This is a genomic window from Bacillus sp. FSL K6-0994, assembly GCF_038630815.1.
GTDB lineage: Bacteria > Bacillota > Bacilli > Bacillales > Bacillaceae > Bacillus > Bacillus safensis.
Window position 1 is genome coordinate 1033297 of the sequence record NZ_CP152043.1, and the last position, 114681, is coordinate 1147977.

121 protein-coding genes, 1 tRNA gene, 2 pseudogenes, 3 riboswitches and 1 other annotated feature (2 of these 128 cut by a window edge) are annotated in these 114681 nt (G+C 41.0%); of the genes and pseudogenes, 93 read left to right on the forward strand and 31 right to left on the reverse strand.

The annotated features are described in order from the left end of the window. From MHB69_RS05230 to MHB69_RS05240, 3 genes are all read left to right on the forward strand, one after another. Positions 1–482, forward strand: partial view of a GNAT family protein gene (locus MHB69_RS05230; RefSeq protein ID WP_340899023.1) — the 3' portion only. Its footprint begins 76 nt before the window's first position; only the last 482 of its 558 coding nucleotides appear in the window; its start codon lies off the left edge, out of view; the stop codon is at positions 480–482. Positions 483–544: 62 nt separating this feature from the next. Continuing rightward, positions 545–820 carry a hypothetical protein gene (locus MHB69_RS05235; RefSeq protein WP_024425087.1) on the forward strand — a complete coding sequence of 92 codons (276 nt, stop codon included), beginning with the start codon at positions 545–547 and terminating at the stop codon, positions 818–820. Between the two features lie 31 nt (positions 821–851). Further along, positions 852–1109, forward strand: a complete 258-nt coding sequence (locus MHB69_RS05240; protein WP_034282121.1) for a hypothetical protein — start codon at positions 852–854, stop codon at positions 1107–1109. Here MHB69_RS05240 and MHB69_RS05245 read toward each other — a convergent pair. Continuing rightward, positions 1104–1640, reverse strand: coding sequence for a serine acetyltransferase (locus MHB69_RS05245; RefSeq protein ID WP_327828081.1), 537 nt, complete (start codon positions 1638–1640; stop codon positions 1104–1106). The two genes, MHB69_RS05240 and MHB69_RS05245, sit on opposite strands and share 6 nt — an antisense overlap. 384 nt (positions 1641–2024) lie before the next feature. Between MHB69_RS05245 and MHB69_RS05250 the strand changes: the two genes are divergently transcribed. Genes MHB69_RS05250 through MHB69_RS05275 form a run of 6 tightly spaced genes read left to right on the forward strand, consistent with a single transcriptional unit; the run spans position 2025 to position 10326 of the window. Next, positions 2025–3371 carry an aspartate aminotransferase family protein gene (locus MHB69_RS05250; RefSeq protein WP_034282119.1) on the forward strand — a complete coding sequence of 449 codons (1347 nt, stop codon included), beginning with the start codon at positions 2025–2027 and terminating at the stop codon, positions 3369–3371. Then, the gene (locus MHB69_RS05255; RefSeq protein ID WP_340899017.1) at positions 3358–4845 is read left to right on the forward strand and encodes an aspartate aminotransferase family protein; all 1488 of its coding nucleotides are present in this window, start codon (positions 3358–3360) and stop codon (positions 4843–4845) included. The genes MHB69_RS05250 and MHB69_RS05255 overlap by 14 nt, the downstream gene beginning before the upstream one ends. Beyond that, complete coding sequence (locus tag MHB69_RS05260; protein WP_342496063.1) at positions 4842–6623, forward strand: IucA/IucC family protein; 1782 nt, start codon at positions 4842–4844, stop codon at positions 6621–6623. The genes MHB69_RS05255 and MHB69_RS05260 overlap by 4 nt, the downstream gene beginning before the upstream one ends. Further along, positions 6620–7174 carry a GNAT family N-acetyltransferase gene (locus MHB69_RS05265; RefSeq protein ID WP_024426511.1) on the forward strand — a complete coding sequence of 185 codons (555 nt, stop codon included), beginning with the start codon at positions 6620–6622 and terminating at the stop codon, positions 7172–7174. The genes MHB69_RS05260 and MHB69_RS05265 overlap by 4 nt, the downstream gene beginning before the upstream one ends. Then, on the forward strand, positions 7149–8498 hold the full coding sequence (locus MHB69_RS05270) for a lysine N(6)-hydroxylase/L-ornithine N(5)-oxygenase family protein (protein ID WP_340899011.1): 1350 nt from the start codon (positions 7149–7151) through the stop codon (positions 8496–8498). The genes MHB69_RS05265 and MHB69_RS05270 overlap by 26 nt, the downstream gene beginning before the upstream one ends. Positions 8499–8511: 13 nt before the next feature. Then, on the forward strand, positions 8512–10326 hold the full coding sequence (locus MHB69_RS05275) for an IucA/IucC family siderophore biosynthesis protein (protein WP_046310512.1): 1815 nt from the start codon (positions 8512–8514) through the stop codon (positions 10324–10326). A gap of 43 nt (positions 10327–10369) precedes the next feature. Here MHB69_RS05275 and MHB69_RS05280 read toward each other — a convergent pair whose 3' ends face one another. From MHB69_RS05280 to MHB69_RS05295, 4 genes are all read right to left on the reverse strand, one after another. Then, positions 10370–11227: a GNAT family N-acetyltransferase gene (locus MHB69_RS05280; RefSeq protein WP_326136595.1), complete on the reverse strand. Its 858-nt coding sequence runs from the start codon at positions 11225–11227 to the stop codon at positions 10370–10372. Between the two features lie 128 nt (positions 11228–11355). Further along, the gene (gene metH, locus MHB69_RS05285; RefSeq protein WP_342496064.1) at positions 11356–14784 is read right to left on the reverse strand and encodes a methionine synthase; all 3429 of its coding nucleotides are present in this window, start codon (positions 14782–14784) and stop codon (positions 11356–11358) included. Beyond that, the gene (locus MHB69_RS05290) at positions 14768–16609 is read right to left on the reverse strand and encodes a bifunctional homocysteine S-methyltransferase/methylenetetrahydrofolate reductase (RefSeq protein WP_326136592.1); all 1842 of its coding nucleotides are present in this window, start codon (positions 16607–16609) and stop codon (positions 14768–14770) included. The genes metH and MHB69_RS05290 overlap by 17 nt, the downstream gene beginning before the upstream one ends. Positions 16610–16687: 78 nt before the next feature. Continuing rightward, positions 16688–16806, reverse strand: a riboswitch (SAM riboswitch). 81 nt (positions 16807–16887) lie between these two features. Continuing rightward, positions 16888–17379 carry a YajQ family cyclic di-GMP-binding protein gene (locus MHB69_RS05295; protein WP_012009527.1) on the reverse strand — a complete coding sequence of 164 codons (492 nt, stop codon included), beginning with the start codon at positions 17377–17379 and terminating at the stop codon, positions 16888–16890. A 225-nt stretch (positions 17380–17604) separates the two neighbouring features. Here MHB69_RS05295 and MHB69_RS05300 point away from each other — a divergent pair, with 225 nt between their 5' ends. The 3 genes from MHB69_RS05300 to MHB69_RS05310 all read left to right on the forward strand — a co-directional run bounded on the left by MHB69_RS05300 (position 17605) and on the right by MHB69_RS05310 (position 21222). Next, on the forward strand, positions 17605–18453 hold the full coding sequence (locus MHB69_RS05300) for a S1 RNA-binding domain-containing protein (RefSeq protein ID WP_342496065.1): 849 nt from the start codon (positions 17605–17607) through the stop codon (positions 18451–18453). 145 nt (positions 18454–18598) lie between these two features. Beyond that, entirely contained in the window at positions 18599–19576 is a 978-nt protein-coding gene (locus MHB69_RS05305; protein ID WP_065214218.1) for a BMP family ABC transporter substrate-binding protein, read from the forward strand. Then, positions 19573–21222, forward strand: a complete 1650-nt coding sequence (locus MHB69_RS05310) for a methyl-accepting chemotaxis protein (RefSeq protein ID WP_041117103.1) — start codon at positions 19573–19575, stop codon at positions 21220–21222. Before MHB69_RS05305 ends, MHB69_RS05310 begins: the two co-directional genes overlap by 4 nt. 47 nt (positions 21223–21269) lie before the next feature. Here the strand turns inward: MHB69_RS05310 and MHB69_RS05315 are convergent, their stop codons facing one another. After that, positions 21270–22121, reverse strand: coding sequence for a DegV family protein (locus MHB69_RS05315; protein ID WP_024425073.1), 852 nt, complete (start codon positions 22119–22121; stop codon positions 21270–21272). 139 nt (positions 22122–22260) lie between these two features. Between MHB69_RS05315 and MHB69_RS05320 the strand changes: the two genes are divergently transcribed. Both MHB69_RS05320 and MHB69_RS05325 read left to right on the forward strand, forming a co-directional pair. Beyond that, positions 22261–23103, forward strand: coding sequence for a YitT family protein (locus MHB69_RS05320; RefSeq protein WP_024425072.1), 843 nt, complete (start codon positions 22261–22263; stop codon positions 23101–23103). A 14-nt stretch (positions 23104–23117) separates the two neighbouring features. After that, positions 23118–23573, forward strand: coding sequence for a BsuPI-related putative proteinase inhibitor (locus MHB69_RS05325; RefSeq protein ID WP_024426502.1), 456 nt, complete (start codon positions 23118–23120; stop codon positions 23571–23573). 51 nt (positions 23574–23624) lie between these two features. Here the strand turns inward: MHB69_RS05325 and MHB69_RS05330 are convergent, their stop codons facing one another. From MHB69_RS05330 to MHB69_RS05340, 3 genes are all read right to left on the reverse strand, one after another. Continuing rightward, positions 23625–23816: a DUF3813 domain-containing protein gene (locus tag MHB69_RS05330; RefSeq protein ID WP_024425070.1), complete on the reverse strand. Its 192-nt coding sequence runs from the start codon at positions 23814–23816 to the stop codon at positions 23625–23627. Continuing rightward, positions 23813–23962, reverse strand: coding sequence for a hypothetical protein (locus MHB69_RS05335; protein ID WP_024425069.1), 150 nt, complete (start codon positions 23960–23962; stop codon positions 23813–23815). Before MHB69_RS05335 ends, MHB69_RS05330 begins: the two co-directional genes overlap by 4 nt. Positions 23963–24050: 88 nt before the next feature. Further along, a complete protein-coding gene (locus MHB69_RS05340) occupies positions 24051–24863 on the reverse strand; it encodes a Cof-type HAD-IIB family hydrolase (protein ID WP_024425068.1) in 813 nt (270 codons plus the stop codon). A 137-nt stretch (positions 24864–25000) separates the two neighbouring features. Here MHB69_RS05340 and MHB69_RS05345 point away from each other — a divergent pair, with 137 nt between their 5' ends. From MHB69_RS05345 to MHB69_RS05405, 13 genes are all read left to right on the forward strand, one after another. After that, positions 25001–25786: an alpha/beta fold hydrolase gene (locus MHB69_RS05345; RefSeq protein ID WP_034282104.1), complete on the forward strand. Its 786-nt coding sequence runs from the start codon at positions 25001–25003 to the stop codon at positions 25784–25786. Positions 25787–25832: 46 nt separating this feature from the next. Continuing rightward, the gene (locus tag MHB69_RS05350; protein WP_024425066.1) at positions 25833–26141 is read left to right on the forward strand and encodes a metal-sulfur cluster assembly factor; all 309 of its coding nucleotides are present in this window, start codon (positions 25833–25835) and stop codon (positions 26139–26141) included. Between the two features lie 123 nt (positions 26142–26264). After that, positions 26265–27710, forward strand: a complete 1446-nt coding sequence (locus tag MHB69_RS05355) for an FAD-binding oxidoreductase (protein WP_335370569.1) — start codon at positions 26265–26267, stop codon at positions 27708–27710. Next, the gene (locus MHB69_RS05360; RefSeq protein WP_034282100.1) at positions 27707–28255 is read left to right on the forward strand and encodes an MFS transporter; all 549 of its coding nucleotides are present in this window, start codon (positions 27707–27709) and stop codon (positions 28253–28255) included. The genes MHB69_RS05355 and MHB69_RS05360 overlap by 4 nt, the downstream gene beginning before the upstream one ends. Before the next feature lie 137 nt (positions 28256–28392). Next, positions 28393–29430 (forward strand): N-acetyl-gamma-glutamyl-phosphate reductase, encoded by a 1038-nt coding sequence (gene argC, locus MHB69_RS05365; protein ID WP_061109663.1) that lies wholly within the window; start codon positions 28393–28395, stop codon positions 29428–29430. Positions 29431–29452: 22 nt separating this feature from the next. Then, entirely contained in the window at positions 29453–30673 is a 1221-nt protein-coding gene (argJ, locus tag MHB69_RS05370) for a bifunctional ornithine acetyltransferase/N-acetylglutamate synthase (protein WP_061109664.1), read from the forward strand. Positions 30674–30687: 14 nt separating this feature from the next. Further along, positions 30688–31464 carry an acetylglutamate kinase gene (gene argB / locus MHB69_RS05375; RefSeq protein ID WP_025093396.1) on the forward strand — a complete coding sequence of 259 codons (777 nt, stop codon included), beginning with the start codon at positions 30688–30690 and terminating at the stop codon, positions 31462–31464. Continuing rightward, the gene (locus tag MHB69_RS05380; RefSeq protein ID WP_120207310.1) at positions 31461–32612 is read left to right on the forward strand and encodes an acetylornithine transaminase; all 1152 of its coding nucleotides are present in this window, start codon (positions 31461–31463) and stop codon (positions 32610–32612) included. The genes argB and MHB69_RS05380 overlap by 4 nt, the downstream gene beginning before the upstream one ends. Before the next feature lie 71 nt (positions 32613–32683). Then, positions 32684–33745 (forward strand): carbamoyl phosphate synthase small subunit, encoded by a 1062-nt coding sequence (locus MHB69_RS05385; protein WP_024425061.1) that lies wholly within the window; start codon positions 32684–32686, stop codon positions 33743–33745. Further along, the gene (locus MHB69_RS05390) at positions 33738–36818 is read left to right on the forward strand and encodes a carbamoyl phosphate synthase large subunit (protein ID WP_342496066.1); all 3081 of its coding nucleotides are present in this window, start codon (positions 33738–33740) and stop codon (positions 36816–36818) included. Before MHB69_RS05385 ends, MHB69_RS05390 begins: the two co-directional genes overlap by 8 nt. Then, complete coding sequence (gene argF, locus MHB69_RS05395; RefSeq protein WP_342496067.1) at positions 36815–37765, forward strand: ornithine carbamoyltransferase; 951 nt, start codon at positions 36815–36817, stop codon at positions 37763–37765. The genes MHB69_RS05390 and argF overlap by 4 nt, the downstream gene beginning before the upstream one ends. 102 nt (positions 37766–37867) lie before the next feature. After that, on the forward strand, positions 37868–38047 hold the full coding sequence (locus MHB69_RS05400; protein ID WP_008348517.1) for a YjzC family protein: 180 nt from the start codon (positions 37868–37870) through the stop codon (positions 38045–38047). 163 nt (positions 38048–38210) lie between these two features. Beyond that, a complete protein-coding gene (locus MHB69_RS05405) occupies positions 38211–39476 on the forward strand; it encodes an MFS transporter (protein WP_041117120.1) in 1266 nt (421 codons plus the stop codon). 112 nt (positions 39477–39588) lie between these two features. Here MHB69_RS05405 and MHB69_RS05410 read toward each other — a convergent pair whose 3' ends face one another. Next, positions 39589–39783 (reverse strand): YjzD family protein, encoded by a 195-nt coding sequence (locus MHB69_RS05410; RefSeq protein WP_003211779.1) that lies wholly within the window; start codon positions 39781–39783, stop codon positions 39589–39591. 212 nt (positions 39784–39995) lie between these two features. Here MHB69_RS05410 and MHB69_RS05415 point away from each other — a divergent pair, with 212 nt between their 5' ends. The 4 genes from MHB69_RS05415 to MHB69_RS05430 all read left to right on the forward strand — a co-directional run bounded on the left by MHB69_RS05415 (position 39996) and on the right by MHB69_RS05430 (position 42649). Continuing rightward, positions 39996–40736, forward strand: coding sequence for a hypothetical protein (locus MHB69_RS05415; protein WP_024425057.1), 741 nt, complete (start codon positions 39996–39998; stop codon positions 40734–40736). 73 nt (positions 40737–40809) lie between these two features. Next, positions 40810–41385, forward strand: a complete 576-nt coding sequence (locus tag MHB69_RS05420; RefSeq protein ID WP_342496068.1) for a nad binding enzyme — start codon at positions 40810–40812, stop codon at positions 41383–41385. Between the two features lie 91 nt (positions 41386–41476). Further along, positions 41477–42439: a BMP family ABC transporter substrate-binding protein gene (locus MHB69_RS05425; RefSeq protein WP_034282085.1), complete on the forward strand. Its 963-nt coding sequence runs from the start codon at positions 41477–41479 to the stop codon at positions 42437–42439. Between the two features lie 12 nt (positions 42440–42451). Next, positions 42452–42649: a ComZ family protein gene (locus tag MHB69_RS05430; protein WP_034282083.1), complete on the forward strand. Its 198-nt coding sequence runs from the start codon at positions 42452–42454 to the stop codon at positions 42647–42649. Between the two features lie 9 nt (positions 42650–42658). Here the strand turns inward: MHB69_RS05430 and MHB69_RS05435 are convergent, their stop codons facing one another. Further along, on the reverse strand, positions 42659–42892 hold the full coding sequence (locus tag MHB69_RS05435; protein WP_034282082.1) for a hypothetical protein: 234 nt from the start codon (positions 42890–42892) through the stop codon (positions 42659–42661). Positions 42893–43063: 171 nt separating this feature from the next. On the opposite strand from MHB69_RS05435, the gene MHB69_RS05440 reads away from it, so the two are divergent. The 9 genes from MHB69_RS05440 (at position 43064) to MHB69_RS05480 (ending at position 53024) form a co-directional block, all read left to right on the forward strand. Then, positions 43064–44002, forward strand: coding sequence for a beta-ketoacyl-ACP synthase III (locus MHB69_RS05440; RefSeq protein ID WP_034282079.1), 939 nt, complete (start codon positions 43064–43066; stop codon positions 44000–44002). Positions 44003–44023: 21 nt separating this feature from the next. Then, positions 44024–45265: a beta-ketoacyl-ACP synthase II gene (gene fabF / locus MHB69_RS05445; RefSeq protein WP_034282078.1), complete on the forward strand. Its 1242-nt coding sequence runs from the start codon at positions 44024–44026 to the stop codon at positions 45263–45265. Positions 45266–45342: 77 nt separating this feature from the next. After that, positions 45343–46146, forward strand: a complete 804-nt coding sequence (locus MHB69_RS05450; protein WP_342496069.1) for a DUF2268 domain-containing protein — start codon at positions 45343–45345, stop codon at positions 46144–46146. Positions 46147–46295: 149 nt separating this feature from the next. After that, on the forward strand, positions 46296–47276 hold the full coding sequence (locus MHB69_RS05455) for an ABC transporter ATP-binding protein (RefSeq protein ID WP_034282076.1): 981 nt from the start codon (positions 46296–46298) through the stop codon (positions 47274–47276). Beyond that, on the forward strand, positions 47273–48295 hold the full coding sequence (locus MHB69_RS05460) for a dipeptide ABC transporter ATP-binding protein (protein WP_034282075.1): 1023 nt from the start codon (positions 47273–47275) through the stop codon (positions 48293–48295). Before MHB69_RS05455 ends, MHB69_RS05460 begins: the two co-directional genes overlap by 4 nt. An 85-nt stretch (positions 48296–48380) precedes the next feature. Beyond that, the gene (locus MHB69_RS05465; RefSeq protein WP_046310550.1) at positions 48381–50015 is read left to right on the forward strand and encodes a peptide-binding protein; all 1635 of its coding nucleotides are present in this window, start codon (positions 48381–48383) and stop codon (positions 50013–50015) included. 227 nt (positions 50016–50242) lie between these two features. Further along, on the forward strand, positions 50243–51193 hold the full coding sequence (locus MHB69_RS05470) for an ABC transporter permease (protein ID WP_046310552.1): 951 nt from the start codon (positions 50243–50245) through the stop codon (positions 51191–51193). Positions 51194–51226: 33 nt separating this feature from the next. Next, positions 51227–52126: an oligopeptide ABC transporter permease gene (gene opp4C, locus MHB69_RS05475; protein ID WP_081124254.1), complete on the forward strand. Its 900-nt coding sequence runs from the start codon at positions 51227–51229 to the stop codon at positions 52124–52126. A 145-nt stretch (positions 52127–52271) separates the two neighbouring features. Then, the gene (locus tag MHB69_RS05480) at positions 52272–53024 is read left to right on the forward strand and encodes a YjbA family protein (protein WP_024426484.1); all 753 of its coding nucleotides are present in this window, start codon (positions 52272–52274) and stop codon (positions 53022–53024) included. Between the two features lie 34 nt (positions 53025–53058). Here the strand turns inward: MHB69_RS05480 and trpS are convergent, their stop codons facing one another. Beyond that, entirely contained in the window at positions 53059–54054 is a 996-nt protein-coding gene (gene trpS, locus MHB69_RS05485; protein ID WP_065214229.1) for a tryptophan--tRNA ligase, read from the reverse strand. 53 nt (positions 54055–54107) lie between these two features. After that, positions 54108–54328 (reverse strand) — a binding site (T-box leader). Positions 54329–54810: 482 nt separating this feature from the next. On the opposite strand from trpS, the gene MHB69_RS05490 reads away from it, so the two are divergent. From MHB69_RS05490 to spxA, 9 genes are all read left to right on the forward strand, one after another. Next, positions 54811–56448, forward strand: coding sequence for a peptide ABC transporter substrate-binding protein (locus tag MHB69_RS05490; RefSeq protein ID WP_034282068.1), 1638 nt, complete (start codon positions 54811–54813; stop codon positions 56446–56448). A 116-nt stretch (positions 56449–56564) separates the two neighbouring features. Continuing rightward, the gene (locus tag MHB69_RS05495) at positions 56565–57509 is read left to right on the forward strand and encodes an ABC transporter permease (protein ID WP_024425044.1); all 945 of its coding nucleotides are present in this window, start codon (positions 56565–56567) and stop codon (positions 57507–57509) included. A gap of 3 nt (positions 57510–57512) precedes the next feature. Continuing rightward, positions 57513–58430, forward strand: a complete 918-nt coding sequence (locus tag MHB69_RS05500; RefSeq protein WP_024425043.1) for an ABC transporter permease — start codon at positions 57513–57515, stop codon at positions 58428–58430. A 3-nt stretch (positions 58431–58433) separates the two neighbouring features. After that, positions 58434–59522, forward strand: coding sequence for an ABC transporter ATP-binding protein (locus MHB69_RS05505; protein WP_087975602.1), 1089 nt, complete (start codon positions 58434–58436; stop codon positions 59520–59522). Position 59523: 1 nt separating this feature from the next. After that, a complete protein-coding gene (locus MHB69_RS05510; RefSeq protein ID WP_024425041.1) occupies positions 59524–60444 on the forward strand; it encodes an ATP-binding cassette domain-containing protein in 921 nt (306 codons plus the stop codon). A 200-nt stretch (positions 60445–60644) separates the two neighbouring features. Continuing rightward, entirely contained in the window at positions 60645–61130 is a 486-nt protein-coding gene (locus MHB69_RS05515; RefSeq protein WP_041117126.1) for a diadenosine tetraphosphate hydrolase, read from the forward strand. 17 nt (positions 61131–61147) lie between these two features. Beyond that, a complete protein-coding gene (locus tag MHB69_RS05520) occupies positions 61148–61435 on the forward strand; it encodes a hypothetical protein (RefSeq protein WP_111927229.1) in 288 nt (95 codons plus the stop codon). Between the two features lie 137 nt (positions 61436–61572). Continuing rightward, positions 61573–62151 (forward strand): GNAT family N-acetyltransferase, encoded by a 579-nt coding sequence (locus MHB69_RS05525; RefSeq protein WP_024425040.1) that lies wholly within the window; start codon positions 61573–61575, stop codon positions 62149–62151. A 193-nt stretch (positions 62152–62344) separates the two neighbouring features. Then, a complete protein-coding gene (spxA, locus tag MHB69_RS05530) occupies positions 62345–62740 on the forward strand; it encodes a transcriptional regulator SpxA (protein ID WP_003211421.1) in 396 nt (131 codons plus the stop codon). 39 nt (positions 62741–62779) lie between these two features. Here spxA and MHB69_RS05535 read toward each other — a convergent pair whose 3' ends face one another. Further along, on the reverse strand, positions 62780–63445 hold the full coding sequence (locus MHB69_RS05535; protein WP_034282060.1) for a TerC family protein: 666 nt from the start codon (positions 63443–63445) through the stop codon (positions 62780–62782). Between the two features lie 264 nt (positions 63446–63709). Between MHB69_RS05535 and mecA the strand changes: the two genes are divergently transcribed. The 4 genes from mecA to pepF all read left to right on the forward strand — a co-directional run bounded on the left by mecA (position 63710) and on the right by pepF (position 69347). Continuing rightward, complete coding sequence (gene mecA, locus MHB69_RS05540) at positions 63710–64375, forward strand: adaptor protein MecA (protein WP_024425038.1); 666 nt, start codon at positions 63710–63712, stop codon at positions 64373–64375. Positions 64376–64462: 87 nt separating this feature from the next. After that, on the forward strand, positions 64463–65983 hold the full coding sequence (gene cls / locus MHB69_RS05545) for a cardiolipin synthase (protein WP_034282056.1): 1521 nt from the start codon (positions 64463–64465) through the stop codon (positions 65981–65983). 162 nt (positions 65984–66145) lie between these two features. Further along, positions 66146–67306, forward strand: coding sequence for a competence protein CoiA family protein (locus MHB69_RS05550; protein WP_342496070.1), 1161 nt, complete (start codon positions 66146–66148; stop codon positions 67304–67306). Between the two features lie 214 nt (positions 67307–67520). Beyond that, entirely contained in the window at positions 67521–69347 is a 1827-nt protein-coding gene (pepF, locus tag MHB69_RS05555) for an oligoendopeptidase F (RefSeq protein WP_282707040.1), read from the forward strand. Positions 69348–69454: 107 nt separating this feature from the next. On the opposite strand, the gene MHB69_RS05560 is transcribed toward pepF, so the two are convergent. The 5 genes from MHB69_RS05560 to MHB69_RS05580 form a co-directional block, all read right to left on the reverse strand. Continuing rightward, positions 69455–69628 carry a hypothetical protein gene (locus MHB69_RS05560; protein WP_024425034.1) on the reverse strand — a complete coding sequence of 58 codons (174 nt, stop codon included), beginning with the start codon at positions 69626–69628 and terminating at the stop codon, positions 69455–69457. 295 nt (positions 69629–69923) lie between these two features. Continuing rightward, a complete protein-coding gene (locus tag MHB69_RS05565; RefSeq protein WP_024425033.1) occupies positions 69924–70835 on the reverse strand; it encodes a ClpXP adapter SpxH family protein in 912 nt (303 codons plus the stop codon). Continuing rightward, positions 70832–71230 (reverse strand): thiol management oxidoreductase, encoded by a 399-nt coding sequence (locus MHB69_RS05570; protein ID WP_008355333.1) that lies wholly within the window; start codon positions 71228–71230, stop codon positions 70832–70834. Before MHB69_RS05570 ends, MHB69_RS05565 begins: the two co-directional genes overlap by 4 nt. A gap of 275 nt (positions 71231–71505) precedes the next feature. Then, a complete protein-coding gene (locus tag MHB69_RS05575; protein ID WP_081124258.1) occupies positions 71506–72273 on the reverse strand; it encodes a lytic transglycosylase domain-containing protein in 768 nt (255 codons plus the stop codon). Positions 72274–72294: 21 nt separating this feature from the next. Then, the gene (locus tag MHB69_RS05580; RefSeq protein ID WP_034282049.1) at positions 72295–72873 is read right to left on the reverse strand and encodes a CYTH domain-containing protein; all 579 of its coding nucleotides are present in this window, start codon (positions 72871–72873) and stop codon (positions 72295–72297) included. Between the two features lie 234 nt (positions 72874–73107). Here MHB69_RS05580 and MHB69_RS05585 point away from each other — a divergent pair, with 234 nt between their 5' ends. The 4 genes from MHB69_RS05585 to MHB69_RS05600 all read left to right on the forward strand — a co-directional run bounded on the left by MHB69_RS05585 (position 73108) and on the right by MHB69_RS05600 (position 75911). Then, positions 73108–73473, forward strand: coding sequence for a hypothetical protein (locus tag MHB69_RS05585; protein WP_034282045.1), 366 nt, complete (start codon positions 73108–73110; stop codon positions 73471–73473). A gap of 33 nt (positions 73474–73506) precedes the next feature. Beyond that, positions 73507–74136 (forward strand): GTP pyrophosphokinase family protein, encoded by a 630-nt coding sequence (locus MHB69_RS05590; protein WP_024425028.1) that lies wholly within the window; start codon positions 73507–73509, stop codon positions 74134–74136. Positions 74137–74199: 63 nt separating this feature from the next. Beyond that, entirely contained in the window at positions 74200–75000 is an 801-nt protein-coding gene (locus MHB69_RS05595) for an NAD kinase (protein WP_003211364.1), read from the forward strand. Positions 75001–75017: 17 nt separating this feature from the next. Further along, entirely contained in the window at positions 75018–75911 is an 894-nt protein-coding gene (locus tag MHB69_RS05600) for an RluA family pseudouridine synthase (protein ID WP_186365585.1), read from the forward strand. Between the two features lie 41 nt (positions 75912–75952). Here the strand turns inward: MHB69_RS05600 and prpE are convergent, their stop codons facing one another. After that, entirely contained in the window at positions 75953–76696 is a 744-nt protein-coding gene (gene prpE, locus MHB69_RS05605) for a bis(5'-nucleosyl)-tetraphosphatase PrpE (protein ID WP_034282041.1), read from the reverse strand. A 162-nt stretch (positions 76697–76858) separates the two neighbouring features. Here prpE and MHB69_RS05610 point away from each other — a divergent pair, with 162 nt between their 5' ends. The 10 genes from MHB69_RS05610 (at position 76859) to MHB69_RS05655 (ending at position 85879) form a co-directional block, all read left to right on the forward strand. Beyond that, entirely contained in the window at positions 76859–78700 is a 1842-nt protein-coding gene (locus MHB69_RS05610; RefSeq protein ID WP_111927239.1) for a monovalent cation:proton antiporter family protein, read from the forward strand. 59 nt (positions 78701–78759) lie between these two features. After that, positions 78760–78869: riboswitch (TPP riboswitch) on the forward strand. Between the two features lie 78 nt (positions 78870–78947). Beyond that, complete coding sequence (gene tenA, locus MHB69_RS05615; RefSeq protein ID WP_046310576.1) at positions 78948–79658, forward strand: thiaminase II; 711 nt, start codon at positions 78948–78950, stop codon at positions 79656–79658. Next, positions 79633–80250 (forward strand): thiazole tautomerase TenI, encoded by a 618-nt coding sequence (tenI, locus tag MHB69_RS05620; protein ID WP_046310578.1) that lies wholly within the window; start codon positions 79633–79635, stop codon positions 80248–80250. The genes tenA and tenI overlap by 26 nt, the downstream gene beginning before the upstream one ends. Beyond that, on the forward strand, positions 80234–81346 hold the full coding sequence (gene thiO, locus MHB69_RS05625) for a glycine oxidase ThiO (protein ID WP_041117143.1): 1113 nt from the start codon (positions 80234–80236) through the stop codon (positions 81344–81346). The genes tenI and thiO overlap by 17 nt, the downstream gene beginning before the upstream one ends. Beyond that, positions 81343–81546 carry a sulfur carrier protein ThiS gene (thiS, locus tag MHB69_RS05630; RefSeq protein ID WP_024426466.1) on the forward strand — a complete coding sequence of 68 codons (204 nt, stop codon included), beginning with the start codon at positions 81343–81345 and terminating at the stop codon, positions 81544–81546. Before thiO ends, thiS begins: the two co-directional genes overlap by 4 nt. A 4-nt stretch (positions 81547–81550) precedes the next feature. Then, positions 81551–82318, forward strand: coding sequence for a thiazole synthase (locus MHB69_RS05635; RefSeq protein ID WP_268480527.1), 768 nt, complete (start codon positions 81551–81553; stop codon positions 82316–82318). Beyond that, positions 82315–83328 carry a thiazole biosynthesis adenylyltransferase ThiF gene (locus MHB69_RS05640; protein ID WP_101677372.1) on the forward strand — a complete coding sequence of 338 codons (1014 nt, stop codon included), beginning with the start codon at positions 82315–82317 and terminating at the stop codon, positions 83326–83328. Before MHB69_RS05635 ends, MHB69_RS05640 begins: the two co-directional genes overlap by 4 nt. A gap of 16 nt (positions 83329–83344) precedes the next feature. Next, positions 83345–84151, forward strand: a complete 807-nt coding sequence (thiD, locus tag MHB69_RS05645; protein ID WP_101677371.1) for a bifunctional hydroxymethylpyrimidine kinase/phosphomethylpyrimidine kinase — start codon at positions 83345–83347, stop codon at positions 84149–84151. Between the two features lie 150 nt (positions 84152–84301). Beyond that, complete coding sequence (fabI, locus tag MHB69_RS05650) at positions 84302–85078, forward strand: enoyl-ACP reductase FabI (RefSeq protein ID WP_024425017.1); 777 nt, start codon at positions 84302–84304, stop codon at positions 85076–85078. A 114-nt stretch (positions 85079–85192) separates the two neighbouring features. Continuing rightward, the gene (locus MHB69_RS05655) at positions 85193–85879 is read left to right on the forward strand and encodes a CotO family spore coat protein (protein WP_268480531.1); all 687 of its coding nucleotides are present in this window, start codon (positions 85193–85195) and stop codon (positions 85877–85879) included. 35 nt (positions 85880–85914) lie between these two features. On the opposite strand, the gene MHB69_RS05660 is transcribed toward MHB69_RS05655, so the two are convergent. From MHB69_RS05660 to MHB69_RS05680, 5 genes are all read right to left on the reverse strand, one after another. Next, the gene (locus MHB69_RS05660; RefSeq protein WP_024426462.1) at positions 85915–86358 is read right to left on the reverse strand and encodes a CotY/CotZ family spore coat protein; all 444 of its coding nucleotides are present in this window, start codon (positions 86356–86358) and stop codon (positions 85915–85917) included. Between the two features lie 203 nt (positions 86359–86561). Next, on the reverse strand, positions 86562–87053 hold the full coding sequence (locus tag MHB69_RS05665; RefSeq protein ID WP_003211658.1) for a CotY/CotZ family spore coat protein: 492 nt from the start codon (positions 87051–87053) through the stop codon (positions 86562–86564). Between the two features lie 146 nt (positions 87054–87199). After that, on the reverse strand, positions 87200–87703 hold the full coding sequence (locus tag MHB69_RS05670; RefSeq protein WP_034282028.1) for a spore coat protein: 504 nt from the start codon (positions 87701–87703) through the stop codon (positions 87200–87202). Positions 87704–87791: 88 nt separating this feature from the next. Continuing rightward, positions 87792–88127: a hypothetical protein gene (locus MHB69_RS05675; RefSeq protein WP_034282321.1), complete on the reverse strand. Its 336-nt coding sequence runs from the start codon at positions 88125–88127 to the stop codon at positions 87792–87794. A gap of 44 nt (positions 88128–88171) precedes the next feature. Beyond that, positions 88172–88567: a spore coat protein gene (locus tag MHB69_RS05680; RefSeq protein ID WP_223250954.1), complete on the reverse strand. Its 396-nt coding sequence runs from the start codon at positions 88565–88567 to the stop codon at positions 88172–88174. Positions 88568–88734: 167 nt separating this feature from the next. Here MHB69_RS05680 and MHB69_RS05685 point away from each other — a divergent pair, with 167 nt between their 5' ends. The 5 genes from MHB69_RS05685 (at position 88735) to MHB69_RS05705 (ending at position 90209) form a co-directional block, all read left to right on the forward strand. Then, complete coding sequence (locus MHB69_RS05685; RefSeq protein ID WP_044334792.1) at positions 88735–89085, forward strand: DUF1360 domain-containing protein; 351 nt, start codon at positions 88735–88737, stop codon at positions 89083–89085. Between the two features lie 71 nt (positions 89086–89156). Next, entirely contained in the window at positions 89157–89285 is a 129-nt protein-coding gene (locus MHB69_RS05690; protein WP_255290946.1) for a hypothetical protein, read from the forward strand. 87 nt (positions 89286–89372) lie between these two features. Continuing rightward, a complete protein-coding gene (locus MHB69_RS05695; protein WP_034282024.1) occupies positions 89373–89594 on the forward strand; it encodes a hypothetical protein in 222 nt (73 codons plus the stop codon). Between the two features lie 84 nt (positions 89595–89678). After that, positions 89679–89813: a YjcZ family sporulation protein gene (locus MHB69_RS05700; protein WP_034282023.1), complete on the forward strand. Its 135-nt coding sequence runs from the start codon at positions 89679–89681 to the stop codon at positions 89811–89813. Between the two features lie 138 nt (positions 89814–89951). Continuing rightward, on the forward strand, positions 89952–90209 hold the full coding sequence (locus tag MHB69_RS05705; protein WP_034282022.1) for a stage VI sporulation protein F: 258 nt from the start codon (positions 89952–89954) through the stop codon (positions 90207–90209). A gap of 16 nt (positions 90210–90225) precedes the next feature. On the opposite strand, the gene MHB69_RS05710 is transcribed toward MHB69_RS05705, so the two are convergent. Next, a complete protein-coding gene (locus MHB69_RS05710; RefSeq protein WP_268480533.1) occupies positions 90226–92538 on the reverse strand; it encodes an ATP-dependent helicase in 2313 nt (770 codons plus the stop codon). Positions 92539–92664: 126 nt separating this feature from the next. On the opposite strand from MHB69_RS05710, the gene MHB69_RS05715 reads away from it, so the two are divergent. Further along, the gene (locus MHB69_RS05715; RefSeq protein ID WP_024425007.1) at positions 92665–92922 is read left to right on the forward strand and encodes a hypothetical protein; all 258 of its coding nucleotides are present in this window, start codon (positions 92665–92667) and stop codon (positions 92920–92922) included. 82 nt (positions 92923–93004) lie between these two features. Here the strand turns inward: MHB69_RS05715 and MHB69_RS05720 are convergent, their stop codons facing one another. From MHB69_RS05720 to MHB69_RS05730, 3 genes are read right to left on the reverse strand one after another with little or no spacing between them, the layout of a single operon-like run. Continuing rightward, on the reverse strand, positions 93005–93439 hold the full coding sequence (locus MHB69_RS05720) for a GNAT family N-acetyltransferase (protein WP_034282019.1): 435 nt from the start codon (positions 93437–93439) through the stop codon (positions 93005–93007). A gap of 6 nt (positions 93440–93445) precedes the next feature. After that, on the reverse strand, positions 93446–93961 hold the full coding sequence (locus tag MHB69_RS05725) for a YjcG family protein (RefSeq protein WP_024426454.1): 516 nt from the start codon (positions 93959–93961) through the stop codon (positions 93446–93448). Positions 93962–94013: 52 nt separating this feature from the next. Then, positions 94014–94754, reverse strand: a complete 741-nt coding sequence (locus MHB69_RS05730) for an esterase family protein (RefSeq protein WP_214755263.1) — start codon at positions 94752–94754, stop codon at positions 94014–94016. Positions 94755–94975: 221 nt separating this feature from the next. After that, positions 94976–95097: riboswitch (SAM riboswitch) on the forward strand. 78 nt (positions 95098–95175) lie between these two features. On the opposite strand from MHB69_RS05730, the gene MHB69_RS05735 reads away from it, so the two are divergent. The 5 genes from MHB69_RS05735 (at position 95176) to MHB69_RS05755 (ending at position 100121) form a co-directional block, all read left to right on the forward strand. Next, entirely contained in the window at positions 95176–96294 is a 1119-nt protein-coding gene (locus MHB69_RS05735) for a methionine biosynthesis PLP-dependent protein (RefSeq protein WP_041117165.1), read from the forward strand. Beyond that, positions 96291–97469 carry a cystathionine beta-lyase gene (metC, locus tag MHB69_RS05740; protein ID WP_041117167.1) on the forward strand — a complete coding sequence of 393 codons (1179 nt, stop codon included), beginning with the start codon at positions 96291–96293 and terminating at the stop codon, positions 97467–97469. The genes MHB69_RS05735 and metC overlap by 4 nt, the downstream gene beginning before the upstream one ends. A 128-nt stretch (positions 97470–97597) precedes the next feature. Beyond that, positions 97598–97670: transfer RNA gene (locus MHB69_RS05745), tRNA-Val, on the forward strand. Between the two features lie 316 nt (positions 97671–97986). Continuing rightward, a complete protein-coding gene (locus tag MHB69_RS05750) occupies positions 97987–98823 on the forward strand; it encodes an SMI1/KNR4 family protein (RefSeq protein WP_268480536.1) in 837 nt (278 codons plus the stop codon). A 191-nt stretch (positions 98824–99014) separates the two neighbouring features. Continuing rightward, entirely contained in the window at positions 99015–100121 is a 1107-nt protein-coding gene (locus tag MHB69_RS05755) for a Rap family tetratricopeptide repeat protein (RefSeq protein ID WP_268480538.1), read from the forward strand. 400 nt (positions 100122–100521) lie between these two features. Here the strand turns inward: MHB69_RS05755 and MHB69_RS05760 are convergent, their stop codons facing one another. Continuing rightward, positions 100522–100860 carry a helix-turn-helix domain-containing protein gene (locus MHB69_RS05760; protein WP_025093428.1) on the reverse strand — a complete coding sequence of 113 codons (339 nt, stop codon included), beginning with the start codon at positions 100858–100860 and terminating at the stop codon, positions 100522–100524. 105 nt (positions 100861–100965) lie between these two features. Here MHB69_RS05760 and MHB69_RS05765 point away from each other — a divergent pair, with 105 nt between their 5' ends. From MHB69_RS05765 to MHB69_RS05795, 7 genes and pseudogenes are all read left to right on the forward strand, one after another. Then, positions 100966–101349 carry a RidA family protein gene (locus tag MHB69_RS05765; RefSeq protein WP_061109701.1) on the forward strand — a complete coding sequence of 128 codons (384 nt, stop codon included), beginning with the start codon at positions 100966–100968 and terminating at the stop codon, positions 101347–101349. A 419-nt stretch (positions 101350–101768) separates the two neighbouring features. Next, complete coding sequence (catA, locus tag MHB69_RS05770) at positions 101769–102428, forward strand: type A chloramphenicol O-acetyltransferase (RefSeq protein WP_065214246.1); 660 nt, start codon at positions 101769–101771, stop codon at positions 102426–102428. Positions 102429–102616: 188 nt separating this feature from the next. Further along, on the forward strand, positions 102617–103729 hold the full coding sequence (locus MHB69_RS05775) for a Rap family tetratricopeptide repeat protein (protein WP_268480540.1): 1113 nt from the start codon (positions 102617–102619) through the stop codon (positions 103727–103729). 296 nt (positions 103730–104025) lie between these two features. Further along, positions 104026–104649, forward strand: a pseudogene (locus MHB69_RS05780) (RNase A-like domain-containing protein); the annotation flags it as partial. 16 nt (positions 104650–104665) lie between these two features. Continuing rightward, positions 104666–104965 (forward strand): contact-dependent growth inhibition system immunity protein, encoded by a 300-nt coding sequence (locus MHB69_RS05785; protein ID WP_034284276.1) that lies wholly within the window; start codon positions 104666–104668, stop codon positions 104963–104965. Between the two features lie 342 nt (positions 104966–105307). Further along, a pseudogene (locus tag MHB69_RS05790) lies at positions 105308–106137 on the forward strand (SMI1/KNR4 family protein). Between the two features lie 425 nt (positions 106138–106562). Next, on the forward strand, positions 106563–107459 hold the full coding sequence (locus tag MHB69_RS05795) for a macrolide 2'-phosphotransferase (protein WP_065214248.1): 897 nt from the start codon (positions 106563–106565) through the stop codon (positions 107457–107459). Between the two features lie 312 nt (positions 107460–107771). On the opposite strand, the gene MHB69_RS05800 is transcribed toward MHB69_RS05795, so the two are convergent. Beyond that, the gene (locus MHB69_RS05800; RefSeq protein WP_335371196.1) at positions 107772–108677 is read right to left on the reverse strand and encodes a LysR family transcriptional regulator; all 906 of its coding nucleotides are present in this window, start codon (positions 108675–108677) and stop codon (positions 107772–107774) included. Positions 108678–108789: 112 nt separating this feature from the next. Here MHB69_RS05800 and MHB69_RS05805 point away from each other — a divergent pair, with 112 nt between their 5' ends. The 6 genes from MHB69_RS05805 (at position 108790) to MHB69_RS05830 (ending at position 112811) form a co-directional block, all read left to right on the forward strand. Next, positions 108790–109944: an MFS transporter gene (locus MHB69_RS05805; RefSeq protein ID WP_046310631.1), complete on the forward strand. Its 1155-nt coding sequence runs from the start codon at positions 108790–108792 to the stop codon at positions 109942–109944. Between the two features lie 41 nt (positions 109945–109985). After that, complete coding sequence (locus MHB69_RS05810) at positions 109986–110405, forward strand: GNAT family N-acetyltransferase (protein ID WP_342496071.1); 420 nt, start codon at positions 109986–109988, stop codon at positions 110403–110405. 129 nt (positions 110406–110534) lie between these two features. Next, complete coding sequence (locus MHB69_RS05815) at positions 110535–111668, forward strand: Rap family tetratricopeptide repeat protein (protein ID WP_046310635.1); 1134 nt, start codon at positions 110535–110537, stop codon at positions 111666–111668. Beyond that, complete coding sequence (locus tag MHB69_RS05820; protein WP_120207245.1) at positions 111658–111795, forward strand: aspartate phosphatase; 138 nt, start codon at positions 111658–111660, stop codon at positions 111793–111795. Before MHB69_RS05815 ends, MHB69_RS05820 begins: the two co-directional genes overlap by 11 nt. Positions 111796–111892: 97 nt before the next feature. Continuing rightward, positions 111893–112126, forward strand: a complete 234-nt coding sequence (locus tag MHB69_RS05825; protein ID WP_342496072.1) for a hypothetical protein — start codon at positions 111893–111895, stop codon at positions 112124–112126. A gap of 226 nt (positions 112127–112352) precedes the next feature. Next, positions 112353–112811, forward strand: coding sequence for a GyrI-like domain-containing protein (locus MHB69_RS05830; protein WP_144496584.1), 459 nt, complete (start codon positions 112353–112355; stop codon positions 112809–112811). A 55-nt stretch (positions 112812–112866) separates the two neighbouring features. Here MHB69_RS05830 and MHB69_RS05835 read toward each other — a convergent pair whose 3' ends face one another. Beyond that, a complete protein-coding gene (locus tag MHB69_RS05835; protein ID WP_098677366.1) occupies positions 112867–113214 on the reverse strand; it encodes a hypothetical protein in 348 nt (115 codons plus the stop codon). Positions 113215–113354: 140 nt separating this feature from the next. On the opposite strand from MHB69_RS05835, the gene MHB69_RS05840 reads away from it, so the two are divergent. Both MHB69_RS05840 and alr read left to right on the forward strand, forming a co-directional pair. After that, a complete protein-coding gene (locus tag MHB69_RS05840; RefSeq protein ID WP_024426765.1) occupies positions 113355–113966 on the forward strand; it encodes a GlsB/YeaQ/YmgE family stress response membrane protein in 612 nt (203 codons plus the stop codon). Between the two features lie 172 nt (positions 113967–114138). Continuing rightward, a protein-coding gene (gene alr, locus MHB69_RS05845; protein WP_342496073.1) for an alanine racemase crosses the window boundary here: on the forward strand, positions 114139–114681 show its 5' end (the start). 639 nt of this gene lie beyond the right edge of the window; 543 of the gene's 1182 nt are visible here — the first part of the coding sequence; the start codon lies at positions 114139–114141; its stop codon lies beyond the right edge, outside the window.

Below are 114681 nucleotides of genomic sequence, written 5' to 3' on the forward strand. Positions count from 1 at the left end.
AATTTAAAGCATCAGACCAGTCCTATCGAAAATGGAATGCCCCTTATTTTTATGAACACGAAATCCCGCTTGCTGCATTTAAGAAACGGTACTTACAGGAAGAATCCATTCCCCAAAAGCTATATGGCATTGAAATAGATGGTGATATCAAAGGCACCGTATCATATTATTGGGAGAATGAACGTACACGGTGGCTTGAATGCGGTATTATCATTTATGACTCACGTTTTTGGAGCGGGGGTATTGGGACAAAGGCATTAAATCTATGGATTGATGTGTTATTTACGCATATTGATATTCCTCGAATTGGTTTAACAACTTGGTCAGGGAATGAACGGATGATGCGGTGCGCAGAGAAATGCGGATTTGTCCTTGAGGGGAGACTGAGAAAGGTCCGTTATTATCAAGGGGTTTATTATGATTCAATGCGCTACGGAATGTTGAGAGAAGAATGGCGAAGCCTCCCGCGCAATATCCTCTGAATCATTATTTTTTAGGAAAAAAGAATCATATAATGGAATAAACTGAAGAAGAAGGGTGGCAGATGAATGTGGGCTGGATAACTGGATGGTTTGTTTCTATTTTAGTCGCAATCTATCTATTGATAGATGCACCAAAACATGGGAAAAATAAATGGTTATGGTCTATTTTAGGTCTTTTATTCGGGCTCTTTGCATTTGGGATATACCTCATCAAAACAGGAAGAAAAGGATTGGGCTGGACAGTTCTGATCGTGTCCATCATCATCTATTCTATTGTTATACTAGTCTTTGTCTTTTACTTCCTGTTGCTGATCTTCGGATACTCAAACGCATCATAGAGAGCGCCTATACATAAGGGGGAGTTTAATCTTGAGATTAACGGGTCTATTCGTTTCACTTGCTGTTGCCATCTATTTATGGTTTGATGCGCCAAAACATAACAAAGACAAATGGCTGTGGGCTGTTTTAGGCGTGCTATTTAGCACCATCGTACTCGGTATTTATTTGATCAAGACAGAGAGGAAGGGGCTGGGCTGGACGATCTTGATTTTAACCATCTTGTTTTATCTCATGCTGCTCATCTCTGTTTTGATCGGTGTTATTCTTTTTTATCAGGCGCCTTCATGAAGAAGGGCCTTTTTCTTTTACCTTTTGAGCCGGTACACCAGCAATGACGATCTGCTCTTCATGAAAGGAACGATTCACCACGGCATTTGCTCCGATTGAAATATGATTTGCAATGTAAATGTCTCCAAACAGCTTAGCACCGGGGCCAATCCATACGTGATCTCCAATGGTTGGTACATCCTTTTCGGAATGGTTTTGGCCAATATTCACCCCTTGATGAATATCACAAAATGCCCCAATTTTTGCGTGCTTATTCACAATTAAGAGACCACTATGATTGATTCTAAGGCCGGGGCCAAAGACGCCAACCGGAATATCAAAGCCAAGCTGCATGCCTTTCTTTTTATGTAAATAGCGATAAAACCATTTGCGCAGTAGAGCGCCGCTATTAGAATAGTATTCATATTTTCGCAAATACCTTTGATATTTCCATATATCGTCCCCAAACCACTTTGGTCTTCTGCGCGTGATCGCTAATGCTTTCTTATCCTGCGTTAAGTAATGGTGAAGATCGTGCTTTGTAAAAATCATCAAATTCCCCTCCATCCCTTTATGTTTCAGAGAAATTATACCATCCAAACCATTTATATCAAGAAAAAATGATGTTACTTCTTCAATTTTCTACCTTCATTTCATCCAAATTTCTTCATAAAATAAGCGCTTTGAGTTGAGTAGAACAAAAGAACCAGGAAGAATGATTTGTAATTTTTTTCAATATCAAACCGTCTCATGCGTTCCATCTCCTTATGGCAGTAAGGTTTGTAAAAATTACTCGAAAATACTCATTAAAAAGAGAATATTGCATTCATATGCTTTTTGAATCATCTTTTTGAATACAATTGACTTTCCTATCTCACATCCTCTAGGCTAATAAATGAAAATGATAATCTTTATCAATTGGAGGAGTGTTTTATTATGTCCATCAAAACCGTTTCTAAAAATCAGCAATTTTTAGAGCAGCAAAGTCAAAGAGAATCTAATGCAAGGTCTTACCCGAGACGGTTCCCGTTAGCCATGCAAAAAGCCGAGGGTATGATCGTGACAGATGCAGATGGCAGAGAGTTTTATGACTGTCTGGCAGGCGCAGGAACACTTGCACTTGGTCACAATCATCCGGTTGTTATAGAAGCTATTGAACGTATGCTTCATGAAAAAAGACCATTGCATACGTTGGACATAACCTCAGAAATTAAAGAAGAATTTGTGAATGAAATTTTTTCTCACCTGCCAGAAGAGTTTGCAAAGAGAGCAAAAATTCAATTTTGTGGACCAACTGGCGGTGATGCCATAGAAGCTGCGATTAAATTAGTCAAGACAGCGACAGGAAATCGCTCCATTCTTTCTTTCCACGGTGCTTATCACGGTGCGACACATGGCACGATGTCATTAAGCGGAAATTTGTCTCCAAAGGAAAGAGTGCAAGGGTTAATTCCAGATGTGCATTTCATGCCTTATCCATATGAATATCGCTGCCCATTTGGCATTGGCGGGAAAGATTCACACCGCATTTCCAGCTCTTATATTGAGCGTGTATTAAATGATCCTGAAAGTGGTATTCTTCCACCAGCAGGTATGATCTTTGAAGCAGTGCAAGGTGAGGGAGGTTCAATTCCAGCATCTATTGAATGGATAAAAGAAATGAGAAGAATCACAAAAGAAAAAGGCATTCCGCTCATTATCGATGAGGTTCAATCAGGCATTGGCCGAACAGGCAAGATGTTTGCCTTTGAACATGCGGGAATTGTGCCAGACGTTATTGTATTATCTAAAGCCATTGGTGGAAGCCTGCCGCTTTCAGTTGTGATTTATGATCAAGATTTGGATCAATGGAATCCAGGTGCACACATTGGCACATTTAGAGGAAATCAAATGGCGATGGCTGCAGGAACCGCTACGCTTAAATTTATAAAAGAAACCAATCTGCTTGATCATGTAGACCAGCTAGGGGATCGCATGCAGGCTTATCTAAAAGACATTCAAAAAAATGTACCTGCTATTGGTGATGTTCGAGGAAGAGGATTAATGATTGGTGCTGAAATAGTCAATCCAAATGAAAAGCAGGATGTGGATGGAAGTTATCCAGCAAATCCTGAGCTAGCCAGTCTCATTCAAAAGAATTGCTTCGACAAAGGCTTAATTGTAGAGACAGGAGGCCGTTTCGGTAGCGTTATTCGATTCTTACCGCCATTGATCATGACAGAAGAACAGCTTGAACAAGTCATCGCTATTTTCAAAGAGGCCGTTTACGATGCAATCAACTAAAGCTTCTGTGGATTCATTATTTATCAATCAAAGCCAGCTTGGAAGAGAGTCCTTCCGAGCGGCTCTTCATACATCTATCGACAGCTTACTGGATCAGTGGCAAAAAGACCAAGGTCCATATAGCGGAATATTGCCTGGGAAATTAGCGGCTAGTGTCGAATCCTTATTTCAGCTTCAACCGTCTGGCGAATCAATGGAATCTGTCTTTCAAGATATACAGCAGCACCTTTTGCCGCATCTCGTTGATGTATCGCATCCTAAATGCTTGGCACATTTGCATTGTCCGCCGCTTATCCCTGCACTTGCCGCAGAGGTGATAGTGAGCTCCTTTAACCAATCAATGGATTCCTTCGATCAAAGCGGTATTGCATCTTTGGTTGAGGAGGAAATTTTAAAGTGGCTATGTGCGAAGTTTTCTTATGGAAATCTAGCAGATGGGACATTTACGAGCGGTGGCACCCAATCTAACTACATGGGACTGCTTCTTGCAAGAGATGCATTTTGTGAAAACACATGGCAATGGAATGTTCAGCAGAAAGGCTTGCCGAGTGAGGCTCACCGCATGAGAATTCTTTGTTCTAAGAATGCTCATTTCACTGTGAAGAAATCTGCATCCCAGCTAGGCTTAGGGGAGCAGGCAGTTGTTCTGGTAGAGACAGATGAGCATCACCGCATGGACCTCAACGATTTGAAGAAGAAACTTGTTGAATTAAAGGAACAAGATCTCCTGCCTTTTGCGGTAGTGGCGACTTGCGGGACAACTGATTTTGGCAGTATTGACCCGGTTCGAGATGTGTATGACATCGTCAAGCCATACGGTCTATGGATTCACGCAGATGCTGCCTACGGCGGAGCGCTTGTATTAAGCGAAACCTACGGGAATAAATTAGACGGTATTGAACTTGCTGATTCCATCACGATTGACTTTCATAAACAATTTTATCAGCCGATCTCCTGCGGAGCATTTTTGCTGAAGGATAAAAGACATTTTGGTTTGATTCATTATCATGCAGATTATCTCAATCCAAAGGAAGATGAACTGGATGGAATACTACATCTTGTCCATAAATCTGTGCAAACGACGCGCCGGTTTGACGCACTGAAATTGCTTCTTTCTCTTCGTCTGATTGGGGAGGAAGGGTTTGGTGACATCATTGACCATACCATTGATTTTGCGAAGGATGTGGCCGCGCTTATTGAGAGCAATGATCACCTTGACGTGATCAATCCTGAGCCAGAAATCAATGCAGTTGTGTTTCGATTTAAGGGGGCGGATGACATCAATAAAATCATCCATCGAACGTTATTCAAATCAGGAACTGCTGTCATTGCGAAAACAGTGGTGGATGGTCAAACATGCTTAAAATTCACTTTGTTAAATCCGAGAACGACAATCACACATATTGAGGAAATCCTTTCTGACATCGTTGATATCGGGATCGCTCATATTCAATCCGGGAGGGTACTACGTTGAGTCAATATAAACAAATGGCTGAAAATGCAACTATGCAAAGCTTTTTAAACTGTTTTTTACGTGAAACAGGAATCGATCGATCTGCAAAAAAAGAGACGAAAGCAGATGGTTCGCTTGTATTCGTGGGAAATCTAGCAAAGCAAGACCTTGAGCTTGTGATTCCGATCCGATATTTTTCATCTGTAGGCCGCCATCTCTTTGATTTTCCGATTCGCTTTCGTCCAAGTGGCAGCGAAAAAGAGGGAACGATCGTCGATTACACGACACTTGTTGCTTTATGTTCAAAGGAGCTTCTCATTGCATATGGCCGCACTGATGCAGAGGATGAATTCATGCTTCGCATCATTTTAAGCTGCCGAAATATTGAACGATTCTTACGGGAGAGAGAAAGTGATCAAGCTGCTTTATCTCAAGCTGATTTTGAGTACATCGAGGCTGAGCAGTCACTTCTCCTTGGACATTTAACACATCCTACACCCAAAAGCAGACAAGGGATGACAGAAGAGGAGGAAGCCGTCTATTCTCCTGAGCTGAAAGGAGCTTTCCAGCTTCATTACTTTAAAGCGCACCATTCGATTGTGCTTCAGGATTCGTCTATTTCACAATCTGCGGCAAGCCTCATGTTAGAAGAGCTTTCGCGTCAGGTGCCAGAAGAAACAGAGAGACTGAATAGGTTAACAGAAAACGGAGAATTTGTGCTCATTCCGATTCATCCGCTGCAAGTCAAAGTGGTCATGGAGAAGGCATTCGTGAAGCGTTATATAGAGGAGGGGAAACTGACTTATTTAGGACCGCTCGGGTCTGAATACACAGCGACCTCATCCTTTAGAACGGTCTATCAAAAGGATTCTGCTTACATGCTCAAATTCTCTGTTCCTGTGAAAATTACGAACTCTTTACGTATCAATAAACAAAAGGAACTGGATCGAGGAGTAGAGATGTCCCGCATCTTAAAAACAGAATTAGGCGTTTCTTTATATGAAAAATTCTCTGGATTCCGTGTCATTGAAGATCCTGCATATCTCTCTATTCGAGGAGATGAAGCGGAATCAGGCTTTGAAGTGGTCATTCGTCAAAATCCATTCTTGCATCGTGAAAAAGGCGCAAGCTTAATTGCTGGGCTATGTCAGGATCATGCGTACGGAGGAAAATCGAGATTAGCAGGAATTATTCATAAACTTGCAGATTCAGAAGGCCGGTCAACTGAAGCGGTCAGCCAAGATTGGTTTAAACAATATTTGACCATTTCGTTAAAACCGATGCTCTGGCTGTTTGAAACGTATGGTCTTGCACTCGAGGCCCATCAGCAAAATGCTGTTGTGCAAATGAAGGATGGTTATCCAGAGACTTTCTATTATCGTGACAACCAAGGCTACTATTATAGTGAATCAAAAAAAGATAAGCTCGCAAATCTAGTTCAAAACTTGAGCGTAAGAAGTGAAACCATTTGTGCGGATGATGTAGCCGTTGAGAGACTCCGTTATTATTTCTTCTTTAATCATTTATTTGGTCTCATTAATGGCTTTGGCACAGAAGGTCTAGCAAAGGAAGAAGATTTGCTGGCACTCGTGAGAGATACATTGCTCGCTCATGAGGAGACGTACGGAGCATCTGATCTGACTAACAGCCTTCTCCGCTCAAAAGAACTTCCTTCAAAAGCGAATTTGCTGACACGATTTGAAGATATGGATGAGCTGACAGGATCTCTGGAAACACAGTCTCGTTACACGGCTGTCTTGAATCCGCTCTTTTTACATAAGGAGGCGCTGATTGGATGAGGCATCGCATCAGGTTTATTCGTGCTGAATATGAAAGAGATGTCCAGCTTGTCCATAAGTGGATGCAAGAAGAGTACGTTCACCCATTTTGGCATTTGAATATTCCATTTCCTGCTTTTGAAAAGCATTTTTATCAGGCCATACATGATCCGCATCAAACCCTTTATTTAGGCACGATTGATGGGACGCCAATGAGTTATTTTGAGGCTTACAACGTGAAAGGGGATATCATTGAATCCTACTATGAGCCTTCTCCGCATGATCAAGGCATCCACCTGTTAATAGGGGAGCCGGATTATGTGGGAAAAGGATTTGCTGCGCCGCTCCTTCAGGCAATGACAGCATTTCAATTTGAGCAGAACAAACGAACAGAAAAAATCGTTGCTGAGCCGGATATTCGCAATGAAAAAATGATTCATGTATTTGAAAAATGCGGCTTCGAACGTGTGAAACCAGTCACTTTACCCGATAAAACAGGTCTTTTGATGTTTTGTGATCGAGAACGATTCGAAAGGAAGTATAACCATGACGCGGTTCAACAAGCAAAATAATATAGTGGATGTAATTGGGATCGGCATTGGCCCGTTTAATCTCGGGCTTGCCGCATTATCTGAAGAGGTAAATGAAATCGACGCTTTGTTTTTTGAAAGAAATGAAGCCTTTCACTGGCACCCAGGGATGCTCATTGAAGGGACAACACTGCAAGTCCCTTTTTTAGCGGACCTTGTCAGCATGGCAGATGTGAAAAGCAAATATAGCTTCCTCAACTATTTGCAGGAACAAAACCGTTTGTATTCATTTTACTTTCTAGAAGACTTCCATATCCCGCGCAAGGAATACAGTCATTATTGCCGCTGGGTCGCTGACCAGTTAGACTCTTGCCGATTCGGCATGAATGTCGAATCTGTCTCACTGATCGAAAAGGCAGGGGAAAAGCGGTATGAAGTGCATGTCCGTCATGTAAAGGACCAAACTGTAGAGGTGTTTGAAAGCAAACATCTCGTCTTAGGAATTGGCACGCAGCCGGCGATACCCGCATCGCTCCAGCCAGCTTTAGGAGAGAAGGTTTTTCACTCAGCTGACTATTTAAAACGAAAGAAAGAAGGCTGTTTCAAAGGGAAATCTGTGACAGTTATCGGCTCTGGTCAAAGTGCGGCAGAAGTGTTTTATGACATTTTATCAGATGATGAGGCGAAGGATATTCACTGGTTCACACGGTCAAAAGGATTTTTCCCAATGGAATATTCAAACCTTGGACTTGAGTATTTCTCCCCTGACTATATTGATTTCTTTTATGAGCTTCCGCAAGCCAAAAAGGATGCGTTATTAAAACAGCAAGACTTGCTGTATAAAGGTATCAGTTCGGCGATGATTCGTGATATTTATCATTTGCTTTATGAACGTTCTGCATGCGGAAACCAGCTGAACACAGTGCTTCAAGCCATGACAGAGGTCAACTTGATTGAGGAAACAGCGGGCGGGTTATCACTTTCATGTACGCAATGGGTCAAGGAAGAATCCTTTACACATGAAACGGATATTGTCGTATTGGCGACTGGCTATCAATCCGTTCTGCCGCCGTTTATCAACCCTATTTCTCATCACATTCAATGGGATGATCAAGGACGTTTCCAAGTTGAACGTGAATATCGTTTGAAAACAAATACGATGGGTGAAAATGATATTTTTGTACAAAATGCAGAGCTTCATACACATGGGGTCGGCGCTCCAGATTTGGGGCTGGGGGCTTATCGAAACAGTGTGATCATCAATGAACTTGCTCGTCAAACCGTGTATCCACTTTATCAAAAGCATGTCTTCCAGACATTTGGTACACACAAGAACGCACACACATTTGAAGAAATCAAAGGATAAGGAGGATGAAGCGATGAGTGTACAAGATGAATTGAAAAAAGCGGTGAATCCTGCTGCTTGGAAAAAGGCAAACCAGCGAATGGTGGCAAAAATGCTGTCTGAATATATGTATGAGGACATGCTTCATCCTGTTGAGCTGGATTGTAAGGATGGCATCGCGCAGTATGAATTAATCATTCACGAACATAAGAAATATCGTTATCTGGCAAAACCTCGGTTGTTTGATAGTTTTGATACAATCGCTGAATCAATTGAGTGCTGTCAAGATGGAAAATGGTCAAAGGATGTCAGTGCCATTGTGTTTTTACTAGACATTCAGCCGATCATTCCCATGTCTTCTGATACAACAGGCCATCTTATCAAAGAGCTTCACCATACTTTGTTAGCCGATGTCCATTTGCTGTCGAAAAAAGCACTTCGTGCGGATGAACTGACAGATACGGATTATGCATGGATTGAAGGAGAAATGACAGGCCATCCTTGGATTGTGTATAACAAAGGACGTATAGGATTCAGCTACGATGATTACTTAGCTTATGCACCAGAACGGCAGGAATGTGTGCAGCTGTCTTGGATTGCTGTACATAGAGAGCTTGCGACATTCCATGCAGTCGATCATGAAAACTATGAGCAGGTGATCGCCAAAGAATTAGATGAAGTCACGATTCGTCAATTTCAGCGTGTGTTAAAGGATGAAGGACTGAATGCAGCTGACTATTATATGATGCCTGTCCATCAGTGGCAGTGGACGCATATGATTATTCAGCATTTCCCGGAAGATTTGGCCTTGCGCCGGATTGTGTATTTGGGAGAGGGACTGGATCAATATATCCCGCAGCAGTCGATCAGAACCTTTACAAATATCTCAAACAAAGGCAAGCATCATATTAAACTGCCAATGAGTATTTTAAATACACTCGTGTACCGTGGACTCCCATCAGAACGTACGGTCATTGCCCCGCGCATTACAGCGCATATTAAAGGGATTGCCGATCAAGACTCATTTTTATCTGATGTCTGCCGCGTCATTTTACCAGGTGAGAATGCAAGTATCAATGTCGATCATCCATACTACAGCAAACTGCCTGGTGCGCCGTATCAATATCTTGAGATGCTCGGTGTCATTTTTAGAGAAAGCATTTATACGTACTTAGAAGAAGGGGAGAGCCCTGTTACACTTGCGGCACTCACTTATGAGGATCATGAAGGTGAGCCATATATCAAGCAGCTGATTGAAAAATCAGGTCTCTCAGCAAAAGAATGGATGGCGAAGTTTTTCCATGTCGTGATGCCGCCGCTTTTACACTTTATGTATCAATACGGCACAGTCTTTTCACCGCATGGGCAAAATACAATTCTTGTGTTAAAAAATCATCAGCCGCATCGTTTGGCGATCAAAGATTTCGTTGATGATGTGAATATAAGTGACCAGCCGCTGCCTGAATTAGCTTCATTAGAAGAAGATTTAAAAGAAGTGCTGCGCAGTGAGCCGCCAGAAGGTCTGGTGCAATTTATCTTTACAGGATTATTTATTTGCAATCTGCGTTATGTATCCAACGTATTAGACAATCACAATCTGTTAGATGAAACGACTCTTTGGCGTTTGCTTGCTGAAGAAATTCAGCAGTATCAAAATCAATTCCCGCAGCTAAAAGATCGTTTTGAATTATTTGATCTATTCCAGCCGAAGCTGACAAAGCTTTGCTTAAATCGTAATCGAATGATTGATTATGGCTATGGAGATGGTGATGACCGCCCGCATGCATCAGAGCATGGGAAGGTCACAAATGCACTCGCTCATGTTCTTTCGTCAGTTGGGGAGAAGTAATAGAAAAGCTGTAGACATCAAGTGTCTACAGCTTGTTTGTTTTTTAAGAAAATGCTTGAGAGGCAAGGAAATAGAAAAGGGCGGGATCATTCAGTTTTTCTTTCCCGCGAATCATCATAAAATGCGCTACGTTTGTTTTTGTAAATCCTGCTTCAACAAGTGTTTCATGCAGGCGTTCAGCAGTTTCTTCCTGCATATCTAAACGAATTGCGTCTGAATAAGACGAGATGAGTGATTGGATGAGCGAGAGAGCGGTTTGTTCATCGTTTGCTGTAAGCGGTCCAATCATTAGATTAGCAGGGGTTTCGATGCCAAAGGCAAATCCAGTTGTTTCATGGTGCTCATTCTTTGCAATCAGCCGGAACGATGCTCGTTCCATTCGCTTTCTTATAAAGCTTGATCGATTGGTGCCTGCACCTTTTTCGTCAAGTGCTTCAATAGACGGAAGGTCCGCTTCATCAGCAGGAGAAAGGTGAATCCCGCCTGACACACGAAAAGCCGCTGGATTCGTGGTCTGTGCTTTGTATGTATGAATGTAGCCGGCCGTTTGAAATCCGATTTTTTCGTAAACGGGCTGTCCTTGTACAGTAGCAGTTAAAACGACAGGAACGCTTTGATCGCTTCTGCGAAGCAGGGTGTCAATCATTTTCCGTGCAAGGCCTAAGCCGCGATGTGTCTCAGATACAATAACGGCACCAATTGATGCTGCTTTATCATATTGGAAAAGTCCTGCACATGAGATCACTTGTCCATCTGTTGTTGAAAAACCTGTAAAATATCCGTTTGTTAAAAGAGATGTAAGCTCATCCGCATTGTAATCAGGCCAGTCGACCTCTTTTGACAATGCGATAAGATCGGGTATGTCATCAAGTGTTAAAGTTCGTTGTACAACGTTTTCCAATACACGCAACTCCTTCTTAGCTGATTTCATCTATATGTATCGTACCATATGAAGGCATAAGAAAAAGGAAAATCCTTTTCCTCTCAGCGTGTATCAAAAAAGAACCCCCAATGACGGAGGGTCCAGTCTTAATGAACATTAAAATATCGAGCTTCAGGGTGGGAAACGACGATCGCTGAAACAGATGCTTCAGGTTCCATCATGAATCCTTCTGTGAGATGGATGCCGATTTTTTCAGGCTGAAGCAGCTTGAACAGCTTTTCTTGATCCTCAAGATTTGGACACGCTGGATAACCAAAGGAATAGCGCTGCCCTTGATATTTCGCTTGGAATCGTTTTTCCATTGTAAAATCGACTGGGTCAGGGAATCCCCATTTGTCACGAATCACTTGGTGGGTTCTTTCAGCTAATCCCTCTGCAAGCTCAAGTGCGAGAGCTTGGACAGCATGCATTTTTAAATAATCTCCTTCCTGCTTAAATTGCTGCGCGACCTCGCGTATACGCGCGCCGGCTGTGACGGCGAATAAGGCAATATAATCTTTCTCGTTTTCATCACTTTTCCGTACATAATCAGAAATGGAGCGGTACGGGAGCTTCTCCTGTCTTGGAAATTGGAACGTTTCAATGATGCGGTCAGGCTCTACGGGATCATAAATATGCAAATCATTTCCGTCTGAACTGGCAGGGAAGAATTGATACACAAATGCTGGCGCAAACCAGTTTTTCTCTCTGCCTTCGTTTAGAAGATCTGTGACAAGCTGTTTTAATTCCAATGCTTTTGGGTGCTTTTCAGCTAATAAGGTTTTGATCTTTCCCTTTAAGCCGAGATGATGACCAATAAGCATTTGTTCATTCACATAAGGCATAATATGATGCAAATCGATGTCTCTCACATAATGGCGTGCGGTATTTTCTGGCGTAAATACCGGTGCCTTCGGGAGTGCTGCGCGTTTTTCTAGAAATTCTATGACAGCTTTCGGCTGCTTTCCTTCTTTTTCCTTGAAAGGTGCCGCTGGCTCTTCTTGCGGTTTTGTTTGAAATTGAAGAGGATTCGCTTTTAACTCATTGGCTAATGATAGTCCGTCCATCGCATCTTTTGCATAAAGAACAGGTCCATCATAATGAGGCGAAATTTTCATTTTCGTAAATTTACGAGAAAGGGCAGCACCGCCGACCAAAATAGGAACAGAAATATTGGCTTTTTGTAAATCTTGAGCGGTTAGTACCATTTGCTGTGCGGATTTTACAAGTAAGCCTGATAATCCAATCATATCTGGTTTTTCCTTTTGCACAGCTTCAATCAATGTTTGAGGTGTCACCTTGATGCCGAGGTCGACCACCTGAAAGCCGTTATTGCTCAAAATGATGTCGACGAGGTTTTTCCCGATATCATGGACATCTCCTTTTACAGTCGCAAGTAGAATCTTTCCTTTCCCGCTCGCATGCTGCTTTTCCATATATTGCTCAAGAAACGAAACAGATGCTTTCATGACCTCAGCCGATTGAAGCACTTCGGCTACAATCAATTCGTTTTGATTAAAAAGACGACCAACTTCAGCCATTCCCTGCATTAACGGGCCATTGATGATATGAAGCGGCGATTCATATTGCTCCAAAGCAAGGGATAGGTCATCGACGAGACCTTCTTTCGTTCCCTCGACGACATAGAGCGCCAGCCTTTCTTCAAGTGATAAGGAGATCTTTGGTTTTTTCTCCGTTTTCTTTTTGCCGCGGTAAAATTGGGTGAATTCAGCCAGTGTTTGATCATTTGTTTCATAAAGCAAGGTTTCAGCTAGTTTGATTTCTTCCTTTGGAATGGAAGCGAAGCGTTCAAGCTTTTCTGTATTGACAATGGCATAGTCAAGCCCTGCTTGCACGCAGTGATACAAATAAACGGCATTTAAAATTTCTCTGCCAACAGGCGGAAGTCCGAAAGATACGTTGCTGATGCCTAAAATGGTGAGGCACTCAGGCAGGGTTTCCTTAATCATTTTAATGCCTTTGATCGTTTCTTCAGCGGCGCCAATATATTGCTCGTCTCCAGTGCCTACGGGAAAGACAAGCGGATCAAAAATGATGTCACTTGCGGGAATACCATACTTCTTCGTTAGCAGATCGTGAGAACGTACAGCAATTTCAAGTTTTCGTTCTGCTGTCACCGCCATTCCTATTTCATCAATCGTGCCAACAACAAGTGCACCGCCATATAGCTTCACAAGAGGAAGAATCTCTTCAAAGCGTTCCTCGCCATCCTCAAGGTTGATGGAATTGATGATGGCTTTCCCTTGAGAGTAGGTGAGTGCCTTTTCAATCACGTGTTTATCCGTTGAATCAATGACAAAAGGGGCTTTCACCTTTTTCATGGCTTCTTGTAAAAAGCCTTCCATGTCTGCTGCCTCATCACGGTCTGGATCGGCGAGACACACATCAACGACGTGAGCGCCATTTTTCACTTGAGCACGAGCAATTTCTGCTGCTTCTTCAAACTTTTGTTCCGCAATGAGCCGTTTGAATTTGCGAGAACCAATGACATTGGTCCGTTCGCCTACAAAAAGAGGACGCATCGAATCCTCATAAATAAGAGGCTCAATTCCTGATACGGTATGCTGCGGTGATTCGCGGTTGATATGACGCGGCTGAAGCGTGCGTACTTCATCTGACAATGCTTGAATATGCGCAGGTGTAGTCCCGCAGCAGCCGCCGACAATATTTAACCAGCCTTCCTTAGCAAAGGCGGCGATTTTTTTAGCAAGAGAGGCAGGGGATTCGTGATATTGGCCTTCTTCATCTGGGAGACCAGCATTCGGATAGCAGCTCACCGCTGACTTTGCAATGGAGGAGAGCGTGCGGATGTGGTCTGTCATAAATTCTGGACCAGTCGCACAGTTAAGGCCCACACTGATTGGTTTCATATGCTCAAGAGAAATATAAAAGGCTTCAATATCCTGACCAGCAAGGGTGGTGCCCATCGGTTCAATCGTTCCTGATACCATGAGTGGTAATTGGATGCCCGTTTGCTGAAAGGCTTCCTGAATCCCTTTGAATCCAGCTTTTACATTCAGCATATCTTGGCTTGTTTCTAAAAGAAGGGCATCACACTTTCCGTCAATCAGAGCGCGGGCCTGCTCTTCATAATTTCTGACGAGCTCACTGAAGGTTGTGCCGCCTGTTACAGATAATGTTTTCGTTGTCGGGCCCATTGCGCCTACAACAAAACGAGGCTTTTCTGGTGTGGAGAAACGGTCAGCTTCTGCCTTTGCCAGCTGCGCAGCTCGAACATTGAGTTCATAGGCAAGGTGCCCAAGCCCATATTCGTCAAGGACGAGCTTTGTCGCGCCGAACGTATTTGTTTCAATGAGGTCAGCACTTGCTTCAAGGTACTCCCTATGGATCTTAGAGATGATGTGAGGGGCTGTCACATTCAAATACTCGTTACAGCCCTCATACTCTTCTCCGCCAAAGTCCTCTGCTGTCAGGTTGGCGTTTTGAATCATTGTGCCCATTGCCCCATCAAGGACGAGGATGCGTTTTTTGAGCTGTTCAGTGATAGGTGACATGGACGTTAGACTCCTTTTCTTTCTGATGGATGTAGGTGGTCAGTTCTGCTGTTAAATCTGATCGAAGGAAAGGAGTAATTAAATAAATGCCATTAAACAATTCGCAGGCTGTATCTAATAAAGAGCGGGCAATCGCTAAGCCTTCTGCTCGCTGCTTTTCTTTATCCTCGCCAGCTTTGGCCATAATGTCACGAATAGAATCAGATAATTTGATGCCTGGAATTTCGTGATGAATAAACTCTGCATTTCGGCTGCTTGTTAACGGCATAATGCCGATATAAATCGGTTTATCCAAGTGGCGGCTTTCCTCATGAATTTTCACAAGCTGTTCCTCAGAATAAACAGGCTGTGAAATAAAATAATCAGCACCGTATTCGATTTTTTTCTCAAGACGTTTCACCGCTTTATCAATATGGCGCACATTTGGGTTAAACGCGCCAGCCACTGAAAAATTGGTCTTTTTGCCAAGGGGCTTTCCTGAGAAAGAAAGGCCTTCGTTAAACTGTTTGATGAGACGAATCAAATCAAAGGAGGTTAAATCATACACAGATGTTGCACCTGGGAAGTCTCCAATTTTAGATGGATCGCCTGTGATCGCTAAAATATCGGTTAATCCAAGGGTGTCGAGCCCCATTAAATGAGATTGAAGCCCAATCAAATTACGGTCGCGGCATGTGATATGAACAAGAGAACGCATATCGAGCTGCTGCTTTAATAATGCGCCGCAAGCGACATTGCTAATGCGCGGAGTCGCAAGAGAATTATCGGCTAACGTCAATGCATCAATGCCAGCATTCTTTAATTCATTTGCAGCAACGAGAAATTTTTCGAAGTTCAGCTTCTTCGGCGGATCAAGCTCTACGATAATCGATCGTTTTTTCACAGCCAGCTCATCAAGACCTGGCTCAGTGCGCTGATCTTGGATGGAAATGATTTCTTCTTTTAACACCTTCACTTCTTTTTCAGTGATCGGTGCTAAATCTTTGACCGCTTCAGCCATTGCGCTAATATGCTGAGGTGTTGTTCCGCAGCAGCCTCCGATAATACGTGCGCCCTGATTTCTAAATTCAAGTGCACTTTTTCGGAAATAATCGTTATCGGTATCATAGACGAGTCTGCCTGCTTCAAGTGAGGGGAGACTGCTGTTAGGATAGACAGATAAATGCGAATTTTCCAAAAGTGGAACGCCTTCAAGTGCCTGAATCATGTGATAAGGGCCCAGCCGGCAGTTGATGCCGACAACATCTGCACCAAGAGATGATAACTCAGATAAACCATCCTTCAGCGGGGTACCATCCTGCAAAACGCCTTGTTCATGCATTGAGACGTTCATGACAATCGGAAGAGTCGTTTCTTTGCGGGCAATTTGGAGAACAGCCTTCGCTTCTTCTATATCATAATATGTTTCAAGCAATAATCCGTCAGGCTCTTCATTTAATAGGATGTACAGCTGCTCTCTAAAGCTTCGTTTGATTTCTTCTATAGAGTAAGCATTTTTGTTAAACGTTCGAATGCCGCCAATTGTTCCGAGTACATAAGCAGAGCCTGCGGCTGCTTTTGCAATTTGTACCGCTTTTGTATTGATGCGTTTCGTTTCTTCCTCTAAGCCGTAGCGGGATAGTTTAATATAATTCGCACCGTATGTGTTCGTTTGGATGATGTCAGCGCCTGCCTGCACATATGCTTCGTGCACGCGTTTCACTTCATCCTCTTTCGATAAATTTAATTCTTCAAAGCAGCGGTCAATGCCGTAAGAGTATAAAAGTGTTCCCATCGCTCCGTCAGCTATCAGTACGCGGTTTTGTAAGTCTTGTAATAGGCCCATTGTATTCCTCCTTATTTCTATGTAACAAAAAAAGCCTTCTGATAAGAAGAAGACTTTTTGGCTGTATCGTAATTCTTCTCCTTATCTTCCAAGCAGTTGCTTGCTGGATTTAGCACCTTGGTCATAGAAAATAGATTTCTACTACACCGGTTGCTGAGGCTTCACAGGGCCAGTCCCTCTGCCTCTCTTGATAAGAAAGCAATATGAACATGTCAATGAATTGAACTTCCATCAACTGTAACGAAAAATGCAGAAATAATCAATGGAAAATTTGAAATTTATCGAAAATTTATAAATTGGACATCAATCGGCAAATCGGCCTTGCGCATAAGAGAAATCACCTCTTGTAAATCATCTTTATTTTTCCCAGTCACACGCACTTGGTCATCCTGAAATTGTGATTTCACTTTGATGCCAGACTGTTTGATAAGCGCGTTGATCTTTTTGGCGTTGTCTTGATCAATCCCGCTGATCAGCTTCGCACGCTGGCGTACTGTACCGCCTAGGGCATGCTCAGTTTTCCCGTAATCGATGTTTTTAGTTGGAACATTTCGTTTGATCAGCTTTGTCACAAGCACATCTTTTAACTGCTCAAGTTTGAAGTCATCATCAGAAATGAGGACAAGCTCTTCTTTTTCGAGAGAAATATCACTTTTACTTCCTTTAAAATCATAACGGTTTTTAATTTCTTTCAGTGCTGCTTGAACAGCGTTTTGCACTTCAGGCAGTTCAACCTTCGATACAATGTCAAATGAGCTTTCTTTTGCCATCACACATGACCTCCAAGTTTAGATATTGCGTCTATTTTATCATGCAAATAGCAGAAGAAGAAAACTTTATCAAAGAGTAAAGCCTCCAGCCGTATAAATCGTGTCCAGTTTGTCCACTTTAGCTAACAGAACTAGAGATGTTCATGCAGGAAGAAGTATAGTAGAATAGAGTGAATCAAAAGATGAACGAACGCTCTTTTATGGGCAGATAGGAAGGAAGAGAACATGAGACCAGGTGAGCAACTGACCTTGCAAATAGAGAATGAAATGGAATACGGCTACTTTTTGACAGACGGTGAAGATTCGGTCCTCTTACACCGCAGTGAAATGACAGAAGATATTGGTGACCGAGATGAAATAGAGGTCTACTTATATGTAGATCATGAAGAAAGACTCGCTGCCACGATGAAAATACCTACAATTAACGCACATACATACGACTGGGTAGAAGTCGTGGACGTGGTAGAAGACATGGGCGCATTTGTTGATGTTGGGCTGTCAAAGGATGCACTTGTTGCAACAGAACACCTCCCGCCTTTTGAGGAAGCATGGCCGAAAAAAGGAGACAAACTCTACTGTATGCTGAAAGTCACAAGCTACGGCAGAATGTTCGCAAAACCAGCCACAGAAGACGTGATCAGTGAATTGTTCACAGAGGCACCAGAAACCTTAATGAACAAAGAAATCACTGGAACAATCTATCGTTTAATTGCGACAGGTTCTTTTATGCTGACAGATACAGGCGTGCGTGGGTTTATTCACCGCACGGAACGAAAGGAAGAGCCACGATTAGGATCGACCGTGACAGGACGCGTCATTGCAGTGAAAGAGGACGGAACGGTGAACGTTTCTCTGCTTCCTAGAAAACAGGATGCACTATCTGTCGATGCAGAAGAAATTTTAACCTATATGAGAACAAGAAACGGCGCCATGCCTTATGGGGACAAAAGTGATCCAGAGGACATCCGCGAAAGATTTCAAATGAGCAAGGCAGCCTTTAAACGAGCACTAGGTCATCTCATGAAAAATGATTTAGTTTACCAAAAAGAAGGCTGGACATACGAGAAAAAGTGAGCATTTGCTCACTTTTTTATTTTTGTCTTAAATAATGGATTTTTTCTGTGAAAAAAGTCATGAAAAACCTTCACTAATCATTGAAACAACGCCTCTCGAATCCGATAAAAAAGGAGTAAGGATGATAAAAGGAGTGTGTTTTTGGATGAAAGTGAAGATTTCATTACTTCTGATGGCAGCCATGCTTATGGTGCTCGCCGCATGCGGTAATCAACAGGAGGGGGCGCCAAAATCAACTGCGAAGCATATTGGCGTTATGCTCACAGATGATGGTCTTGGTGATCAATCATTTAACGATTCATCATTTAAAGGATTAGAAAAAGCACGTGATGAGCTTGGCATTGAATTTGATTATAGAGAAATTGCAGAAACTGATACATATGAAAAAGGGCTGACAGAACTCGTAAAAGATGGAAATGATCTTGTCATTGGTGTAGGTTTCAGTATGCAAGAAGACCTGGAAAAAGTCGCAAAGAAATATCCGAAGAAGCAGTTCCTTTTGATCGATGCTGTATCTGAGCTGAAAAATGTGACTTCTGTGACGTTTAAAGAAGAGCAAGGCAGCTATTTAGCGGGAGCACTTGCTGCGATGACAACGAAAAGCGATGTCATTGGATTTGTTGGGGGTGTTGACGCAGATGTCATTCATCGTTTTGAAAAAGGATTTCAAAAAGGCGCCAAATCAGTCAATCCGAAAATCAAGATCTTATCCACCTATGCCGGTACGTTTAGTGATGCAGGCAAGGGTAGTAAAATAGCCAAAGACATGATCAAAAAGAAAGCAGACGTTTTATATGCCGCAGCCGGTTATACAGGTGTCGGTGTATTAAAAGAAGCGCAGGCGCAGGGTAAATATGCCATTGGTGTAGACAGCGATCAGTACTATACTGCTGAAAAAGCGGTCATTTCGTCTATGGTGAAAAAAGTCGATGAAGTGGTCTATCAATTCAGTGAACAGCTCGTCAAGAACAATCAAATGAAAAGCGGTCATGTTGTCTATGACTTAAGCAATGATGGAATCGATATGGCAAAAATCCGGATCCTGAAAAATGCTGAGACACTGACCAAAAAATTAAATGGGCTGAAGCAGACGCTTCTAAAAGAAGAGGGGGACGCATCATGAGCTTACGCGTCAAAATTTTACTTAACTCACTTATTTCACTTCTTTTAGCAGTTGGCGTCATCGCCTTTATCATTGTCAGCATGACAAAGATCCAATCATCAAATGAGACAGATGTGCAAACCTTATTAAACGTACAAAAAACGAAGGCAAGCTTTGAAAGTGTCGAGCAAGCCATGACCAATTATTCGATGACACTCTCAGATGAACAGCTAGAGATCGTTCAAAACGATATTTCTACAGCAAAAAAGCAGCTGCAAACGCTAAACAAACATGCAGGAAATATGAACAAAGAGGCATTAACAAGGTTAAATTCAAAATATGACACTTGGACCAAGGAAGCAAACAACGCCATTGGTGAAAAAAACGCATCGGATGCAAGACGTGTGGCAGCAAGAATTGATGGCGTTTTAAACGATGTGCATACGATGAATAAAAGGGCAGAAGAAGCGTATAAACAAAATCTAGAGGCTGCAGCAGACAATGTCCAATGGATTATCACAAGTGCACTCGTCTCAGCCCTCACACTGATTGTCATTGCCGTCTTTTTGAATATTGGATTAACGCGATCCATCGTGACACCCATTAAATCACTATCCTACAGAGCAAAGCAGATCGCAGAAGGCAATCTTGCTGTGGAGCGGATGGATATTCAGCGCAAGGATGAAATCGGCGGCTTGAATGAATCCTTTAATCAAATGACAGATCAGCTGATTAGTCTGATTAAAGAAATCAGCAATGTCTCAAGCCGAGTAGAGACATTCTCGATCCACCTGAATGATGAAAACAAAAAGATGATGGAGTCTGCGAATCAAGTATCTGTTTCGACAGACGAAATGGCTAATGGATCACAAGCGATTTCAGAAGATCTCCAGCACGGCGTCAGCCTGATTGAGAAAATGGACCAGCATGGACGTAAAAATTCCGAACGCTCACAAACGGTCATCCGCAGTACAGAGGATGCCATCGAAGCCGTAGAAAGCGGAAAGCACACGTTAACAGAAACAAAAAAAGCGATTGAAAAAAATACTCATGCGACGAGACAAATCGAAGAATCAGCAGGAGAATTCACGCAATACGCCAGCGGAATCTCGGCCATGGCCAAAACGGTTTCTGACATTGCGGACCAAACAAACCTGCTTTCCTTAAACGCAGCCATTGAAGCGGCAAGAGCAGGCGAAGCTGGAAAAGGCTTTGCTGTTGTAGCGGATGAAATTCGCAAGCTTGCCGATGAATCGTCTAATGCAACAAGACAAATCTTTGACATGGTCAGTCATATTGAAAGAGGCATTCAATCCATTAGTCAAACTGTTCAAGAAGGGGTCAAGCTTTCACTTCAGCAGCAGGATGCGATGGACAAAACCTCACACTCCTTTGAAGATATAGAAACAAAAGCGCAGCATATTAAACAAGAAATGGCGGTCTTAAATGACCAAATTATGCAATCAACAGAACTTGGCGGACAAGTACTGCACTCGATTGAAAATATTAGTGCAGTGGTAGAAGAAACAGCAGCTGGCAGCGAAGAAATTTCTGCCTCAGCCAATGAACAGCTGCAATCGTTCCATCAAATGAACAAACAGGTCGAAGAATTGATGAGTATGACGGCGAGGTTAAATGAAACCGTGCAGCGATTTAAACTTTCATAAGAAAAGCACCCTTCCCGTGTTATGTCAGGGAAGGGTGCTTTTTCTGATCATTTGCCTGTAAAAAAGATCGCAAGCGTACTAGGTCCTGAATGGGACCCAACAGCGGCGCCGATGATCTGAATATCAATTTCCTTTGGATGAAATTCGGCTTCGATCAGCTGTTTCATGTCTTCCGCCAGTGCAGGATCATCACCATGACTAATACCAACGGTTTGGTTCGACCAATCCGTTCCGCGTTCTTTCATTAGTTCAATAATGCGCTTCAGCAGCTTTTTACGTCCGCGGATTTTTTCAAGCGGGATGAGTTTTCCATCTTCGACATGTAAAATGGGCTTAATGCTTAACAAACCGCCAACAAATGCGGACGCTTTACTGATTCTTCCGCCTCTTGCTAAATACGATAAATCGTCTACAGTAAAAATATGTTGTAAAGATTCACAAAAATGCTTTACAGACGTTTCAATTTCTTGTATTGTATTTCCGTCAATGGCAAGTGATTGAGCGTGTTTGACAGCAAGCCCATAGCCGAGTGAAGCGCATTTAGAATCAATGATTCGTAAATCAAAATCAGGGTATTCTTCCTTCACTTCGTTTGCCATCATCACAGCTGTCTGGTATGTACCTGAAAGCTCTGATGAAAAAGCGACATAGATAGCAGATGTATGGGTTTGAGCGGCAGAAACAAAGGTTTCCTTGATCCGGTTTGGTGAAGCCTGTGACGTTTTTGGACTGGCTCCTTGTCTCATCGCATCAAATACTTGTTTTGGTTCAATGGTGATCAGATCCTCAAATTCCTGCTCGCCAAGTAACACGCGGAGCGGAATGAGCGTTATGTTATGTTCATCATAATAAGAAAGAGGCAGATCAGCAGCACTGTCTGCTATGATATGAACAGTCATATAAATCCCTTCTTTCTAAAAAATAAGCCATATTTTACATCTTTTTAGCCTAACTATATCATAGAAATCATCTTTTCGTGTTCAAATTCTAAATTTTAGGGAAAACCATAGAGAGAATGGTAAGTGGAGGAATGACAACATGTTCATTGGAGAAGCAAAAAAACTCATTGTCGTCGTTATTGGTGCATTACTCAATGCGATTGGACTGAATTTATTTTTAATCCCAGCTGACGTATATGCAAGCGGTTTTACAGGGGTAGCCCAGCTGTTATCCAGCTTAATCGATCAATATGCGCCATTTTATGTATCAACAGGGATTCTATTATTTATTTTAAACATTCCAGTCGGCATTTTAGGCTGGATGAAAGTTGGCCGTTCCTTTACTTTGTACAGCATCATCAGTGTTGCACTGACGACCATTTTCCTTGGCATTTTACCAGAAACGAGTGTTTCCCACGATATTTTATTAAATGCTGTGTTTGGCGGTGTCATATCCGCAGTAGGGATTGGGATTACGCTCAAATACGGGGCATCGACAGGCGGACTAGACATTGTTGCTATGGTTTTAGCTAAGTGGAAGGATAAACCAGTTGGCACGTATTTCTTCATTTTAAATGGAATCATCATTTTTACAGCAGGATTATTACAAGGTTGGGAGAAAGCATTATATACCCTTGTCACATTATATGTGACCACAAGGGTCATTGATGCCATCCATACAAGACATGAGAAGCTGACCGCGATGATTGTCACGAAGAAAGCAGATGAAATCAAAGAAGCCATTTACGGAAAAATGGTCAGAGGCATTACGACTGTACCTGCAAAAGGCGCATTCACCAACGAGCAAAAGGAAATGATGGTGATCGTTATTACAAGGTATGAGCTTTATGAACTTGAACAAATTATTAAAGAAGTCGATCCAAAAGCCTTTACAAATATTGTGCAGACAACCAATATTCTTGGATTTTTCAGACGAGATTAAAAGGTGGGTAGCAGATGAAAAAAGGGTTTGTGCTTCTTCTCATTCTATTGGTTTTAGCCGCTTGTGGACAACAAAAAAAGGATGAACCAGACAAGGAGGTATCCGGTCAAATGGGAGAAAAAACGGTTGAGCTCACAGTAGACCCCGTCCAGAAAGGTTCTTCAGTTCAATTTAACATGTCACTGAAAAATGAATCAGATCGAGATTTTGAATTTACTTTTAACACAAGCCAAAAATTCGAGCTTAGTGTGTATGACGAAAACGGGAATGAACAATACCGCTATTCGAAAGACCGTATGTTCACACAGGCCATCCAAACTTTTGTGCTGAAAAAAGGCGAGGCCTATGATTTTCAAGATACATGGTCAAACGGTGTAAAGCCCGGAACATACGAAGCAGTCGTAACGTTTAAAGGAAAAGCAGAAGGGCTGAAACAAATCACGGAGAAGAAAACATTCCAAGTCAAATAAGCGAGGGAATCAGAAAAAGCTGTCCACATTAGGTGAACAGCTTTTTTTATGTTAGAGATCATCGAGCAAGTCTTGGAAGGTATGCAGCTGGTTTCTTTCTGCATCTGTCGAATTGGCAAATGCAGAGGATACGGCATTTTTCGCTCGCTTGACTGCCTGCTGACGCTCTAACCCAGATGAAAATGAAGAAGTAAGAGCTTCTTCAGTAAACGATTTGGCTTGATCAAAAAGTTCGTTTCTCACAATGAACCTCCAGAAGCATCAGTCTTCATATTCCCTCTGTCTGACGCTTCTTCAAGTGTCGAACGATAAGGAAAACGTGCGTCATGAAGACTGACTGAATCTTTACCTTGTTGTATAAAGCGTTTCGATTTGCTTCTTTTACCCATTCGGAATCCGCCCCTTTACACAAGCTGACAGGACAACCTGTCTAACGGTAGTATGCCCGCTTCCATCTGCTATGTATGAATGGAAAAATTAAAGCGAGAAGTAATTCGTTAGAAACTTTGCAATCCCGTCTTGTTCATTTGTATCAGTGACTTCATTTGAGACACGTTTCACGGCATCAATTCCGTTGCCCATTGCTACACCGCATCCAGCAAATTCAAGCATTTCTAAATCATTGTCTTCATCTCCGAATGCCACAATCCGCTCCTTAGGAACACCGTAATAATCACTGATCTTTTGCAGTCCAACGGCTTTGTTCATGCCTGTTTTAATGATTTCAATCACGTGCCACGGGGCAGCCCAGCGCCTGTGATCAATCACTTCTGCATGAACATCTGATAAATAGCTTCGAATGGCTCCGACGTCCTCTTCTTTTGCATGAATTAACACGCTCGTCACATTCTCTCCAAGGTTGTCCCTAAGGTCTCCAACAGTGACTTTGTTTGCATTCATATTAAAGATATCAATGAGTTTTTCATCATGATAATGGAAATACAAATCGTCTAACACTTCAGCTAAGACATTATGCACTTTATATTCTTCACTAATGTCTACAAGCTGTTTGACTACTTGAAGATCAAGTGACGTATGAAATCTGCCCCATTTTTCATCAAGAGGATGATGGACAAACGCTCCGTTAAAATTCACAATGGGTGAATCAAGCTGTAATTGCTGATAATAAGGAGAGCTGGAACGAAATGGCCGGCCTGTTGATATACAGACGTGATGCCCGCTGTCTCTCACTTTTTGAATGACGTCAAGTGTATGCGCAGAAATGGTTTTATCATCTTTTAATAATGTGCCATCCAGGTCAAGTGCGATTAGATAAGGTTTAGTCTCCATAAAATCTCCTTTGATCTGTAAGTGATAGGAGGCAATTCATGTTAGCGCCTCTTTCTATAGTGTATCTTTATCACATCTTTGTTGTCTACATGTTAAAATAAACAAAGACGGGAATGATAAAGGAGGATTCATAGGCTGTGATCACCATTGATGAGCAAATTACGCGCGATATTCCATTTTTACATATCGTAAAAGCTGAAAATAAAGACAAACCGCTGCCGCTTGTATTTTTTATCCACGGATTTACAAGTGCACGTGAGCATAATTTACACTTCGCCTTCCATTTGGCGGAAAAAGGCATGAGAGTCATTTTGCCTGACTGTGCTTATCATGGTGTAAGATCAGAAAACCTCAGCTTAGAGGAACTGGCATCAAAGTTCTGGGAAATTGTCCTGAACGAAATTCGTGAAATCGATATACTCAAAACATACTTTCAAGAAAAACAATTGATTGAAGCCGATCTGATAGGCGTTGCGGGTACATCCATGGGCGGCATCACCACCTTTGGTGCACTTGCCAAGCATGATTGGATCAAAGCCGCTGTCAGCTTGATGGGAAGTCCAAACTATACGACATTTCTAAAAGCACAAATCATGGACATGCGTCACAAAGGGTTGATGAAAGACATTACAGACGAAGAGGTTCATCTGCAATTAGACGCTCTGCGCCCATATGATTTAACGCTGCAAACAGATCGATTAAACAAAAGACCGCTGTTATTCTGGCATGCAGAAAACGATCCTGTCGTCCCTTACCGGCACGCAAAAACTCTATATGATGAGTTAGTAGCCACACAATATAAGCAGGATCCGCATCTGATTCGTTTTATCACTGATGGACAAGCTGGACATAAGGTCTCAAGACAAGCGATGTTCGAAACGATTGACTGGTTTGAGACACATCTGAAAAGCACAAACGTTTAGTCATAAGAAAAAGTACGTTATACTAATGGAAAAAGGAGTGGATATCATGGATGAAGCATTGAAAGAAAATATTTTAGGCGCCCTAGAACAGGTGATTGACCCTGAGCTGAATGTCGACATCGTCAACCTTGGACTTGTCTATGATGTCGATCTTGATGAGAATGGAAAAGCGGATATCACCATGACCTTAACATCAATGGGTTGTCCTCTTGCACCAATTATCGTAGATGAAGTCAAAAAAGCATTAAGTGATCTTCCAGAAGTAAAAGAAACAGAAGTTCACATCGTATGGAATCCCCCTTGGACACGAGACAAAATGTCAAGATACGCAAAAATCGCGCTCGGTATTCAATAAGCACAAAATGAAAAATGCCTGGTATGAGTTAAACTCATGCCAGGTTTTTTTATGAAAAATTAAGGTGGAGGAAGAGAGTAGCTTGATATAATGGATGTAATTTTATAGAACGGAGTACCTATCATGAAACAAAAATGGCTATGGATCGTTCTTTTGATCGTATATGCTGCTGCATTTCTTATATCAATCACTATACGAGAAGGCCAAGTACACAAAAAAAAGGATCTTGAGGCTTTTACTGATGTCAGTCATCTCATGCCTGTCAAAATCAAAAAAGTTGTTCAAGGGAAAGAGATAGACACGTTAAAAGAAGTATTGAAAGAAGCAAAAGCTAAACACCTGCCGATTTCTATTGCCGGAAAACAGCATAGTATGGGCGGCCACACATATTATGAAAACGGCATCGTGCTCGATATGACGGAATTCCGCCAGATTTTAGCGTTTGATCCAAAAAAGAAAACGATTCGGGTTCAAAGCGGTGCTACATGGGATGATATACAAAAATATGTGAATCCATATGGCCTAGCTGTGAAGGTGATGCAATCGCAGAATATCTTTACAATTGGCGGATCTTTAAGTGCAAATGCACATGGACGTGACATTCGCTACGGGTCACTCATTGATACGGTACGTTCTTTTAGGCTGTTAAAAGCAAATGGTGAGATTGTCACAGTAAAGCCAGGTGATGATTTGTTTTCTGCGGTCATTGGGGGATACGGATTGTTCGGTGTCATTTTAGATGCTGATCTTTCTTTAACAAAAGATGAATTATATAAAATGGAGACAACCTCTCTAGATTACGATGAGTATACGGATTATTTTCAAAAGCATGTCAAACACAATAAAGAAGTACGCATGCATCTTGCCAGAATCTCAACAGCAAAAACAAACTTTTTGAAAGAAATGTATGTGACGAATTATTCCCTCTCTTCAGATCAAAAAAACGAATCATATCAAGAGCTGAAAGAAGATCAACTCGTTATGCCATTGAAATTTATGCTCGGCCTTTCCAGGAGATTTGATATGGGGAAAGATCTGCTCTGGAATTTGCAAAAGAAGTATTTCCTAAGTCAAAATGATCAGCTGATCACAAGAAACAATGTGATGCGTTCTGATTCTGCCTTTTTGGAATATAAAAATGAGTCAGACACAGATGTGCTGCAGGAATATTTCGTCCCAGTTGACCGTTTTCGTGCGTACATCGATGACATGAGAGCCTTTTTACAACAGGAAGATTTGAATCTAATGAATATCACAATCCGCTACGTTCAAAAAAATGAAAAAGCGGATCTCTCATATGCGAAACAAGATATGTTTGCCCTTGTGCTTTTAGTGAATTACGGGTTCGAAAAAGAAGAGAAGGCGGAAGCAGAGCGGATCATTCGAAAAATGACAGATATCACGCTGCGGCACGATGGAAGCTATTACTTACCGTACATGCCTTATCAAACGAAGGCGCAAATGAAGCGGGCTTATCCTAAAACCGATGTATTTTTCCAAAAGAAAAAACAAGCAGATCCAGATGGCACGTTTACCAACTACTTTTATGAGAGGTACAATACAAAATGAATGCAAAAGCAATGAAATGGTTCGTCTACTCTCAAAGTCTGCTGTTTTTCGCCAGCAGTTTGATATTCCCCTTTTACATTCTTTTTATTAAAAATGTTGGATCAAGCTATTCACAGTTTGGACTCGCCTATGGTCTGTTTGGTTTAAGCGGTGCGTTTATTCATTTACTTTTAGGAAAACTGCCGGAAACCACCGACAGGCGGCTCTTTTTAATCATTCATTCGTTCGGTATGGCGTTTCTTTTGCTGCTTTTTCCGCATATAACAGAAGTGGAGCAAGTGTATATCATTCAGCTTGCACTTGGTGCGCTGGGCGGCTTTCAAAAACATGGGGAGAAACTGCTTGTCACTGATCTGACAACAAAGAACAAAAGAATGAAAGAAGTCGGTCACTATCATTTTTGGACAGCCCTATTTTCATCCATTGCCATTATGCTTGGCGGCCTGTTTGCTGATTTCTTTACCGTTTACTTCATTTTTTATGCAAGCTCCATATTATATTTATGCAGTGCACTCATGGTCCTCTATATCAAAAATGAAAGATAAATCCGCATGTCTCATGAAGATATGCGGTTTTTTTGTTGAAAAAAAATGAAAACAAATATTAAATATACAATTGAATTAATTTTTATACATGTTATAATGTTAAATAATTTCACAAAGATCAAGAGGGTGTATTGACGTTGAAAATAGGTATTATAGGTGCTACAGGGTACGGTGGTGCGGAATTGGTTCGTATCTTCAAGCATCACCCGCATGTGGAGGAATGTATATTGTATTCATCAAGTGGTGATGGGCAATCATACAGTCAATCTTATCCGCATCTGACAAACATGACTGACCAAACATTAAAAGCCATTGACCCGGCTGCCATTGTGCAAGAGACAGATGCTGTGTTTTTAGCGACACCAGCAGGCGTATCTAGTGAACTGACACCAAAGCTGATGAATCAAGGAGTGCCGATCATTGATTTATCAGGTGATTTGCGCATTCAAGATGGAGCAACCTATGAAGCTTGGTATAAACGAAGGGCAGCGGATGCAGCATCTGTCCAGCAAGCGGTGTACGGTTTATCCGAACTGAATCGTGACAAAATTCAACAGGCTGAAGTGATTGCCAATCCGGGCTGCTTTCCTACCGCAGTTCTTCTCGGTTTAGCACCGCTCATCAAACAGAATGTCATCGATGAATCCATGATTATAATAGATGCAAAAACAGGGGTGTCCGGTGCCGGACGATCTGCCTCACTTGGCACGCATTTTTCAGAACTAAACGATAACTTTAAAATTTATAAGGTGAATGAGCATCAGCATACGCCAGAAATAGAGCAAATATTAAGAGAATGGAATCCGCAGACGGCGAACGTCACATTTTCTACGCATCTTGTCCCGATGACAAGAGGGATTATGGCGACGATGTATACACAATTAAAAACAGAAGCCACAAAAGAAGAATTGATGAAGCGAATGAAAGACTTTTATGAAGATTCCTATTTTGTCAGAGTGAGAGATCACGGCGTTTATCCACAAACGAAAGAAGTATACGGCAGTAACTTCTGTGATATTGGCTTTCATTTAGATGAGCGAACAGGGAGACTGACAATCGTGTCGGTCATAGACAATCTCATGAAAGGCGCGGCCGGCCAAGCGGTTCAAAACTTCAACATTATCAAAGGCTTACATGAAGAGGCGGGCCTCACAATGACACCTCTTTATCCATAAGAGAACAGGGGAGACAACAAACATGATCGAATTGAATGAAAAAAGCATTGTCAAAATAGACGGTGACGTATCATCACCAAAAGGCTTTGAAGCAAAGGGGATTCACATTGGCTTGCGCTATTCAAAAAAAGACCTTGGCCTCATCGTCAGCGAAGTACCAGCAGCAAGTGCAGCGGTCTACACACAAAGTCACTTTCAAGCTGCGCCTCTCAAAGTCACACAACAAAGCTTAAAAAAGACAGGACAATTAAAAGGTGTCATTGTCAATAGTGCTATCGCCAATGCATGTACTGGTGAGCAGGGAATAAAAGACGCATACGACATGCAGGCAGCCTGTGCAGATATGTTAGGTGTAGCACCTGATTACATTGCTGTTTCTTCTACTGGTGTCATTGGGGAATGTCTGGAGATGGATAAAATCAAAAAGGGCATCGCCGATTTAAAAGAAGCAAAAGCCGAAAAAGGCCATTTTGAAGAAGCGATCTTAACGACAGATACTGTCATTAAAAATACAGCATACACTCTTACGATAGACGAAAAAGAGATTATCATTTCAGGCGCAGCAAAAGGCTCTGGCATGATTCACCCGAACATGGCGACAATGCTTGGCTTTGTCACAACAGATGCAAATGTTGAACAGGAAGCCTTACAGCAAGCGCTTCGTGACATTACGGATGTGACCTTTAATCAAATTACCGTCGACGGAGAAACTTCGACAAACGATATGGTGCTTGTGATGGCAAATGGCATGGCACAAAACGATGTACTCAATGAAGAGCATCCAGAATGGCCATTGTTTAAAGAAGGATTAAAACTTGCTTGTGAGGATTTAGCCAAAGAGATTGCGAGAGATGGAGAAGGCGCAACAAAATTAATTGAAGCGAAAGTCGCTGGTGCTAAAAATAACTTGGAAGCCGGCATCATTGCGAAAAAAATCGTTGGTTCAAGTCTTGTTAAAACTGCCGTATATGGTACGGATGCCAACTGGGGCCGAATCGTTGGAGCCATTGGTCATAGCGCAGCTTCCGTCACACCGGAAGAGGTAGAAGTCTATTTAGGCGGACAATGTTTGTTCAAACGCAATGAACCGCAGCCATTCTCAGAAGAGGAAGCAAAAGCATATCTAGAAAAGGATGAGATTACGATTTTCATTCAAATGAGTGAGGGGAATGGTGAAGCAGCAGCATGGGGCTGTGACCTTACCTATGATTATGTGAAAATTAACGCGAGCTATCGCACATAAAGAAGGAGATAGACATGAATAAAACGATCGTGTTCAAGTGTGGAGGCAGTGTCATTCGAGAACTTTCAGATACCTTTTATGAAAATGTCCGCTCACTTCAAGCCGCTGGATTTAAACTGGCTATCGTGCATGGCGGAGGACCTGAAATCACCGACATGCTGCAAAAATTAGAAGTGAAAACAGAATTTGTTGACGGGCAGCGTAAAACAACGAAGCCTGTGTTAGAGGTAGCCGAAATGGTTCTTTCGGGAACGGTCAATAAATACTTTGTGTCAGAGCTCGCAAAGCATGATATTTCATCTGTCGGCGTATCCGGTAAAGATGGGCAGATGCTTGTCGCCGATTTCCTAGATCAAGACGTTTACGGGTACGTTGGCGAAATCAAAGAAGTTCATCCAGAGATGGCAGAAGCACTCATGGAAAAACAATTCATTCCTGTAATTGCGCCGCTGTCTATGACGGAAGAATGCCAAACCTTAAATGTGAATGCCGATTTAGCAGCATCAGCTGTCGCCGGAGCCATGAAGGCTGATAAGCTCATGTTTGTCACAGATGTTGAAGGCATTTTAAAAAATGGTGAACTATTAGATGTCGTCACCGAACAAGAAGCCCTTTCACTCATTGATGAAGGCATTATTTCCGGGGGAATGATTCCAAAAGTACAATCCGCATTGAGTGCTTTATCAGGTGATGTGGATGAAGTGATGATCGTAAATGGCAAAGGCAGTATCTTTACAGGAGAAACCTTTAAAGGAACAAGAATTGTGAAACAAAAGGAGGCGGTCCTGTGAGTCATCTCTTTCAAACTTATGGACGGTGGAATGTTGAAATTAAAGAGGCTGCAGGTTCTTGGGCAGTCGATACAAATGGAAAAAAATATTTAGACTTTATACAAGGCATTGCGGTTACAAATTTAGGCCACAATCACCCAAAGGTCAATGAAGCCATTAAGGAACAGCTTGACCACGTCTGGCATGTATCAAATCTATTTGAAAATGGACTGCAAGAAAAAGCAGCAGAAAAGCTGGCAGAAAACAGTTCAGGGGATCTCGTGTTTTTCTGCAATAGCGGGGCAGAGGCAAATGAAGGTGCCATTAAATTAGCACGTAAAGCGACAGGGAAAACAAATATCATTACATTTTTGCACTCTTTCCATGGGCGCACGTATGCTGGTATGGCTGCGACAGGCCAAGATAAAATCAAAACTGGCTTTGGCCCTATGCTAGAAGGCTTTCACTACGTACCGTTTAATGATCCAGACGCTATGTCAGCGTGTGAAGTCGATGATGTGGCAGCGGTGATGCTGGAGGTTGTGCAAGGTGAAGGTGGAGTGAATCCAGCGACACCAGAATTTCTAGAAGCCGTTCAAGCATTTTGCAAAAAGCATGAAGCACTGCTGATTGTAGATGAAATCCAAACCGGCATCGGTCGAACAGGAACAGCATTTGCGTACGAAGAGACGTGTCTTGACCCTGATATTATCTCTTCGGCAAAAGGGTTAGGAAGCGGCTTTCCAGTTGGTGCAGTCATAGGGAAAAAAGCTCTAGGAGATGCATTCTCGCCAGGTTCACATGGTACAACATTTGGTGGAAATATGCTTGCCATGGCGGCTGTGAATGCGACACTCGATGTCATTTTCAAAGAAGAGTTTCTTTCAGAAGTGAAAGAAAAGGGTGATTACCTGTTAGAAAAGCTGCAAAATGTCAAACAGCTGAATATCGTAAAAGAAGTGCGGGGAAAAGGATTGATGGCAGGTATTGAATGTGATCAGCCAGTCGCCGGCTATATCACAGCTCTTAGAGAACAAGGGCTGCTGGTGCTTCCAGCTGGTCCGAATGTCATTCGTTTATTACCTCCGCTGAATGTGAAGAAAGCAGAGCTGGATCAAGCGATCGAAGCAATTGTTCAAGTATTAGCCAATAAAACAGTTTCGGTGTAAATTTTTTTTACAAACAAACGTATAAAAATGCATTTATATCATTAATTATTCAATTTTGGGGTGACATAAGCATGAAGGGTTATTTAAATTTAGAAGATGGAGCCTCTTTTGAAGGAGATCTGACAGGAGAAGCTGGCATCACAGGTGAAGTGGTCTTTTTTACAGGTATGACAGGTTATCAAGAGGTGCTCACAGATCCTTCCTATAAAGGTCAGATCATTGTTTTCACTTATCCGCTGATCGGAAATTACGGCATTAACCATGAAGACTTTGAGAGCAAGAAGCCTCAAGTAAAAGCGGTAGTTGTTTACGAGGCAGCAGAGCATTTTTCACATCATCTTGCAGCGGTCAGCTTAAAAGATTATTTACAAAAGTGGAATATCCCGCTTCTGACACATACAGATACGCGCGCAGTTGTGCAAAACATCCGGGCAAATGGAACGATGAACGCTGTGCTCAGTGTAGACGAAAACGAAACACCGCCTGCAATGAAACAAGACAATGTCGTCGCACAGGTGACAGATAGTGAGATTTACACACAAGGCAGCGGTGAGGAACATGTGGCGCTCATTGATTTTGGCTTTAAAAAATCAATTGCAGATTCGCTTGCAGCGCGTGGCTGTAAAGTAACCGTCATTCCATATAAACAAATGGAAAAGGTATTTGAGATCAAGCCGGATGCGATCCTCTTGTCAAACGGACCTGGAGACCCGAAAACCATGACACCGTATTTAAAAACAATTCATGACATCATGATGTCATTTCCGACACTTGGGATCTGCCTAGGTCACCAATTAATCGCTCTTGCACTTGGCGGAGATACGTATAAGCTGCCATTTGGCCACAGGGGAGCGAATCATCCTGTCCAGGATACAGAATCCAAACGTGTCTTTATGACAAGTCAGAACCATAGCTATGTTGTGAATGAAAAAAGCATGAATGACAAAGAAGTGGATGTGAAATTCCTTCATGTCAATGATGGATCTGTAGAAGGATTCATTCATAAAGAAAAGCTGATTATGTCAGTTCAATTTCATCCAGAAGCACACCCAGGGCCTGCTGAAAGTGAATGGGTATTCGATGATTTTATTGAGAAAGTGAAACAAGCAAGGAGAGAAGTCGCACATGCCTAAAGATCAAAGCATACAAACCATTCTAGTCATCGGGTCTGGTCCAATCATCATTGGTCAGGCAGCAGAATTTGATTACTCAGGAACACAAGGATGTATGGCCTTAAAAGAAGAAGGCTACAAAGTCATCTTAGTGAATAATAACCCAGCAACCATTATGACAGACGAGTCATTTGCTGATGAAATCTATTTTGAACCGCTTTCAGTTGATTCAGTGACAAGAATCATTGAAAAGGAAAAACCAGATGGTCTTTTAGCCAACCTTGGCGGACAGACGGCTTTAAACCTTGCTGTCGAGTTAGAAAAAGCCGGTGTGCTGAAAAAGCATGGGGTGACTCTGCTCGGAACGTCAGTTGAAACCATTGAAAACGGTGAAGATCGAGAGAAATTCCGTGCTCTCATGAAGCATTTGAACGAACCTGTGCCAGATAGTGAAATTGTGGATAATGCGGAAGATGCTCTTCAATTTGCAAAAGAAGTCGGCTTCCCGGTTATCCTAAGACCAGCATACACACTTGGCGGTAAAGGCGGCGGAATCGCTCTAACAGAAGAGGCGTTTAAGCCGCTCATTGAAGGAGCTCTTTTAGCGAGTCCAATTCACCAGTGTTTAGTTGAAAAAAGCATAGCTGGCTTTAAAGAAGTCGAATATGAGGTCATGAGAGACCGTCAAAATACGTGTATCACGGTATGCAACATGGAAAATATCGATCCAGTTGGTGTGCATACAGGAGACTCGATTGTCGTAGCACCTTCCCAAACATTAACAGATCAGGATTACCAAATGCTCCGTTCTGCAAGCCTGAAAATCATTTCAGCGCTGGATGTAGTCGGCGGCTGCAACATCCAATTTGCCCTTGATCCACTCAGTAAAGAATACTTTGTCATTGAGGTGAATCCTCGGGTCAGCCGTTCTTCCGCTCTTGCATCAAAAGCAACAGGCTATCCGATTGCGAAAATGGCAGCTAAGCTTGCGGTGGGTTATACGCTAGACGAATTGAAAAACCCGCTCACAGGCACAACCTATGCTAGTTTTGAGCCAGCACTCGATTATGTTGTCGTGAAATTCCCGCGCTGGCCGTTTGATAAATTTAAACAGGCAGACCGTCAATTAGGCACAAAAATGAAGGCCACTGGTGAAGTCATGGCGATTGATCGGAATTTAGAGTCAGCCATTCAAAAAGCAGTTGCATCACTTGAAATTAAAACGAAGGGCTTCCACCTTCCAGAACTGAAAGAGCAATCGACAGAACAATTATTTGAACTCATCAAAACACCAGACGATCGCCGGTTTTTCGCTGTTATGGAGCTTCTTTCAAGACAAGAAACGGTTGAAACGATTCATCAAACGACGAAAATTGATCGATTCTTCTTACATGTGTTCCAGAATATGATTACGCTCGAACAAGAATTGAAAGATCATAAGGGGACGCTATCAAAAGATACCTTGAAAAAGATAAAGGAAAAGGGTTTCCTTGATGAAACGATTGCTCTACTTACGGGTCACACGGAAGAGTCAATCAGGCAGCTTCGTCAAGAATACGGCATTGCTGCTTCATTTAAAATTGTTGACACATGTGCGGCGGAATTTGATGCTAAAACGAATTACTTCTATTCCACGTACTTCGGCAAAAGCGATGGTGAACATCAAGAAAAAACAAAGCAACGTGCACTCATCATTGGCTCTGGTCCGATTCGAATCGGGCAGGGGGTCGAGTTTGATTATAGCGCTGTTCATGGCGTTCTGACCTTGCAAAAGCTTGGATTTGAAACCATCATGATGAACAACAATCCAGAAACAGTCAGTACTGATTATGAGATTGCAGATCGTTTATATTTTGAGCCGATTACATTAGAGCACATTTTAAATGTTGTGGAAGCAGAACAAATTGATTTCGTCATTGTCCAATTTGGCGGACAGACTGCAATCAATGTCGCAGAAGGCTTGGAAAAAGCCGGTGTCACGTTGTTAGGTACGTCCTTTGATACGCTGGATGCACTTGAAGACCGTGATTTATTCTATCAGCTTCTTGATGAACTGAATCTTCCTCACGCAAAAGGAGATACGGCTCATTCAAAAGAAGAAGCACTCGTACATGCGAAAAGCATCGGTTACCCTGTATTAATTCGCCCATCGTATGTCATTGGCGGAATGGGAATGATCGTTGTTCAGTCAGAAGCACATTTGGCGTCACTGCTTGATCAGCCAGATCATTTGCCATACCCAATCTTAATTGATGAGTACGTCACTGGAAAAGAAATTGAAGTCGATCTTATTTCTGACGGAAAAAAGGCGTTCATTCCAACCATCGTAGAACATATTGAGAAAGCGGGCGTGCACTCAGGTGACAGCTTTGCCATTTTACCAAGTATCTCAATCAGTGAAGACATCAAACAGCAGGTGCATACCGCGTCTGAACAAATAGCGAAGAAATTAGCGTTCAAGGGCATTATGAATATCCAATTTGTCATCAAAGGGGATCAGGCGCTTGTATTAGAAGTGAATCCGAGGGCAAGCCGGACTGTACCGGTCGTCAGTAAGGTAATGGGCATTGATATGATCCCAATGGCCACTCAATTATTAGCTGGTGCGTCGCTTGAAGAACTAAACCCTGCAACGAAAAACAAAGGGGGGACAGCGGTCAAATTCCCAGTGTTCTCATCACATGCCATTCAAGATATCGACCTCAAGCTGACACCTGAAATGAAAGCGACAGGAGAAGGAATGTGTGTAGGCAAGAACGCCGAAAGCGCCTTGAAAAAAGTATTTGCGCCGATCTGGAAGCAAAAAGGAAGCCTTTTTATACAAGGCAGCGAGCAATTGATAGATGAAGCGAAGCATGCAGGCTTTGACGTCTGGACTGGCAGCTTTGAATCTTGGCTGCAGAATGAAAATAAATCCCTTCATATTCATTTAGGAGAAGATGAAGAGGCAAAAGAGCAGCGTGTAAAAGCACTCACACACGGCGTTCAAGTCCTAACCGAATATGAAACAGTTCAAGCATTCCTGCAAGGAAAAAATGGAGATGTATCACCAGTATCGCTCCATGAATTATATAAAAAGGAAGTGACGGCATGAGTCAAGTCGACGTGCAACCTGCATTATACGGAAAAGACTTTTTATCATTAAAAGATTTCTCAATCCATGAGATTGCATATTTAATTGAAAAAGCGGAAGAAATGAAACAAAACCCATATCAAGATTTATTCAAAGGAAAAACGTTAGCGATGATCTTTGAAAAATCTTCAACTAGAACCCGTGTCTCGTTTGAAGCGGGGATGACGCAGCTAGGAGGACATGCGCTCTTCCTCAGCTCAAATGATTTGCAAATTGGCAGAGGAGAAACCATCAGTGATACAGCGCAGGTGCTGTCTGGTTATGTCGACGGTATTATGATTCGAACCTTTGAACATGAGAAGGTTGAAGAGCTTGCACAATACGCGTCTATTCCAGTCATTAATGGATTAACCGACTACTCACATCCATGTCAGGCGCTTGCTGATTTATTAACCATTAAAGAAACAAAAGGTACTTTAAAAGGAATCAAAGTGGCCTATATCGGTGACGGAAATAACGTGGCGCACTCCTTGATGATCGGCTGTGCGCAGCTAGGCTGTGACATTGCGGTTGCATCACCAAAAGGCTATGAACCACTTCAAGAAGTCACAGACACTGCCCGTGAGTTTGCAAAAAAATCAGGGGCAGAAGTGACCGTGACAACAGATCCTGTTGCAGCTGTAAAAGATGCAGATGTTATTTATTCAGATGTGTTTACAAGCATGGGGCAGGAAGCAGAAACAGAGAAACGTCTTGCTGAATTTAAAGAATATCAAGTCAATAACGAACTGATGAGTCATGCAGCAAAGGATTATATTTTCCTTCATTGTCTCCCGGCACATCGCGGGGAAGAAGTGACGGCAGATATTATTGACGGGCCGCACTCAAAAGTATTTCAACAGGCAGAAAACCGCCTGCATGTGCAAAAAGCGTTAATGAAAGAACTTATGTATCAACTATCCAAATAAATCCAAGTGTCCCTGACTCGTATGAGCAGGGACTTTTTGCATAAAGGATTGGAGAGGCAAGGGACGGGACATAATAACATCAATCGAGAAAGGAGGATGAAAATGGGTCAGCAGCATCAGTTTAAATCAGGGAATAAAGCACCGAATAATGGTGTGTATATCGAGATCGGTGAAACTGGCAGTATGGTGAAAGATCCTTTAAAGATTAAGCTTAAAGCAGGCGACGTCTTTCCTGATAACTCGAACCATAATCGTGTTTGGACCTACCAAAGAAAGCCGTAAGCAATTGACTAAGAGTCAGCAGGAATAAGACTTTAGAGGCATGTGTCATGCCTCTTTTTTCTTTATAATAAAAAACAATTAAGTTCAAATTTTCAAATAAATAGTATGAAAAAAAGAGAACTTAAGGTAAAATATGTAATATATTGTTGAAAGGATTTGTGTGATGGAAAAGATGAATCTCAGTGAAAGTGTTTGGAATAAACGCTTCACCTCATTATTCATATCAAGACTCATTAAAAACACAGGGGAAAGTTTTGCTTTTACATCCGTCCTTTGGCTATTGATTTTAAGAGGGGATGGAGCGCTCGGTACAGGACTTCTTCTAGCAGTAACGGTTCTCCCTTCATCTTTGTTAGCCCCAATTTTAGGACCTCTTATGAAAAAGCACCATTTGTCTAAATGGATGTTCGCTTCAGATGTTGTTCGAGCAACAATTGTACTCATTATTCCACTTCTGCACTTTTCGCATCTATTGCCTCTATGGTTATTGATTTCATTAATGGTTATTCAATCGGCAACAGGTGCAGCATATAATCCAGCTTCGGTGGCGATCTTACCGCAGATTGTTCCAAAGCATCTCATTCAAAAAGCAAATGCAATCCTGCAATCTTCTTTTGAGATTGTTGCACTTGCAGCAGTCATGGTAGCTGGTCTTTTGGTTAAATTAATTGGACCTGCAGATACTCTGCTGATCACCACTGCTTTATTTGTGATTTCTGGTCTGTTTATTATCGGGGTCAAACTAAAGAAAACCGATGAAGAAAAAGCAGCGGGCATTAAACAAGCGAAGAATACATATTTGTATAACTTAAAAAGAGGGTTTCTCGTTGTCAAAAACCATCACATTTTATTTGCGCTCACGCTGTATTGTATCTTAATGAATGTCGCAGCAGCTCCGTGGCAGGCACTGTCAGCGGTATACGTAGCAGAAGCGCTGCAAAGCGACTCCATGGTGTATTCCATTTTAAGAGGTGTTGCCGCAGTTGGCGCGTTTATGATGGGCTTTGCTCTGGCAAAGGTGAAAATTAAGAGATTTGGTTTGTTCTTTATTGTCGCTGGCATGATTGAAGGGGCTGCATTCTTTATGACAGGGATGAGTACATGGCTGCCGGTTGTTCTGCTTGCTTCCTTTATTTTCGGAGCTGCTGTCAGTGCGATCAATGTGCCGGAAATGGTCATTATTCAAACATCTGTTGACCAAGAGGATCAGCCGCAAGTATATGCTGTGATCAATGCCTCATCAAATGTCTTTCTCCCGCTTGCAGCTGTCGTATCAGGCGTCCTGGCAGAAAGATTTGGAGCGGGACCTGTCATTGCTGGCGGAGGAATCCTTGAAATTTTATCAGGTATCGCGATCTTCCTGTTTACAGGGCTTGCGAAAAGCCATTTGACTCAAGACAAACAGAAGTCCGAAACCGTCGAGGTATAAACAATAAAAACCCCCTGTATGTTTAAGGCAGGGGGTTTTAGCGTGCCGCAATCACTCTGAAAAGAAAGAAAAAAGAGCTAAACATCAATTTAGCTCTTTTTCACAAGTCATATTAAGAATGTTTTGTTGAACTTTCCGTTTCTTTCATTGGACTTACTTCAGCAAAGATGAATAAAATAACCGTAAACACAACTGCAAGAATGGAAGTGAGCGTAAAATCATAAGCAGCTCCATTCATAGAGGCAACGATGTAACCAGCCATATGTGTCAGCAGAAAAGTCCAAATGAGGGTGATAATATAATGCATAATCCCACCGTCCTTTATGTAACAATCTATTGATTATCATACCATAGATGCAAGTGAAGGGAAAAGACTGTTTTCCGCCTTTATGTGACCATTTTAAGACCTTCTGCTATAAAAATAAAAAGAATTCTTCTGTCTTTAGGGGATTTCCTTATTCCTACAAGAGTTGTTGTTCATATCATAGAAAGCAGAATCACTGAAAGGAGGCTGGCCATATGGGTGTAAGCGAACGTTTTTTCCAGCTTGGTTCCCAGTGGAACATCATTCACCTTCCTCAAAAACCAAATGGCTTTGGCATTCTAATCCTCGGTGACCGAAATCACTTTGTGCAGGAAAATACATCATTCTGGCTTCAGCATTATGGAAGAAACCAGCTTTTAACTGCCTTAAAGGATGAAGGATATACATTGTTTAATAGTCATCTTCATGGGAATCACTGGGGATGCGAAGATGCTGTTTTTAGTGCCAAGCAGCTCGTGCATCACACACTAAAACAAGAAATATTAAACCGGGAAATTCATGTGCTCGCAGAGGGAATGGGTGCACTTGTTGCTATGAGCCTTGCTGAGGAGATGCCTGAAGTACTAAGGTCCATTGCGATGGTGAATCCATGTCTGAATCTGGATGCACAACGAGAAAGAGAAAAGGAACACAAATTCTTTTATAAGCAGCTGCTCAAAGAGTTAGCAGAGAGCTATGGCTGTTCTGAAAAGGAAGCTGAAACGTATCCACTGCCTTCTTGTCCTGTTCATTCTGCTCATGTACCGATTCATATATGGCAAAGGCTAAACGGCGCACCTTATGCATATGAACTTCACGCAAAGCCTTTTATTGATCAGCATATGAAAAATCCAGAACATTGTCAGGTCGATCTCACGCTGCATATGTTTGATCATCCGAGAAGAATCTTTCAATCCATTCACAAGTTTTATAAATCGCATGAAAGAGAATTGTGATGAATAGGATGATAACAGCCCTTCATAGAAAGGGCTCTTCTTTTTATTCGATATTAAAAAAGGGGACGTGAACATGGAAACAGGACTGATCATAGGGGCAGATGAGTTTTTTGGCCTGACACTTTGTGAATATATGATGAAAGAGGGCATTCAAGTGGATATCACGCGTCCTCATGATCTTAAAGAAGAACAAAAGGCACTGTTAGAAGAGCGGATGATGTGGCTGGGCAGAAATGATCTCGTTCGTGTCATTGACCTTCAGGATAGCAAAGACACGTATGACCTCATTTTTATTCAATCAGAGGAACCGCATAACAGGCAGAAAGACATCAAAGCAGAGCATGGCATGTACCAGATTCTTTATGAAAAACCTGAAAATGAATCAGTGAAACAGGATGTGCCGGCAGTTATTCTTCCTCGCATGTTCGGACCATGGACACTCAATGAAGATCAAACAAAGCGTGCAGATTCACTTTTTGTAGAAGATGTGGCAAAGGAATTGTTACAATGGGCTTCGGACACAGGTCAAAGACAGGACATGACGTATGAATTGAAGGTAGAAAGCCAAACAGATGACAAACAAGCAGAAGACATGATTGCAGAATGGAAAAGACAAAACTCAACATTTTTCGACAAAAAGCAAGAATGATCTTCCATCTTATCTTTTTTCAGTATAAAATAAACCTATATTTAACATACAGGTTCATCACTGCATGTTGCAAAAGGGAGTTGAACATGGCATGAAGTACCAGCGGCTTGTCATGATCTTTTCGTTCCTTCTTCTATTAACTGCCTGCTCGCAGGCGCCTTTAAAAGGAAAAATTGAGAAGGTGGGTTTACTCGTCCCCGATACGATCAATGATCAAGTTTGGGGAACGAAAGGTTATAAAGGCTTATTAAGTATCCAATCAACATTTGGTGTAGATGTTTATTATAAGGAAGGAATGGTCGACAAGGAGAAAATCGTTGATGCCATTGAAGAATTCCATAAAAAAGGAGTCAATTTAATTATTGGCCATGGCAATGAATACAGTGAAATTTTTAACTTGATCAGTGAAGATTATCCAAACATACAATTTATTACGGTCAATGGAAACAAGCCTCAGGCGGGCAATGTCACAAACGTGACGTTTAAAGGTGAAGCGATGGGCTTTTTCGGAGGCATGACAGCTGCACATATGTCAAAAACAAAAAAGATTGGTATTCTTGCTACATATGATTGGCAAAGTGAAGTAGACGGCTTTATCAAAGGAGCAAAATATCAAGATGAACATGTACAAGTATTAGCAGAGTTTGTCGAAAACTGGGATGATGCTGACAAAGCGGTGGAGCTCTATCAAAAATTAAAAAAGCAGGGCGTTGATGTTGTGTATCCAGCAGGTGATGGTTATAATATCCCTGTCATTGAACAAATCAAAGCCGATAATTTATCAGCGATCGGATACGTCACCGATCAATCCAACCTCGGCAGCCATACAGTTTTAACGAGCACTGTACAGCATGTTGATAAGGCGTACAGTATCATTGCAAAGAAGTTTAATGAAGGCAAGCTAAATGAACAAGATGAGTACTCCTTTGATTTTAAAGAAGGAGTGGTCGAGATGGGGAAATTTAGCTCCACCATTGACGACGCTTTTGTGAAAGACATTGAAAGTGATATTGCGTCTTACAAAAAAACCGGAAAACTGCCAAATGAAAAGTGAGGAGACGACGACATGCAGCACGAAAAATCGATGGAATTTTTACAAATTGCCATGAAGTATTTTCCGCAGGCGAAGGAAGAGTTAGATAAAGCAGGGATTCAGCTTGACCCTGAAGCACTTCAGCCGCTTCTAACATTATTTACATCTGTCATGCAGGAAGCATACGAGCTTGGAAAAGCAGATGCAGAATCAGAAAAAGCCACAGAATAGTGGCTTTTTTTATGATAATTTTTTCTTGAAGGCACTAATCATAGGGCCAACATCTTTAAACACAGGCTTCAGCTCATCGATGGAGTTCATAATGTTCCCAATTTGATTCATGACATGCATGTAGTCAATTGAGTCCTCACTTGAAGATGTCTCCGCACGTTCCTCCTTTGCCTCTGTCTTGCTTTTCTCCTTCTCAATCGGCTGTCCAAACATCATTGCTGAGAAAATATCTTTTTGTGCCATATCACATGTTCCTTTCTACTATTGGTATATATCATTAATCTATGAAAAAAGTGAGAGGAAAGGTTAGACGTTTGTATTGCCAAGAAGAAAAAAATAAGGTAAAATTAGTACCAGATACTAATATAAGATCACAATATCACATGCTCGTATGAGTAAAAGGAGTCTTATTCAATGAATGCTGGAATTATTGGCCTTGGCCGCTATATACCTGAAAAAGTATTAACAAATCATGATTTAGAAAAAATGGTTGAAACTTCTGACGAGTGGATTCGTACTAGAACAGGTATAGAAGAAAGAAGAATTGCATCTGATGATGTCAATACATCTCATATGGCGCTTGCTGCTGCAAAAAAAGCATTAGCTGCCGCAGATGTGGCTGCAGAAGATATCGATATGATTCTTGTGGCGACAGTCACGCCAGATCAAGCATTTCCGACAGTTGCTTGCATGATTCAAGAGCAGCTCGGTGCACATAAAGCATGTGCAATGGATATTAGCGCTGCGTGTGCTGGCTTTATGTATGGGCTTGTTACTGGAAAACAATTTATCGAATCAGGAACTTACAAACACGTGCTTGTTGTCGGTGTAGAAAAGCTTTCTCGCATTACAGACTGGGATGACCGTAATACTGCTGTTTTGTTTGGAGATGGAGCTGGAGCTGCTGTGCTGGGAGAAGTCAGCGAAGGCAAAGGAATTCTATCATTTGAACTTGGAGCAGATGGAAGCGGCGGGAAGCACTTGTACTTAGATGAAAAAGATCATACAATCATGAATGGACGAGAAGTATTTAAATTTGCTGTAAGACAAATGGGAGAGTCAAGTGTAAATGTCATTGAAAAAGCTGGACTATCAAAAGAAGACGTTGATTTCTTGATCCCGCATCAAGCAAATATTCGCATTATGGAAGCAGCACGCGAACGCTTAGAGCTTCCAGTTGAAAAAATGTCGAAGACGGTTCATAAATACGGAAACACATCAGCAGCATCCATTCCAATTTCACTATGTGAAGAAATCGAAGCCGGAAAAATTCATGACGGCGATGTGATTGTAATGGTTGGTTTTGGTGGCGGATTAACTTGGGGCGCAATCGCTATGCGATGGGGCCGATAAAAGAGTGGGGTGCACAAATTAATGGATAAGAAACGAGTAGTTGTTACAGGATTAGGTGCTTTGACACCTCTTGGCAACGATGTAGAGTCAACATGGAAAAATGCTTTAGCGGGTGTATCAGGGGTTGGACCGATTACACGTGTCGATTCAAGTGAATATACCGCAAAAGTAGCGGCAGAACTAAAAGATTTTAACATTGAAGATTACATGGAGAAAAAAGAAGCGCGAAAAATGGCACGCTTCACACAATATGCAGTCGTTGCAGCTCAAAAAGCGCTGGAAGATTCACGTCTTGAAATCACAGATGAAATCGCACCGCGTGTTGGTGTATGGGTTGGGTCTGGTATTGGCGGGCTTGAAACATTTGAAGAGCAGTTCGAAGTGTATTCAAATAAAGGGGCAAGACGCGTCAGTCCATTCTTCGTCCCAATGATGATTCCTGATATGGCGACAGGCCAAATCTCTATTGCACTTGGCGCAAAAGGGGTTAACTCTTGTACGGTGACAGCATGTGCAACAGGAACAAACTCGATTGGTGATGCATTTAAAGTTATTCAGCGCGGAGATGCAGATGCAATGATCACAGGCGGAACAGAAGCGCCATTAACAAAAATGTCGTTTGCAGGTTTCTGTGCGAACAAAGCCCTTTCGACAAATCCTGATCCAAAGACAGCAAGCCGTCCGTTCGACAAAAACCGTGACGGATTTGTCATGGGTGAGGGTGCAGGGATTATTGTTCTTGAAGAACTTGAGCATGCCTTAAAACGTGGTGCGACCATTTATGCAGAAATCGTTGGTTATGGTTCAACTGGAGATGCCTACCATATTACAGCACCAGCTCCAAATGGAGAAGGCGGCGTCCGTGCAATGAAAGAAGCGATTCGAGATGCAGGGTTGTCTGTGGAAGATATTGATTATATCAATGCCCACGGTACAAGCACACCTTACAATGATAAATTTGAAACAATGGCGATTAAAGAAGTATTCGGAGAGCATGCGAACCAGCTTGCGATCAGTTCGACAAAATCAATGACAGGTCACTTACTTGGCGCAGCAGGCGGAGTAGAAGCCATTTTCTCTGTTCTTGCGATTAAAGACAGCGTCCTTCCTCCAACCATTAATCTTGAAACACCGGATGAAGAATGTGATCTTGATTATGTAGCAAATGAAGCACGTTCAAAAGAAGTACAAGTGGCTTTAAGTAACTCACTTGGTTTTGGCGGGCATAATGCGACAATTATTTTCAAAAAATACGAAGCGTAATACTTTCTGAGAAAGCGGCGGTCGATAAACAGATCGCCGCTTTTTTGCATATGATGAAAATGGAGGTGTTCAGCGGTATGGGTCTGATCAATACACAATATCTCATTCATCAATCATCATCATTTCAGGAGCTTGCAGCGCGCTTTGTTCCTTATTTTAAAGGGGTCGAGGAAAAAGAATGGTCGTCTATCCTCGCTCACCTGCAGCATCACGGGATGGTTCGGTCTTGGAGCTCGTGCAAAAACATGATCGACAAGCTCAAGGAAAAAGGGTATTTCAAGCTTGTCATGAAAGAATATCAAACGCTTCAAAAGCAGTGGGAAGGTCCAGACATTCCTGTGTTTATTTTACCTGTCAACGAGAGCAGCAGAGAAATCAGAGAGCAATTTTATTATCAATCCGGCATGGCATTTGATGACAAGGTCTTTCTTTTTTTGTCTCCAAATACCCCGAAGGAGCGAATCGGTACATTGCTGACTCACGAATATCACCATGTATGCAGGCTGCATTTTCTCTCAAAAGAAGAAAAAGACTTTACATTCCTCGATACAATCATGATGGAGGGGCTCGCTGAATATGCTGTGTATCATAGATATGGAGAAAACTATACAGCGAAATGGACCACCTTCTATAGCGAAGAACAGCTTCAGCGTATGTACAAGAAATGGGTATCCAGTCATCTTGATCAAAGAGTCCAGGACGACGAAAGGCTGATACAGAATCTTCTTTATGGAAAAGGGAACTACCCTAAAATGCTTGGTTACGCTACCGGGTTTTATATTGTGAAAAAATATTTCAATGAGCACCGAATCAGCGAGGAGTCGATGATTGCAGAGCCAGCAGAAACCTTTTTAAAGGCGATAGAATCACAAAGTGAATAATTCACATAAAAAGAGACATATTACAAATTTACTAAATACTTCTTGATTTCGTCATAGCGATGTAATAATATACAAATAATTCTTTTTATTTTTAAAATACAGAATATTCAGGTTCGATTCTATTGATCTAAGGAGAAAGGGGCGAATGAATGAGCACGCTGCTTGAAGTGCAAAACTTAAAAACATATTTTTTTCGAAAAAAGGAACCGATACCTGCTGTGGATGGCGTTGATTTCAGCATCAACAGAGGAGAAACTGTCGCATTAGTCGGTGAGTCTGGGTCTGGCAAAAGCATTACGTCCTTATCCATTATGGGTCTGATTCATGGAACGGGTGGGAAAATTATGGACGGTTCCATTAAACTTGATGGAAAGGACCTTGTTACATATAGTGAAAAGGAATTATGCAGCATCCGCGGTAATGATGTATCTATGATCTTTCAGGAACCCATGACCTCACTTAATCCCGTCTTAACCATCGGAGAACAAATAACAGAAATCCTCATCTATCACAAAAAACTTTCAAAAAAAGAAGCGGTCAAAAAAGCGGTTGATCTGCTGAAGCTTGTTGGTTTTTCCCGCCCGGAGCAAATCATGAAAGATTATCCGCATCGTTTATCAGGCGGCATGCGGCAAAGAGTGATGATTGCCATAGCGTTAAGCTGTGACCCGAAGCTTCTCATTGCAGATGAACCGACAACTGCCCTGGATGTGACCATTCAAGCACAGGTACTCACATTAATGAAAGATTTATGCTCTACCTTTGGTACATCTATTCTTCTTATCACACATGATTTAGGTGTCGTGTCTGAAGTGGCAGATCGAGTGATTGTCATGTACTGCGGACAGGTTGTTGAAAATGGAACTGTTGAAGAGTTGTTTGAACAGCCGCTTCATCCTTACACAGAAGGGCTGCTTGAATCGATTCCTGTCATTGACGGAGACATACAGCCGTTAACAGCCATCAAAGGGAATGTTCCTGCGCCAGATCAGCTTCCAGCCGGCTGCCGCTTTGCTCCTAGATGTCCGCAAGTGAAGGAACGCTGCCTGGGAGAACTGCCTAAGCTGAGAACATTTGAAAATGGCAGAAGCGTCAGATGTTTCTTATATGAGGAGGCAGACCACACATGACCCTTGCTCAAAATCAAACACAAATAACGGAATTACCAGAGAAAGAAACGATCCTTGAACTGAAACAGATTCGAAAACATTTTCCGATTAAAGCGGGCGTCTTTCAAAAGAAAGTCGGTGCAGTGAAAGCTGTTGACGGCATAGACTTGAAGATTTATAAAGGTGAAACGTTAGGTATTGTCGGGGAGTCAGGATGCGGGAAATCTACACTAGGCCGGACAATGATCCGCCTATACGAACCAACTGACGGTCAAATCTTTTTTAAAGGGCAAGACATCACGCGCGTATCAGAGTCAAAGCTAAGACAATCTACACGAAAAAACATCCAAATGGTTTTTCAAGATCCCTTTGCATCACTCAACCCTAGAAAAACACTTCGAAGCATCATCAAAGAACCCTACAAAACACATCACTTATATTCCTTAAAAGAAAGAAATGAAAAAGTAGAACAGCTTTTATCAAAGGTAGGTCTTCATCCAAGCTTTGCGAACCGCTATCCCCATGAATTTTCAGGCGGGCAGAGGCAGCGGATCGGCATCGCTCGTGCGCTTGCCATGAATCCCGACATGATCATCGCAGATGAGCCTGTATCAGCACTTGATGTATCTATTCAGGCGCAGGTTATTAATCTGATGGAGGAGCTTCAGGAGGAATTTGACCTTACCTATCTATTTATCTCTCACGATTTAAGTGTGGTCAGGCATATTAGCGATAGAGTCGGCGTCATGTATCTCGGCAAAATGATGGAGCTTGCCGATAAGCATAGTCTGTACGATGACCCGCTCCATCCGTATACACAGGCTCTGCTTTCTTCCGTTCCTGTCACCCGTAAAAAAGGGCAGACGAAAAGAGAACGCATTATGCTCCAAGGCGATCTGCCGAGTCCTGCAAATCCGCCAAAAGGCTGCGTATTTCACACAAGATGCCCGCACGCGAAAGAAATCTGTAAAGAAAAAGTACCAGCATTTCAGGAATTAAAAACGAACCACTTTGTTGCCTGCCACCTCTACAACGCTTGATCAAGCTTGTATGATCTCATCTTTGAGAGGGGGGATGAAACAGGATTCGATCATTATTTTTAAAAAAGAATAGGGGGAATTGTCTATGAAAGGTAGAAATAGAAAGTCCATTTTGGTCAGTTTACTGCTGATTTTTACATTAATCCTTGCTGCTTGTTCTGGTGGAAATAAAACGTCTGGAGACAGTGGAAAGAAATCCACAGGTAAACCGGTACAAGGCGGCGATCTTGTCATCGGTTCAATTGCAGAGCCAACATTATTTAACTCGCTGTATTCTACAGATGTGGCAAGCTCTGATATTGAGGAAAGAATCTACAGCTTCTTACTTCAAACAGACGGAAAGCTCAACCCTCAGCTATCGCTGGCAGAGGATATTAAAGAATCTGATGACGGCAAGCAGTTTGATGTCACCATTAAAAAAGGTGTGAAGTTTCATGATGGTGAAGAACTGACTGCTGACGATGTTGTGTTTACATACAGCATTCCAATCAATAAGGACTACAACGGGGAGCGCGGATCAGGCTTTGAAGTTTTAGAGTCTGTTAAAAAGACAGGGGACTACTCGATCGAATTCAAGCTCAATAAAAAAGATCCGTATTTTTATAATGTCACACTAGGAAGCTACGGTATTTTACCTAAGCATATTTTAGGTGATGTGCCTATAAAAGATCTCGGTGAAAACGAATTTAACCGAAAAAAACCAATCGGTTCTGGTCCATTTAAATTTGCAGAATGGAAAGAAGGAGACTACGTCAAACTAGAAGCCTTTGACGATTATTGGGATGGACGTCCTTACCTTGATACTGTCACAATTAAAACCATTCCTGATCAGAATGCAGCGATTGCCCAGCTGTCAGCAGGAGATATTGATTTCTTTGCTGTACCAGGCTCCGAGCTGCAAACAGCTGAAAAAGTGAGCAACATTAAAATTGAATCTGATCTAGGACTCAATTATTCATACATTGGCTGGAACCAGAAAAATGAACTCTTTAAAAGTAAAAAGGTCCGCCAAGCGCTGACACATGCTATTGATCGTCAAACGATTGTTGACCAAGTGCTAGATGGAGACGGCAAAGTAGCCAATATTCCAGAAAGTCCGCTGTCCTGGAACTATCCAAAGGATGAAAGTGTGCCAGTGTTTGAATTTGATCAAGAAAAAGCGAAAAAGATGCTGAAAGAAGAGGGCTGGGAGGATACAGATGGAGACGGCTATCTTGATAAGGATGGCAAGAAATTCTCCTTTGTCATAAAGACCAACCAAGGAAATAAAGTTCGTGAAGATATCGCTGTCGTTGTCCAGCAGCAGCTCAAAGAAATCGGTGTGGAAGCGAAGCCGCAAATTGTGGAATTCAGTGCACTCATTGAGCAGACGACACCGCCTAAGTGGGATTATGATGCGCTGCTGCTCGGCTGGAGCCTTGCGACATTCCCTGATCAATTCAGCATATTCCACTCAAGCCAGTCTGAAAAAGGCTTAAATAACATCTGGTATAAAAATAAAGAGGTCGATAAGCTGTTAGTCGATGCTAAAAACTTAAGCGATCGAAAAGATTATTCAAAGGCATATGAAAAAATTTATAAACTGATCGCAGAGGATCAGCCGTATACGTTCCTCTACTATGCCAATTCACATCGCGCTATGCCATCTAATCTCCAAGGCTACTCTTACCACCCGAAAGATGAGTATTACAAAATCGAAAAATGGTGGCTTGAACAGTAGGCTGATAGTGAAGAAGGGGGATTCTCCCCTTTCACCGTGAGAACAATCCCTTGCATTCGGTGTCAGTTCTCTGCGCGGGTGCTAAAAAGATCACTTCGTTCGCTCCGCATCAGCACGAGAATTCAAGGGTTTTCAGATCACGCTGAAAAGAAGACAAAAGGCTAAAATAACATCATTTTGGCCTTTTTTTCACAGAATGGCGATCCGATGAAAAAGGAGTTGTGCATATGGTTACATATATCATTAGAAGGACATTGCTCTCGATTCCCATCTTATTGGGGATTACCATTTTGTCCTTTGCCATTATGAAAGCAGCACCAGGCGATCCGATGTCACTCATGATGGATCCTACTATTAGTGCGGCAGACCGGGAAGCCTTTATTGATAAGTACGGCTTGAACGATCCTGAATATGTGCAATATATGAAATGGCTTGGCAATATGCTACAAGGTGACTTTGGCACATCCATTGTCAAAAAGGGAACACCCGTGGCTGATTTGATTTTTGCCCGGCTGCCAAATACCCTCATCCTCATGATCTTTTCTACAATAGTTGCCCTGCTGATCGCCATCCCATTTGGTGTTCTTTCAGCAAAACGTCCATATACAAAGCTTGACTATGGCATTACGGTTACATCTTTTATCGGACTGGCTATTCCAAACTTTTGGTTTGGTCTCATCCTCATTATGGTTTTATCCGTGAACCTAGGTTGGTTTCCAACTGGCGGAGTTTCTACCTTGAATGCCGATTTTAATGTGTTAGACCGGCTTCATCATATCATTTTACCTGCCTTTGTTTTAGCAACGGCTGATATGGCAGGGCTGACCCGGTACACAAGGTCGAGTATGCTTGATGTCATGAGGCAGGATTACATCCGCACAGCAAGAGCGAAAGGCTTTAGAGAAAACAAAGTCATTTTTAAGCATGGTTTAAGAAACGGTCTTATGCCTGTCATAACGATTTTCGGATTAATGATACCATCTTTTATTGGCGGCGCAGTCGTGGTGGAACAAATCTTCACCTGGCCTGGACTTGGAAAGCTGTTCATTGATTCTGCCTTTTCGAGAGATTATCCGGTCATTATGGCAATGACCGTTATTTCCGCAGTGCTTGTGGTGGTTGGAAATTTAATAGCGGATATTTTATATGCGATCGTTGATCCGCGTATTGAATATTAGAAGGGAGCTGAAGCACAATTGGCACAGCCTAATATGGGAACACCTCCTGTTGATATCAAATTAAAGGAGGGCCTTCCGCCAAAGCCAGAGACGATGCTGCGTTTGTTTTGCGAGAAATTTTTCAAAAATAAATTGGCGGTTGCCGGCTCCGTGATCTTATTGATCATTATCTTTTCTGCCATTTTCGCTCCAGTGATCGCTCCATATGCACCAGAGCATCAAGATTTATTGAAGCGGCTCCAGCCGCCAAGTGCTGAGCATTTTATGGGTACTGACAAGTTTGGCCGCGATATATTCTCAAGGGTGCTATATGGCGCGCGGGTCTCTTTATTGGTTGGTTTTGTCTCGGTGGTCGGTGCGATCACCATTGGCACCGTCGTTGGTGCGGTTGCGGGGTATTTCAAAGGGTTTGTTGATTCTTTGTTAATGAGGTTTGTAGATGTCGTGTTGTCGATTCCAGACATTTTTCTATTGATTACGCTCGTCACCATTTTCAAACCGGGCATTGATAAATTGATTTTAATCTTTGCTTTGACAGGCTGGACAACAACGGCCAGACTCATCCGCAGTGAATTCTTATCACTTCGAACAAGAGAATTCGTCCTCGCGGCGAGAACCATTGGAACGAAAAATCATGTCATCATCTTTTCGCATATTTTACCGAACTGTATCGGTCCTATTATTGTATCAGCTACATTAAAAGTAGGCTCCGTCATTTTAGCTGAATCAACGCTCAGCTACCTTGGCTTTGGTATTCAGCCGCCAACGGCAAGCTGGGGCAACATGCTGCAAGATGCACAAAATTTCTCGATTATGGTGCAAGCTTGGTGGTACCCGCTTTTCCCAGGTTTATTCATTTTGCTGACTGTTTTATGTTTTAATTTTTTAGGAGATGGGCTGAGAGATGCGCTTGATCCTAAAAAGCTGAAGTAAAGTTTAAAGGGGCTCTGCGTTTCCTGAACGAAAGAAAGACATGAAGCTCATCATTCTCAGCTTGAAGTTTTGATAAAGTTGGAATAATTTCTCTATCCCTTGCCCATACTGTGGACAACAGTTTTTATAAAGTGAGGGATTGGTTATGTTATTTCTTCATGACGTATGGGTGAATTGGTTTGAAGGGGAAGAGAATGGCTACAATGTGTGTCATTTTCATGAGTGGCGTAAGGAGGACAGTGTTGAACTGTTAGATCAAGTGCCTTTACTTAAGGTGCAGAGCCCTTTGTTTGATTACATAGAGAATGATCTTTCAGAGCTGCCGAAGACGCTGCTAGAGTCTGTATTTGAGAAATCATATATTCGAAAAAATCATGAACGCCGTAAATTAGAGTATTGCTTTGTAGTCACCGACGGAATTCGAATCATTGCTGTAGATACGATAGGGTATTCCATACCTGTGAGAAAAAGCCGCTTGATTCCAAGGCAGGAGCAATTGGTGTATGAAATGGTGAAAGATGTGAAGGCAGAGGAATATGAATTTTCTAAGGACAGCCTTGAATCGACGAAAGAATATCACATTCTATCACTGCCGCCGCAGCATATCAGCGGATTAACGAGAAAAGAAAGACAGCTGAAACAGCTGATGTTTATGGCGCTCGATCAATTAAAAGGGCTCAAAAACAGGGCGGAGATTGCGTATTGGTATACGGAATGGAACCCGCGCATGTACAACCAAATCAAACGAATGTCTTTCGAAGAGATTTGGAACATGCTTTACAATGAAACGATTGATGGGTGGTCAGAGAATCATTTAGCCTTCTGTGAAAAAATGATTAAAGGGCAGCCTTTTTTCGAAAAGCTTTGGGAAATGGAAAACGAATCAAAAGTAAATTAGAAAAAGCTTGCAGCGGCAGTGCTGCAAGCTTTTTTTATTTGCGTTTTCTGCCAAGACCCATCGCATTCTCCATTTTTTTCAGCATTTTGTTTGCTGCGCGGTTTGCTTTTTCAGCACCTTCGTCTAGAATACGGTCAAGCTCGTCTGATTCAATGAGTTCGTAGTATCGATCTTGAATTGGTTTTAAAGCCTCAATGACAACGTTCGCAAGATCTCCTTTAAACTCACCATATCCTTTGCCTTCGTACTTTTGCTCCAGCTCAGCAATCGATATGTTGCCTAATACAGAATAAATCGTCAGCAAGTTGGCAATTCCAGGCTTGTTCTCTTTGTCATACCTCACGATGCCTTCTGAATCCGTCACAGCACTTTTAATTTTCTTTTCAAGCTGCTTTGGTTCATCTAATAAGGTAATGAAAGATTTTTGGTTCGGATCGGATTTGCTCATTTTTTTCGTTGGATCTGTTAAAGACATAATCCGTGCGCCTTCTTTTGGAATTTTCACTTCAGGCACAGTGAAGATGTCATTGTACTTTCGGTTAAAGCGTTCAGCGAGCGTTCTAGTCAATTCAAGATGCTGCTTTTGGTCTTCTCCAACAGGGACTAAATCAGTACCATATAATAAGATATCGCCAGCCATTAATGGGGGATACGTTAATAGGCCTGAAACAACTGCTTCTTTACCAGCGGATTTGTCCTTAAATTGGGTCATTCTTTCTAATTCCCCAATATAAGCAACACATTGAAGCATCCATCCTGCCTGGGCGTGAGCAGGTACCTCTGATTGGATAAACAATGTCGCTTTCTCTGGATCAAGACCAACAGCTAAATAAAGAGCTGCTAAGCTTCTAATATTTTGGCGGAGAGCTAATCGGTCCTGACTCACTGTAATCGCATGTTGATCCACGACACAAAAATAGCCATTATAGTCATGCTGCAAATCAACAAATTGCTTCATTGCTCCAATATAGTTCCCTAACGTGACAGAACCGCTCGGCTGAATGCCTGAAAAAATTGTCTTCTTTGTCATACTAAAACCTCTTTTCTTCAATATAAAAAGGCCCACCCATCACTTTTCAACAGAAAAGGGACGAATGAACCGTGGTACCACCCTTGTTATTTCACATAGAAATCACTCAAGACGTTGATAACGGAGACTGCTCCGTCTAAGCCTACTCACTTTTTTAGAAGTGTTCGGTTAGCTGCTCCAAAGCCCATTCCATACATGCCATTATCTGCTCACACCGGCCGCAGATTCTCTGTAAATGGTGAATATATGTACTCTTCTTTTTCATCGCAACAATATGTCTATCTATTATAAAGGATGACCATGAAAAAGTCACGAAGCCCTTATGTGACCTTCTCATCATGCCTATTGACACTTAAAATTTTAGATAAAATAACAAATATCTGTCAGAATTTTTTAAAAAAGGATGATTAATTATATGTATAAAACATTATTCCTGCTGAATTTGTTAAATTATTTTAATCAATTTACGCTTTAATTTGTTGAAGTGATTGAGACTTTAGTTTATAAAAATCCCTCTTTATCCCCATTTACGTTTTTAAAAAATATATGAAATTGATATTGCAATAAATTATTCTATTCATTATAATGAATTTGTTCACACGTTTGTGCTAGGCTCTTTACATAGTGAAAATTCAGAAAAAACAAAAGAAATAGAAAGTAAGCTATTCAGGGACTTTTTTACGCTATTTCTTAAATCTGAATCTCATCTTCTATCGAGACCTTTGAACTAAAAACATATTATAAGGGGGAATACAGTTGAAAAAGCGTTGGTCTGTTGTTACTTTAATGCTTATTTTCACACTTGTATTAAGCGCTTGTGGTTTCAGCGGAAACAAATCAGGCGACAGCACGAGCAGTTCTGGAGAGGCTAAAACAACATTAAATGTGAATATCTCCACTGAGCCTTTTTCTCTACATCCGGGATTGGCAAATGATTCAACTTCAGGTAGTGTCATCCGTCAGACTTTTGAAGGGTTAACAAGAATTAACGCTGAAGGAAAGCCAGAAAATGCAATGGCTTCTGATATCAAAACAAGTGCTGATGGTAAAACTTATACATTCACACTTCGTGATGCAAAATGGTCTAATGGCGACCCTGTAAAAGCAGAAGATTTCGAATATGCTTGGAAATGGGCATTAGATCCTAAAAATGAATCTCAATATGCTTACCAGCTTTACTATATTAAAGGTGCTGAAGCAGCGAACAAAGGGAAAGCGAAAGTTGCTGATGTTGGCATTAAAGCTAAAGACGACAAAACGCTTGTAGTTGAGCTAGAAAACCCAACACCGTTTTTTACTGAACTAACTGCATTCTATACTTATATGCCAGTCAACAAAAAAGTGGCTGAAAAGAATAAAAACTGGTACACAAATGCTGGTGAAAACTACGTATCTAACGGACCATTCGTTCTTTCTAAATGGAAACATGGCGGTTCTATCACGCTTGAAAAGAACAATGAATACTGGGATAAAGATACTGTGAAATTGAAAAAAATCAACATGTCTATGATCAAAGATACAAACACTGAGCTTAGCATGTTCAAAAAAGGCGAGCTTGACTGGGCTGGTTCTCCAACTGGAAGCCTTCCAACTGAGTCTTTAAAAACATTGAAAAAAGAAGGCGGTCTGAAAATCCAGACGATCGCTGGTATCTATAACTACAAATTCAACACAGAAGTAAAACCTTTAAACAATGCAAACATCCGTAAGGCCCTTGCATACTCAATCAACCGTCAAGCGATCGTTGACAAAATTACGCAAGGTGAACAAGTTCCAGCAATGGCAATCGTTCCACCAACAATGGAAGGATTCACAGATAACAAAACTGGCTACTTCAAAGATCACGATGTAGATACAGCTAAAAAGCTTCTTGAAAAAGGTGCGAAAGAATTAGGTTATAAGTCTGTTTCTGATCTTCCAACATTGAAACTTTCTTACAACACAGATGAAGGCCACCAAAAGATTGCACAAGCAATTCAAGAAATGTGGAAAAAAGATTTAGGTGTGAAAGTTGAACTTGATAACTCTGAGTGGAACGTATACATCGACAAAATCCACAGCGGAGATTACCAAATCGGACGTATGGGCTGGTTAGGTGACTTCAACGATCCAGTGAACTTCCTTGAGCTTTACAAAGATAAAGACGGCGGAAACAACGACACTGGATGGGAAAGCAAAGAGTACAAACAATTGTTGAATGATTCTGCAAAAGAAACAGATAAAACGAAGCGTGAAGAAATGCTGAAAAAAGCAGAAGAAATCATCATCAACGATATGCCTATAGCACCAATTTACTTCTACACTCAGCTTTGGGTACAAGATCCAAAACTTAAAGGTGTAGTTGTATCTGGACTAGGTGATGTTCAATACAAATGGGCACATTTCGAAAAGTAAGAGTAATAGTGTAAGAGATCTACGGCAAGGATCTTAAGGTATATGGAGGATGTCTCTCCATATACCTTTCTTGCTGATTAGAGAAATTGTTGTAAAATCATGGAGGTGCAATTCCGTTGCTTAAATATATCGGTAAGCGATTAATATATATTTTAATCACACTGTTTGTTATTGTAACTGCAACTTTCTTTCTCATGCAGGCAGCACCTGGTGGTCCATTCTCTGGTGAGAAGAAACTTCCTGCTGAAATTGAAGCAAACCTAAACGAGCACTACGGATTGGACAAGCCCTTATTTGTTCAATATGTAAACTACCTAGGTTCAGTTGCAACATTAGATTTTGGTCCCTCATTTAAATATAAAGGACAAACCGTAAATGACTTAATCAGTTCTGGATTCCCCGTTTCCTTTACCCTCGGAATTGAGGCAATTCTCCTCGCATTAGCATTTGGTGTATTGTTTGGGGTCCTTGCAGCGCTCTATCATAACAAGTGGCAAGACTATACGATTGCCATTTTAACGATCTTTGGAATTTCAGTTCCAAGTTTCATTTTAGCGGCGCTACTACAATATGTATTTGCATCTGAGGCAAGTATTATAGCGATCTTCCCAGTTGCAGGATGGGAGTCTTGGGCAAGCACCGTACTACCTTCTATTGCACTTTCCTTCATGCCAATGGCATTTATCGCTAGACTTGCACGGTCAAGTATGCTTGAAGTACTAAATAGTGACTACATTAGAACGGCTAGAGCGAAAGGGTTAACAAAATCTGCTGTGACGATCAAACACGCCATCCGAAACGCATTGTTACCTGTTATCACATACATGGGACCAATGGCTGCTTCAGTTTTAACAGGCAGTTTTGTCGTTGAGAAGATTTTTGGTATTCCTGGCTTAGGCTCTCACTTTGTCACAAGCATTACAAACCGTGATTACACCGTCATCATGGGTGTCACAGTCTTCTACAGTATTATTCTATTAATCAGTATTCTAGTCGTTGACGTCCTCTACGGAATTATCGATCCTAGAATTAAACTGACGAAGGCGAAGAAAGGGGTCTAACACATGGAAGAGATGAGAAAAGATTTATTTGTGCCTGCGACAGCTGACGCAGCAGAATCTGAAAAAATTTCTAAACCTAGTCTATCTTTATGGAAGGATGCCATGCTTCGCTTCCGTGCCAATAAACTTGCAATGGTTGGACTTACAATCATTTTTATTATCGTGATGCTGGCCATCTTTGTTCCGATGTTTTCTAAATACGATTACTCTACGACTGATTTGCTGAATGCTGACCAGCCGCCTTCAAAAGAACACTGGTTTGGTACAGATGATTTAGGACGTGACATGTTTGTCCGTACATGGGTCGGGGCAAGAATTTCGATCTTTATCGGGCTTGCTGCAGCGGTGCTTGACGTGATTATCGGTATTATCTGGGGAAGTATTGCTGCATTCAAAGGCGGCCGTACAGATGAAGTGATGATGCGTATCGCAGACGTTTTATGGGCAATTCCAACACTATTAATGGTTATCTTAATGATGGTTGTTCTGCCAAAAGGATTATTAACGATTATCCTCGCTATGACAGTCGTAGGCTGGATTAACATGGCACGTATTGTTCGGGGACAGGTTTTACAATTAAAGAGTCAAGAATACGTTCTTGCAGCACAAACATTAGGTGCGAAAACATCTAGACTTTTATTTAAACACTTAATTCCAAACTCAATGGGACCAATCCTTGTGACGATGACATTAACGATTCCTTCTGCTATCTTCACAGAGGCATTCCTAAGCTACCTAGGGCTTGGTGTACCGGCTCCGTTAGCGAGCTGGGGAACAATGGCGTCTGACGGAATTCCAGCCATGACGTATTACCCTTGGAGATTATGGTTCCCAGCCGCATTTATCTGTATTACAATGTTTGGTTTTAACGTGGTTGGAGACGGACTAAGAGACGCTTTAGATCCGAAGTTGCGTAAATAAGGAGTGATTAGGATGGAACGTGAACGTATTCTAGAGGTGAAAGACCTTGCAATCTCATTTAAAACATATGGTGGAGAGGTTCAAGCCATTCGTGGTGTGAACTTCCACTTAAATAAAGGCGAGACACTTGCTATTGTAGGTGAATCTGGCTCTGGTAAAAGTGTGACATCACAAGCGATCATGAGATTAATTCCGATGCCGCCGGGTTATTTCAAGCGCGGACAGATCCTGTTTGACGGCCAAGATATTGTCAAGAAAACTGAAAAACAAATGCAAACCATTCGAGGAAAAGATATCTCAATGATCTTCCAAGATCCGATGACGTCTTTGAATCCAACGATGAAAGTCGGGAAACAAATTACAGAAGTACTGTTCAAACATGAACAAATTTCAAAAGAAGCGGCTGAAAAAAGAGCCATTGAACTATTGGAGCTCGTTGGAATTCCAATGCCTGAAAAAAGAATTAAACAATATCCGCACGAATTTAGTGGCGGGATGAGACAAAGGGTTGTCATCGCCATGGCGCTTGCAGCAGATCCAAAGCTGCTGATTGCCGATGAGCCGACGACTGCACTTGATGTAACAATTCAGGCACAAATTTTAGAATTAATGAAAGAAATTCAGCAAAAGGTTGACACTTCGATTATCTTTATTACGCATGATCTAGGTGTTGTTGCCAACGTCGCTGATCGTGTAGCTGTTATGTATGCAGGACAGATTGTGGAGACAGGGACTGTCGATGAAATTTTCTACAATCCAAAGCATCCGTATACATGGGGACTTTTAGCATCCATGCCGAGTCTTGACACAGATGGCGGAGATGAAGGAAAGCTGACTGCCATTCCAGGAACACCGCCAGATCTGACAAACCCGCCGAAAGGAGATGCATTTGCACTCCGCAGCGATTATGCAATGAAAATTGACTTTGAACAAGAACCGCCAATGTTCAAAGTATCAGATACGCATTATGTGAAATCATGGCTACTTCATCCGAATGCACCTAAAGTTGAACCGCCTGCTTCTGTAAAGGCGAGAATGCGTGAACTAGAAGGTAGCTACGAAAAACCTGTATTAGTAAAAGAGGGTGAATAGCATGGCAGAAAAACTGTTAGAAATCAAAAATTTGAAGCAGCATTTCCATACAGCAAGAGGAACTGTGAAAGCAGTTGATGGGGTTTCATTTGATATTTACAAAGGTGAAACGCTTGGTCTTGTAGGTGAGTCTGGTTGTGGTAAATCCACTACGGGCCGTTCGATCATTAGACTTTATGATGCGACAGATGGTGAAGTTCTTTATAAGGGAGAAAATGTACACGGGAAGAAATCAAGACAAAAAATGCTTGAGTTCAACCGCCAAATGCAGATGATCTTCCAAGATCCATATGCTTCACTCAACCCTAGAATGACAGTGCTTGATATCATTGCAGAGGGCATCGACATTCATGGCCTTGCAAAAACAAAACAGGCGCGTAAAGAGCGTGTGTACCAATTACTTGAAACTGTTGGCTTGAACAAAGAGCACGCGAACAGATACCCGCATGAATTCTCAGGCGGTCAAAGACAGCGTATCGGAATTGCACGTGCATTAGCAGTAGAGCCGGATTTCATCATCGCCGATGAACCAATCTCTGCATTAGACGTGTCGATCCAAGCGCAGGTCGTCAATTTATTGAAAGAGCTTCAAGAGGAAAAAGGTTTAACGTACTTATTCATTGCCCATGACTTGTCCATGGTAAAATACATCAGCGATCGTATCGGTGTGATGTATTTTGGAAAATTGGTTGAGCTGGCACCAGCGAATGAATTATACGAAAACCCGCTTCATCCATATACAAAATCATTGCTGTCTGCGATTCCGCTTCCAGATCCTGATTATGAGCGTAACCGCAAACGAATCAAGTATGATCCATCTGTTCACAAAGGAACAAACACCGAGTTCCGTGAAGTGAAGCCAGGTCATTTTGTGAGCTGCACAGAGGAAGAATTCAAAGAGCTTCAGGCGAAACAATCATAAGAAGAAAGAAGCACTGCTAAGTCAGTGCTTCTTTTATTTGGATCTGGTTTCATATATTAGAAAGTGTCACTCATCAAAAAGAAATAAACTCAATCATAGGTGAAGTGATAATGAGGAGTTTAATTCAAAATAAGGAAAAATATGATACGCTTAAGTAATGAAAGTTCAAATTGTATACTATTTCGTTTGGGGGAGGACAATTGGAAAAAATAACATTATCAAATGGAGAAACAGTTGAAGTCGAGTGTCTTAGTTGTGCTTTAACGAATGGATTAGTTGAACCAGAAGGTGGTGTGGTTATTGAAACAGAGTACTTTCACGCCCATCAAGATGTCGCTTATCCAATCAGAGGGCTAATAATTTTAGCTTCAAAAAGACACATCAAATGTTTAGATGATTTAACTAATTCGGAAAGATTAGACTACATAGACGTTTTAGCAAAGATAAGAAAAGCACAAAGAACCGCTTTAGGGATAGAACATGTCTATTATTTTTACAACGAAGATACAACCCATCATTTTCATACTTGGATGGTACCAAGATATGAATGGATGTATAACTTCGGGCGTTCAGTTGAATCAGTCCGACCAGTATTACTTCACGCTAGAAATGAAATGAACACTAAAGAAAATATTTTAGAAGTTAAGGAAGCCATCAACATTCTGACCAAAGAATTAAACAAATAAAAGGAGGGAAAAATAGGATGTTGAGATGGAAAACCTTTCGTTATTCATTGCTTCATGTTCTCATTGTATTCATGCTTTTTTCAACGTCTTTTTTCAGGAAACCAAACGGAGGAAAGTGGATGCTCGCGTTTATGGTACTCATTGGGATTGTGTCTTTTTCAATGGAATATATGCTTAACCGAAAGACAAGCGGTCAGAAGCAAGAAGCATGGCGCGTAAAATATCTTTATTTCATTATGCTTCAAATTGCGATGACAATTATCCTGTTTGTCTGTATTCAACTCGTCATGAATCGTTCGTTATAAAACTTTTTTTGCGTTAATTGAAAAAAAGTGAAACTACTTAAGACTTTGCTGCGTCTTACTAGTACAGGCGTTTAAATAGCAGGAAATCGGGAATATCTAAGGAAGTGGTTCTTAACTAAAGCATAAGGAGCAGATCCATGAATTGGTATGAAAAGCTCAGTGAATACTTCCCGATAGAAGAAATGAAGTCAAAAGAGCATATGGAAGCTTTATTAAAGGAAAGAAGTGATATTTATCATAAGGAAGAAGGACCTCATCATGTGATGATGTACGCCGAATTTGATTCTTTCATCTTTATTGATTATTTATTTGTTTCCAAAGATGCAAGAGGTGAAGGCCTCGGGTCAAAGCTTATTCATAAGCTGAAGGAAAAAAAGAAACCGATCTTGCTTGAGGTTGAGCCTGTAGATGAAGATGATGCAGATACTGCAAAACGCCTAAAGTTTTACCAAAGAGAGCACTTCAAGCATGCAGAATCAATCGGTTATAAACGCAGGTCACTTGCAACAAATGAAGTGAACCGCATGGAAATTCTTTATTGGTCGCCTCTTACAAATCATGAGGAAGAGATCATGGAAGCCATGAGGAAGACCTATGAACGAATCCATACGTATAAAGATGAAGAATGGTATGGACAATCGTATGAGGATGTTGATGATGTATTGAAGATCATTGAAAATAGAAAGCAAAAAAATATTTTCGATCATCTCGACTAAATGAGAATGTTCTGACATCCAGCAGCACGACAAAATGAATGAAATTGTCTAGTTTTTGTCACAAAAATTGCAAGAAAATCTGTTCACACTTACTTTTTTATAGTATAATCACTATAAAGATTACTTATTTAGAACAATTTTAATTTAAGAATACAGATCAATATTCATTCTACAAATTGAGGAGTGAAGATTTATGGTAACATTATACACATCACCAAGCTGTACATCATGTAGAAAAGCAAGAGCGTGGTTAGAAGAGCACAATATCCCATATCAAGAGAGAAACATTTTTTCTGAGCCTCTTTCAATCGATGAAATCAAAGAAATTCTTCGAATGACAGAAGACGGTACAGACGAAATTATCTCAACACGTTCAAAAGTATTCCAAAAACTAAATGTCAATGTTGAGACAATGCCGCTTCAACAATTGTATAAACTAATCAATGAGCATCCAGGTCTTTTGCGTCGTCCAATTATCTTGGATGAAAAAAGATTACAAGTTGGATACAATGAAGATGAAATTAGACGTTTCTTACCAAGAACGGTTCGTACATTCCAACTAAGAGAAGCTCAGCGACTTGCTAATTAATAAAAACGCGAAAAGCTGCCGATCATTTGGTAGCTTTTTTTATTTATTTTCAGCCGTTTGTTCGTAAAAGAGGCTCGCTAATATGACCACTATGACGGTTAAAAACGGAAGCATCAATTCAAGCGTGGCATGCTGTGCCATAAATTCAGCCAATTTCACATCACGCACAATCATTTCACCCCCTGTAAAGGCCAAGAGAGCACTTCCCCCGTATAAAAGAAACGGAAATTTTGTTAAAGCTGCATGAATCAGCTTGCTTCCCCAAATAATAATCGGTACAGAAATCATGAGGCCAAAAGCGGTCAGAAGCATGTTGCCTTTTGCTGCACCTGCAACTGCGATGACATTATCAAGTGACATAAAGAGGTCGGCAATCACAATGGTTTGAACCGCACGCCAAAGGGAGCCGCTGCTCTTTATCCGAATGGATTCCTTCTTTTGTTCAATTAACAGATTGTATCCTATATAAAGGAGAAAAAGACCGCCAATAAACTGCAAATAAGGGATAGTCAATAAATAAACGGCGGCACCAGTCATTGTAATTCTCATCAACACGGCTAAAAGAGTGCCGATCCAAATGGCTTTATTGCGTTTGTCATGTGATAAACTGCGACTCGCCATCGCAATAATGAGCGCATTATCTCCGCCTAAAATCAGGTCTATGCCAATAATCATCAGTAAGGATACGATCCACTCTGTTTCCATCTATTTCACCTCATGTCCCAAATAGAGCTCGTACAACCAATATATGAAGACAATTCAAATATATGTTTCTGCAAGTTTTCTCTGCAAAAAATGCGTTTTTATTTCTTTTATTCATGTTTTATCATAAAATAGACAGTACGAAGCAATACCTCAATTCTTTAAACGGTTAACATGTAGACGGAACGGGTAAAGTGTAGTAAAGTACTATTAATTGGGAGCTTGTATGTCCCTTCAACATCTTATATAGAAGGGAAGGTTGGCAAAATGGAAATCGAAAGAATAAATGAACATACAGTCAAATTTTATATTTCCTACGGTGATATTGAAGATCGCGGATTTGACCGTGAAGAGATCTGGTACAATCGTGAGCGCAGTGAAGAGCTGTTTTGGGAAGTAATGGACGAAGTGCACGAAGAAGAAGAATTTGCAGTAGAGGGACCGCTTTGGATTCAAGTACAGGCACTTGACAAAGGTCTTGAAATTGTCGTGACAAAAGCCCAACTTTCTAAAGATGGACAAAAGCTCGAATTGCCGATTCCAGAAGATAAAAAAGATCAAACAGATGAAGAAAGCTTAGACGCACTGCTTGATGATTTTCATAAAGAAGAGCAAGATCAAGAAGACCATAATGAGAAGGACAAAAAACTTCAACTTCAATTCGTATTGAAAATGGATGACTTTGAAGATTTGATTGCACTTTCTCAATTAAATATGCAGGATTTTACCACAAGTTTATATTCGTTTGAAAACCGTTATTATCTATATGTTGACTTCCACGAGGATTTGTCAGATGAGCAAGTGGAGAATAAGCTCAGCATTTTGCTTGAATATGCTCACGAATCAGTGGTCAGCATCTACAGACTGAAAGAATACGGTCAGCTGATTATCGAAGGGAATGCCCTTGAAACGATTCAACAGCACTTCTCGTAACTAACAAAAAGTCGATTTCTATAGAGGAATCGGCTTTTTTATCTGTATGAATAGGTAAATAAAGAGATCGGCAAGGAGAAAAATGAAATGAGAAATGTAGTCAAAGTTCTATTTTTTCTAATCATTACGGTAGGTGCTTATTTAATCATCCAATTGATTGTCGGTGATTTAGCGGTAAGTGTATTAAGTTCTGTGAGTGTTCTATTTACTTTATCGATTATTTTCATCGGATTTGTTATTTTCTTGGAGAACCGTAATCCGTCTCAAACGATTACATGGCTTGTCCTGCTTGGCAGCTTTCCGTTATTCGGCTTTTTGTTCTACATTTTCTTTGGACGCAATATCAAAAAGCGCCGGCTGTTTGAAAAGAAGGCGGTATTGGACGAGAAGTTAATTCAGGAAGATGAACGTATCCATAGAGAAGCGATTGAAAAAATGACGCATATGGGTGATCATCAGCAGCTCTTATTTAAGCTGGCCCACAGACTCGGACATACTCCTATTACATATCGCACGTCCTCTAAAGTCTTAACCAATGGTGAAGAAACATTCTCTCATATTTTTGAAGAGATTAAAAAAGCAACTCATCACATTCATTTAGAATATTACATTCTCCGCCACGACGACCTTGGCCAAGAATTAAAGGACATTCTTATTGAAAAAGCGAAAAATGGCGTGATTGTCCGCTTTTTATATGACGATGTAGGAAGCTTAAAGCTCTCCCGTCAATATATTGCTGACCTAGAAAAGGCTGGCGTTCAGATCGTTCCGTTTTTACCAGTAAGGCTCCCCCTTTTAAATAATAAAATCAACTTCCGAAATCATAGAAAAATTGTCGTAATTGATGGGGAAGTGGGATTTGTCGGCGGGCTTAACATTGGAGACGAATACATGGGCAGAAGCAGACAATATGGATTCTGGCGTGATACTCATTTGATGATTAAGGGCGAAGCTGTTCGTGACCTCCAGCAGATTTTCATGCAGGATTGGTACTATATGACGAATGAAAGATGCTCTGGTGTGGACTATTTCAAAGATTTCAGCCACCTTGAGAGTACAACAGAAGGCGTACAAATGATTGCTGGCGGGCCTGACAAGCAGTGGGAGGTCATTAAAAATCTTTTTTTCTCCATGATCATCTCCGCCAAAAAGTCCATCTGGATCGCTTCACCGTATTTTGTGCCGGATGATGATATTTTGTCCGCATTGAAAATTGCCGCATTGAGCGGAGTAGATGTACGGATTATTGCTCCAAAGAATCCAGATAAACGGATCGTTTTCCATGCATCTCGTTCATACTTCCCGGAGCTTCTTGACGCAGGAGCAAAGGTATACGAGTATGATCAAGGCTTTATGCATAGTAAATTTATTATTGTGGATAGCGAGCTGGCTTCGATAGGAACGGCAAACATGGATATGAGAAGCTTTCATTTGAACTTTGAAGTGAATGCCTTCCTCTATAAAACAAAAAGCACCGAGAAGCTCGTCAATGATTTCTTAGGTGATTTAGAGCAGTCACATGAAATTGTTCCAGAAGAGTTTGCAAAGAGACCCTTGGGGGTCAGACTGTTTGAATCAACAGCAAGATTATTATCACCACTTTTATAAAGATTGTATTTTCCCCCTTTTCTATAAGGGGGATTTTTGATTTTACTAAGGAAATGATCAGTAAAATCATCTTTTGACACGATAAAAATTCATTTTGTCTATTCGCTTCCTTAAAGACGAACAAGCTATAATACGCTCATCAAAGAGCGAGGGGTGAACTGAATGAATACAGCAATTATGGATAACGGTAAGCTTATCCGAATGACACATCATTTATCGAAAAGCCGTTTGGAGCATGTAAGAACGACGTGCAAATTTTATTGTCCTGAGTGCAGGGAGGAAGTGCAATTAAAGCTAGGGGAGCATCGTGTCTATCATTTTGCGCATAAACAGCTGACAGCATGTCCGTTAGCTTCAGGCGAAACGGCTTATCATCAGGCGGGAAAGGAAGCCATTATGAATTGGCTGAAGGGGCTTGGACATAGACCGGCGCTGGAAAAGTTTATGTCAAATATTCATCAGCGTCCTGATGTGACCGTCTCTATAGGAAATGAAAACTATGCAATTGAATTTCAATGTGCAAATATTTCCCGGCAAGAGCTTCGCAGAAGAACAGCAGGTCTCCGCGAGGCAGGGCTCTTTCCCATATGGATGATAGGGGCAAATCGTTTAAACCGAAAATCTGCCCAGCTTTTTTCTTTCTCCTCCATTCATTGGGGAATTTTAAGGGAATCAGAGGAAAGGCGCTTGATTTTTTTCTGCCCGATCCAGAAAAGGTTCATCCATCTTGATCAATTCCTCGTGTTTCAACCAACGAAAATATGTGCGGCCATGACTGTCAGACCACTTTCAGCATACCGTGATATTCCGGCACTTCTATCTCTGCCTTCCAGCAAGCGTCAAGTAAACCAACAATGGATTAAATGTATACAGCAATTTAGGCAGCGTCCTCCTCGCAGTTTATCAAATGAAAGCAAACGTTTGAGAAATATTTTTTATGAGCATCATCATACGGCATTCCCTTTTTTGCCAACTGAATTATTTATTCCGGTGCAAGAAGCGTACATCTTTACAAGTCCCGTGTATGTTTGGCAAGGGTGTCTCTATGATTGGATGATGCGGAAAAAAGGAAGCGGAAGAGTGACGATTCAACAGCTGATGATGGAAATCAATCGATGTGTGCAAATGAAAGAAGTGAAACTCCGATATGGCGATATTTCAAGAGAAGAAATAAAAGAGGTGGTCACTGCATATGTAAATGCGCTTGTAAGACAAGGGTTTTTACATATGACGAAAGAGGGTAATTATGAAGTATCGTCGAATCAAATGCCTATACGAACACTAGATGAAGTGTTAAAACGAGATGCTTTCTTATTTCATTAGCATGTTTCATGACCACTTTGATCATGATAAGAAAAAGGTGGTGCTGCTATTGAATCGAAAGAAACGCTTTTTTCTCATTTTTTTAGTCAGTTTGGTATTTATTTCTGCATATGATTTGACAAATATAGTTCAAAACAAAGAAGATAAATACAACACCAATTTCTTTCACTTTCCGAAAGGTTGGTTCAACACAACTCATGCAAGGGGGATTCATATGACTTCACAAAACAAAAACAATCATTTACCAGACAGAAGCGAAGTAAAAGAAGAAAACAAATGGCGTCTTGAAGATATTTTTGAAAGCGTCGATGCATGGAACAAGGAATTCGAAGCGGTCAAAAAAGAAATTCCGAAGCTGGCCCAGTTTAAAGGCAAGCTGGCCCATTCTGCTGATGTTCTGTATGAAGCCCTCACCTTTCAGGATCAACTTTCTGAAAAGCTTGGCAAGCTTTATACATATGCGCACATGAAATATGATGAAGATACAACGAACTCATCATTTCAGGCGTTAAATGATAAGGCATCGAATCTATTTACACAGCTTTCTAGTACATCTGCTTATATTGTTCCAGAGATTTTATCGATTCAAGAAGATAAATTGCAGCAATTCATACTAGAAAAAGAAGAATTAAAACTGTATTCACATGCTCTCGAAGAAATTAATAAAGAGCGTCCACATATTTTAAGTGAGGAGCAAGAAGCTTTATTAGCTGAGGCATCTGAACCACTTTCATCTTCATCTACTACCTTTAGTATGTTTAACAACGCCGATATTTCGTTCCCTTCTGTAAAGGATGAGAATGGAGAGGAAAAGAAAATTACCCACGGCAACTTCATCACATTTTTAAATAGTGATGATCGTGAAGTGAGAAAGAATGCCTTTAAAGCTGTGTATAAAACGTATGATCAGTATAAGAATACACTTGCTTCTACACTGAGCGGTTCGATTAAAAAGGATAATTTTTATGCAAAAGTGCGAAATTACAAATCCGCAAGAGAAGCAGCATTATCACGAAACAGCATCCCGGAAGAAGTGTATGACAATCTAATTGATACAGTTCATCAATATTTACCGTTATTACACCGCTATATTGAATTACGTAAAAAGGTATTAAAGCTTGATGAAGTGCACAATTACGACTTGTATACACCACTTGTGAAAGATGCTGGCATGAAGCTCACCTATGATGAAGCAAAGGATTATATGCTGAAAGGGTTAGCGCCATTAGGAGAAGAATATGTGTCCGTGTTAAAAGAAGGACTCGACAATCGCTGGGTAGACGTTTATGAGAATAAAGGGAAACGAAGCGGTGCTTATTCATCTGGGAGCTATGGTACAAATCCATATATCCTCATGAACTGGCAAAATAATATTGATAATTTGTTTACACTCGCTCACGAATTTGGGCATTCTGTACACAGCTACTATACAAGAAAGCACCAGCCATATCCGTATGGAAACTATAGTATCTTTGTAGCTGAAGTGGCTTCCACTACAAATGAAGCGTTACTAGGCGAATACCTGCTCAATCATTTAGACGATAAAAAGCAGCGTTTGTATGTGTTAAACCACTTGTTAGAAGGATTTAGAGGAACGGTTTTCAGACAAACGATGTTTGCTGAGTTTGAGCATCTTATTCATGTGAAAGCACAAGAAGGAGAGGCTTTAACGCCAGAATTTATGACAAACCTTTATTACGACCTGAACAAGAAGTACTTTGGTGACGGCATGGTGGTTGATAAGGAAATTGGATTAGAGTGGACGAGAATCCCTCATTTTTATTACAACTATTATGTGTATCAATACGCGACAGGCTATAGTGCGGCGCAGGCATTAAGCAAGCAAATCTTACAAGAAGGAAAACCAGCGGTAGAGCGCTACACCGATTTCCTTAAAGCAGGAAGCTCTGATTATCCAATCAATGTGCTGAAAAAAGCAGGGGTTGATATGGCTTCTAAAGAACCAATCGAAGCAGCATGTCAATTGTTCGAAGAAAAACTAAAAGAAATGGAAGAGCTCATCTCCAAAACAGGTGAGTAATGAAAAGACTTCTGTCAGACGTGTGAGTGCTATCTCATCTTTTGACAGGAGTTTTTTTCTCATAAAAAAAGACCTCTTCAGATGTCGAGGCCGTTCCATGTCAATCATCAACCTTTAAAACCTCTAAAGGTCTTACGGTGATTCATTCGATAAAGCGTAAAAAGAATCGAAGCAAATAAGAGTGGAGACGTCAAATAAAGAGGAAGCATCTTCATTAAGCCTAATATATTTAAAAAGAAACATAAGCCAATGGCAACAAGTCCAATAGTTGTGCTGCGCATGCAGATCCCCCCATTTTTTTGTTACTTTTACTATATGAAAGTGACAACCCTCTTATGTTTTGTGACAAAAATATGAACATATAGTATATCTGTTGTCATAAGTCGACAAAATTTGATATACTACAGATGTGAAATTAATCACATACAAACATTACCCCTTTGTTTGACCGTGAAAAATTTCTCCCATCCCCTTTGTTGTCGTTAAGACATAGTGAAACCGCGCTTATCCCGGCGCGGTTTCTTCGTGTTTATAAATGGAACGAATGTTCCTTTTTGGAGTAAAGAAAAACATGGGTCAGCACCCATGTTCATTTTCACAGCGATAGACATCAAGATCTGTATGGTGGTCATTCTCTTTATAGCGCCAAAACATTTCTTGCTGCACTTGTACACGTTCTACCTTTTGAGCGAAAGCCAGCTTCTTCATTTCTCGTTCAACTTCTTCAAGCGTCAGGTCATAGACAACGGCTATCTCTTTTGCGGAAGCAAATTGAAAGTAAGCAATAAACCATTCAATTGGAGGCCGTTCTGATGGTGTTGGTTTTTCACCAATCATTTCAAAAAGGATTTCCTCGTATATATCATAAGAGTAGGCACCTGAAATTTTTAATCCTTCATCTCCATTTACGGTATTAAAAAAGGCGAAGGTCGGAAGCTCAGATACGTCCATTTCAGCTGCAATTTTCATATCACATTGCAGTGCTTTCACAGCACTTTGAGAATGAATGTCGCGCTGGAATTCCTCGATGTCCAGACCAGCACTTTTTGCATTTTCTATCAGTACCTGCTCACTTGTGACATCTTGCTGATGGCAAAAAAGTGATTCTTGAATAAGACGCAAAAATTTCATTCCGCATTTTCTGCCTTGAAGCTCCGCTGCTTTTAGTGCGAGTGAGGCGAGGTAGGGTGATGTCACAATTTGTTCAGACAGCATTTGTTCTTTTTTGGTCTGCGTTTTAGTGGCAAATTTCCCCCATGCTTCAGTCAGTAAATGTTTCTTTCTTTTCCGATTCAAAGCATTAATACTAGAACTTGTTACCGTTCGTAAAGTGAAAAAACGGCCATATTTCATTTTCAACTTTTTGATGGATGGCTCTAATAACCAGCAGTCTGGGCTTAGAGGATCAATGAATACATAGATTTCAATCGGCTTTTGAGGATGTCCGTGACAGTGTGAGAAATATTGATCGTGCGTATTGCAGCTCAAGATCGTCCATCCTTTTCAGGTGTTTGGTTGACCATATGACGAGCCGTCAGAGAAAGCCGTTCAAATAAAAAGTCACGAATATCGCCGGTTAATCCTACTTGATCCATTGCATCCTCCATGCATTCAAGCCATGCGTCAGCCCGCTCCTCAGTAATCGGAAAAGGGAGATGTCTCGCTCGCAGCATTGGGTGGCCATGCTCTTCTGTATAAAGCGGTGGTCCGCCTAAATATTGCGTTAAAAACTGTTTTTGTTTTCTTGCTGTTTCTTTTAAGTCATCCGGGAAAATAGGATGAAGCAAAGGATGACACTTTACATTTTCATAAAAAGTATCAACAAGTTGCGATAGAAGTTCCTCTCCAACCGCTTCGTAAGGTGCGTTAAACGATTGTACCATGTTGACTACTCCTTTTACTCGTAGTTAATAGGATGACTCACCCTATTGCGCATTTCATTTATTTCAAAAGTGATATTCAGTTTGTTCTATTTTATTGTTTCTATTCTTGTACTTATTTTAACAACCTCATCTCAATTCCACAAACAAACCGCTTTGGTCTGCTCAAAATAAAGAGAGAATCGGATTCTGTGATCAATTGACCATATCATAACACATTCAGTCAAAAAAGGGGGAAAAGCGACATACAAAAAACCGAAGAGGTTATTCTCTTCGGTTTAAGCGAAATATTGAGCTGTGATTTTCTTGACATAATTTTGTGTTTCTTTAAATGGAGGAATGCCCCCGTATTTATCTACATTTCCTGAGCCTGCATTATAGGCAGCTAAGGCGAGTGAGATATTTCCGTTATATTTATTGAGCATTTGTTTTAAATACTTCGTTCCGCCTTCAATGTTTTGGGACGCATCAAAGGCATTGTTGACGCCAAGTGATTTAGCAGTAGATGGCATGAGCTGCATGAGTCCAAGCGCACCTGCATGGCTGACAGCATTTGAGCGGTAGCCGGATTCCTGCTTGATGACCGCGTGAATCAGCTTTTCGGGAACGCCATGCTTTTGAGCCATTTGTGACACGATTTGATTAATCTCTTTTGATGATGAGCTACTTGAGACAGCCTTTTGAAGCGGCGGCGTGTAGCTGTTGTTTAAGACATTTCCAATGCCATTCGCTGTATTTAATTGATTGTCATTTGCATATAAAGATTGGGCCTCAAGCTGATCACTGCCGGAAGTGGCAGATAAATATGGGTTTGTACGCGCATATTGCGTGTTTGGAGCCGTTGATGGATCCGTGCCCAAAAAAGCTGAGATGGAAAGCGGGAGACGTGATAATTCTGATCCGCCTAAAAAATCTTGCAGCAGCGACTGAAATGAAGCTTGGGCATTCGATTCTTGACCCCCAGACATTTGCGTTTGTGCTGGATCTGTCTGTAACGTTTTAAGCGCTTGAAGCTGCATAAAGGATTGAAGTTGATTAACGTTCATCATGTTCCTCCTTCAAGGAATTCATCTATTCTGTGTTTTCATTTTTTCTTCATAAAAACGAACGACTTTGTTTTTTGTGTTTCGTACTGGAATATGAAATTTGCGGAGCAATGCGGAGAAAGCGGCTTGTCCGATTTCCAGGTCGCTCACTTCAAATTCAAGTTCATAGTCCTCTACTGTTAAATATCGGCTGTGATCCAAAACAATTAAGCCTTCTTGGATCATTTTTTCTGCTCTTGACGTTTCAAGTGAACCAAAGTACACAATTTGATCCTTTTGAATGTTCAGGTGGTCTAATCTGTCTGCAACTTCACCTTCTGGCAGCTTAAAATCGTCAAGTTGAGAAGGGGGAGCAATCGTTTGGTGGGTTTCGAGCAAGCCTATTTCATGTGGTTCCTTTAATGTGAGCACCCATTGACCGTTTTTTTCTCTCATTCTTAATGCAGCCAATTGAGATTTTATATCAAATTGAGGTGTATCAAAATAATAGTTGGTTTGCGTATGGAAATCCGCATCCTTCAATTGAAAATGCTGTTTCAGCTGTTCAAATTCTTCTTTCATTAATAATTGCTTTAGTTCGATTTCAATTTCCTGTGCCATTTGACATCAACCTTTCATTAGAGGAAATATGATTATTGTACATGAAGTGTGTTCAACATGTAAAAGACTGTTTTTTTCTCTCTATTTTCTTTAGGTATGGACCAAAATGAATGAAGAATCTTGAGAAAGGATCATTTAAAAGAGAAAAACAGGATTTTCTCAAAAAGTTCGGTTTATCAATATTGAACTTGATATGATAAAATAAAGCTGTACTTTGTTGTAAAGGAGATCATGATGCAAAACAGAATTGAAATCACAGAAGCAACTTTAAAAGAAGACAGGCTGATTTTGACAATCCAGTCAGAAGAGCAAATCCAAAAAGCAAAAGCATCAGGACAAATGCTTGTTGATTCTGATCACTTTGCGTTCGTTTACATACTTGAAACCGAGGAGTCCTTTTCGTATCTTATTTTAGGGGAACATACATGGGCTCCATTAAAAGAAGCAATGAATCGTGACATCCCTGTCTATTTGGCATCAGATGAACATTCACTGGAACTCATTCAGCTTCAACAGGAATTACATTATTTAATCGACAATATTAAAGACAATGCCAATTACGGAGATATGGAAGAGAAAGTGAAAAGCACATTCCTCTGAAATAATTAGGTATATGGAATTGGGGGAAGTTTCATGGACAAAAAACAATGGGATCAATTCCTCGCACCGTATAAACAAGCAGTCGAAGAACTAAAAGTGAAACTAAAAGGCATTCGAAAGCTGTATGAATTCGAGGATGACCATTCACCAGTAGAATTTGTCACAGGCCGAGTGAAACCCGTTGCCAGCATATTAGAAAAGGCAAAGCGTAAAAACATCCCGATGCATGAGATTGAAACGATGCAGGATATTGCTGGGCTTCGCATTATGTGCCAGTTTGTAGAAGATATACAAGTCGTGAAAAAAATGCTCCAGTCACGTAAAGATTTTGTGGTTGTAGATAAACGCGACTATATTGCAGAACATAAAGAAAGCGGATACCGCTCTTACCACCTTGTTGTGTTATATCCGCTGCAAACCGTAAGCGGAGAGAAACAGCTCCTCGTCGAAATCCAAATTCGTACGCTTGCGATGAACTTTTGGGCGACCATTGAGCATTCTCTGAATTATAAATATAGCGGGAACATCCCGGAGAAGGTCAAGCTGCGCCTTCAAAGAGCATCTGAGGCAGCATCTCGTCTCGATGAAGAAATGTCCGAAATTAGAGGGGAAATTCAAGAAGCACAAGTGGCATTTTCCCGGAAAAAGAAAAACGACAGCTGAGCCAGTTTGATCAAATATGATGCTGCCCTCTCATAGCAGCAAGGTGAAAAAGGAGAAGAATTCATGAAATTTGCAGTTTCTTCAAAAGGGAATTCTGTATCTGACACGCTCAAAAGTAAAATTCAGACTTACTTATTGGATTTTGGTATGGAACTAAATGAAGAGGAACCGGATCTTGTCATTACGGTTGGTGGAGACGGCACCCTTCTTTATGCGTTTCACCGTTATAGCGACCGTCTAAATGAAACGGCTTTTGTCGGTGTTCATACAGGTCATCTTGGCTTTTATGCTGACTGGGTGCCGAGTGAAATTGAAAAACTCGTCTTAGCCATTGCGAAAACGCCTTATCATATTGTGGAATATCCGATCTTAGAAGTCATTGTCAGATACAACGACGGCGGCAGAGAAGAGAAATATTTAGCAATGAATGAATGTACAATTAAAAGCATGGAAGGGACACTTGTGGCAGATGTTGAAATCAGAGGTCAGCTGTTTGAAACATTTAGAGGTGACGGTCTTTGTCTGTCTACACCATCTGGCAGTACGGCCTATAATAAGGCACTGGGTGGCGCCATTATTCACCCTTCCATTAGAGCCATTCAGCTGGCAGAAATGGCTTCAATCAACAACCGAGTGTTTCGGACGGTCGGTTCACCGCTTATTTTGCCTGACCACCATACTTGTGTGATTAAGCCGAGGAATGATGTGGATTTTCAGGTGACCATTGATCATTTAACACTGCTTCATAAAGACGTCAAATCCATTCAATGCCGGGTGGCAGACGAGAATGTCCGTTTTGCCAGATTTAGACCGTTTCCGTTTTGGAAAAGGGTGCAAGATTCCTTTATCGGAAAAGGAGAATAAGAAAGAGGTTGTTCCCGCTGGAATACTTTACGTTAAACAAAACCATAACAGCCAAAGAAGAAGGGCTGCTTTTAAAGGAATATTTAATTGATCTTGGCATTTCGAAAAGAATGCTGACAGATATTAAGTTTGCTGGCGGTGACCTCCTCATTAATGGAGAGCATGTTACCGTGAAGTGCGAACTGCATGAAGGGGACAGGCTCACCATTTTATTTCCCGAGGAAAAAGTGAGTGAAGGACTAAAGCCTGCACCGATTCCGCTTGATATTATATTTGAGGACGAGCATGTCCTTGTGCTGAATAAAAGGCCGTATATTCCTTCAATCCCTTCTCGGGAGCACCCTGAGCACAGTATTGCGAATGGATTGCTGCATCATTATGCAGAGCAGTCTGTTCGGCATACGGTTCATTTGGTGAACCGCCTTGATCGTGATACATCTGGCGTCATGCTTGTGGCGAAGCATCGCTTTGCCCATAGCCTTTTATCAAAGGCGCAAAAAAGTGGAGCGGTTAAGCGAACATACAGAGCGTTTACACATGGCATGATCACAGAAAAACATGGAACGATCGCTGCAAAAATTGCCCGAAAAGGGGATAGTATCATCGAGCGGATGGTTGATGATACTGGGCAGGACGCAGTGACGCATTATTCCGTGCGAGCGGTAATCGCTGAGTTGAACATGTCGGATGTGTCTCTCTCACTTGAAACTGGGAGAACACATCAAATTCGTGTTCATATGCAATTTCTTGGGCATCCGCTCATCGGAGATACGCTGTATGGCGGAACGACCGAGCGGATAGACCGGCAGGCACTGCATAGTGAAACCCTTGTATTTCCTCATCCGATGACAGGTGAGCAAATGATATTTTCAGCCCCGCTTCCTGATGATATGAAATCATTGCTTTTTTAAATAGAGAAACCCGGTCACCTGCAGCGCAGGGCCGGGTTTTTTTATGATGTGAAATGCTGAAACCTTGAATCGTCATAAGGCATAGATGAAGGAACAGAGACTGTTTTAAGCTCAGGGTATGTGAGGGCAGACAGCTGGTTGCCAAATACGCAGCCTGTGTCAATATTGACGGTTCTGCCAACGAACCGAGGTTCTTTCACTGGTGTATGGCCATACACAATCCACGGTTTTCCGTGATACTCCTTTGCCCAGTCCTTCCGAACAGGCCGTCCATCTGGCCATGTTTCTCCTGTGACGGCACCAAATAATAGATAGGACCGCATCTGTTTATTCGGCTTTTTTCCAATATCCTTTTCCTTCATCGCTGCGTGTGCAATGATCAGCTCATCAGGAATGAGTACATCATAAAGCGGAGCCTTCTCGAATAACTGCTTAAATTCATGTGACAATTTGTTTTGTTCGTGAATTGGCAGTTTTTTTATTTCGTTCACTGTGGTTTCGATGCCGTGAAGCAATTTGACGGGATTTCCTTTTAAGTAACGATAAAGCTTAAAGCAATGGTTGCCAGGTACATAGCGGATTGCGCCGTGTGAATAGGCATGAATGACAAATCGCATGACGTCTACTGACTGAGGTCCACGATCTGTTAGATCACCAACAAGGGCCAGCGTTCTCTTATCAGGATGGACGGGTAATCCATGTTTGAGTTCGTATCCTAGTTTGTGTATGAGGGTAAGCAGCTCTTCGTAGCAGCCGTGGATATCGCCAATAATATCGAATTTCATAAGGTTTCCTCCTGATTTTTTTCATCCATTCGTCGGATATAAAGAAGTTTGAATTTTAGAAAATATAACGAATGGCTTTCATTTCATTTGGGCAATTGTTAGAATCAATGCTTTAACGTAAGACTTAAAAAATTAAACATGAATGTTAGGAGGCTTTAGCCAATGGAGCATACATCTGTTTCATCACTCGTTGTCGTTATCATTGTCGCCTTTTTCACCCCTATTTTATTGCACCGATTTAAGCTGACCATTCCGGTCGTTGTAGCTGAAATCATCATGGGGCTCATCATTGGGAAAAGCGGTCTTCAACTGGTTGTCGAACATGATGCGTGGTTAGATACATTATCCATGCTCGGTTTTATTTTTCTGATGTTTTTAAGTGGTCTTGAAATAGATTTTTCTTCTTTTGAGTCAAAGAAGAAAGCACGAGAACTTCCAAATGGTTTAAAAGAACCAAATACATTTAAAGCTGCCACCATTATTTTTCTTGGGGTATTTTGTATTTCTTTTATTCTGTCCTATGCGTTTGTACTCGCAGGGTTTATCCAAAATGCCTTTTTAATGACGCTCATTATCTCTACCATCTCATTAGGCGTAGTGGTTCCAACTTTAAAAGAGGAAAAGTTGATGCAGACAAATATCGGTCAAATCATTCTGCTTGTAGCTGTCATTGCTGATTTGGTCACGATGATTTTACTTGCTGTGTTTTCCTCCATTTATGGAGATGGAACAGGGAACATGTGGCTTCTGCTCTTATTATTTGCTGCAGGCATTCTTCTTTATTTATTTGGCCGCGTATTTAAGACAAAGTCAATTTTTCAGTCGATGTCTAAAGGGACCGTGCAAATTGGGACAAGGGCAATCTTTACTCTCATTATAGTCTTAGTTGCCTTATCTGAATCACTCGGGGCTGAAAATATTCTAGGGGCGTTTTTAGCTGGCGTGCTTGTGTCCCTTCTTTCGCCAAATAAAGAGCTCGTTCAACAGCTGGACTCATTTGGCTATGGATTTTTAATCCCGATCTTTTTTGTGATGGTCGGAGTAGATCTGAATATATGGGCACTGTTTAAGGACCCGACGATTATGATCATGATTCCGCTGCTGTTTATTGCGCTGCTTATAAGTAAGCTCATCCCGATTCTTTATTTGAAAAAATGGTATGACATGAAAAAGGTCATTGGCTCCGGCTTTTTATTAACTTCAACTTTATCTCTCGTCATTGCAGCTGCGACGATTGGTGAGCGGCTCGGGGTCATTGATCATAAAATGTCAGGAGCGCTGATTTTAGTTGCTGTATTAACGAGTATTTTAACACCTGTTTGGTTTAAAGCGCTGTTTAAAAAAGAACAAGCGGCAGCCCATAAGAAGCGTGTGACCTTTATTGGAGCAAATCAGCTGACCTTACCTGTCACGCTTGATTTGCATCAGGATGAATATGACATTCGGATTTTGCATGTTTTTCAAGAAAATAAGGAAGCACTGCTGGCAGACTCTATCTTTGAAGTCGAATCAATTGAACAATACGATGATGAGACGCTGAGAAAGGCAGGCGTCGGCCAAGAGGATGTCCTAGTCGTCGCAACAGGCAGTGAGACGAAAAATAAGGAAATTGCTTTATTTGCAAAAGAAGAAGGAGCGAAACAAGTCATTGCAAGTGTCAACAAAGCTGAGGCGGAGCTGACATTGAAGGAAGCGGGAATTGATACGTTTTCTACTTTCCTGTCATCTAAAACGGTGCTAAGAGCTTTGATTGAAGCACCTGATGCGATTCGATTGCTAACAAATGAGGATTCTTCTTTGTATCAAATTCAAATGAACAATCATCGTTATCATAATGTCATGCTGAGAGAATTTCCTTTCACCGGTGATTTGGTATTTGTCCGCATTTTTAGAGGGGTAGACAGCTTAGTACCACATGGAGATACGACACTTAGAAGCGGCGACCGTGTGCTTGTATCGGGCTCCCGGGAGTATGTGGCAGGACTAAGAGCCCAATTAGAATGACAATGAACCCTTGACCAATGAACAATTCCTGATTAAGATAGAGGTACAACATCATATATTTGATCCACTAGGGGAGTCCTTTAAAAGGGCTGAGATAAAAGTGTTCACTTTTAGACCCTCATTACCTGAACAGGTTCATACCTGCGTAGGGAAGTGGTGCGGTTTTTGACTATGCTTTTTACAAATTCCAAGCCACTTTCCACGCGGAAAGTGGCTTTTTTATATGGAAAAACAGGAGGAGAGGAACATGACGTTTTCAACAGAATGTAAAGAGGCTGCAGCAGCATGGTGGAATGGAAGCTTTACACATCCTTTTGTCAAAGGGATTGGAGATGGCACACTTTCACTCGATCGTTTCACCTATTACGTGATGCAGGATTCTTATTATTTAACTCATTTTGCAAAGGTGCAGGCATATGGAGCGGCGATTAGTGAGGACTTACATACGACGGGCAGAATGGCGTATCATGCCCAGGGCACGTATGAAGCAGAGCTGTCGCTGCATAGGAAATTTACAGAGCTTCTGCAGATTTCTGATGAAGCTATTGAGAACTTTAAGCCTTCTCCCACTGCTTATGCGTATACCTCTCATATGTACCGATCTGTAAAAAGCGGTCGGTTTGAAGAGATTTTAGCCGCGTTATTACCATGTTACTGGCTCTATTATGAGGTAGGTGAAAAGCTGAAACAAACAACACCTGACCATCCAATTTACCAAGAATGGATTTTGACATACGGAGGCGATTGGTTTAAGGAACTCGTCTTCGAACAAGTGAACCGCTTTGATGAACTAGCAGAAAAAGCACCAGACCATGTACGGGCCAATATGAAAGAAAATTTCGTGATTTCAAGCTATTACGAATATCACTTCTGGGAGATGGCGTATCAAAAAGAAATGTGGCAAACAGCATGCTTAGATGGGGTTGGTGCAAATGGAACTCCACGCAGTGACAAATGATTCGTTTCCTGCGGATGAACTGATCAAACAAATAAAAGCCATAGCGTCTGAAGTGGATTTTATTCATATTCGGGAAAGGTCTAAAACAGCAAGTGAGCTTGTTGATCTCGTGAAGAATCTCCTTTTAGAAGGTGTGCCGAAAGAAAAGCTCGTCATCAATGACCGAGTAGACGTTGCGCTGCTTACCAATATTCACAGGGTGCATCTGCCGGGCCACAGCTTTTCGCCAAAAGAACTGCGAAAAAAATTTCCTCACCTTCATGCGGGAGTATCTGTCCATTCGATAGAAGAAGCGAAAGCAGCAGAGAAAAATGGAGCAGAGTATGTCATGTTTGGGCACGTATATGCCACCTCTTGTAAACCAGGACTTCAGGCAAGAGGTGTACAGCTTGTGAAGAAACTGACTTCTGCACTAACGATTCCAGTGGTGGCCATCGGCGGGGTGACCCCAGAACGAGTTCCAGAATTGAAACAGGCAAATGTGAAAGGAATTGCTGTCATGTCTGGGATTTTTGCTCATCATCAGCCGCGTATGATGGCACAAGCATTTTCTGAAAAGGTAAAGGAGAATCCTTATGAAAAAGCATTATGACGTTGCAATCATTGGTGGTGGAATCATAGGGGTCTCCATCGCCTATCACCTTGCAAAAGCAGGAAAACAGGTGGTCTTATTTGAAGCGAATGAGATAGGGAAGCAAACGACAAGTGCGGCTGCCGGGATGCTCGGTGCACATGCTGAAGGAGAGGGTCATGAGGATGTTTTCTTTCAGGCAGGCAGAGCAAGCCAGGCATTGTACGAAAAATTAAAAGTCGATCTTCTTCATGAATCAGGCATTGATATTCGAACTTCAGCGGGCGGTATCATGAAGGTCGCCTTTACAGAAGAAGAGAAGCAGGCCCTTTGCCGGATGCAGCATTTGTCTACATTTAAATGGCTTGACGCAAGCAGCGTAAAAAAATGCATGCCTCAAGTTACAGATCACATGCTGGGAGCAGGTTTGATTGAAGAGGATGTGCATGTGGAACCTTACGCTGTATGCAGGGCTTTATGGCAGGCGGCTGTCCGGTACGGGGCAGATGTGAAAGAGTGTACACCTGTGATCGAAGTGAAGCGGGACAAAGAAGCGTTAACTGTCAGAACAACGAAGGGCACATTCACATGTGATGACCTGACAGTCGCAAGTGGTGTATGGTCTGGCCGTTTTTTTGAAGAACTCGGATTATCTCATTCTCTTTATCCAGTAAAAGGGGAATGTGTGTCTGTATGGAATAATGGTCCGGCGCTCGCACACACCATTTATCATGATCATTGTTATATCGTTCAGCGAGATAGCGGAAAGCTTGTTATCGGCGCAACAATGAAGCCAAACGAGTGGCAGGCTGTTCCAACGCTTGGCGGCATGGAAGCTGTGATTCAAAAGGCGTCTCAGCTTATGCCTTCTATTAAGGAGATGCCGATTGAAGAGTGCTGGGCAGGCCTTCGTCCGGCGACAAACGATCGGCATCCTTATATCGGAAGACATCCAGAAGACAAGCGTATTCTTTTTGCTGCAGGGCATTACAGGAACGGTATTTTACTAGCGCCGATTACTGGAGAAATCATTCGTGACCTGATATTAGACGAACCGGTCAAAGAGGAATGGCTTCATGCGTTTCGTATTGGACGAAAGGAGGCACTATTCGTATGAAGATTCAATTGAATGGCAGAATCGTTGATTTCGATCAAGAGAATGGAACGATCTATGATCTGCTATCAGCCTATCAGCTTGAAAACCGTGTGGTGATCGTTGAAAAGAACCATGAAATCATTGATAAAGAAGCGTTTCAACAAGTAGAAATTCAACCAAATGACACGATTGAAATCGTTCATTTCGTAGGAGGAGGATGATCCAATGCTGCACATTGGCGGAAAAACATTCACATCAAGACTATTACTAGGAACAGGAAAGTACCCATCATTTGAGGTTCAAAAAGAAGCGGTGAACGTATCGGAAGCCGAAATTTTAACCTTTGCCGTCAGAAGAATGAACATATTCGAAGCATCTCAGCCTAATTTTTTGGAGCAGCTTGATTTATCAAGATATACGCTGCTTCCCAATACAGCTGGTGCAAGTACAGCAGAAGAGGCAGTGCGTATTGCCCGTTTAGCAAAGGCTTCTGGGCTTTGTGACATGATCAAGGTAGAAGTCATTGGCTGTTCAAGGTCTCTTCTGCCAGATCCAGTTGAAACATTAAAAGCATCTGAAATGCTGCTCGAAGAAGGATTTATCGTGCTGCCATATACATCTGATGATGTGGTGCTGGCAAGAAAATTAGAAGAACTCGGTGTCCATGCCATCATGCCTGGTGCTTCACCGATTGGTTCAGGCCAAGGTCTGTTAAACCCTCTGAACCTCTCATTTATAATCGAGCAGGCGAAGGTGCCGGTCATTATTGATGCTGGCGTAGGTTCTCCGAAGGATGCAGCTTATGCGATGGAGCTTGGAGCTGACGCTGTATTACTAAATACCGCTGTCTCTGGTGCAAAGAATCCTGTGAAAATGGCAAAAGCAATGAAACTCGCGATTGAATCAGGAAGACTAGGCTATGAGGCAGGACGTATTCCGCTAAAAAACTATGGGACAGCGAGCAGTCCACAGGAAGGAATGCCGTCATTTTGAGCACTCGTTATTCACGCCAGGAGCTTTTTCAGCCAATCGGAACAGAGGGTCAAAAGAGGCTAAATGACTCAAAGGCGGTCATTATTGGAGCGGGGGCACTTGGAACCGCAAGTGCTGAAATGCTCGTTCGTGCCGGCGTTGGATCTGTTACCATTTTGGACCGAGATTATATTGAATGGAGCAACCTTCAGCGCCAGCAGCTTTACACGGAGCAAGACGTGAAGGATCGACTGCCAAAAGCTGTGGCGGCTGAAAAAAGACTCAAGCAAGTAAACAGTGATGTGCACATCAAAGGAATCGTAATCGATGTGACTGCTCACAATATTGACGAACTTGTCAGCGGGGCTTCAATCATTGTCGATGCAGCGGATAATTTTGAGGTGAGAATGATCGCAAATGATGCCGCTGTCAAACATCAAATTCCGTTTCTTTATGGGGCCTGTGTAGCAAGTTACGGCATTCAATTCACTGTGATTCCTGGTGAGACGCCGTGTTTACACTGTCTGCTTGAACATTTACCCGCACAAGGCATGACATGTGATACAGCAGGTATCATCAGTCCAGTTGTGCAGCAGGTGGCCGCATATCAAGTGGCAGATGCACTTAAATATTTAACAGGACATCAAGTGACGCCAATTTTAAAATCCTTCGATTTATGGAAAAATGAACGGTCTGATATTCGATCGACCGCGTCTTTAAAGAAGAAGCAATGTCCAAGCTGTGGACTGAAGACCTATCCATTTCTTTCATATGACAAGAGAGCGAAGGCGGATGTACTATGCGGCCGCAATACGGTACAAATCCGCAGTGCAGCAGAAACACCGCCGCCTTTACATGAAGTAGCTCTTCGGTTAAAGAGGGCAGGAATGGATGTGCTTGAGAATCCATATTTGCTTTCGTGTCAAAAGGATGAGTTTAAGCTTGTCTTATTTAAAGATGGCAGAGCGCTTGTTCATGGTACGAATGATATTGCCAAAGCAAGAACCATTTATCATCAATGGATTGGCTAATGAGAGGTGTGAAGAAATGACGATCAAAAAAGCATTCACAATCGCGGGTTCTGATTCTGGCGGCGGAGCAGGTATTCAGGCAGATTTGAAAACTTTTCAGGAGCTCGGTGTGTACGGAATGTCTGCGATCACAGCAATTACTGCGCAAAACACACTAGGTGTTCACGGGATATACCCGCTTTCAATTGAGGCGTTAGAGCGTCAAATAGATGCAGTGGCAGAAGACTTACCGCCAGATGCCGTCAAAACAGGGATGCTGTGGAGTGCAGACATGATTAAAATCGTAGCTGAAAAAACGGTTCAATATGAAATGAAGCTGATTGTAGATCCAGTCATGATCGCAAAAGGAGGGGCCTCTTTATTAAATGAAGATGCGGTCTCTGCGATGAAAACACACTTGCTGCCTGTCAGCTATGCTGTAACACCGAATCTTCCTGAGGCAGAAGTACTAACAGGCATACGTATTCAGACGAAAGAGGACCGCTATGTGGCAGCGGAGCGTCTTTATGAGCTTGGCACGAAACATGTCGTGATCAAAGGCGGCCATGGTCCATCTGATGGGATGATTTCAGACCTGCTGTATGATGGAAAAGGCTTTATTGAAGTCACAAATGAACATATTGATACACCGCATACACATGGTACAGGCTGCACGTTTGCAGCAGCATTAACAGCTGAAATTGCGAAAGGATTTTCGATGAAGGAAGCCTTTGAAACAGCAGAAACCTTTGTCCATGAAGCCATTAAATTCCCTTTACGTATTGGATCTGGACATGGACCTACGAACCACTTTGCTTATCAGCAAAACAGAATCAAACGATAACGGAATCGAACCGTCTTCACTTGTGAGGGCGGTTTTTTCGCGAAAATGAAACTTTCTTTCAGCGAAAATTGTCATTCTCTTATGATCTGTGATAATATTATGATCAGGTACTAATACTATGTCTTGAAAAAATAGGAGGCTTTATTACATATGAACTTTTCTTTAGAAGGCCGTAATATCGTGGTGATGGGTGTTGCCAATAAACGAAGCATCGCTTGGGGAATTGCCCGCTCACTTCATGAAGCTGGAGCTCGTTTGATTTTTACTTATGTTGGAGATCGTCTTGCTGAATCGGTAAAAGAGCTTGCAAGCACACTTGAGCGTGATGATTCAATTATTCTTCCATGTGACGTGACAAGTGACGAAGAAATCGAAAAATGTTTCGCTGCAATTAAAGAAAAAGTACAAGTCATTCATGGCGTTGCGCATGCCATTGCATTTGCAAACAAGGAAGAGCTTGTTGGCGAATACTTGAACACGAACCGTGAAGGTTTCCTTTTGGCGCACAACATTAGTGCATACTCATTAACTGCTGTAGCAAAAGCAGCACGTCCATTAATGACAGAGGGTGGAAGCATTGTGACGCTTACATACCTAGGCGGAGAGCGTGTTGTATCAAACTACAACGTAATGGGTGTAGCGAAAGCATCACTTGAAGCAAGTGTGAAATATTTAGCAGCTGATTTAGGCGCAGAAGGTATCCGCGTGAACAGTATTTCTGCTGGTCCAATTCGTACGTTATCTGCAAAGGGCATCAGCGGCTTTAATACCATTCTGAAGGATATTGAAGAGCGTGCGCCGCTCCGCCGTACAACAACTCCTGAAGAAGTTGGCGATACAGCTCTATTCTTATTCAGTGATCTATCTCGCGGCATGACAGGTGAGAATCTGCATGTTGATTCTGGCTTCCATATCATTGCCCGCTAAACGAATACAAGACTTGCAGCATACCGATGAAGGGTATGCTGTTTTTTTATTTTTCTTCTGATTTGAGGCCTCCGTTCATATATATAAGGAATGAATCATTCGGGAGGGATTAGTATGTCAAATAAAGGTGATGAGAATCAAAAGCCGCTGATGTATATTGTTCAGCCGAGCTATCAAGAATCAAAGCCGGCCATGCAAAATATTGTGAGAAAGCGAAAGAAATCAGAAAAACAGCCAGAAAGTGAGTCCAATGCAAAAGATGTGATCAAAGAAAGCAAGCAGGAGGAACCTGCAGCTCAAGAAATAGAGCATAAAAAAGAAGCCGAGCCGCCTAAACTTCAACATGAACGAGATATAACACAAGAAGCTGAGTTTACAGAAGAACAAGAGATTCCACAAGAAGCAGGGCCTGCACAGGAACAAGAGGCTACACAAGAAGCCGAGCCTGCGCAGGAACAAGAAATCACACAAGAACCAGAGCTCATACAAAAGCGAGAGCCTCAAGAAGAAGAGGGAAACCAGCCAGAAGGTGTCTTTCATGAAACAAAAGAAGAACCAAGAAGAAAACGAGTGAAAAAGCCTTTAAGTCAGATGAGTATTGATGAAAAAGTCGATTTTCTCACAAGACTGCCTCATAATATGCCAAGGGCTCTTTGTCTGATTGAAGCTGATGGTAAAACATATCGAGGGATCATCATGGATCGAAAAGATGATACTGTGATCATTCGTACAGCAGGCGGGGGAAATCCAGTCGAATTAGCGATTGCTGAGATTTCTTCCATCCACCCGCTAGGTTTTTAACTAATAAAAAAAGTCCCATTTAGGGACTTTTTTTGTTAGCAGTTACGATTGATGAGTCTTGGGTTTAGGCACTCGATTGCGCAGAAGCAGTCAAGGTCTACTTCAACACAATACTTCGATTTTTCTAATCGGAACACATCACATAGGGAATCTTTATCTGTAAAATCTAAAATATGACGGTCTTTGTCAAATGCGATAAGCAAGCTGAGTGTTGCACAGTGATCACAGATATGTTCGACTCTGAAAAATGCAGTACTGAAGCAAGGGCCTGCATCTACTTCTCCGACGTTTCCGAATGCGACGAATGGTTTTGATTTGGATGTAAAGAGAACAAACGGGACAGTGTCACCTAATGAATGTGATGGAGAAAGGAGATTGCTGTAACAGCTGGTCGGGCAATCTTCTTTGACAGCATTTTGCAAGTCGCTAATGTTTTCAACAGCCTCTGTTACACAGCTCCATGAATGATTGCGGCTCATATTCAACCCTCCTATACTAGGAAATTTGTTTGAGTGTTTGAGCACTGTCATCATCTTCAAGCTATCTTTGCCGGCTCGTGCATCTACTTTTAACCAATGCGGAAGCAGCCGCTTCTTATGCTGACTGCTCCGCATGATTGGCTGTCATTCGTGAGGAAGGGGATGCTTTGACTCATGACAAGTTAGATGAGCGGCCTGTTGATTTAGCCGTGGTGATGATGCTTTTTATCTTTTGATGGCATGACTCTGTCGACAAGCTCTGGGTTTAAGCATTGGATTGCGCAGAAGCAGTTTAGATCAACCTCAATACAAAAGTCCGTTTTTTCTAGACCAAAGAAGTCAGGGTCACAAGGGTGACACACGCTTAGCGTATGTCCGTGTACATCAACAGGTCTTAATACAGATAACGTAGCACAGCAGTCGTGTAATTTTTCAACCCGGAAGAAAATAGATTCGAAGCATTGGCAATCGTCAACGAATCCTCCGATGTTTCCGAAAGTAGAGAACAACCCGCCCTTTTTATCAAAAAGTAAAAACGGAATCGTATCTTTTCCAGAAACTGTTGGGCTTAATAAATTACTGTAGCAGCTCGTAGGACATTTATCTTCTACAGCTTCCTGCTCTGCTAAAATCTTATCAACCGCATCGCATACACAGTTTTCATCATGTCGGCCATGGTGTTTTCCGCAGCTCATGGATTTCAGCTCCTTTAACAAGGTATTTGACTTTAGTCCTTAACAACATATGTATGCGCCCTCTAGTTGGTGTGGGTAAATGACCATTTATATTTGATGTATTTTGATAAAAGGAAAAGCAGAGCTTTTCGCTCTGCTTTTGTACATTAGAGGATACCGATTGCAACGATTGTCGCAACAAGTGTTTGAGTAAGTGTTTGGATTGCGATAGAGATGTCCGCATCGATTGTAGATACTGTAACGTTTCTTGAATTTTCGATGACAAGTTTTTGGCGGTTTGTTTGTTTGTGAGTAGCGGCTTGTAAAAGATCCTGCGTAACGCGGTCTGCCAAATCACCGTCAGCGATTGAGATATTTGTAATAGTGATGATCGCTGTTTGAATCGCTACTTGGATAGATGCTGCAACCTGTGCATCAACAGAAGAGACGTTAATGTCACAAGAGTCTCTGACGATAATGACTTCTTCAGATGTCTGCTTTGTGAAACTTACTTGATCCAAGTCTTGTAGGACATCTTCATCATCATAATAGTCGTCACAAAGTGCTTTTCTTTCATAGTTGCAATCGTCGTGGTGTCTGTGGTGTCCGTGATGTCCGTGGTGTGTACAGTTACGATCTAGAGCGACCCAAGAATATGGTTTAGAATCCATTTCTATTCCTCCTTCCGTTTACTTTATTAAATGCTGGAATGCGTGGTTTTGTCTCGGGCATTTACCCTAGCAGGCAACCCATTTTTATTTAATCGTTATTACGCTGCGCATCACGGCGTTGCTGAATACGATTTCGAAGTGAATTTCGTTTTGGACGTACTTTTGGTTCAGGCTCTACTTGTTCCGGCTGTTTTGCTGCCTCAGCCTGCCTTTTTTTCTCCTGCTGCTGTTCTACGAAATCATTTGCTTTCTTTTGCAAGTCCTCCACTAATTTCAAAATCATTCTTCTTTGATCATCTGAGATATTTGCTTTCTGATCATCAGTAATATTGTTTTTGTTTAACACATCACTGACAAGAAGACTTGTTAATGGATCAATATCAGTATTGATTTGAAACTCCTTTTTTTCGTTCTCTTCAGCCACGATGATTTCACCTCTTTCATACGTCATGTTAGAAAAAGAAAGGGTCAAAGAATGCCGGCTTCAACTAAGAGTACATTCAATGTTTGAGTGAGAATTTGGACGGAGTTCATAATGGATGCATCTGATAATGTAATCGTAATGTTATGGCAGTTGATGATTTGAATCACAGTTTTCTTTTGGACTGTCACTTGTTGTGTGGATAAAAGCTGATCTGTGATGTCGGCAGCCACTTCATCGTCTGGTACAAGAATTTGGATTAAAAGAGTAATGATTGTCGTTACGGTCGCTTGAAGGGAGAGTGCAGCTGTTACATCTGTTTTATGAATTGTGACATTTTCGGAATCTTTGATCTCAATGAAATCATCATAATTGCTGATTAATTCGTTTAACAGTTGTGTATATAATATTTCAGCACTTTCTTCAATAGACAATACTTTCACTCCTTTCTTATCTATACATTATTTAATGCAGCAAGGACGCAAGGTGGAATCGGAAAGTGTGAAAAAGTACAACCCAATTTTATTTCCGCTCGATTCATCATGACGGTCTTTTTTCTTGCATATATAAAGAAAGGACGGAAAAAGAAGAAAGAAGGAGGTGGAGGCTTCTGAGCGGTGCTTTGTCATTTGTCGTGTTTGCCCTCGCATCCTTTAGACTGACGAGACTGATTGTGTTTGATACCATTACGGCCCCTTTCCGCCGTCTATTTCATGAAGAACAGGAAGAGGTAAACGAACAAGGTGAGGTCGAAACATATATCATCATTAAAGGGGAAGGACTGCGGTCTTGGGTTGGAGAACTGTTAAGCTGTTATTGGTGTACTGGCATATGGTGCACTGCTGCCTTACTTCTGATATACATATTTTTTCCTGTCATCAGCATGTGGCTTAATTTACTATTAGCGATTGCCGCAGCAGCAGGCATCATTGAAGCGGTCGTCTCAAAGCTTGTGAAATAAACAGGCATTCTGATCAGACACGCTTTCAACAAATGCATATACTATCATGGAATAGGAAAGGAAGGGTTGCGATGAAACCAAACGAAACGCCGTCACATACGCTTCAAGGTTATCCAGCGCAGTCAAATCAACAATCTGTATATACGAAGAAAATCAAGAAAACAGGCTGCGGCTGTGGAAACAAAAAGAAACCTCAATAGAAGAGAAAAACAAAAGCCGGATTTATCCGGTTTTTTTGTTGCCCTTTTTTTGAGTGATGCATATGTAAGAGGGAAGGGGTGACCAGAATGGATGCATTCGAACAATTAATTGGTTCCTTGTTCACTAAACCCCATGATGGGAAAGAACAAGCGCACGAGAAGGCTGAAATGGATCTAACGGATAAAGCGAATGATCTTGAGGAGCACTTAAAAGAATTTGGCGTGAAGATGGAGGCTTTTGCGAAAGAAACAGAAGCATTCATGATGCGTCATAGAGAGGCAGATTACGTATTTAAACAGCAGAAATAAAAATTCCGCACTTTTTTATGTGATCGTCCAAACCATTTCTTTCATTTTTCATACTTTGTAAGGGAGAAGAGGAGGTGCTTATATATGAGTTGTTACGGTGGCGGTTCTTGCGGCGGCTACGGAGGTGGCTACGGCGGCGGATATGGATCAACATTTGTTCTTGTCGTTGTGCTTTTCATCCTTCTAATTATCGTTGGTGCTTCTTTCTTTAACTACTAAAAAGTAAGAAGGTGAGGGAAGCAAGGGGGAAGCCTTTTGCTTTCCTTTCTCTTTGATCAAACAAGGCTTTAGGATAGGCACATATCTCGCCTATTTTCATATAGTAAGGTGATTACTCCACAAAGAGGAGGCAAATGAATGGATAATAAATTCTTTAAAAGCGTAGAAAACAAAACCGGTGTGAATATGAATGATGTGTTTAAACTTGCAGGTTCTTTGCAAAATGCCAACTTTAAAGATGAGAATACCGTTCGAGGTGTCATTAAAAAAGTAGCGCAGCTTGCGAACAAACGTGTACCTAAAGAAATGGAAGACAAAATCGTTCAATCGATTACAAGTGGAAAAGAAAAGCTTGATTTCAATACAATCTCTAAAATGATGAACAACAAAAAATAAACAACAGGCTCTCCGTTTAAAGGGGGGCCTGTTGTTTTTGCGTAAATAATTCACGGTTTTTCTTTAGAAGAGGATATAAAAAGCGAGAACGATGAGCCGTTTTTCCTCGTCTAAATGATGGAATAGACAGATAAAGAGATTGTTCAGCTCTTGTCATGGCCACGTATAATAAACGGCGCTCTTCTTCCAGCGCTTCTTCAACACCGTTTCTGAGTTCATCCAGTGAGAAATCATGGGGCAGTGCCCCGTCGACCACACAAGTGATGTATACTGTCTGGAACTCAAGTCCCTTTGCGCGGTGGATCGTCATGAGCTGAACACCGGGTTCATCTGTTTTTTCCTTTTCGGCAGACTTCATATGTTCGGCATGTGCGAGAAAGGCTTCAATCGTTTCAAAGCGTTTGGCGGCTGTTTTCACATCACGTACATCATCCGCTCCTTTTTCAAGTACATTCGTATCGTTCACCCGTTTTTTTAAGTAATCCCCGAGTCCCATCTTTTGTTCAATAAATGTCACTGCGTCCGATGGCTTTAACGTCCGTAACGTTCGGAACAAAGGAACAATTGATTGCAGCTTTTTCCGCTGAAACGGCTGTATATCTGTCAGTTTTCCGAGCGCTTCTACCATTGAGCAATCTTCTGTGATGGTCAGTTCCTTTAGTGTATTCAGGGTTTGCTGCTTTAAAAAGAAAACCGGCAGCAGCTGTTTCATGGCGGCCACATCATCTGCATCCTGACTTAAAGAAAGAAAGGCGAGGAGAACCCGAACCATTCGTCTGCTATAGAAGGCTTTGACGCCGGCATCCGTTTCATACGGAATGGCCGATTGATGCAGCCGTTCATAAATCGCACGGCCGCCTGTGTTCGTTCGAAACAGCACGCAGAAGTCATTCGGCTTTGCACCGTTTTTAATTTTCTCCTGAATATCTGCGACAATCATCGTCGCTTCCTCTTCTTCATCATATGGATAAAAAAGCGTCGGAGGAATTTTCTCCGCGCGCACGGCTCTTAACGTCTTCTCATAGCGATGCTGATTTTTCTTAATAATCGCATCAGCACTTGCGACAATCGTATGGTGAGACCGGTAATTCGCATGTAAATGGACGATCTGAGCCGAAGGATAGTCCTGTTTGAATTCAAGAATGAAAGCAGGATTGCTCCCTCTAAAGGCGTAAATGGCTTGATCATCATCACCTACACAAAATAACTGCTCTGATTCTCCGGCTAAAAGCTGAATCAATTGATATTGTACTGGATTAATATCCTGAAATTCATCCACTAAAATATACTGGAATCGTTCTTGATACCGTTTTAGCAGTTCGGGCTGTTCTGTCAGCATATGTAAGCAGGCAATCGCCATATCATCAAAGTCAAATTGCTGATTGTCTCGTTTTTGCTGTTCATATGATTGATAGATCGTCCACATATGTTTTTCCTTTTCATCCTTCAAATCAGGAAGTTCACCTGGTAAAAAGGCATTTTTCCAATAGCCGATCGATTGCAGTACTTGATCAGTAGGGTAGTCTTTTTCATCAAGCCCTTCATTCATTATGGCTTTTCGAATGTATTGCTCCTTTTGCCAGTCAAACTTGATCAGATGCTGGCCGCTCCATTTGCTTGCGTCATCGTGAAGCAGCATTTTATAAAAAAGACTGTGGAAGGTGCCTGTCACTACTTGGCTGGCTTGTGAAGGATGAAGCTGGTATTGCTTGCGCAGCCTTTCTTTCATCTCACTGCTCGCTTTGGTCGTGAAGGTCACGAGTAAAATATGATGAGCAGGAATATGATGATGGGACATGAGATAAGCCGCTCTAGCCGTCAGGACTCTTGTTTTCCCGCTGCCGGCTCCAGCCAGCACAAGCATCGGACCATCTTGATGTGTGACAGCTTGAAGCTGCGGTGTGCTGAAGGTGATATGCGGAAAGAGGTCGATCGTATGAACTTGTTCATTCTCTTCTAAATGTAAGGCGTCGCTAAATTGAATTGACCTAGGTTCCTGCCAGTCATATGATTCGTTCGTTTGCGAGATGATCTGTTTCCCGGTTGGAAAACGGAAGCCGCCAAGTTCTTTATAAGAATCCCTTTCCTCTTGTTCTGCCGTTTTATTGTGATCTGCTTGTTCTTCAGCTTTTTCACAAATCTCTTGCTGAGACATGTGCTTATGAATAAAGGCAGGTTCATCATGTATATTTAATCTAAAAAAGACCGGTTGTCCGCAATATGGGCAGAATAATTGTCCTTTTTTTCCCTCGTCATGGAGGAATTGATAGTGTTCTCTCGAATACGTATGTAATGAGATCGTTCGATCATGTCGTCGTGCGCATTTCAAAGCTAGTCCTCCAATAGTCAATCAATCTTAAAATGAAACACATCTAATCATATCAAATGAGGCGTGTTTCAAACAGTCATAATTAGGGAATAGTAGAGTAAGAGAGAAGCAAAGGAGGCGTTCTTGATGGGATATATAGCCCCGATTCAGCCGGATCTGTATTTTCAGTATATCAATCGTCCAGCTCCTCAGGATAAAGAAGACTACGCGAAAGTAACAAAGGTTACCCGCACCTTTCATGACAAGATTTACAGAGAGCTGGAGAAAAAAGAGGACTTAGTGACAGAAGCGGAAACGAAAGTACAGCAAAAAAAGCGGGAACGCTTTGTACGAGATATGTTTATGGAGGAAGGCAAGGGCATTCATATCAATACGTATATATAAATGATTGCGCTTTCTTCCATTGGCGAACGATAATGAAAAAGAAAAAGCCAGGGCATCTTGAATGCTCTGGCTTTTCTTTTGGTCAAACAGACAGTGTTTTTGTCATTTTGACATGTTTGATTCCTGCTTCTTCAAACGGTTCAGAAACCGCTTTGTAGCCTTTCTTTTCGTAGAAAGGAAGAGCTTGGATTTGGGCATGCATAACCGCTTCTTTTGCTCCATTTGCAATCGCTTCTGTTTCTAGCGCCTCTAATAGTTTGTGGCCAAGGCCGAAGGAGCGCGCCTCTTTTAACACACAAATGCGTTCAAGCTTTGCCTTTGATCCCTCAATGATCCGCAGTCTAGCGGCCGCCTGAGGCTTTTTGTCATCATTGTAAATGACAAAATGGGTGGCTTTGTCCTCTAGTTCATCTATTTCGATCTCTACTGGAACTTCTTGTTCTTTTACGAATACTTCTTTTCGAACATAATATGCATCTTCTCGTTGTGTTTGTTCTGTTGCGATGACTGTTTTCAAATGTCTTTAACCCTCTTCTCCTAAAATAAATGTTTCATAGACGGTCCAAGATCCGTTCTCTAATTGATATAAAAGGTGGAAGCGATCCACTGTTTCTTCATGGTCAATCTTTCTCAGCTTTAATGTGCCAAGTACGTCTGAATGCTCATCATCGGATAGTTTTTGAGCGACTGTCACATGCGGAACAAAGGCATATTCAGGTGTGCCGGCAAGTGGATCTGCGTACAATCTTTCATTGAGCGCCATGATGTCCTCGTTCGGTTCTACTTTCATATAAATGACGTTGTTTACAGGAGCGAATGAACTGAATTTTTTAATACGTAACGTAATAGGAGAAGCATTTTTTGCATAATCTCTTAACGTTGAGACGACCTCAGCCGCTTCTAGATCCGTTAATTCAAAAGGTGTTCTTAATGTTAAATGAGGCGGTATGAGTGCATAGTTCGGATCATAACGCTTCCGGTAAGAGTTCGCAATATCTTGCAATTTTTTTGATGGAAATATAACAACTCCGTATTTCATCATGTTCCCTCCTGAATAAGAAAGTATTTATTATTGTTTATTATAACAAAATTCAGTTGATTAACGAATATGGGAGCATTCTTTTTAACGAAGGCGCAATGAGCGGCTGCCAAAACGTCCATTTATGATCCCCTTCGAATGTCTCAAATAAATAATCCGCACCAGATTGTTCAAGAAGGGCCTTTAAATCTTCGTTCGGCTGAACAAAATCAAGCACCTGGCCATCTGTTGTTTTCACAGCCGTTTCCTCAAGCCCAATTTGATGGATAATGGCATAATGAGAAAGGGCTGTCGACTGTTTGACGGCTTCTAGAACCGACTCGTCAACGTAAGGGGACTGCAAAATCAGCCCGCCAAATAAAGAAGGATAATCAATGGCTGTCATGAGAGAAATCGTCGCACCAAGTGAATCACCAATAAACGTACGTCCTGATCCAATTTGATAGGTTGGAAAGTGTTGATCAATATAAGGAACCAGTTCATTTGCTAAAAAGCGTTTATACGCTTCAAACTTTGTGCCGTCTGGATGATACGTGTTCCGTCTTTCCGTGACATTTTCATAAGGAACACCAATGATAATCGAGCGTTCCATTTCTTTGTTTTGCATCAATTCTTCTGCCTGTCTGCCTATTTTACCTAGGCGGAAATAATCATGACCATCCTGGGCAATGATGACATGATATGTATAAAGGGGGGAGTAATTGACTGGCAAATAGATCAAAATGGTCATGTCCGCCCCAAGTTCTTTTGACTGTATGGTTTCTTCTTGAATGATTCCTGTTTTCTTCACCATAATCCATTCCTCCAGCTAACCAAATTCATCATAAAGTGAAACGTTTCCATTCATTGTAACACGAAAAACAGCGTTGTTCCTATATGCTAACATGCAATCAAACCGTATAACATCGATTCTGTTATAAAATACAGAAAATTTTAATTAATCATGACATTTCCCCTTGAAAAATGAGATTTAATGGGTTACAGTATTAAGAATTAGAACAGACAGACAACACATTCTTATCGTGAGAGGTGGAGGGACTGGCCCTTTGAAACCTCAGCAACCGGTATGCATCACTTCATGTGATGTACCAAGGTGCTAAATCCAGCAAGCAGCTTTTTTGCTTGGAAGATAAGAGGAAGCGATTAAACCCCTTCTTCTTATGAAGAAGGGGTTTTCTGTTTTGAAATCAGATTTTTACTTAGGATGGTGTCAAATGACAGAACATGTGGAAACGAAATTAGCGCAGATTGGAAACCGTAGCGAAGAGGTGACTGGCACTGTCAGTCCTCCCGTTTATCTTTCGACAGCATACAGACATAGAGGCATAGGGGAATCTACAGGATTTGATTACATTCGAACGAAAAATCCAACAAGACAGCTCGTAGAGGATGCAATTGCTTCACTCGAAGAAGGGACGGCCGGTTTTGCCTTCAGTTCGGGAATGGCGGCAATCCAAACGATCATGGCTCTATTTGAAAGCGGAGATGAACTCATCGTCTCTTCAGACCTATATGGCGGTACATACCGTTTGTTTGAAAACGAATGGAAAAAGTACGGCCTGCGTTTTCTTTATGATGATTTTTCAGATGAAGACTGTTTACGCTCTAAAATCACGCCAAACACAAAAGCGGTCTTTATTGAAACACCGACAAATCCACTGATGCAGGAAGCAGATATTCAAAAAATAGCGAAGATTGCAAAAGAGCATGGCGCTTTGGTGATTGTCGATAACACCTTTTACACACCAGTCTTGCAAAAGCCGATTACGCTTGGAGCGGACATTGTCATTCATAGCGCAACCAAATATTTAGGCGGACATAATGACGTTCTTGCCGGGCTTGTCGTCACAAAAGGAGAGCAGTTGTCTGAAGACATGTTCCAGCATCAAAACGCGATTGGAGCGGTTCTATCACCATTTGACTCATGGCTTTTAATGAGAGGAATGAAAACACTTGCTCTTAGAATGCGCCAGCACGAGGAAAATGCGAAGGAGCTGGCTGGGTTTTTAAAGAAACAGCCAGAAATTCAAGATGTGCTTTATCCAGGAAAGGGAGGCATGCTGTCATTCCGGGTAGCTAAAGAGGATTGGGTCAATCCATTTTTGAAACAGCTGAAAACGATTTGTTTTGCTGAAAGCCTTGGCGGAGTCGAAAGCTTCATTACGTATCCTGCAACACAAACGCATATGGATATTCCAGAAGAGATTCGCATTGCAAACGGTGTATGTAACAAGCTGCTCCGTTTCTCTGTTGGCATAGAGCATGTAGATGATCTGAAATCAGACCTAAAACAGGCACTATCACAAGTAAAAGAGGAGGTACACGCCAAATGACCACACACGATTGGACACTCGAAACACAACTCGTTCATAATGCGTTTAAAACAGACCGTTCAACAGGTGCAGTCAGTGTACCGATTCAGCATGCATCCACATTTCATCAAAGCAGCTTCGATGAATTTGGCCAATATGACTACTCCAGATCGGGAACTCCGACACGTCAAGCATTAGAGGATACGATTGCAGCGCTGGAAGGAGGAACGAGAGGGCTTGCCTTTGCATCAGGCATGGCTGCTATTTCAACCGCTTTTCTTCTATTATCAAAGGGAGATCATGTCCTTGTCACAAGAGATGTGTACGGCGGGACTTTCCGAATGATCACTCAAGTTCTTTCAAGATTTGGAATTGAGCATACCTTCGTGGACATGACGGATTTGAATGAAGTCAAAAGAGGCATTCAATCAAATACAAAGGTCATTTACATGGAAACACCGTCAAATCCAACACTAGGGATTACAGATATTGAAGGTGTCGTCCAGCTTGCGAAAGAGCATGGCTGTCTGACTTTCTTAGATAATACGTTTTTAACACCTGCGCTTCAGCGTCCGCTGGACCTTGGTGTTGACGTTGTCCTGCACAGCGCAACGAAATTTTTAAGCGGCCACAGTGATGTGCTGTCAGGCTTAGCCGTGGTGAAAGATAAGAAGCTGGGAGAGGAACTCTATTCACTGCAAAACTCCTTCGGTGCAGTCCTTGGCGTGCAGGATTGCTGGCTCGTGCTAAGAGGATTAAAAACCCTTCAGGTCAGATTAGAAAAAGCAAGCCAAACGGCATATGAACTCGCTACATTCCTCAAAGAACATCCTGCGGTGAAAAAAGTATACTACCCAGGCTTAGATGACCATCCGGGTGCAGATATTCAGCGAAAGCAAGCAAGCGGAGCAGGAGCCGTTCTCTCATTTGAACTAGAAAACCAAGCGGCTGTCAAAGAATTGGTGGATGCTGTCACATTACCTGTATTCGCCGTCAGCCTCGGCGCCGTTGAATCGATTCTGTCATATCCAGCCAAAATGTCACATGCGGCTATGCCAAAAGAAGAAAGAGAAAAAAGAGGGATTACAGATGGGCTGCTTCGTTTAAGTGTCGGAGTTGAAAACGGAGAAGACCTCAAACGCGACTTCAAACAAGCACTCGATCAACTAAAGCCAGTTCTTGTGAATCAGTCATAAAAGTCAGTGAAAAGCCGGTGCCGATACCGGCTTTTTGGCTTTTTTGAACAAAACCATTGACGCCTTATTGTTATGGTTATATAATAGAGACTGTCAGTAACAGAAAGCCCAGAACTGATACATAACACGATTCCGTAGCTCAGCTGGGAGAGCGCTACCTTGACAGGGTAGAGGTCGCTGGTTCGAGCCCAGTCGGAATCATCGTTGAAACCCTTGCATAGCAAGGGTTTTTTGTTTTTCTGACAACGAATGTTTGTTCTGTTTCTTTTGTTTGGGGACGAACTTTATCCGCCAGATTGTTTTTCAGTTGGCAGGAGGTTTTGACTGATTGCCTAACGATCTTCTCGCCTTTACCTGTTTTTCTTTTCAGGTCATCGATTGTTGGATTCTAACGAAAGCGACTCATACGATAAATCTTTCTCTCAAGATAAAACATACAATCACCACCAAAAACAATTTAATAGAATATAAGTTCGTGAAAGGTGTTTTATTAAATGACACTAGGAGGAAATAAACTTTGAAATCTTTTTGGGAAATAGACGAGGAAGGTTACTATACGTTAAAAAAGATCACCGCAGAAGAAGTAGCTAAGGCTGAAAAGAAACTAGGAGTCACTTTACCAGATACATATAAAAAGCTCATATTAGAACAGAATGGTGGTTATACAGTTCATAATGCTTTTCCAACCAGTCACTCTAATTCATGGGCTGAGGATCACATTCAATTTAATCACCTGCTGGGAATTGCTGAAGATGAAGGGATTATGGATAGTGCCTATTTGATAAAAGAGTGGGAGCTGCCAGAAGGGCTTGTTTTGATTAACGGGGATGGCCATACTTGGGTAGCGATGGATTATCGAAAAACGAAAGAGAATCCTTCAATTCATTATTTTGATGTTGAGATGGAAGAAGACTTTAAGTTAGCAGATTCTTTTGATGAATTCATTGAGGGGCTTTATACAGCTGAGTACACTGCCGATGAGGAAGCAGCAGAGGGTGAATATGAACTTTCTGAAGTTCATTTAAGTAAAGAAGAACTTGAAGCCATATTTGAATTGGACGTCCTTGATGAAGAGAATCTTTATAAAATTCAATACTACCCGATGGTTGATTTGAACGAAATTGAATGTTTTTTTAAAAAGATGCAATATCACATTGAAAAAACAAGAGATGAAGATGATCTTTATGAAGTAGCTTCTGCGATTAACAACGTTCTCTTATTGAATCCCAATATGCCAATCAACGATAAAATTAATGGAAATCTAAATCAAATTGCTAAATTTTTAGAAAAAAATAAAGATCCACTTATAGTAAATCTCGGAGAACATATTGCTATGAAAACAAGTTTCCTTTAGTAAGCTTGGGCACAAAAAACAGGCCATACTAGTGGAAGATTTATTTGGAGTATCATCAAATAATAAAAGGCATACCAGAGAGGCGAATTCGTCTCTCTTTTTTGCGGTTTCTTTTCGGTGTGGAATATTCAAACGGATGATAATATATGTAATTATAGGGAAAATAAAGGAATGGATAGGGGGAGGTTTGTTTGGGAGAAAAAGTAGCAAGCCCATTTGTTGCTAAAATGATCGGTGATTGGTACGGATATATAAAGAAACAGGACATTCTAAAGGCTGAAAATAAGAGAAAAGAGATCGTAATAGCCTTTGAAAATATGGAAGAAGATCAAAATGTCTTATTATACTTTAACTTGATTGATTCCAGATACAAAATGTTGGCGCAGGAGTTTGAGGGATCAAAAGATATATTGAAGCAAATAGACATTGAAGAGAAGCAGAAAACGGATGACATGATTCAGTATTATTATTTCTTCTTCAATGGCATGTATGAGTTTTATAAAAAGCGCTTTTCAGACGCTATCAACTATTATCATATTGCAGAGACCCGACTTCGAAACGTTCCTGACGATTTAGAACGTGCTGAATTTAATTATCAGCTTTCGATTGCATACTACGAAATCGCACAAAATCATTTCTCCATTAACCACGCCAAAAAAGCTTTAGAAAGCTTTAAATCAGCAGATTTACAAGAGAGTCGGGTTGCTACTACTCTAATGGTAATCGCATCAAATAAGATGGATTTAAACCAATTTGTACAAGCTGAATCCACCTATAAGGATGCTATCAATTTAGCAGCAGAATCTAAAATTGATTTTCCACAAGCGCTAGGGTATTTCAATCTTGGGATATGTTATGAGCGTCAAGGAAAGCTTCAGCAAGCTTTAGAATGTTTACAAAATGTCTTTTCAGTTGAATTAAAAAAGCCACACAAACCACTGTATATGAGAACAAATTACATGTTAGCGCGTGTACTCTTCCAGTTAGATAAAAAAGCTGAAGGGCTGGATGCACACAATGAGTCACTCATGTTAGCGAATGAATTAGCTGACAATGCGTATATTGCTAAGTTAAATATCATACATTCAATATATGTAACAGATGATGAAATTCAGCTCGACGCAGCTCTTGATGTACTGAAAAAGCAAAAACTTTGGACAGATGCCGCAGAATTGTCAATTATGGCAGCAAGATTTTATAAAAAGCAGGATAATTACAAACTGGCATCAAAATACTTTGATGAAGGTTTGGAATCACAGGCCAAAAAATTGACATGGATGGAGGAGGAAGCTGAATGAAGCACCTGAAAGTTATGATATTAAGCCTTACCTTATTAATGGGGATCACAACCACTGTACATATAAATTCCTCAAATGATTTTCAAACCGCAGAAAACGGCTACTTTGGTTAAGCATGAAGTCTATTAATAAAAAAGCCCTTTTTGGGGGCTTTTTTTATTTGAATATTATCTGCTATTTTCATTGCTGTTTCAATTGATCAAAACACAACTTCAAAACGTATAGACAAAATAAAAACAGACCCTGCAAGGTCTGTTTTTATGGGGACGGATGGGGCCTAATCATTACTATCTTTTTCATTAAGATTAGAAGTTCCCTATACGCTCCATTGCTTTATCAAAAGCTGCTTTTCTTTTGTATCTTCATAGTCAATACTTTGAATTATGTATACAAAAAGAATTTAATTACTTCGATTTTTCTCTCCCCAATCACATAACTGTTCTAAAATTGGTAAAAGTGTTTCTGCCTTATTTGTAAGACTGTATTCCACTTTGGGGGGGACTTGTGGATATTCCTTTCGTATAATCATCCCATCTGCCTCTAAATCTTTAAGTTGTGCACTCAATGTTTTAAAGGTAATCGTTCCAAGTCTCCTTTTCATATCATTAAAGCGAACGGGTTGATTTTCCGAAAGGAGATACAGAATTAGCATTTTCCATTTGCCTCCTATAACTGATAAAGTATATCCAAAAGGTGTCTCTTGGATATTACCCGTTTTTCTATAATCGGCCATACTCATATTGACACTATCCTTTCTGGTAGTAACTATCTAAATAGTGCGTACTTTTTTTCTCTCTATATTCATTTTATACTTACTTTACTTTGAAATAAAGGAGAGAAAACGATGACTAATATTAAAACCTACAATCACAATCTATGGGATCACGGTATTACCCAAGGATATAGCGTTAAAGGAACAATCTACATTTCAGGTCAATTTTCATACGATAAAAATGGTATGTTCGTTGGTAAGGAGAATATTGAAGCTCAGACTCTGCAAACATTTGAGAACCTTGATCGGGTATTGGTGGAATTGGGAGCTACGAAATCCAACATTGCATATGTTGAAATTTTTCTAACAAATCCACAAGAACACTCCGAAACGGTCATAGATCTATTCAAGGAATACTTAGGTCAACACAGACCAGCTGGCAGTCTCATTGGTGTGACATATCTGGCTTTCCCAGAGCAATTGATTGAAGTCAAGGCTATCGCACACACTGATTAAATATGTTATCGTATGCACATCATCATGAAAATTGTTATTATGTTACTGCGAAAGGTCTTAAACCTAACCCGGACGGAATTCACATCAATGCGATGTCCCAGAGAATATTTGGTATAAGATACTATGAAGCATTTCGAAAAAAAGAACATATACATGAGCCATTACCAAATGAACATGAGTTAGTGAATGAATGTCATAATAGAATGAATACCTCAGCGGAGAAAACATATATAGCACTAGAAAAGTTCACGTTAGGAAAGATGACTTACGAAGAGTTGCTGAAGGCCTTATCGTAGGTAAAACTCATGGTAGACTTTGAATGGACAGAAACACATATCTCTTGAAAGGATGATTGAGGTGGTGAAAACAGATAAAGTCTCCTCCTGAATACATGAAATCACATTCAGGAGGAGATAAAAATGTTTAAACAAATAGACGAAAATTATCCGAGAAAAGAGCACTTTCATCATTATATGAAGGTAACCCGATGCTCATATAGCCTGGTGATCGATCTAGACATCACGAAATTGCATTCAATATTAAAAGAAAAAAAGCTAAAAGTATATCCTGTGCAAATTTATTTGTTAGCAAGGGCTGTGCAAAAAATACCGGAGTTTCGGATGGATCTAGTGAACGATGAACTTGGTCACTGGGATCTTCTCCATCCTAGTTATACGATTCTAAATAAAGCAGCAAAGACATTTTCAAGTATTTGGACGCCTTATGACGAAAACTTTGCTCGGTTTTATAAAAGCTGTGTAGCGGACATTGAAACTTATAGTGAAAGTAACAAACTCTTTCCGAAACCTAATATGCCAGAAAACATGTTCAATATTTCAAGTCTGCCGTGGATTGATTTTACTTCTTTTAACCTTAATGTATCTACAGATGAAACTTATTTACTGCCGATATTTACGTTAGGTCAATTTAAGATGAAAGGAGAAAAAATCATCCTACCCGTTGCGATTCAAGTACATCATGCTGTTTGTGATGGCTATCACGTCGGTCAATATGTGGAATATTTGAGGTGGCTTATAGAACATTGTGAAGAGTGGTTAAGCGATTCATTGTATACTTAATTTTCAAAAGGTGTAGTCATTTAGAAAAAGGCAGACTTTGCAGAGTCTGCTTTTTCTGTTGTTAGAAGAAATGTGTAAAATCGCGGTTACTCAATTGTTCTTTTTGCGGTTTCTTTTCGGTGCCTTGTAAACTCATACATGTGATAATAAATGTAATATAAGGGAAATTAGTGGAAGGGGAATAAGGGATGGAGAAAGTTCTTTCTTCACATGTTGGTGTGAAAATAAATGAATGGTATAAAATGATACGGCAATTCAGTGTACCCGATGCAGAGATTTTGAAAGCTGAGGTAGAACGAGAAATTGAGCGAATGGAAGAGGACCAAGACCTGCTCATTTACTATCAATTGATGTGTTTTCGACATCAGCTTATGCTCGATTATATAAAACCTTCATTCGATCAATCAATTTCCGCGCTAGTCGATAAAATAGAGAATTCTAACCATCAACTGTCTGGAATGTTGCAATACTATAATGCCTTTTTTAGAGGTATGCATGAATTCAGTAAGAAAGAGTATGTACAAGCCATTCAATATTATAAGATTGCTGAGAGGCAGCTGGCGCTTGTTGTAGATGAAATTGAACAAGCAGAATTCCATTTTAAAGTTGCTGAAGCATATTACATTATGAAACAAACCCATGTTTCTATGCACCATATTATAAAAGCCCTAGAGATTTATGATCGTTATGATCTTTATAAGGTGAGAAAAATTCAAAGTCTATTTGTGATCGCAGGAAATTATGATGATTTTAAACGATATGAGAAGTCGCTCCCCCACTTACATAAAGCACTAGATCTTGCTGAAGAAATAAATGATCAAAGATTAATCGCTAAAACTTATTTGAATCTTGGAAATACGTATGACAGGCAACAGGATTATATTAAAGCTGCTTCCTTCTATAAAAAAGGGTTGGATAAGATGACTGAAAACAATGAAGATATTAAACCAAGATTATTTTTTAGTTTAAGTTGGACTTTGTTTAAAAGTGATAAAACACAAGAAGCACTTGAATATATCGCTAAAGGAATAAAAAGTGCAACAGCAGAAAACAATCTGTTTTATAAAACATTGCTCAATTCATTAAAGACAATTTATGTAGATGAAGGTATTGAAAATATACGAAAAATGTTTAAAGGGTTAGAGGAAAAGAAGTTGTATCCTTATATTGAAGAGTTTGCTTTAAGCCTTGCAAATCTTTATGAAAAAAGGAATGATTCGGAGAGGGTAGCAGATTATTATAGAACTGCCATAGAAGCTCAAACCGAAATCCAAAAAGGGGAGTGTTTATATGAATATTAAAATGAAGATATTGATTAGCGCCACTTTATTGGTAGGTGCTGCTTGCCTAGGTTCTTTTAATTACTCACAAGAATCAACTGATCGAAATACCACCGTATTTCCTCAAAAAACCGATCGAAACACGACGATGATCGATCCAAATTCAACATTTGAAAACTCATAGGCAAAACTAAACAGACCTTGAGGGTCTGTTTTTTTAAAATGGGGACAGATTGGGGACGAACCCTTTCAGTTTTTTATCAGAAATGCACTTGCACATTATAGAACCTTATTAAATCAGTCTTTTTCAGAAATTCTACAAGACATCACAAAAATCCTTTGACGCCCTAAAGACATCCCAAAAAGGTTTATACGGCCTCACCGCCACCAACGGCTTCAGCGAAGCGATCACAGGCCGAGACATGTTTGGAAACAAGATCTCAAAAGAACAGCAAGAAGCAAGTATGAACGCGGCGCTTGGAAAGCTTTTGCCGTTTGGGGCGAAAGGGTTTCATGGAAAAATGGGGATTAAGAAAGATGAGAAAAATTCTTTATCTCCAGGTAATGGATTAGCTATACATGAATCTAGAGGTGGACACTTAATAGAGAGACATGTTGGGAAAACAGATGAAGAACTATTAGAAAGGCTGAAAAGTAATCCTAAAATCACGGGTTCTTCTACTTTTAACGATAGAATGACTGCAGAAAGAGTTGCTGATTCAGTTTTGGGTGATCCGAAGAGTGTTGATAAAATACAAAAGTGGTTATCCGACCCCAACAGTAGACCTACATTACCATTAAAATATAAGGGTGATGGAGAGGTAATTGGAAGAAGTGTTTCGAGAAATTCAGAAGTAGTTGAGAATGTTACAAATGCAAAAATTATACTGAAAAAAGATGAGAATGGCGGTTTTATTTTAACAGGATACCCTGTTAAATAGAAAGAAGGATGATAAAATGAATGAGAGTTACAGTTATTTAGAGGAGTTAGAAGATTTTTTAGGTGGGACATTTCATCAGGATATCGATTCACCAGAAGAAGCGTTAGAGGAGTTTATTCATGAAGCTACTAAAGAATGTCTGCTGTCTACTATAAAGGATTGTCAGGATTTTTTGAATGGTACTTTAACAATAGAAGAAAAAGAAAGCTTTATCGAAAATAATGCAGAAATCTATTTTCCGGCGATCTCATTAAATCCTATACAGTGGTTTAATAAAATAGTAGAGGAAATGAAAGAAGCAGTGAAAATGAAGTAACTAAATGATCCTTGATCGGCCAATGCCTTTCAAGGTTTTTTGTGTCAATTGGTCATCAAATCAAGAAAAAGGGGATCTTTTTTCTATGCGGATCATCGTATGATATAGATAAACAAAACGAACGTGAATATTTTGTCCAGAAGGAATAACATGCGGATGCTGGCATTGAGCACTTTAAGTGCCTGGTACTTGGCCACTCCAGCCAGATCTTTTTTATATCTACTGATAAATTCTTTATTGGATGAAGGAATTGAACGGGTTTGTAATTTGAGGTTTTAAAAAGGTAAATGAGTAGTTGGTCAATGATATACTGATCTCATTAGAAACTAGGAGGTCCCCACTTTGAAACCATTTTGGGAGAAAGAAGAAGAGAGTCCTTTCACGTTAGAAAAGATAGATGAGGAAAAAATTCGTGAAGCAGAGGGAAGACTTGGTGTCACTTTACCTGATACATATAAAAAGCTCATTTTAGATTGGAACGGTGGTTTTACAGTGCGTAATGCGTTTCCAACTGATCAGCCGAATTCATGGGAGATGATCATGTTCAATTTGACCATCTAAGAGGAATCGCCAAAGATGATGGCATCATGAATAGTTCCCAGTTAAGTGATGAATTGGAGCTGCCGGAGGGACTTGTGATCATCAGCGGAGAGGAAGAGACATGGATCGCAATGGATTATCGAAAAACGAAGGAACACCCGCCTATCCACTATTTTGATTTAGAAATGGGAGTCGATTTTAAGCTGGCGGATACTTTCGATGATTTTATTGAGCAGTTATATACAGCTGAAGATGTGATGATCGAGGTAGTAGAAATTGATGAGGAATGCTCGGATTTGTATATCAGTAAAGAAGAGCTTGAACAAATTTTTGAGAGACAAGACCTTTGTCAGCAGAATCTCTTTAAAATGGCACATTATCCGATGGAAGAAATTGAAGAGATTGAATGGTTTTTCGATCGTATGAAAAAATGCATCAAACAGATAAAAGATCAACATGTTTTGTATGAAGCAGCGACAACGATTCACTCCATCCTTCTGTTAAACCCGGATATGCAAAGAAATGACCTTATCAATCAAGAGCTGAAAGAAATAGCGGAGTTTCTAGAAAATAGTGGTGAGCCTGATACCGCTTTTTTGGGAGAAGACATTCATCCAGTGAAAAAACGATAGTGAAAGAAGAAAAGCCCCTGAAAAGGGCTTTTTTTGTAATCTTATTGAAAGTCATATTTAAATGAAGTATAGTAGTTTTAAATTATGAAGAGGAGGATGGTTAAAAATGATGCATGCAGGAAGATTACGCCAGAAAACTTTGAACAATCAATAATTTCATATGTTCAAAGGCTCTGTTTTCATCAAACAGAGTAAACGGGGTAGTCTGCACATTTTTAATCATTTTCAGCGGTCAAGTATGTAACTTTACTTGAAGACAGACAGATATCGTTTCTGTCTTTTTTTGTAATTTTTTATTGATATAAAGAGAGAGATGAGTCTAGCCGTGTTTACTCTAGCCACAGATAGCAGCCTATTTGTGGTTTTTTGATGATTTTCTTAACGCCTGTTGATCATGAATAAATGAGCAATTGGAGGAAAAGAATATGAATAGACTAGAATTAAAGCAATTAGCCAAACATCACGGATTAGAAATTTTAGAGAATACCATCAAAATAAATGAATCAGGTGTGGATTTCCGTGTCGCACATGTCGAAGATTTACATGGTGATCAATGGATATTAAGAATGCCTCGCAGACCTGAATCAATGAAACATACCTTACAAGAAAAAAAGACATTAGATCATATGAGTAAGCAGGTTCACTTTCAGGTCCCTCAGTGGTCTATCTTTACAGAAAGTCTGATTGCTTATAAACAATTAGAGGGGGTACCGGCGGCTAGTATTGATGTGGAGAAGCAATCATATGTGTGGAGTTTTGATCAAACGAAAGTACCGCAAGCTTATTATGAATCATTAGGAAGAGTTCTAGCGAATGTACATTCCTTAGATCAACAGCCATTTAAAACGATCGGTGTGGAGATGCTCAGTGCTCATGAATTAAGAGGATCAATGAAACAGCGAATGGAACGTGTCAAATTGCAATACACCATTAATAGCGGGTTATGGGAGCGCTGGCAAGAATGGCTAGCTAAAGATTCTTTATGGCCGCCTTTCGTGGGAGTGAAGCATGGAGATTTGCATCCCGGCCACATTCTGATTGATGAAAATCAATGTGTGACGGGTGTGATTGATTGGTCTGAAGTGGGGGTTGGTGATGTATCTGCAGACTTTTTGTCGCATCAACTTCTCTTTGGGAAAGAAGGGTTAACAAAACTTATCCATGCGTATGAAAAAGCAGGCGGGAGAACTTGGCCAGGAATGGATGAACATATAATAGAACTTCTGACGACAAGTGCGATCACTGTGGCCGAGTACGCACAGAGATCAGGATTGAAAGATATGCATGAAACTGCAGCATACATGTTGGCAAACGAAAGCTAATCAATCAGAACGAATCCAAAAAAAGCCCTGAAAAGGGCTTTTTTTAATCTAATTCATGAAAAAACTGTTTGAGTTGATCAATGAAAACGGATTTGGATTTTCCTTTTTTATAAATGAACTCGATATTGATGTTGAACAAATGATTCAGCATCTTCGTATGTTTAGTTTTCCCAGGATTGAAATTTTGCAATTGTGGGATTTGCTTGGTATTGATAAAACGCTTCAATATCCTGTCTATCGAATTGGCGAATAACAACTCGGTTTGTTCTTGTAAATATGCTGTTTGCATTCTTCATGTGTTAACCTCACTTTTTAGTTAGTTCTTGATTTGAAAAAGTCTATCAGCCATTCAGATAGCTGCTGTTGTGCTTTGCTGACAAATCGATCTGCATAATAAATTAATTCCAAGTGACGGACAGGTGCTGGATCAGCAATAGGAATCGAAATAATATTAGGCCACATCGAATGTTGCTTTAGTAATCCTCTTGGCTGAATGGTTGCACCGATGCCGGCTTCAACCAGCTGCAATAGCGAAAACGCGGACCCAACCTCCATGGCGGTGTCCAGTTCAACACCCTGTTCTTTACATACGTCATCTACTAAATCCCTTCCTAGATATCCCTTCGGATACATGACCAACGCACGGTGAGTCAGCTCTTTTAATGACACTTCGCTCTTTTGGGCCAAATCACTTTCTGAATGAACAAATAATTCGTAAGGCTCACTTCCAAGTGGAATTTGAACGAGACGCTTATCCGCAGGCCCTCGCAGTCCAATGCCGAGATCCACTTTATGCGAAAGGACTTCTTCACGAACGAAGATATTTGAATATGCCTTTAGATTGGTTTCTGGATAAAGAGTTTTAAATTCTACAAATAGTGGCACCAGCTGAAAATCAAGATCTGAAGGGAGTACTGCGAGACGAACGGTTCCTCGTTTTTCCGATAATAGTTCTTTCATCGCATTTTTTGCATCTCTTTCAGCTTGAAGCATTTTCACGCCATATTGATAAAGCAGCGAACCAGCTTCGGTAGCAACGACCTTTTTGCCGATTCGATCAAAGAGCGGCATCCCAACTTCTGCTTCAAGCAGTCGAATTTGCTGGCTAAGTGTAGGCTGTGATATACCTAGCTGCTCAGCGGCTTTTGTAAAATGCAAATGGTTGAATACAGCCATAAAATAGGTAATATGCCGGGTATCCATATGTCCACCTTTCATAAATGATAGTCTTTTCCTATCATCATAATACGATTTATTGTATTGATCAATGAATGCGGCAGATTTATACTCAAAGTAACCTTAACAAGATGAGAGAGAAAGAAGGGTATTGATGAAAAAAATATATTATTTAGCCGCTTTATTTTTAGCCGCTTTAAACTTACGTCCGATCATTACTTCCGTGGCTTCCATGATGAGCATGATCCAATCAGAGCTTGGAGTAAACGCACTGACAGCAAGCCTTTTGACCACTTTGCCTGTCCTTTGTATGGGAATATTTGCTCCCGTTGCAACGATACTCAGCCGGCGTTTTGGTTTAGAGAGAACGCTGTTTTTCTCGATTCTTCTTATCACGATTGCCACTGCACTGCGTGGTACTAGCCAATCGGTTGCTATCCTGCTCATGACTGCGTTTGCTGGAGGGGTAGGGATTAGCTTCGCAGGTCCTTTATTGTCTAGTTTTATTAAAAAATATTTCCCGAGAAATCCTGGTATTGTCAGTGTGTATTCAATTTCGATGACAATAGGTGCAGCGCTCGCTTCCGGCTTCACGATTCCGATTTATCTACGCAGTCAGCATCATCTTCCATTTGCATTGTCCTGCTGGGCTATTCTAGGGGTGATCGCCCTTATTCTATGGATAGGTTTAGCTCGCAAAAATGAGCAGAGTGATCTTGTAACGTTGCCGTTAAAATTGCCGCTGCGAAACAAAAAGGCCATTCAATTCACCTTGTTCTTTGGCTTTATGTCCAGTATGTTTTATTCTTTGACGGCATGGATTTCCCCGATTGCTCTTAGTTTCGGAAACAGTCCGCAATATGCTGCCATGCTCTTGACCATATTTACACTCATTCAGATACCGGTGGCACTACTCGTTCCAGCGGTCGTTACTCGATTAGGAAAACCGAAATTATTTCTCATCTTATGCAGTCTGTCTGAACTCATTGGTCTTATCTTTCTTCTTCTGCCAATGCCGATCTTGCCAGCCGTCATTTTCCTAGGTATGGGTGCCGGGGGGTTATTTCCTTTAGCGCTTATGCTCCCGATTATGGAGACGAGTACTCCGGAGGAAGCCGGAACCTGGTCCGCGATGTCGCAGATGGGCGGGTACATCGTGGGTGGATTCGGTCCGTTTTTCATTGGCTTGGTTTTCGATTTAAGCGGACATTTTTATGCTTCCATTGTGGCAATGCTTGTCATCGTCTCGTTAATGATTGGCGTTCAGTTATCAATGAAACTTGGTAGAAAAGAAGAAGTGTCGAGTTAAATGATGCAGCTTCACATTTCAATAAAAACGGGGGAATTCTATTGCTCATTCGAGAAGCAAAAACGATCGATTATCCACAATTAAGACAAATCTATTTAGAATCCCGGCGCCAGAGCTTTCACTGGCTCAATTCAGAAGAACTCCATCTGCAAGATTTTGATCAAGATACGCAGGAAGAGCAAATTTTCTTAGCTGAGGAGAACAATAAAATCCTTGGATTCATTTCTCTATATGTACCAGATCGTTTTATTCACCTTTTGTTTGTACATCCAGAAGCTGCTGGTCAAGGGGCTGGCGATCTGCTGCTCAAACAAGCGATAAAAGTTTTAGGAACACCGGTCACCCTCAAATGTGTCTCCGACAATCACAAAGCTTTATCTTTTTATCAAAAAAGAGGGTGGAAGGCTGTTGTGGAAGAAGGAGAACCTGGGGCGGAATACTGGGTGCTTATTTATGAATAGAAGTCATTTTATTTTATCAATTTCACGGCCCTTTATTGGGCCTTTTTGCGGTTTCTTTTCGGTGTCGAATGGTACATAAAATGATAATATATGTCATTATAGGGAAAATAGAGGAAGAGGTAAGGGCTGATGGAGAAAGTGCTTTCTTCTCACGTCGGTTTGAAAATCAATGAATGGTATTATCATATTCAAAGATTTAACGTACCGGACGCCGAAGCATATAAAGAGGAAATCAAATCAATGCTTGATCATATGGAAGAAAATCAAGATTTATTATTGTATTTCTCACTCATGGAGTTCAGACATAAATTAATGCTTGATTACTTGAATCCTTTAGAAAATGGGAAAGAGCGGGCCAACTTCAAGGAACTCGCAATGAAGATCAAAAGAGACCAAGAGAAATTAACAGGATTGCTCGAGTATTATTTCAATTTTTTCTACGGCATGTATGAATTTGAAAACTATGAATACCTAAATGCGATTACCTTCTATAAACGGGCAGAAAAAAAGCTGTCTCTTGTCAGTGACGATATCGAACGGGCCGAGTTCAATTACAAGATGGCTGAAATCTATTACCACATGAAACAAACCCACATGTCCATGCACCATATCGCTCAGGCGATAGAATGCTATCGAGAAAAAGAGACATACACAGTAAGAGAAATACAATGTTCTTTTGTGATCGGATTAAACTATATAGATATGGGCTGCCCCGAAAAAGCAATACCCCATTTTCAACACGCACTAGAAAAAGCCGCCGACAACTCAACAAAACGATTAAAAGGATCAGCACTCTATAATTTAGGGTTGAGTTATTTTCATCATAATGAAATAGCCCAAGCAATTATACATTTTAATGACTCAATTCGAGCATTTAGAGAGCAGGGATACGAACATTTAAATAGAATCTTAGACCCGCTTATTATGTTGTCAAAAGCCTATTTCAAAAAGAAAGAAAAGGATTTAGGTAAGTATGCTTTAAATAACGGCATAGAACTATCTGAAAAGCTGAAAGACCATGTGCTGTTATTGATATTCAAATTTTTAAGATCACTATATGTTGACAACAATTTTGAGCAGTTGGAAAAAATAATGGAATCGCTAGAAATAAAGTCAATGTATCCTGATCTTGAAGATTTAGCAAAAGATGCTGCAAAATATTATAATGAAATGGGAGATAAAGACAATGCGATGCATTTTTATGAAAAGATTCTTTATTTCCAAACTCAAGTGAAGCGGGGGGACTGTCAGTATGAAATTTAAAACGTTATCAATAGTATTTGTGATGATCAGTGTCATCAGTATTGTTGGTTATTTTACATCTGAAGTGACAGCAAGTCATGATGAAGCTAGGAGAGGTCATACTGCAAGTATCGGTTATACTGCTTAAATAAAAAGCCCTTAAAGGGCTTTTTATTTTAAGATTGAATATATGCTATGAATAAAGAATATTTTTTCCATAGAAAAGATATTGAGGAGGAAGTAAAGTGACAATGTTAAAATCAACATTATTTCGAAGGATTTTCATTATATCTTTTGCTTTAACCTTTATGATTAGCCTGTTCAATATGGCTGTGTTTCCAGGGATGCCAGCGTCTTATTATGTTGGTCTGGTTTGTAAAATGTTGTTTATCAGTTTGTTAAATGGTTTGTTTTTTGGAACAATCATCTATTTGATTGGCGTCTTTCTCGGTGCTAAATCTTCAAAGGAAAATCAATAACAAGTGAGCGGCTATAGTCCGCTCTTTTTTATTTGAAAAAATTTGATATCTAATGAAGAGAAAATGAGATTACTTCATGTACGATCTAGATCGCAAATCCTACATATGTATTTTTCATCATACATTACATTATTTTTAATATCCTACTGCATTCTATTTTAAAGGATGTTACCGTTGTTTGTAAGGAATGATTGGCCAGTCTTCCAATACGAGTTGGAGGGAAATCATGAATTACAAAATTGAAATGTTAACGAATATGAAAATGGTGTATATGAGAAATATCGGATCATATGGCAGCAAAGAGAATTTTGAGATGATGAAGAGATTTAAAAAATGGATTAAGCAACATCATTTAAATGATGAATTAAAGGAATATGGTATATATGGTGTTCCTCAAGATCATCCTGGAAAAATTCCATCAGAAAAATGCAGATATGACCTCATGCTTATGACAAATAGAGATTTCACAAAAGATCAAATGGTTCAGACTGGTCATTTTGAAGGAGGAAAGTATGCTGTGTTCACGGTGACACATACAACCGAAAAAGTGAATTTGTTTTGGAGACAATTGCCTCAAATGATCCAAAACAATCGATTAAACATGCGTCAGGCACCTATAATGGAAAGGTATAGAGAAGAAGAAGGCGAAGATAAGGTGTGTGAATTCTTACTGCCTATCTTTTAAACACTTAATCAAACTGCAATGAAAACAGACCTCATATGGTCTGTTTTCATGAGTATTAAATGTTTAAATATTTTAGGACTCGTTCCTTTAAATATCGGTATTGATCCTCATTCGTATCTTGAAATGCTTCTTCTCGATTTGAAGGGACATCCATATAAACGATTTCCTCTGAGAATTGTGAAGAAGTAAAGTCGATTCTTTTTCCATTCACTACGTTGTAAAAGTGCCATCCGCTAGGTAATGCGGTCTTGTTTATTTTTCCGCCTAAAAGATCATGGACGACTAAAGAAGTGACACCGCATTGTCCATTGGCCGGGTTTTCTTTACTCCATTTTGAACTAGATTGAGAGGACCAGGCTTTATAAAGAGCATCAATGATTTCGTCTGTCGTGTAGAGGTTCATCATAAAAATCCTTTCTATTTAAAAGCGAAATGAATATAGTGTCTGTTTAGTCTATAATAGATTTTTTTTCGATCAAAATCCAGATGCTATACTTGATTAAACCAATATAACAATGAGGGTCATGACAGGAGGAGCATGGAGTGATATTCATCATAGGCATTGTAATCGCTTTTATTGTTGCTATTTTAGGCTTTACTATTTTCGTAGATGTAGGTAATGGGCTGGGAACGGTTTTTAGCATCATCGGTGCAATGGTCATTTTATGGATAGCGGGTAGGCTGCAAAGGCAAAAAGAAAAGAATGATCCAAATATATTATTAGATAAAATGATGATGCTTTTTCAAGAAGACGGGTTTCAGGCTTCCACATACATCTTTTCACAAAATGTTGATAAAGGCTTTGCGATTGATGATGAGCGAAAGGTAATACGCTTTATTACACATCAACCTGGCCGCTCATCTCGAAAATTCAGGTTTGAAGTCACTGAGCTTTCCTTGAAAGAGTTGAAGCAAGTTGACATGTTAGAAGATGGTGTACCGATTGAACAATCTGTTGAGAGTGATAATAATGAAGAGATCTCGACACTTGAATTGAGATTAACTATGAATGATCAGGAATCATCAACGATTACGCTCACCTTTCTGACATTTGATGTGCCTGTTCGTAAGAGCACTGCCGAATATTTGACTGAACGAGAAAATCTGAAGGAGATTTATCATGAAATTGATTCAATGATGAAATCTGCGGTTTAATAAATGACTGTTCATAAAGAAGAAATCACAGTTTGAGGTGGTTTCTTTTTTTATGTCCATCAAGACAAAAGCTGGTTCAATCATTGCGGTTGAATGTTTTTCTCAAAAATGAATAAAGATAGACTAGACACGAAAACGATCATTGATATCGAAATGACTGGAGGAAACATACATGCAAAAGCTTTGCAGGGAAGTCTGGATCGAGGTCAATCTTGACGCGATTAAAAGAAATATCGAAGCCATTCAAGCGCATATTCCAAGGAAAAGCAAGATCATGGCTGTCGTAAAGGCAAATGCTTATGGACACGGCTCAGTTGAAGTAGCGCGGCAGGCACTAGAAAGCGGTGCGACAGAGCTTGCGGTTGCCAGCTTGGAAGAAGGTATTGTATTGCGGAGAGCAAAAATTGAAGCACCGATTCTGGTCCTTGGATTTACCCCGCTCGACTGTGTGAAAAGGGCTGCAGCCTGGAGAATTGATCTCTCCGGCCTTCGAGAAGACTGGATTGTTCAAGCAAATGAGATCTTAGCGGAAGAAGAAAGTCAGCATCGCCTTGGGATTCATGTCAATGTTGACACAGGGATGGGACGATTAGGTGTACGGACAAAGGAAGAGCTGTTAGAGGTGGTGGAGGCGCTTGAAAAGAGTGAAAACCTGAGGTGGGATGGAATATTTACGCATTTCTCCACTGCGGATGAGCCTGACCCTGATTTCACA

What these genes read in the sequence shown, in the direction of transcription:
- MHB69_RS05235 (WP_024425087.1), top strand. Translation starts at nt 545, where the DNA reads ATGAATGTGGGCTGGATAACTGGATGGTTTGTTTCTATTTTAGTCGCA.
- MHB69_RS05245 (WP_327828081.1), bottom strand. Translation starts at nt 1,640, where the DNA reads ATGATTTTTACAAAGCACGATCTTCACCATTACTTAACGCAGGATAAG.
- MHB69_RS05250 (WP_034282119.1), top strand. Translation starts at nt 2,025, where the DNA reads ATGTCCATCAAAACCGTTTCTAAAAATCAGCAATTTTTAGAGCAGCAA.
- MHB69_RS05255 (WP_340899017.1), top strand. Translation starts at nt 3,358, where the DNA reads ATGCAATCAACTAAAGCTTCTGTGGATTCATTATTTATCAATCAAAGC.
- MHB69_RS05265 (WP_024426511.1), top strand. Translation starts at nt 6,620, where the DNA reads ATGAGGCATCGCATCAGGTTTATTCGTGCTGAATATGAAAGAGATGTC.
- MHB69_RS05270 (WP_340899011.1), top strand. Translation starts at nt 7,149, where the DNA reads ATGACGCGGTTCAACAAGCAAAATAATATAGTGGATGTAATTGGGATC.
- MHB69_RS05275 (WP_046310512.1), top strand. Translation starts at nt 8,512, where the DNA reads ATGAGTGTACAAGATGAATTGAAAAAAGCGGTGAATCCTGCTGCTTGG.
- metH (WP_342496064.1), bottom strand. Translation starts at nt 14,784, where the DNA reads ATGTCACCTATCACTGAACAGCTCAAAAAACGCATCCTCGTCCTTGAT.
- MHB69_RS05290 (WP_326136592.1), bottom strand. Translation starts at nt 16,609, where the DNA reads ATGGGCCTATTACAAGACTTACAAAACCGCGTACTGATAGCTGACGGA.
- MHB69_RS05295 (WP_012009527.1), bottom strand. Translation starts at nt 17,379, where the DNA reads ATGGCAAAAGAAAGCTCATTTGACATTGTATCGAAGGTTGAACTGCCT.
- MHB69_RS05300 (WP_342496065.1), top strand. Translation starts at nt 17,605, where the DNA reads ATGAGACCAGGTGAGCAACTGACCTTGCAAATAGAGAATGAAATGGAA.
- MHB69_RS05305 (WP_065214218.1), top strand. Translation starts at nt 18,599, where the DNA reads ATGAAAGTGAAGATTTCATTACTTCTGATGGCAGCCATGCTTATGGTG.
- MHB69_RS05310 (WP_041117103.1), top strand. Translation starts at nt 19,573, where the DNA reads ATGAGCTTACGCGTCAAAATTTTACTTAACTCACTTATTTCACTTCTT.
- MHB69_RS05315 (WP_024425073.1), bottom strand. Translation starts at nt 22,121, where the DNA reads ATGACTGTTCATATCATAGCAGACAGTGCTGCTGATCTGCCTCTTTCT.
- MHB69_RS05320 (WP_024425072.1), top strand. Translation starts at nt 22,261, where the DNA reads ATGTTCATTGGAGAAGCAAAAAAACTCATTGTCGTCGTTATTGGTGCA.
- MHB69_RS05325 (WP_024426502.1), top strand. Translation starts at nt 23,118, where the DNA reads ATGAAAAAAGGGTTTGTGCTTCTTCTCATTCTATTGGTTTTAGCCGCT.
- MHB69_RS05335 (WP_024425069.1), bottom strand. Translation starts at nt 23,962, where the DNA reads ATGGGTAAAAGAAGCAAATCGAAACGCTTTATACAACAAGGTAAAGAT.
- MHB69_RS05340 (WP_024425068.1), bottom strand. Translation starts at nt 24,863, where the DNA reads ATGGAGACTAAACCTTATCTAATCGCACTTGACCTGGATGGCACATTA.
- MHB69_RS05350 (WP_024425066.1), top strand. Translation starts at nt 25,833, where the DNA reads ATGGATGAAGCATTGAAAGAAAATATTTTAGGCGCCCTAGAACAGGTG.
- MHB69_RS05355 (WP_335370569.1), top strand. Translation starts at nt 26,265, where the DNA reads ATGAAACAAAAATGGCTATGGATCGTTCTTTTGATCGTATATGCTGCT.
- MHB69_RS05360 (WP_034282100.1), top strand. Translation starts at nt 27,707, where the DNA reads ATGAATGCAAAAGCAATGAAATGGTTCGTCTACTCTCAAAGTCTGCTG.
- argJ (WP_061109664.1), top strand. Translation starts at nt 29,453, where the DNA reads ATGATCGAATTGAATGAAAAAAGCATTGTCAAAATAGACGGTGACGTA.
- argB (WP_025093396.1), top strand. Translation starts at nt 30,688, where the DNA reads ATGAATAAAACGATCGTGTTCAAGTGTGGAGGCAGTGTCATTCGAGAA.
- MHB69_RS05385 (WP_024425061.1), top strand. Translation starts at nt 32,684, where the DNA reads ATGAAGGGTTATTTAAATTTAGAAGATGGAGCCTCTTTTGAAGGAGAT.
- MHB69_RS05390 (WP_342496066.1), top strand. Translation starts at nt 33,738, where the DNA reads ATGCCTAAAGATCAAAGCATACAAACCATTCTAGTCATCGGGTCTGGT.
- argF (WP_342496067.1), top strand. Translation starts at nt 36,815, where the DNA reads ATGAGTCAAGTCGACGTGCAACCTGCATTATACGGAAAAGACTTTTTA.
- MHB69_RS05400 (WP_008348517.1), top strand. Translation starts at nt 37,868, where the DNA reads ATGGGTCAGCAGCATCAGTTTAAATCAGGGAATAAAGCACCGAATAAT.
- MHB69_RS05405 (WP_041117120.1), top strand. Translation starts at nt 38,211, where the DNA reads ATGGAAAAGATGAATCTCAGTGAAAGTGTTTGGAATAAACGCTTCACC.
- MHB69_RS05410 (WP_003211779.1), bottom strand. Translation starts at nt 39,783, where the DNA reads ATGCATTATATTATCACCCTCATTTGGACTTTTCTGCTGACACATATG.
- MHB69_RS05415 (WP_024425057.1), top strand. Translation starts at nt 39,996, where the DNA reads ATGGGTGTAAGCGAACGTTTTTTCCAGCTTGGTTCCCAGTGGAACATC.
- MHB69_RS05420 (WP_342496068.1), top strand. Translation starts at nt 40,810, where the DNA reads ATGGAAACAGGACTGATCATAGGGGCAGATGAGTTTTTTGGCCTGACA.
- MHB69_RS05425 (WP_034282085.1), top strand. Translation starts at nt 41,477, where the DNA reads ATGAAGTACCAGCGGCTTGTCATGATCTTTTCGTTCCTTCTTCTATTA.
- MHB69_RS05430 (WP_034282083.1), top strand. Translation starts at nt 42,452, where the DNA reads ATGCAGCACGAAAAATCGATGGAATTTTTACAAATTGCCATGAAGTAT.
- MHB69_RS05435 (WP_034282082.1), bottom strand. Translation starts at nt 42,892, where the DNA reads ATGGCACAAAAAGATATTTTCTCAGCAATGATGTTTGGACAGCCGATT.
- MHB69_RS05440 (WP_034282079.1), top strand. Translation starts at nt 43,064, where the DNA reads ATGAATGCTGGAATTATTGGCCTTGGCCGCTATATACCTGAAAAAGTA.
- fabF (WP_034282078.1), top strand. Translation starts at nt 44,024, where the DNA reads ATGGATAAGAAACGAGTAGTTGTTACAGGATTAGGTGCTTTGACACCT.
- MHB69_RS05450 (WP_342496069.1), top strand. Translation starts at nt 45,343, where the DNA reads ATGGGTCTGATCAATACACAATATCTCATTCATCAATCATCATCATTT.
- MHB69_RS05455 (WP_034282076.1), top strand. Translation starts at nt 46,296, where the DNA reads ATGAGCACGCTGCTTGAAGTGCAAAACTTAAAAACATATTTTTTTCGA.
- MHB69_RS05460 (WP_034282075.1), top strand. Translation starts at nt 47,273, where the DNA reads ATGACCCTTGCTCAAAATCAAACACAAATAACGGAATTACCAGAGAAA.
- MHB69_RS05465 (WP_046310550.1), top strand. Translation starts at nt 48,381, where the DNA reads ATGAAAGGTAGAAATAGAAAGTCCATTTTGGTCAGTTTACTGCTGATT.
- MHB69_RS05470 (WP_046310552.1), top strand. Translation starts at nt 50,243, where the DNA reads ATGGTTACATATATCATTAGAAGGACATTGCTCTCGATTCCCATCTTA.
- opp4C (WP_081124254.1), top strand. Translation starts at nt 51,227, where the DNA reads ATGGGAACACCTCCTGTTGATATCAAATTAAAGGAGGGCCTTCCGCCA.
- MHB69_RS05480 (WP_024426484.1), top strand. Translation starts at nt 52,272, where the DNA reads ATGTTATTTCTTCATGACGTATGGGTGAATTGGTTTGAAGGGGAAGAG.
- trpS (WP_065214229.1), bottom strand. Translation starts at nt 54,054, where the DNA reads ATGACAAAGAAGACAATTTTTTCAGGCATTCAGCCGAGCGGTTCTGTC.
- MHB69_RS05500 (WP_024425043.1), top strand. Translation starts at nt 57,513, where the DNA reads ATGGAAGAGATGAGAAAAGATTTATTTGTGCCTGCGACAGCTGACGCA.
- MHB69_RS05510 (WP_024425041.1), top strand. Translation starts at nt 59,524, where the DNA reads ATGGCAGAAAAACTGTTAGAAATCAAAAATTTGAAGCAGCATTTCCAT.
- MHB69_RS05520 (WP_111927229.1), top strand. Translation starts at nt 61,148, where the DNA reads ATGTTGAGATGGAAAACCTTTCGTTATTCATTGCTTCATGTTCTCATT.
- MHB69_RS05525 (WP_024425040.1), top strand. Translation starts at nt 61,573, where the DNA reads ATGAATTGGTATGAAAAGCTCAGTGAATACTTCCCGATAGAAGAAATG.
- spxA (WP_003211421.1), top strand. Translation starts at nt 62,345, where the DNA reads ATGGTAACATTATACACATCACCAAGCTGTACATCATGTAGAAAAGCA.
- MHB69_RS05535 (WP_034282060.1), bottom strand. Translation starts at nt 63,445, where the DNA reads ATGGAAACAGAGTGGATCGTATCCTTACTGATGATTATTGGCATAGAC.
- mecA (WP_024425038.1), top strand. Translation starts at nt 63,710, where the DNA reads ATGGAAATCGAAAGAATAAATGAACATACAGTCAAATTTTATATTTCC.
- cls (WP_034282056.1), top strand. Translation starts at nt 64,463, where the DNA reads ATGAGAAATGTAGTCAAAGTTCTATTTTTTCTAATCATTACGGTAGGT.
- MHB69_RS05550 (WP_342496070.1), top strand. Translation starts at nt 66,146, where the DNA reads ATGAATACAGCAATTATGGATAACGGTAAGCTTATCCGAATGACACAT.
- pepF (WP_282707040.1), top strand. Translation starts at nt 67,521, where the DNA reads ATGACTTCACAAAACAAAAACAATCATTTACCAGACAGAAGCGAAGTA.
- MHB69_RS05560 (WP_024425034.1), bottom strand. Translation starts at nt 69,628, where the DNA reads ATGCGCAGCACAACTATTGGACTTGTTGCCATTGGCTTATGTTTCTTT.
- MHB69_RS05570 (WP_008355333.1), bottom strand. Translation starts at nt 71,230, where the DNA reads ATGGTACAATCGTTTAACGCACCTTACGAAGCGGTTGGAGAGGAACTT.
- MHB69_RS05575 (WP_081124258.1), bottom strand. Translation starts at nt 72,273, where the DNA reads ATGAACGTTAATCAACTTCAATCCTTTATGCAGCTTCAAGCGCTTAAA.
- MHB69_RS05580 (WP_034282049.1), bottom strand. Translation starts at nt 72,873, where the DNA reads ATGGCACAGGAAATTGAAATCGAACTAAAGCAATTATTAATGAAAGAA.
- MHB69_RS05585 (WP_034282045.1), top strand. Translation starts at nt 73,108, where the DNA reads ATGCAAAACAGAATTGAAATCACAGAAGCAACTTTAAAAGAAGACAGG.
- MHB69_RS05590 (WP_024425028.1), top strand. Translation starts at nt 73,507, where the DNA reads ATGGACAAAAAACAATGGGATCAATTCCTCGCACCGTATAAACAAGCA.
- MHB69_RS05595 (WP_003211364.1), top strand. Translation starts at nt 74,200, where the DNA reads ATGAAATTTGCAGTTTCTTCAAAAGGGAATTCTGTATCTGACACGCTC.
- prpE (WP_034282041.1), bottom strand. Translation starts at nt 76,696, where the DNA reads ATGAAATTCGATATTATTGGCGATATCCACGGCTGCTACGAAGAGCTG.
- MHB69_RS05610 (WP_111927239.1), top strand. Translation starts at nt 76,859, where the DNA reads ATGGAGCATACATCTGTTTCATCACTCGTTGTCGTTATCATTGTCGCC.
- tenA (WP_046310576.1), top strand. Translation starts at nt 78,948, where the DNA reads ATGACGTTTTCAACAGAATGTAAAGAGGCTGCAGCAGCATGGTGGAAT.
- tenI (WP_046310578.1), top strand. Translation starts at nt 79,633, where the DNA reads ATGGAACTCCACGCAGTGACAAATGATTCGTTTCCTGCGGATGAACTG.
- thiO (WP_041117143.1), top strand. Translation starts at nt 80,234, where the DNA reads ATGAAAAAGCATTATGACGTTGCAATCATTGGTGGTGGAATCATAGGG.
- thiS (WP_024426466.1), top strand. Translation starts at nt 81,343, where the DNA reads ATGAAGATTCAATTGAATGGCAGAATCGTTGATTTCGATCAAGAGAAT.
- MHB69_RS05635 (WP_268480527.1), top strand. Translation starts at nt 81,551, where the DNA reads ATGCTGCACATTGGCGGAAAAACATTCACATCAAGACTATTACTAGGA.
- thiD (WP_101677371.1), top strand. Translation starts at nt 83,345, where the DNA reads ATGACGATCAAAAAAGCATTCACAATCGCGGGTTCTGATTCTGGCGGC.
- fabI (WP_024425017.1), top strand. Translation starts at nt 84,302, where the DNA reads ATGAACTTTTCTTTAGAAGGCCGTAATATCGTGGTGATGGGTGTTGCC.
- MHB69_RS05655 (WP_268480531.1), top strand. Translation starts at nt 85,193, where the DNA reads ATGTCAAATAAAGGTGATGAGAATCAAAAGCCGCTGATGTATATTGTT.
- MHB69_RS05660 (WP_024426462.1), bottom strand. Translation starts at nt 86,358, where the DNA reads ATGAGCCGCAATCATTCATGGAGCTGTGTAACAGAGGCTGTTGAAAAC.
- MHB69_RS05665 (WP_003211658.1), bottom strand. Translation starts at nt 87,053, where the DNA reads ATGAGCTGCGGAAAACACCATGGCCGACATGATGAAAACTGTGTATGC.
- MHB69_RS05670 (WP_034282028.1), bottom strand. Translation starts at nt 87,703, where the DNA reads ATGGATTCTAAACCATATTCTTGGGTCGCTCTAGATCGTAACTGTACA.
- MHB69_RS05690 (WP_255290946.1), top strand. Translation starts at nt 89,157, where the DNA reads ATGAAACCAAACGAAACGCCGTCACATACGCTTCAAGGTTATCCAGCG.
- MHB69_RS05695 (WP_034282024.1), top strand. Translation starts at nt 89,373, where the DNA reads ATGGATGCATTCGAACAATTAATTGGTTCCTTGTTCACTAAACCCCAT.
- MHB69_RS05700 (WP_034282023.1), top strand. Translation starts at nt 89,679, where the DNA reads ATGAGTTGTTACGGTGGCGGTTCTTGCGGCGGCTACGGAGGTGGCTAC.
- MHB69_RS05705 (WP_034282022.1), top strand. Translation starts at nt 89,952, where the DNA reads ATGGATAATAAATTCTTTAAAAGCGTAGAAAACAAAACCGGTGTGAAT.
- MHB69_RS05715 (WP_024425007.1), top strand. Translation starts at nt 92,665, where the DNA reads ATGGGATATATAGCCCCGATTCAGCCGGATCTGTATTTTCAGTATATC.
- MHB69_RS05725 (WP_024426454.1), bottom strand. Translation starts at nt 93,961, where the DNA reads ATGAAATACGGAGTTGTTATATTTCCATCAAAAAAATTGCAAGATATT.
- MHB69_RS05730 (WP_214755263.1), bottom strand. Translation starts at nt 94,754, where the DNA reads ATGGTGAAGAAAACAGGAATCATTCAAGAAGAAACCATACAGTCAAAA.
- MHB69_RS05735 (WP_041117165.1), top strand. Translation starts at nt 95,176, where the DNA reads ATGACAGAACATGTGGAAACGAAATTAGCGCAGATTGGAAACCGTAGC.
- metC (WP_041117167.1), top strand. Translation starts at nt 96,291, where the DNA reads ATGACCACACACGATTGGACACTCGAAACACAACTCGTTCATAATGCG.
- MHB69_RS05760 (WP_025093428.1), bottom strand. Translation starts at nt 100,860, where the DNA reads ATGAGTATGGCCGATTATAGAAAAACGGGTAATATCCAAGAGACACCT.
- MHB69_RS05765 (WP_061109701.1), top strand. Translation starts at nt 100,966, where the DNA reads ATGACTAATATTAAAACCTACAATCACAATCTATGGGATCACGGTATT.
- catA (WP_065214246.1), top strand. Translation starts at nt 101,769, where the DNA reads ATGTTTAAACAAATAGACGAAAATTATCCGAGAAAAGAGCACTTTCAT.
- MHB69_RS05775 (WP_268480540.1), top strand. Translation starts at nt 102,617, where the DNA reads ATGGAGAAAGTTCTTTCTTCACATGTTGGTGTGAAAATAAATGAATGG.
- MHB69_RS05785 (WP_034284276.1), top strand. Translation starts at nt 104,666, where the DNA reads ATGAATGAGAGTTACAGTTATTTAGAGGAGTTAGAAGATTTTTTAGGT.
- MHB69_RS05795 (WP_065214248.1), top strand. Translation starts at nt 106,563, where the DNA reads ATGAATAGACTAGAATTAAAGCAATTAGCCAAACATCACGGATTAGAA.
- MHB69_RS05800 (WP_335371196.1), bottom strand. Translation starts at nt 108,677, where the DNA reads ATGAAAGGTGGACATATGGATACCCGGCATATTACCTATTTTATGGCT.
- MHB69_RS05805 (WP_046310631.1), top strand. Translation starts at nt 108,790, where the DNA reads ATGAAAAAAATATATTATTTAGCCGCTTTATTTTTAGCCGCTTTAAAC.
- MHB69_RS05815 (WP_046310635.1), top strand. Translation starts at nt 110,535, where the DNA reads ATGGAGAAAGTGCTTTCTTCTCACGTCGGTTTGAAAATCAATGAATGG.
- MHB69_RS05820 (WP_120207245.1), top strand. Translation starts at nt 111,658, where the DNA reads ATGAAATTTAAAACGTTATCAATAGTATTTGTGATGATCAGTGTCATC.
- MHB69_RS05830 (WP_144496584.1), top strand. Translation starts at nt 112,353, where the DNA reads ATGAATTACAAAATTGAAATGTTAACGAATATGAAAATGGTGTATATG.
- MHB69_RS05835 (WP_098677366.1), bottom strand. Translation starts at nt 113,214, where the DNA reads ATGAACCTCTACACGACAGACGAAATCATTGATGCTCTTTATAAAGCC.